Annotated in this window: 105 protein-coding genes and 1 riboswitch (1 of these 106 running past the window's edge); of the genes, 46 read left to right on the forward strand and 59 right to left on the reverse strand. The window is 64.6% G+C overall.

Annotated features, from left to right (window positions below):
- Window positions 1–79: 79 nt before the first annotated feature.
- The 10 genes from BM136_RS12865 to motA form a co-directional block, all read right to left on the reverse strand.
- Complete coding sequence (locus BM136_RS12865) at window positions 80–1213, reverse strand: protein-glutamate methylesterase/protein-glutamine glutaminase (protein ID WP_092972199.1); 1134 nt, start codon at window positions 1211–1213, stop codon at window positions 80–82.
- 139 nt (window positions 1214–1352) lie between these two features.
- Entirely contained in the window at window positions 1353–1970 is a 618-nt protein-coding gene (gene cheD, locus BM136_RS12870) for a chemoreceptor glutamine deamidase CheD (RefSeq protein WP_175537135.1), read from the reverse strand.
- 89 nt (window positions 1971–2059) lie between these two features.
- A complete protein-coding gene (locus BM136_RS12875; protein WP_024978415.1) occupies window positions 2060–2941 on the reverse strand; it encodes a CheR family methyltransferase in 882 nt (293 codons plus the stop codon).
- 103 nt (window positions 2942–3044) lie between these two features.
- Window positions 3045–4943 (reverse strand): methyl-accepting chemotaxis protein, encoded by a 1899-nt coding sequence (locus tag BM136_RS12880; RefSeq protein ID WP_092972201.1) that lies wholly within the window; start codon window positions 4941–4943, stop codon window positions 3045–3047.
- A gap of 224 nt (window positions 4944–5167) precedes the next feature.
- Entirely contained in the window at window positions 5168–7012 is a 1845-nt protein-coding gene (locus BM136_RS12885; RefSeq protein WP_092972202.1) for a methyl-accepting chemotaxis protein, read from the reverse strand.
- Between the two features lie 123 nt (window positions 7013–7135).
- On the reverse strand, window positions 7136–7627 hold the full coding sequence (locus BM136_RS12890; protein ID WP_092972203.1) for a chemotaxis protein CheW: 492 nt from the start codon (window positions 7625–7627) through the stop codon (window positions 7136–7138).
- A gap of 78 nt (window positions 7628–7705) precedes the next feature.
- Window positions 7706–9892 carry a chemotaxis protein CheA gene (gene cheA, locus BM136_RS12895; RefSeq protein ID WP_092972204.1) on the reverse strand — a complete coding sequence of 729 codons (2187 nt, stop codon included), beginning with the start codon at window positions 9890–9892 and terminating at the stop codon, window positions 7706–7708.
- Between the two features lie 18 nt (window positions 9893–9910).
- Window positions 9911–10324 carry a response regulator gene (locus BM136_RS12900; protein WP_092972205.1) on the reverse strand — a complete coding sequence of 138 codons (414 nt, stop codon included), beginning with the start codon at window positions 10322–10324 and terminating at the stop codon, window positions 9911–9913.
- A 25-nt stretch (window positions 10325–10349) separates the two neighbouring features.
- Complete coding sequence (gene motB / locus BM136_RS12905) at window positions 10350–11297, reverse strand: flagellar motor protein MotB (protein WP_027679317.1); 948 nt, start codon at window positions 11295–11297, stop codon at window positions 10350–10352.
- Window positions 11298–11376: 79 nt separating this feature from the next.
- Window positions 11377–12237: a flagellar motor stator protein MotA gene (gene motA / locus BM136_RS12910; RefSeq protein ID WP_021192846.1), complete on the reverse strand. Its 861-nt coding sequence runs from the start codon at window positions 12235–12237 to the stop codon at window positions 11377–11379.
- A gap of 107 nt (window positions 12238–12344) precedes the next feature.
- Here motA and BM136_RS25175 point away from each other — a divergent pair, with 107 nt between their 5' ends.
- Complete coding sequence (locus BM136_RS25175) at window positions 12345–12719, forward strand: hypothetical protein (RefSeq protein WP_139219372.1); 375 nt, start codon at window positions 12345–12347, stop codon at window positions 12717–12719.
- A 71-nt stretch (window positions 12720–12790) separates the two neighbouring features.
- Here BM136_RS25175 and flhC read toward each other — a convergent pair whose 3' ends face one another.
- The 9 genes from flhC to BM136_RS12955 all read right to left on the reverse strand — a co-directional run bounded on the left by flhC (window position 12791) and on the right by BM136_RS12955 (window position 21117).
- Window positions 12791–13351, reverse strand: a complete 561-nt coding sequence (flhC, locus tag BM136_RS12915) for a flagellar transcriptional regulator FlhC (RefSeq protein WP_092972206.1) — start codon at window positions 13349–13351, stop codon at window positions 12791–12793.
- Between the two features lie 76 nt (window positions 13352–13427).
- Complete coding sequence (gene flhD, locus BM136_RS12920; protein ID WP_004627783.1) at window positions 13428–13745, reverse strand: flagellar transcriptional regulator FlhD; 318 nt, start codon at window positions 13743–13745, stop codon at window positions 13428–13430.
- An 861-nt stretch (window positions 13746–14606) separates the two neighbouring features.
- Complete coding sequence (locus BM136_RS12925) at window positions 14607–15503, reverse strand: SMP-30/gluconolactonase/LRE family protein (protein ID WP_092972207.1); 897 nt, start codon at window positions 15501–15503, stop codon at window positions 14607–14609.
- On the reverse strand, window positions 15500–16366 hold the full coding sequence (locus tag BM136_RS12930) for a citryl-CoA lyase (protein ID WP_092972208.1): 867 nt from the start codon (window positions 16364–16366) through the stop codon (window positions 15500–15502). The genes BM136_RS12925 and BM136_RS12930 overlap by 4 nt, the downstream gene beginning before the upstream one ends.
- Before the next feature lie 2 nt (window positions 16367–16368).
- Entirely contained in the window at window positions 16369–17556 is a 1188-nt protein-coding gene (locus BM136_RS12935) for a CaiB/BaiF CoA transferase family protein (protein ID WP_092972209.1), read from the reverse strand.
- 71 nt (window positions 17557–17627) lie between these two features.
- The gene (locus BM136_RS12940) at window positions 17628–18446 is read right to left on the reverse strand and encodes an IclR family transcriptional regulator (RefSeq protein ID WP_009276985.1); all 819 of its coding nucleotides are present in this window, start codon (window positions 18444–18446) and stop codon (window positions 17628–17630) included.
- A complete protein-coding gene (locus BM136_RS12945; protein WP_092972210.1) occupies window positions 18443–19447 on the reverse strand; it encodes an ABC transporter substrate-binding protein in 1005 nt (334 codons plus the stop codon). Before BM136_RS12945 ends, BM136_RS12940 begins: the two co-directional genes overlap by 4 nt.
- 34 nt (window positions 19448–19481) lie before the next feature.
- A complete protein-coding gene (locus BM136_RS12950; RefSeq protein ID WP_092972211.1) occupies window positions 19482–20312 on the reverse strand; it encodes an ABC transporter permease in 831 nt (276 codons plus the stop codon).
- Window positions 20296–21117, reverse strand: coding sequence for an ABC transporter ATP-binding protein (locus BM136_RS12955; protein ID WP_092972212.1), 822 nt, complete (start codon window positions 21115–21117; stop codon window positions 20296–20298). Before BM136_RS12955 ends, BM136_RS12950 begins: the two co-directional genes overlap by 17 nt.
- A gap of 260 nt (window positions 21118–21377) precedes the next feature.
- On the opposite strand from BM136_RS12955, the gene BM136_RS12960 reads away from it, so the two are divergent.
- Window positions 21378–21890 (forward strand): FlxA-like family protein, encoded by a 513-nt coding sequence (locus BM136_RS12960; RefSeq protein ID WP_092972213.1) that lies wholly within the window; start codon window positions 21378–21380, stop codon window positions 21888–21890.
- Window positions 21891–22047: 157 nt separating this feature from the next.
- A complete protein-coding gene (locus BM136_RS12965) occupies window positions 22048–23661 on the forward strand; it encodes a COG3904 family protein (protein WP_092972214.1) in 1614 nt (537 codons plus the stop codon).
- A 21-nt stretch (window positions 23662–23682) separates the two neighbouring features.
- Here BM136_RS12965 and BM136_RS12970 read toward each other — a convergent pair whose 3' ends face one another.
- Entirely contained in the window at window positions 23683–24390 is a 708-nt protein-coding gene (locus BM136_RS12970; RefSeq protein ID WP_092972215.1) for a GNAT family N-acetyltransferase, read from the reverse strand.
- A 288-nt stretch (window positions 24391–24678) separates the two neighbouring features.
- Here BM136_RS12970 and BM136_RS12975 point away from each other — a divergent pair, with 288 nt between their 5' ends.
- Window positions 24679–25362, forward strand: coding sequence for a hypothetical protein (locus BM136_RS12975; RefSeq protein WP_092972216.1), 684 nt, complete (start codon window positions 24679–24681; stop codon window positions 25360–25362).
- A gap of 419 nt (window positions 25363–25781) precedes the next feature.
- Here BM136_RS12975 and BM136_RS12980 read toward each other — a convergent pair whose 3' ends face one another.
- Window positions 25782–26336 carry an NADPH-dependent FMN reductase gene (locus tag BM136_RS12980; protein WP_092972217.1) on the reverse strand — a complete coding sequence of 185 codons (555 nt, stop codon included), beginning with the start codon at window positions 26334–26336 and terminating at the stop codon, window positions 25782–25784.
- 43 nt (window positions 26337–26379) lie between these two features.
- Complete coding sequence (locus tag BM136_RS12985; protein ID WP_092972218.1) at window positions 26380–27597, reverse strand: cation:proton antiporter domain-containing protein; 1218 nt, start codon at window positions 27595–27597, stop codon at window positions 26380–26382.
- Between the two features lie 243 nt (window positions 27598–27840).
- Here BM136_RS12985 and BM136_RS12990 point away from each other — a divergent pair, with 243 nt between their 5' ends.
- The 11 genes from BM136_RS12990 to BM136_RS13040 all read left to right on the forward strand — a co-directional run bounded on the left by BM136_RS12990 (window position 27841) and on the right by BM136_RS13040 (window position 37716).
- Window positions 27841–28602, forward strand: a complete 762-nt coding sequence (locus BM136_RS12990) for a CoA transferase subunit A (RefSeq protein WP_092972219.1) — start codon at window positions 27841–27843, stop codon at window positions 28600–28602.
- A 28-nt stretch (window positions 28603–28630) separates the two neighbouring features.
- Window positions 28631–29305 (forward strand): 3-oxoacid CoA-transferase subunit B, encoded by a 675-nt coding sequence (locus BM136_RS12995; protein WP_092972220.1) that lies wholly within the window; start codon window positions 28631–28633, stop codon window positions 29303–29305.
- 9 nt (window positions 29306–29314) lie between these two features.
- A complete protein-coding gene (locus tag BM136_RS13000; RefSeq protein WP_092972221.1) occupies window positions 29315–29950 on the forward strand; it encodes a 2-hydroxychromene-2-carboxylate isomerase in 636 nt (211 codons plus the stop codon).
- A complete protein-coding gene (locus BM136_RS13005; RefSeq protein WP_092972222.1) occupies window positions 29943–30647 on the forward strand; it encodes a Crp/Fnr family transcriptional regulator in 705 nt (234 codons plus the stop codon). The genes BM136_RS13000 and BM136_RS13005 overlap by 8 nt, the downstream gene beginning before the upstream one ends.
- Window positions 30648–30794: 147 nt before the next feature.
- Window positions 30795–31793, forward strand: coding sequence for a 3-oxoacyl-[acyl-carrier-protein] synthase III C-terminal domain-containing protein (locus BM136_RS13010; protein ID WP_368073440.1), 999 nt, complete (start codon window positions 30795–30797; stop codon window positions 31791–31793).
- Window positions 31790–32803, forward strand: a complete 1014-nt coding sequence (locus BM136_RS13015) for an NAD-dependent epimerase/dehydratase family protein (protein WP_092972224.1) — start codon at window positions 31790–31792, stop codon at window positions 32801–32803. The genes BM136_RS13010 and BM136_RS13015 overlap by 4 nt, the downstream gene beginning before the upstream one ends.
- Window positions 32781–33587, forward strand: a complete 807-nt coding sequence (locus tag BM136_RS13020; RefSeq protein ID WP_092972324.1) for an MBL fold metallo-hydrolase — start codon at window positions 32781–32783, stop codon at window positions 33585–33587. The genes BM136_RS13015 and BM136_RS13020 overlap by 23 nt, the downstream gene beginning before the upstream one ends.
- Window positions 33584–34894, forward strand: coding sequence for a F390 synthetase-related protein (locus BM136_RS13025; RefSeq protein WP_092972225.1), 1311 nt, complete (start codon window positions 33584–33586; stop codon window positions 34892–34894). Before BM136_RS13020 ends, BM136_RS13025 begins: the two co-directional genes overlap by 4 nt.
- Window positions 34891–35514 (forward strand): phosphatase PAP2 family protein, encoded by a 624-nt coding sequence (locus BM136_RS13030; protein ID WP_254775674.1) that lies wholly within the window; start codon window positions 34891–34893, stop codon window positions 35512–35514. Before BM136_RS13025 ends, BM136_RS13030 begins: the two co-directional genes overlap by 4 nt.
- Entirely contained in the window at window positions 35511–36641 is a 1131-nt protein-coding gene (locus BM136_RS13035) for a sterol desaturase family protein (RefSeq protein ID WP_092972226.1), read from the forward strand. The genes BM136_RS13030 and BM136_RS13035 overlap by 4 nt, the downstream gene beginning before the upstream one ends.
- On the forward strand, window positions 36625–37716 hold the full coding sequence (locus BM136_RS13040; protein ID WP_092972227.1) for an acyl-CoA desaturase: 1092 nt from the start codon (window positions 36625–36627) through the stop codon (window positions 37714–37716). The genes BM136_RS13035 and BM136_RS13040 overlap by 17 nt, the downstream gene beginning before the upstream one ends.
- 22 nt (window positions 37717–37738) lie before the next feature.
- On the opposite strand, the gene BM136_RS13045 is transcribed toward BM136_RS13040, so the two are convergent.
- Complete coding sequence (locus tag BM136_RS13045) at window positions 37739–38476, reverse strand: alpha/beta fold hydrolase (protein WP_254775679.1); 738 nt, start codon at window positions 38474–38476, stop codon at window positions 37739–37741.
- A 104-nt stretch (window positions 38477–38580) separates the two neighbouring features.
- Window positions 38581–38832: a hypothetical protein gene (locus BM136_RS13050; protein ID WP_092972229.1), complete on the reverse strand. Its 252-nt coding sequence runs from the start codon at window positions 38830–38832 to the stop codon at window positions 38581–38583.
- Between the two features lie 329 nt (window positions 38833–39161).
- On the opposite strand from BM136_RS13050, the gene BM136_RS13055 reads away from it, so the two are divergent.
- The gene (locus BM136_RS13055) at window positions 39162–39560 is read left to right on the forward strand and encodes a cupin domain-containing protein (protein ID WP_092972230.1); all 399 of its coding nucleotides are present in this window, start codon (window positions 39162–39164) and stop codon (window positions 39558–39560) included.
- A 35-nt stretch (window positions 39561–39595) separates the two neighbouring features.
- Window positions 39596–40642 carry an alpha/beta fold hydrolase gene (locus BM136_RS13060; RefSeq protein ID WP_092972231.1) on the forward strand — a complete coding sequence of 349 codons (1047 nt, stop codon included), beginning with the start codon at window positions 39596–39598 and terminating at the stop codon, window positions 40640–40642.
- Window positions 40643–40671: 29 nt separating this feature from the next.
- Here the strand turns inward: BM136_RS13060 and BM136_RS13065 are convergent, their stop codons facing one another.
- The 6 genes from BM136_RS13065 to BM136_RS13090 all read right to left on the reverse strand — a co-directional run bounded on the left by BM136_RS13065 (window position 40672) and on the right by BM136_RS13090 (window position 47146).
- Window positions 40672–41625, reverse strand: a complete 954-nt coding sequence (locus BM136_RS13065; protein WP_092972232.1) for an AEC family transporter — start codon at window positions 41623–41625, stop codon at window positions 40672–40674.
- A gap of 146 nt (window positions 41626–41771) precedes the next feature.
- A complete protein-coding gene (locus tag BM136_RS13070; RefSeq protein WP_092972233.1) occupies window positions 41772–42656 on the reverse strand; it encodes a LysR family transcriptional regulator in 885 nt (294 codons plus the stop codon).
- A gap of 88 nt (window positions 42657–42744) precedes the next feature.
- A complete protein-coding gene (locus BM136_RS13075) occupies window positions 42745–43482 on the reverse strand; it encodes an aspartate/glutamate racemase family protein (RefSeq protein ID WP_092972234.1) in 738 nt (245 codons plus the stop codon).
- A gap of 30 nt (window positions 43483–43512) precedes the next feature.
- A complete protein-coding gene (gene hydA / locus BM136_RS13080; RefSeq protein ID WP_092972235.1) occupies window positions 43513–44928 on the reverse strand; it encodes a dihydropyrimidinase in 1416 nt (471 codons plus the stop codon).
- Window positions 44929–44949: 21 nt separating this feature from the next.
- Window positions 44950–45678, reverse strand: a complete 729-nt coding sequence (locus BM136_RS13085) for a maleate cis-trans isomerase family protein (protein ID WP_092972326.1) — start codon at window positions 45676–45678, stop codon at window positions 44950–44952.
- Window positions 45679–45838: 160 nt separating this feature from the next.
- Window positions 45839–47146: an MFS transporter gene (locus BM136_RS13090; protein WP_092972236.1), complete on the reverse strand. Its 1308-nt coding sequence runs from the start codon at window positions 47144–47146 to the stop codon at window positions 45839–45841.
- Window positions 47147–47362: 216 nt separating this feature from the next.
- Here BM136_RS13090 and BM136_RS13095 point away from each other — a divergent pair, with 216 nt between their 5' ends.
- Together BM136_RS13095 and BM136_RS13100 are read left to right on the forward strand one after the other, a co-directional pair.
- Window positions 47363–48145 (forward strand): GntR family transcriptional regulator, encoded by a 783-nt coding sequence (locus BM136_RS13095; RefSeq protein ID WP_092972237.1) that lies wholly within the window; start codon window positions 47363–47365, stop codon window positions 48143–48145.
- A complete protein-coding gene (locus BM136_RS13100; protein ID WP_092972238.1) occupies window positions 48142–48990 on the forward strand; it encodes a fumarylacetoacetate hydrolase family protein in 849 nt (282 codons plus the stop codon). Before BM136_RS13095 ends, BM136_RS13100 begins: the two co-directional genes overlap by 4 nt.
- Window positions 48991–49008: 18 nt before the next feature.
- Here the strand turns inward: BM136_RS13100 and BM136_RS13105 are convergent, their stop codons facing one another.
- From BM136_RS13105 to nirK, 3 genes are read right to left on the reverse strand one after another with little or no spacing between them, the layout of a single operon-like run.
- Window positions 49009–49593: an SCO family protein gene (locus BM136_RS13105; protein ID WP_092972239.1), complete on the reverse strand. Its 585-nt coding sequence runs from the start codon at window positions 49591–49593 to the stop codon at window positions 49009–49011.
- On the reverse strand, window positions 49590–50351 hold the full coding sequence (locus BM136_RS13110) for a formylglycine-generating enzyme family protein (protein ID WP_254775680.1): 762 nt from the start codon (window positions 50349–50351) through the stop codon (window positions 49590–49592). The genes BM136_RS13105 and BM136_RS13110 overlap by 4 nt, the downstream gene beginning before the upstream one ends.
- Window positions 50352–50397: 46 nt before the next feature.
- Entirely contained in the window at window positions 50398–51897 is a 1500-nt protein-coding gene (nirK, locus tag BM136_RS13115; RefSeq protein WP_092972241.1) for a copper-containing nitrite reductase, read from the reverse strand.
- Between the two features lie 272 nt (window positions 51898–52169).
- Here nirK and BM136_RS13120 point away from each other — a divergent pair, with 272 nt between their 5' ends.
- From BM136_RS13120 to BM136_RS13160, 9 genes are all read left to right on the forward strand, one after another.
- Window positions 52170–52460 carry a DUF2249 domain-containing protein gene (locus BM136_RS13120; RefSeq protein WP_004627827.1) on the forward strand — a complete coding sequence of 97 codons (291 nt, stop codon included), beginning with the start codon at window positions 52170–52172 and terminating at the stop codon, window positions 52458–52460.
- Between the two features lie 32 nt (window positions 52461–52492).
- The gene (locus tag BM136_RS13125) at window positions 52493–54769 is read left to right on the forward strand and encodes a nitric-oxide reductase large subunit (protein WP_092972242.1); all 2277 of its coding nucleotides are present in this window, start codon (window positions 52493–52495) and stop codon (window positions 54767–54769) included.
- A gap of 146 nt (window positions 54770–54915) precedes the next feature.
- Window positions 54916–55638 carry a GntR family transcriptional regulator gene (locus BM136_RS13130; RefSeq protein ID WP_024978366.1) on the forward strand — a complete coding sequence of 241 codons (723 nt, stop codon included), beginning with the start codon at window positions 54916–54918 and terminating at the stop codon, window positions 55636–55638.
- Window positions 55639–55692: 54 nt separating this feature from the next.
- On the forward strand, window positions 55693–56487 hold the full coding sequence (locus BM136_RS13135; protein ID WP_092972243.1) for an ABC transporter ATP-binding protein: 795 nt from the start codon (window positions 55693–55695) through the stop codon (window positions 56485–56487).
- Window positions 56477–57373: an ABC transporter permease gene (locus tag BM136_RS13140; protein WP_092972244.1), complete on the forward strand. Its 897-nt coding sequence runs from the start codon at window positions 56477–56479 to the stop codon at window positions 57371–57373. The genes BM136_RS13135 and BM136_RS13140 overlap by 11 nt, the downstream gene beginning before the upstream one ends.
- A gap of 302 nt (window positions 57374–57675) precedes the next feature.
- Window positions 57676–58704, forward strand: a complete 1029-nt coding sequence (locus BM136_RS13145) for an ABC transporter substrate-binding protein (protein WP_092972245.1) — start codon at window positions 57676–57678, stop codon at window positions 58702–58704.
- A gap of 54 nt (window positions 58705–58758) precedes the next feature.
- Complete coding sequence (locus tag BM136_RS13150; RefSeq protein ID WP_024978362.1) at window positions 58759–59157, forward strand: DUF488 domain-containing protein; 399 nt, start codon at window positions 58759–58761, stop codon at window positions 59155–59157.
- A gap of 29 nt (window positions 59158–59186) precedes the next feature.
- Entirely contained in the window at window positions 59187–59717 is a 531-nt protein-coding gene (locus BM136_RS13155; RefSeq protein ID WP_092972246.1) for a DUF3455 domain-containing protein, read from the forward strand.
- 137 nt (window positions 59718–59854) lie between these two features.
- Window positions 59855–60073 (forward strand): DUF1059 domain-containing protein, encoded by a 219-nt coding sequence (locus BM136_RS13160; RefSeq protein ID WP_092972247.1) that lies wholly within the window; start codon window positions 59855–59857, stop codon window positions 60071–60073.
- Window positions 60074–60090: 17 nt separating this feature from the next.
- Here the strand turns inward: BM136_RS13160 and BM136_RS13165 are convergent, their stop codons facing one another.
- Together BM136_RS13165 and BM136_RS13170 are read right to left on the reverse strand one after the other, a co-directional pair.
- A complete protein-coding gene (locus BM136_RS13165) occupies window positions 60091–60732 on the reverse strand; it encodes a helix-turn-helix transcriptional regulator (RefSeq protein ID WP_092972248.1) in 642 nt (213 codons plus the stop codon).
- Window positions 60733–60846: 114 nt separating this feature from the next.
- The gene (locus BM136_RS13170; protein ID WP_092972249.1) at window positions 60847–61284 is read right to left on the reverse strand and encodes a multidrug/biocide efflux PACE transporter; all 438 of its coding nucleotides are present in this window, start codon (window positions 61282–61284) and stop codon (window positions 60847–60849) included.
- A gap of 113 nt (window positions 61285–61397) precedes the next feature.
- On the opposite strand from BM136_RS13170, the gene BM136_RS13175 reads away from it, so the two are divergent.
- Complete coding sequence (locus BM136_RS13175; protein ID WP_092972250.1) at window positions 61398–62282, forward strand: LysR family transcriptional regulator; 885 nt, start codon at window positions 61398–61400, stop codon at window positions 62280–62282.
- Between the two features lie 4 nt (window positions 62283–62286).
- Here the strand turns inward: BM136_RS13175 and BM136_RS13180 are convergent, their stop codons facing one another.
- From BM136_RS13180 to BM136_RS13210, 7 genes are all read right to left on the reverse strand, one after another.
- A complete protein-coding gene (locus BM136_RS13180) occupies window positions 62287–63168 on the reverse strand; it encodes a flagellar brake protein (RefSeq protein ID WP_092972251.1) in 882 nt (293 codons plus the stop codon).
- Between the two features lie 145 nt (window positions 63169–63313).
- The gene (locus tag BM136_RS13185) at window positions 63314–63703 is read right to left on the reverse strand and encodes a RidA family protein (RefSeq protein WP_092972252.1); all 390 of its coding nucleotides are present in this window, start codon (window positions 63701–63703) and stop codon (window positions 63314–63316) included.
- The gene (locus BM136_RS13190) at window positions 63700–64677 is read right to left on the reverse strand and encodes a threo-3-hydroxy-L-aspartate ammonia-lyase (RefSeq protein ID WP_092972253.1); all 978 of its coding nucleotides are present in this window, start codon (window positions 64675–64677) and stop codon (window positions 63700–63702) included. The genes BM136_RS13185 and BM136_RS13190 overlap by 4 nt, the downstream gene beginning before the upstream one ends.
- The gene (locus BM136_RS13195; protein ID WP_092972254.1) at window positions 64674–65315 is read right to left on the reverse strand and encodes a helix-turn-helix transcriptional regulator; all 642 of its coding nucleotides are present in this window, start codon (window positions 65313–65315) and stop codon (window positions 64674–64676) included. Before BM136_RS13195 ends, BM136_RS13190 begins: the two co-directional genes overlap by 4 nt.
- Window positions 65316–65456: 141 nt before the next feature.
- A complete protein-coding gene (locus tag BM136_RS13200; RefSeq protein WP_092972255.1) occupies window positions 65457–68579 on the reverse strand; it encodes an efflux RND transporter permease subunit in 3123 nt (1040 codons plus the stop codon).
- Window positions 68576–69691: an efflux RND transporter periplasmic adaptor subunit gene (locus tag BM136_RS13205; RefSeq protein WP_092972256.1), complete on the reverse strand. Its 1116-nt coding sequence runs from the start codon at window positions 69689–69691 to the stop codon at window positions 68576–68578. The genes BM136_RS13200 and BM136_RS13205 overlap by 4 nt, the downstream gene beginning before the upstream one ends.
- An 89-nt stretch (window positions 69692–69780) precedes the next feature.
- Window positions 69781–70395: a TetR/AcrR family transcriptional regulator gene (locus BM136_RS13210; protein ID WP_092972328.1), complete on the reverse strand. Its 615-nt coding sequence runs from the start codon at window positions 70393–70395 to the stop codon at window positions 69781–69783.
- 86 nt (window positions 70396–70481) lie between these two features.
- On the opposite strand from BM136_RS13210, the gene BM136_RS13215 reads away from it, so the two are divergent.
- From BM136_RS13215 to BM136_RS13225, 3 genes are all read left to right on the forward strand, one after another.
- Window positions 70482–71942, forward strand: coding sequence for an efflux transporter outer membrane subunit (locus BM136_RS13215; RefSeq protein WP_092972327.1), 1461 nt, complete (start codon window positions 70482–70484; stop codon window positions 71940–71942).
- A 60-nt stretch (window positions 71943–72002) separates the two neighbouring features.
- Window positions 72003–72809 carry an oxidoreductase gene (locus BM136_RS13220; protein ID WP_092972257.1) on the forward strand — a complete coding sequence of 269 codons (807 nt, stop codon included), beginning with the start codon at window positions 72003–72005 and terminating at the stop codon, window positions 72807–72809.
- Between the two features lie 459 nt (window positions 72810–73268).
- On the forward strand, window positions 73269–75593 hold the full coding sequence (locus tag BM136_RS13225) for a TonB-dependent siderophore receptor (protein WP_092972329.1): 2325 nt from the start codon (window positions 73269–73271) through the stop codon (window positions 75591–75593).
- 89 nt (window positions 75594–75682) lie between these two features.
- On the opposite strand, the gene BM136_RS13230 is transcribed toward BM136_RS13225, so the two are convergent.
- Window positions 75683–76432 (reverse strand): SDR family oxidoreductase, encoded by a 750-nt coding sequence (locus BM136_RS13230; protein WP_092972258.1) that lies wholly within the window; start codon window positions 76430–76432, stop codon window positions 75683–75685.
- Window positions 76433–76544: 112 nt separating this feature from the next.
- On the opposite strand from BM136_RS13230, the gene BM136_RS13235 reads away from it, so the two are divergent.
- The 3 genes from BM136_RS13235 to BM136_RS13245 all read left to right on the forward strand — a co-directional run bounded on the left by BM136_RS13235 (window position 76545) and on the right by BM136_RS13245 (window position 80016).
- The gene (locus BM136_RS13235; protein WP_092972259.1) at window positions 76545–77471 is read left to right on the forward strand and encodes a LysR family transcriptional regulator; all 927 of its coding nucleotides are present in this window, start codon (window positions 76545–76547) and stop codon (window positions 77469–77471) included.
- Window positions 77472–77687: 216 nt separating this feature from the next.
- Window positions 77688–78215: a sunset domain-containing protein gene (locus BM136_RS13240; RefSeq protein WP_092972260.1), complete on the forward strand. Its 528-nt coding sequence runs from the start codon at window positions 77688–77690 to the stop codon at window positions 78213–78215.
- A gap of 79 nt (window positions 78216–78294) precedes the next feature.
- On the forward strand, window positions 78295–80016 hold the full coding sequence (locus tag BM136_RS13245; protein WP_092972261.1) for a SulP family inorganic anion transporter: 1722 nt from the start codon (window positions 78295–78297) through the stop codon (window positions 80014–80016).
- 78 nt (window positions 80017–80094) lie between these two features.
- Here BM136_RS13245 and BM136_RS13250 read toward each other — a convergent pair whose 3' ends face one another.
- The 3 genes from BM136_RS13250 to BM136_RS13260 form a co-directional block, all read right to left on the reverse strand.
- On the reverse strand, window positions 80095–81858 hold the full coding sequence (locus tag BM136_RS13250) for a virulence factor family protein (RefSeq protein WP_092972262.1): 1764 nt from the start codon (window positions 81856–81858) through the stop codon (window positions 80095–80097).
- Window positions 81855–84488 (reverse strand): bifunctional lysylphosphatidylglycerol flippase/synthetase MprF, encoded by a 2634-nt coding sequence (mprF, locus tag BM136_RS13255; protein WP_092972263.1) that lies wholly within the window; start codon window positions 84486–84488, stop codon window positions 81855–81857. Before mprF ends, BM136_RS13250 begins: the two co-directional genes overlap by 4 nt.
- A gap of 283 nt (window positions 84489–84771) precedes the next feature.
- Entirely contained in the window at window positions 84772–84966 is a 195-nt protein-coding gene (locus tag BM136_RS13260) for a hypothetical protein (protein WP_092972264.1), read from the reverse strand.
- 291 nt (window positions 84967–85257) lie between these two features.
- On the opposite strand from BM136_RS13260, the gene BM136_RS13265 reads away from it, so the two are divergent.
- The 5 genes from BM136_RS13265 to BM136_RS13285 all read left to right on the forward strand — a co-directional run bounded on the left by BM136_RS13265 (window position 85258) and on the right by BM136_RS13285 (window position 92124).
- A complete protein-coding gene (locus BM136_RS13265; RefSeq protein WP_092972265.1) occupies window positions 85258–86775 on the forward strand; it encodes a sensor domain-containing diguanylate cyclase in 1518 nt (505 codons plus the stop codon).
- A gap of 87 nt (window positions 86776–86862) precedes the next feature.
- Window positions 86863–87879 carry a helix-turn-helix domain-containing protein gene (locus tag BM136_RS13270; RefSeq protein WP_092972266.1) on the forward strand — a complete coding sequence of 339 codons (1017 nt, stop codon included), beginning with the start codon at window positions 86863–86865 and terminating at the stop codon, window positions 87877–87879.
- Window positions 87880–88170: 291 nt separating this feature from the next.
- Window positions 88171–90111: a S8 family serine peptidase gene (locus BM136_RS13275; RefSeq protein WP_092972267.1), complete on the forward strand. Its 1941-nt coding sequence runs from the start codon at window positions 88171–88173 to the stop codon at window positions 90109–90111.
- 22 nt (window positions 90112–90133) lie between these two features.
- A complete protein-coding gene (locus BM136_RS13280) occupies window positions 90134–90619 on the forward strand; it encodes a hypothetical protein (RefSeq protein WP_092972268.1) in 486 nt (161 codons plus the stop codon).
- Window positions 90620–90717: 98 nt separating this feature from the next.
- The gene (locus tag BM136_RS13285) at window positions 90718–92124 is read left to right on the forward strand and encodes an amino acid permease (protein WP_092972269.1); all 1407 of its coding nucleotides are present in this window, start codon (window positions 90718–90720) and stop codon (window positions 92122–92124) included.
- On the opposite strand, the gene BM136_RS13290 is transcribed toward BM136_RS13285, so the two are convergent.
- Both BM136_RS13290 and BM136_RS13295 read right to left on the reverse strand, forming a co-directional pair.
- Window positions 92103–93302, reverse strand: coding sequence for a M20 aminoacylase family protein (locus tag BM136_RS13290; RefSeq protein WP_092972270.1), 1200 nt, complete (start codon window positions 93300–93302; stop codon window positions 92103–92105). The two genes, BM136_RS13285 and BM136_RS13290, sit on opposite strands and share 22 nt — an antisense overlap.
- A 53-nt stretch (window positions 93303–93355) precedes the next feature.
- Window positions 93356–94651 (reverse strand): MFS transporter, encoded by a 1296-nt coding sequence (locus BM136_RS13295; RefSeq protein WP_092972271.1) that lies wholly within the window; start codon window positions 94649–94651, stop codon window positions 93356–93358.
- 255 nt (window positions 94652–94906) lie between these two features.
- On the opposite strand from BM136_RS13295, the gene BM136_RS13300 reads away from it, so the two are divergent.
- The gene (locus BM136_RS13300) at window positions 94907–95824 is read left to right on the forward strand and encodes a LysR substrate-binding domain-containing protein (RefSeq protein WP_092972272.1); all 918 of its coding nucleotides are present in this window, start codon (window positions 94907–94909) and stop codon (window positions 95822–95824) included.
- Between the two features lie 22 nt (window positions 95825–95846).
- Here the strand turns inward: BM136_RS13300 and BM136_RS13305 are convergent, their stop codons facing one another.
- A complete protein-coding gene (locus tag BM136_RS13305) occupies window positions 95847–97151 on the reverse strand; it encodes an O-acetylhomoserine aminocarboxypropyltransferase/cysteine synthase family protein (protein WP_092972273.1) in 1305 nt (434 codons plus the stop codon).
- Window positions 97152–97363: 212 nt separating this feature from the next.
- Here BM136_RS13305 and BM136_RS13310 point away from each other — a divergent pair, with 212 nt between their 5' ends.
- From BM136_RS13310 to aspA, 4 genes are all read left to right on the forward strand, one after another.
- A complete protein-coding gene (locus tag BM136_RS13310) occupies window positions 97364–98263 on the forward strand; it encodes a LysR substrate-binding domain-containing protein (protein WP_092972274.1) in 900 nt (299 codons plus the stop codon).
- 208 nt (window positions 98264–98471) lie between these two features.
- Window positions 98472–99779 (forward strand): dicarboxylate/amino acid:cation symporter, encoded by a 1308-nt coding sequence (locus tag BM136_RS13315; protein ID WP_092972275.1) that lies wholly within the window; start codon window positions 98472–98474, stop codon window positions 99777–99779.
- The gene (locus BM136_RS13320; RefSeq protein ID WP_092972276.1) at window positions 99776–101257 is read left to right on the forward strand and encodes a cysteate racemase; all 1482 of its coding nucleotides are present in this window, start codon (window positions 99776–99778) and stop codon (window positions 101255–101257) included. Before BM136_RS13315 ends, BM136_RS13320 begins: the two co-directional genes overlap by 4 nt.
- Window positions 101254–102669 (forward strand): aspartate ammonia-lyase, encoded by a 1416-nt coding sequence (aspA, locus tag BM136_RS13325; protein WP_092972277.1) that lies wholly within the window; start codon window positions 101254–101256, stop codon window positions 102667–102669. The genes BM136_RS13320 and aspA overlap by 4 nt, the downstream gene beginning before the upstream one ends.
- Window positions 102670–102703: 34 nt before the next feature.
- Here the strand turns inward: aspA and BM136_RS13330 are convergent, their stop codons facing one another.
- The 6 genes from BM136_RS13330 to BM136_RS13355 all read right to left on the reverse strand — a co-directional run bounded on the left by BM136_RS13330 (window position 102704) and on the right by BM136_RS13355 (window position 109071).
- Window positions 102704–103639 carry an amidohydrolase family protein gene (locus BM136_RS13330; protein ID WP_092972278.1) on the reverse strand — a complete coding sequence of 312 codons (936 nt, stop codon included), beginning with the start codon at window positions 103637–103639 and terminating at the stop codon, window positions 102704–102706.
- Window positions 103640–103641: 2 nt separating this feature from the next.
- Window positions 103642–104967 carry an MFS transporter gene (locus tag BM136_RS13335; RefSeq protein ID WP_092972279.1) on the reverse strand — a complete coding sequence of 442 codons (1326 nt, stop codon included), beginning with the start codon at window positions 104965–104967 and terminating at the stop codon, window positions 103642–103644.
- A gap of 76 nt (window positions 104968–105043) precedes the next feature.
- Window positions 105044–106405 (reverse strand): MFS transporter, encoded by a 1362-nt coding sequence (locus BM136_RS13340; protein WP_092972280.1) that lies wholly within the window; start codon window positions 106403–106405, stop codon window positions 105044–105046.
- Window positions 106406–106466: 61 nt separating this feature from the next.
- Window positions 106467–107423, reverse strand: coding sequence for an SMP-30/gluconolactonase/LRE family protein (locus BM136_RS13345; RefSeq protein WP_092972281.1), 957 nt, complete (start codon window positions 107421–107423; stop codon window positions 106467–106469).
- Window positions 107423–108373 (reverse strand): NAD(P)-dependent oxidoreductase, encoded by a 951-nt coding sequence (locus BM136_RS13350; RefSeq protein ID WP_092972282.1) that lies wholly within the window; start codon window positions 108371–108373, stop codon window positions 107423–107425. Before BM136_RS13350 ends, BM136_RS13345 begins: the two co-directional genes overlap by 1 nt.
- Window positions 108373–109071: an RraA family protein gene (locus tag BM136_RS13355; RefSeq protein ID WP_092972283.1), complete on the reverse strand. Its 699-nt coding sequence runs from the start codon at window positions 109069–109071 to the stop codon at window positions 108373–108375. The genes BM136_RS13350 and BM136_RS13355 overlap by 1 nt, the downstream gene beginning before the upstream one ends.
- A 171-nt stretch (window positions 109072–109242) precedes the next feature.
- Here BM136_RS13355 and BM136_RS13360 point away from each other — a divergent pair, with 171 nt between their 5' ends.
- The gene (locus BM136_RS13360) at window positions 109243–109953 is read left to right on the forward strand and encodes an IclR family transcriptional regulator (RefSeq protein ID WP_092972284.1); all 711 of its coding nucleotides are present in this window, start codon (window positions 109243–109245) and stop codon (window positions 109951–109953) included.
- Window positions 109954–109992: 39 nt separating this feature from the next.
- On the opposite strand, the gene BM136_RS13365 is transcribed toward BM136_RS13360, so the two are convergent.
- The 4 genes from BM136_RS13365 to BM136_RS13380 form a co-directional block, all read right to left on the reverse strand.
- Complete coding sequence (locus BM136_RS13365; RefSeq protein ID WP_092972285.1) at window positions 109993–111273, reverse strand: voltage-gated chloride channel family protein; 1281 nt, start codon at window positions 111271–111273, stop codon at window positions 109993–109995.
- 77 nt (window positions 111274–111350) lie between these two features.
- Window positions 111351–111428: riboswitch (Fluoride riboswitch) on the reverse strand.
- 112 nt (window positions 111429–111540) lie between these two features.
- The gene (locus BM136_RS13370) at window positions 111541–112821 is read right to left on the reverse strand and encodes a cytochrome c (RefSeq protein ID WP_092972330.1); all 1281 of its coding nucleotides are present in this window, start codon (window positions 112819–112821) and stop codon (window positions 111541–111543) included.
- 5 nt (window positions 112822–112826) lie between these two features.
- On the reverse strand, window positions 112827–113387 hold the full coding sequence (locus BM136_RS13375) for a (2Fe-2S)-binding protein (RefSeq protein WP_065854089.1): 561 nt from the start codon (window positions 113385–113387) through the stop codon (window positions 112827–112829).
- Window positions 113384–114805, reverse strand: partial view of a xanthine dehydrogenase family protein molybdopterin-binding subunit gene (locus tag BM136_RS13380; RefSeq protein ID WP_092972286.1) — the 3' portion only. It continues 1413 nt past the right edge of the window; only the last 1422 of its 2835 coding nucleotides appear in the window; the start codon falls outside the window, past its right edge — the gene reads right to left on this strand; its stop codon occupies window positions 113384–113386. The genes BM136_RS13375 and BM136_RS13380 overlap by 4 nt, the downstream gene beginning before the upstream one ends.

The following is a 114805-nucleotide window of genomic DNA, read 5'->3' on the forward strand; positions in this document are numbered from 1 at the left end:
GGCCGATTCTTGAGCGCTGGAATAGTTTGGGGCGCCTGACTGCTGCGCCCCGCAACCAATGTACCCGCAAAGTGCAGCGTTAAACCCGCGTCACGCGGCCATGGGCCGACAGCTTGGCCAGCACATGCGGGCCGATCTGCGACAGCGGCAGAACTTCGTGCACGCCGCCGTGGGCAACCGCCTCTTTCGGCATGCCGTAGACCACGCACGACGCCTCGTCCTGGGCGACGTTGTAGGCACCCGCGTTGCGCATTTCCAGCATGCCGACCGCGCCGTCCTTGCCCATGCCGGTGAGGATGACGCCCAGGGCGTTGGCCCCGGCGTTGCGCGCGGCGGAGCGGAACAGCACATCCACCGCCGGGCGATGGCGGTTGACCGGCGGGCCCTGATCCAGCTCGGTGACGTAGTTGGCGCCGCTGCGGCCCAGCGACAGGTGCATGTCGCCCGGGGCAATGTAGGCGTGGCCGGGCAGCACACGCTCGCCGTGCACGGCTTCTTTCACGCGGATGCGGCACAGGCCGTCCAGCCGCTTGGCGAACGACGTGGTGAAACCCGCCGGCATGTGCTGCACGATCAGGATGCCGGGGCAATCGGGCGGCATTTCCAGCAGGAAATCCTTGATGGCCTCGGTGCCGCCGGTGGAAGCGCCCACGATGATGAGCTTTTCCGTCGACGAGAAATGGGTACGCGCGGGTGCCGGCGCAGCGGCTGCGTGCTCCGCGCGAACGTGTGCGCCGGGTGCCGATGCCGATGCCGATACCGAGCCGGCCGCTGCAACCGGTGCGGCAGCGCGCGGACGCAGCTTTGCCCGGGCCGCCGCGCGGATCTTGTCGGCAATCTGGTCTGCGTATTCGTTCATGCCGTCGCGCATGCCCAGCTTGGGCTTGGCGACAAAATCCACCGCGCCCAGCTCCAGCGCGCGCAGCGTGGCTTCAGAACCGCGCTCAGTCAGCGAAGAGATCATGACCACCGGCGTCGGGCGCAGGCGCATGAGCTTTTCCAGGAAGTCGAGGCCGTCCATCTTCGGCATTTCGACGTCCAGCGTGAGCACGTCCGGATTGGTCTGCTTGATGAGGTCGCGCGCGATGATCGGATCGGGCGCCACACCCACCACTTCCATGTCCGGCTGGCTGTTGATGATCTCCTTCAGGATGCTGCGGATCAGTGCGGAATCGTCGATGCACAGCACCTGAATCTTGCGTTTGTCGTTCATGTTCGGGAGCAAGTCTTCTGAATGTTGAGACCGTTGCAAAACGAAGCGAAGCGGTTCTGATGGATCAGCGCCGGCGCAGACAGTACAAGTCGTACGGCAAGGCGGCGCTGGGCCGTCAGAATCGTTTTTCAGCGGTCTCCTAAGTGAATAGTTGCAGGCGCGAGGCTGGCTTCGTCGTGATGGACTTCGACAGCTTGCTGGCGTATTGCGCCTCGCTGTCCAGCTCGGCCGCCGAGTTCTGGGAGCGCAGCTTGCGCACCATGATCTGGCCGGTGGACGGTACGAAATACACCTTGCGCGGGTGTACGTCAAAGAGGTCTTTTGCGGCCACCGTCAGGCCTTCGTTGCGCAGGAATTCGAGGACGAACTTGCCGTTGCGCTCGCCCACGTCAAGCGTGCTCATGCCGGCCAGCACGGCCGCACCGCCAAATACCTTGATCTCAAGGCGCTCGCGCTTGGCACCTGCCTTGTAGAGCTGGTTGAGCAGCACTTCCATGGCGTGCGTGCCGTAGCGCATGGAGGGCGAGAGGATCGACTCCCCCTCGTTGCGCGAGGGCAGCATGAAGTGGTTCATGCCGCCAATACCGAGGGTCTTGTCGCGCACGCAAGCGGAGACGCACGAGCCGAGCACCGTGACCAGCATCAGGTCTTCGGTGGTGACGGAATACTCGCCGGGCAGCACTTTCATGGCGCGGCGGCCGAAGGTGGTGTCGTAGTACGCGTGGGTGCTGGCGGCCGATTGCGCGAGCGTGGCCATGGCGCCAGCGCTCATGCCGCTGCTCATACCGCTATCGCTGCGCACGGTGTCCGTGGCCGATTGCGGCGTCGCGCGTTTGCCGAATTCGATCATCGTGCCCCCATCTTGGCCCGCAGTTCGGGCGCGATTTCGTACACGGTCTTGCCGCGCAGCGACCACGCCTTGGTGACCTGCAGGAAGCTCTCCGAATGGCCGGCAAACAGCAGGCCATCGGGTTTCATCACGTCGATGAAATGCTCAAGAATCTTGGCCTGCGTGGGCTTGTCGAAGTAGATCATCACGTTGCGGCAGAAGATCACGTCGAACTTCTGCTGCAGCGGCCAATCGCGGTCGAGCAGGTTGATCTGGCGGAAATCAATCATGGCCTGCAGCTCGGGCCGCACGCGGGCGTAGCCCTCCTGCTTGCCGGTGCCGCGCAGGAAATACTTCTTCAGGCGCTCGGGCGACAGGGCCGCGACACGCTCCATCGGGTAGATGCCGGCACGGGCACGGGCCAGCGCGTTGGTATCCACATCAGAGGCAACCACGCTCACCTGGCTCGGCGACATCGAACCAAAGGCTTCGGCCAGCGTGATGGCGATCGAGTACGGCTCTTCGCCCGTCGACGATGCCGAGCACCACACGGTGAACGGCGTGCGTTTGGCCTTGGCGTGCTCGTGCAGGATGGGGAAGTGATGCTGCTCGCGGAAGAACGCGGTCAGGTTGGTGGTCAGTGCGTTGGTAAAGGCTTCCCACTCATCAGGCAGGTGGCCTTTTTCCAGCGCATCCAGGTAATCGCGGAACGAGCCGAGGTTGACCACGCGCAGGCGGCGGGCCAAGCGGCTGTAGACCATTTCACTCTTGCGATCGGACAGCGAAATACCGACGCGGCGGTAGATCAGGTCGCGGATGCGGCCGAAATCTTCGGCGGTGAATGAAAACTCGCGCGACGCGAGCGTCGGCGAAACTGGCGCCAAGTTTTGTGCTGCCATGGATAACTAACCCCGTGTTTGGCGAGTCTTGATGCCCGCTTTCAGTCGTTGGCGGGCACCGTTACCGCAGGCCGCGCCAAGTTTGCTGTTGGCGAGGCTGGCGTCAGAAGGTGCTCCAATCATCTTCATCGGCAGAACCCGAGGCCAGCTTGAGGGTCGGGGCGGCGACGGCCTCGGAAACGGCTGCCGCAGCCACGGCGGCAGCCAGCGGTGCAACCGCCGCATGTGCATCCAGAGGCGCTTTTTCTGCTTGCGCGGCGGCGGGAGCCTGCTCCGGGGCAGCCTCGGGCATCGCTGCGGGCTTGGCCGCTTTGCGCGACGCCAAGGCGCGCGCCACGGAAGGCACCACTTCGGTCTTTTCCGGGCGGGCCTCGCTGCGGACGGCCGGTGCCGAAACAGCAGTCGGCGCCGCCACGGCCAGCTCGGCCGAAGCATCGGTGCGGAACGTCGCCACGGCATTGCGCAGCAGTTGCGCCTGCTCTTCCAGCGACAGGGCGGCAGCGGCGGCTTGCTCCACCAGCGCGGCGTTCTGCTGCGTGACCTCGTCCATCTGGTTCACGGCCTGGTTGACCTGCTCGATGCCAGAGCTTTGCTCGTCCGACGCGGCGGAAATCTCGCCCATGATGTCGGTCACCCGGCGCACGGCCACCACCACTTCTTCGATCACCGAGCCAGCTTCAGCCACCAGGGCCGATCCGTTGCGCACACGGCCAACCGAATCGCCGATCAGCTCCTTGATCTCCTTGGCCGCCGTGGCCGAGCGTTGCGCCAGGCTGCGCACCTCGCCCGCCACGACCGCAAAGCCACGGCCCTGCTCGCCCGCGCGCGCGGCTTCCACCGCGGCATTCAGGGCGAGGATATTGGTCTGGAAGGCAATGCCCTCGATCACGCCGATGATGTCCGCAATTTTCTTGCTGCTGGCGTTGATGCCGGCCATCGTTTCCACCACGCGGCCCACCACTTCACCGCCCTTGACGGCGATGTCCGACGCGCTGCCCGCCAGTTGGCTGGCCTGGCGTGCGTTGTCGGCGTTCTGCTTCACGATGCTGGTGAGTTCTTCCATGCTGGAGGCAGTCTCCTCCAGCGACGATGCCTGCTCTTCCGTGCGCTGTGACAGATCGGCATTGCCGGCAGCGATCTGCTTGGTGGCGCTGGCGATGGAGTCAGCCGAGCTCTTGATATTGGTGATCGTGCCGGTCAGTTGCTGCTGCATCTGCGCCATGGCGAAAAGCATGCTGTGTTGGTCGCCGGGGCGGGTCTGCACGTGCACGGCCAGGTCGCCGGCGGCAATGCGGCGGGCAATCTCGGCCGCGTACGAGGGCTCGCCACCCAACTGGCGCGACAGCCGGCGGGCAATGACCAGCCCCAGCACGATGCCGAGCAGCGCACCCGCGCAGGCCATCACCATCATCACAAGACGCGAGCGGTGTGCGTCGTCGCGGGCTTTGACGGTGGATGCGGCGGAGACTTCCTCCACACGCTTGACCATCTTGTCGAGCGTTTTCTCAAACGCCGCGGTGTCGTCCAGCAGGCCGACGTTTTCAGCCGTGACGCGGCTGTCGAACTGGGTCGGGTCCAGGCCCTGCTTGTCCATCAACGCCACGAAGTCGGTCATGCGCTTGCCCCAGACGGGGTAGATCGCATCGACTTCGCGGATCATCTTCTTGCCTTCGTCCGACGTGAACAGCGGGCGCACGTTCTCCACACCGTCTTTCAGGTGCTGCATGCTGTCAGCAATCTGCGTACTGAGCGTCTTGCGCTCAGTGAGCGTGGTGGCAATCAGCAGCGCCGTCTGCGCACGGCTGGCATGTGCCAGGCTGTTGGCCGCGCTGCCCATCTGCGTGATGGCGCGCATCTGCTTTTGCGCCAGCTCTTCGCTCGCTTTGGTCAACTGCGTGATCGTGTAGATGCCCAACCCGCCAATGGCCGCACCCATGGCAGCCACGATCAGGAAACCACCGGTGAGTACCGTGGACACCGGCAAACGCTTGATCCAACCCATGTTGTCTACCTCTTCCTGTTTTTATATGCCCCCTAACCGCTATCGGCCTGCGGGGGACGGCTCTTTAGAACCGCCATGGGGTCATGCCACTTCAGAGGGGGGTCACCCCGGCTTCAGCAGGCACTAGCCCAGGCAAAAAAAAACCTGCCCCGGAGGGCAGGCTGCACACCACAAACACACACGAGAGAGCTTTCGCGAGCAGCGAAGATCCCGTGCATACATGGTCAAAAGGTCTCCCAGTCGCTATCGTCGCCGCCTGCGGCAACGAGCTTGGGTACGGGCAACTTGGGCGCTGACGCAGCCGCTTTGGTCACGGCAGCGGCGGCGGTGCGCTCGCGTTGTTGTTCTTTGGCGGAGGCCGGGGCTGCGGTTGCAGCGGCGGTCTTCGCGGTGGGTTCAGGAGTGGTGCGTGCTGCAGCCTTCGGCTTAGCTGCACGGTGCGGCAGGGCCTTGGCTTTGGGCGCCGGCCTGGCAGGCACACGTGCGGCCACCGGCACCGTAGGCACTGCGTTTGCCTGTGCAGCGCCTGGCGTCCGGAACGCCGCCACAGCCTGGCGCAGCCCGCCGGCCTGCTCCTGCAGGGACATGGCGGCGGCAGCGGCTTGCTCCACCAGCGCGGCGTTCTGCTGCGTGCCTTCGTCCATCTGCGTGACGGCCTGGTTGATCTGCTCGATGCCCGCGCTTTGTTCGTCCGACGCCGAGCTGATTTCGCCCATGATGTCAGTCACGCGCTTCACGGCAACGACCACCTCGTCGATCACGCTCCCCGCTTCCGCCACCAGCGTGGAGCCGTTTTCAACGCGGCCAACCGAATCGCTGATGAGTTCCTTGATCTCCTTGGCCGCCGTGGCCGAGCGTTGCGCCAGGCTGCGCACCTCGCCCGCCACCACGGCAAAACCGCGGCCCTGCTCGCCTGCGCGGGCAGCTTCCACTGCGGCATTCAGGGCGAGGATGTTGGTCTGGAAGGCAATGCCTTCGATCACGCCGATGATGTCGGCGATCTTCTTGCTGCTGTCGTTGATGCCGGCCATGGTGTCCACCACGCGGCCCACCACTTCACCACCCTTGACGGCGATGTCCGAGGCGTTGCCCGCAAGCTGGCTGGCCTGGCGTGCGTTGTCGGCGTTCTGGCGCACGATGCTCGTCAGCTCTTCCACGCTCGACGCGGTTTCTTCCAGCGCGGAAGCCTGCTGCTCCGTGCGTTGCGAAAGGTCGGCATTGCCGGCGGCAATCTGCTGCGTCGCGCTGGCAATCGAGTCGGAGCCCGAACGCACCTGCCCCACCATCTTCTGCAGGCTTTCCTGCATGCGTTGCAGTGCCTGCAGGAGGCGGCCGGTTTCGTCGGCGCGGTCCACCAGAATGGTGTGCGTGAGGTCGCCCTGCGTGATGTGCTCGGCTTGTTCGATGGCGCGCATCAGCGGCACTGTGATCGAGCGGCGCAGTGCCCACGTCAGGAGCCCGCCCACCAGAATGCCGCCCAGCAGCAGGCCGGCGGTGAGCGCGGTGAGATTGTGGTGCTCGGCCTGGCTGGCTTCGTAGCTGGCTTTGGCCGCGTCCATCTGCAGGCGGTTGAGTGCCGTGACCTTGTCGCCCAGGGGGCGATACAGCGCGGGCATGACGTCCATGACCGTCTTGTTGATGCGCGCTTCGTCGTGCGCTTGCACGGCTTGCATCAACACCTGCGCGCCGTCACGCACGAAGATGTCGCGCTGGCCCTGGGCCTCGTCGGCCAGCTTGCGTTCATCTGCCGTGGTGGGCAGCGCGCGGTAGCGCTTCCAGGCGGCGTCGGACTTCTCGAGGAACATCTTGGCGCGCTCGATCGTCTTTTCCATGCCGGGCGCGTTGGGCGCCATGGCTGCGCGATCGAGCACGATGCGAAAGCTCAGGAGGTTGGAATCGGATTCGGCCAATGCCACGGTACCCGCCAGTTGCACGGCATAGCCGTCCTGCACGCGGGTGTTGGCGTGTCGCATGCCGATCAGGCCCGTCACGCCCACGATAACGGCGAGCACACCAATGCCCGCCATCATCAGCCCCAAACGGAGCCGGATGGTCATTTTGCTGAACATGCTTCCCTCCCCTAACGGCGCCGCACCAATTGTTACGGTGTCTTGTCGCCCGCCGGGCCCCTTCGGCCCGGCCTCAACTGCTGTGGACACGTACGCCGTGCCCCAGCCGGATTCATGTCGCGATCAGGCGGCTTCCGCTTCGTCGCACAGCGCCATGTCGGCCGACATCAGCAGGCGCTCGATGTCCACCAGGATCAGCATGCGCTCGTCGATCGAACCCAAGCCACGGATGTATTCCGTGTCCAGCGCGCCCGAGAACTCCGGCGCCGGCTTGATCTGCTGGCTTTGCAGCGTCAGCACGTCCGACACGCCATCCACCACGATGCCGACCACGCGGTCCATCAGGTTCAGAATGATGACGACGGTGTACTGGTTGTACTCGACGCGATCGAGCTGGAACTTGATGCGCAGATCAACGATCGGCACGATGATGCCGCGCAGGTTGATCACGCCCTTGATGAAATCGGGTGCATTGGCAATGCGCGTGACGGTCTCGTAGCCGCGGATCTCCTGCACCTTCAGGATGTCGATGCCGTACTCTTCTTGACCCAGCGTGAAGGCCAGGTACTCCTCCCCGCCGGTGTCTTCGCCGATCGCGTGTTCCTTGACTTCCATTGCGGCTCCCCTCGGCCCGTTGGGCCACTAGATTGAATTCGTTGTGGTGGTGGATCCCACCCTGCCAGGCGTGAACGCTTATGCCGCGGCCATCGCCTCGGTCGAGAAACGACCACCCTGTGCTGCGCCCACCTCGTGCTTTTCGGCTGTAACGGCACGCATCCCGTTTTCTGAATGGCCCGCGCGCGTCTCGCGCATCAGTGCCGATACGTCGACGATCAGTGCCACGCTGCCGTCACCCAGGATGGTCGCGCCCGAAATGCCGGGCACGCGGCGGTAGTTGGTCTCGAGGTTCTTGACCACCACCTGTTGCTGACCGACCAGCTCGTCGATCTGCAGCGCAATCTTCTTGCCTTCCGAATCCAGGATCACGACGATGCCTTCCGACGGATCGGGCAGCGACGGCGTGATGCGGAAGCGTTCGTACATCGGCACCAGCGTCAGGTATTCGTTGCGCACCTTGAGCAGGCGACCGCCGCCCGGCACAGCCTTGATGTCTTCCGGACGCGGTTGCAGCGATTCAGCCACGCACGACAGCGGGAGGATGAACACTTCTTCACCGGTCTTGACCGACATGCCGTCAAGAATCGCCAGCGTGAGCGGCAGCACGATGCGGATCGTGGTCCCCTTGCCCTTCTGCGACTGGATTTCGACGTAGCCACCCATCGACTGGATGTTCTGCTTGACCACGTCCATGCCAACGCCGCGGCCGGACACGTCCGTCACCTGGTCGGCCGTGGAGAAGCCCGGCGCGAAGATGAGCTGGTTGATCTCGTCGTCGGTCATGTTGTCCGACACGGGCAGGCCGCGCTCGCGCGCCTTCTTGAGAATCTTGTCGCGGTTCAGGCCCTGACCGTCGTCGCTCACTTCGATAACGATGTTGCCGCCCTGGTGGGCAGCAGACAGCAGCAGCTGGCCGGTGGCGTCCTTGCCCGCGGCCACGCGGGCTTCGGGCAGTTCGATGCCATGGTCCAGGCTGTTGCGCACCAGGTGCGTGAGCGGATCAATGATCCGTTCGATCAGGCCCTTGTCCAGTTCGGTCGACTTGCCGAACGTCGACAGCTCGACCTGCTTACCCAGCTTGTGCGCCAGGTCGCGCACCAGGCGCGGGAAGCGGTTGAACACGTAGTCCATCGGCATCATGCGGATGGACATGGCGGCCTCTTGCAGGTCGCGCGCATTACGCGTGAGCTGCGACAGGCCGGCAAACAGGCGCTCGTTGAGTACCGGGTCGAAGGCCTGCGCGGTTTGCGCCAGCATGGCCTGCGTGATGACGAGTTCGCCTACCAGGTTGATGAGCTGGTCGACCTTTTCCACGCCCACGCGGATCGACGTTTCTGCAGCCACGGCGGGCTTGTGATCGGCAGCGGCCGGGCGGGTCGGCGCCGGGGCGGCGGCAGCGGAAACCGCCTGCGCCGGCGCGGCTTCGTTGGCAGCCGGGGCGTGCACTTCCGTCTGTGCAGCGGCGGGCGTCGGTGCGGCGGAAACGGCCTGAGCCGGCGCAGCGGCTTCAGCCACGACCGGCGCAGCGCCACCCACATGCGGCGTGATGACGATCTGGTCCGCATCGATGATGAAGCAGCTCACCGCGATGATGTCGTCGGCGGTGCAGGTGCTCTGCAGCACGATGTCGCTGTTGCGGCCGGTGCGCGTGTGGCGCAGCACGGTGCCCAGGTGCTTGAGTTCGGTGACGATCAGCTCGCAGTCTTCGTTCGAGACGTCGATGAGCTTGATGTCCAGGCCGCCGTCGATGTCGCCCACGGCTTCAGCCGCAGGCGCTTCGACCACCACAGGCTCGGGCTGGGGCGCGGCCACCGGTTCGGGTGTCGCGGCCGCGGGCGCCGCGGCTGCCGGTGCGGCTGCTGCAGGGGCGCCGTCCTCGGCAGTCAGGCTGTTGAGCTTGGCCACCATGTATTCGAGCGTGGCCGTATCGATAGGGTGCTCTTGCCGGTAGGCATCAAGTTGGCTTTTCAACACGTCTTTCGTTTCCAGGAAGGCATCCACCATGTTTTCGCGCAGCTGCAAGGTACCGGTGCGAGCGCGGTCCAGAATCGATTCGGCCACATGCGTGAGTTCCGTCATGTGTGTGAAACCGAAGGTCGCGGCACCACCCTTGATGGAGTGCGCGCAGCGGAAGATGGCGTTCAGATCATCAGAAGAAGGGTTGGCGACATCGAGGTTGAGCAGCAGCCGCTCCATGTCGACGAGCAGCTCTTCCGCCTCTTCGAAGAAGGCGCCGAAAAACTGGCTAAGGTCGAGGTTCATATCTGTCGTCTCGGTCGTTTAATGCGTCGATGCAGACCCGTGGGTCTGCGCATGCCATTCGAGCAACTGCATCACCGAATCCGTCAGCCCATCCGGGTCGAACGGCTTGGGCAGAAAGCCCGTCGCACCGGCAGCACGTGCCTGGTCGCGGATGGTGCTGTCAGCCTCGGTGGTCAGCATGAGGATCGGGGTGTCGGCGTAGGCCGGCAGCGTGCGCAGCGCACGAATGAGGGTCAGGCCGTCCATCGACGGCATCACCTGGTCGGTGATCACAAGGTGGTGGCTGCCCTGGGCCAGCGTGCGCGCGGCTTCCAGCGCGGCGGTGCCGTCGCCGGCTTCCGTCACGGCAAAACCGCACTCGCGCAGGCACGCGGCAATCATGCGGCGGATCGATGTGGAATCGTCCACCACCAGGATGTGTTTCTCGCTCATTGACTGTTTCTCCCCTCGGCGCTCTTTATGGCTTGGCCGCAGTCACCGCGTCTGCCACGCCCGTGGCACGTGCAGCGGCGTCGGTCAGCGTGTCTTTGCCGTCATTGCGCAGGTCGGCCACCGGCTCGACCCCACCCGAGCGCACGGCTTCAGCAGCGCGTGCGTTGAGCACGACGATGCTGATGCGGCGGTTGATCGGGTTGTAGATGTTGGCCTTGTCCAGCGGCACCGATGCCTCCAGGCCCACCACGCGGCTGACCTTTTCGGGTTTCATGCCGCCGGCCACCAGCTCGCGCCGCGATGCGTTGGCGCGGTCGGCCGACAATTCCCAGTTGCTGTAGCCGTGCTGCGTGGCGTATTGCGTGGCGTCGGTGTGGCCCGACAGGCTGATCGGGTTGGGCACGTCGTTCAGCGCTGAGCCCAGCTCGCGCAGGATGGTGCGCATGTACGGCTGCACCTCGGCGCTGGCGTTGGCAAACATCGGGCGGTTCTGCTGGTCAACGATCTGGATGCGCAGGCCTTCGGTGGTCATGTCGATCAGCAACTGGTGCTTGAACTGGCTCATCACCGGGTTCGTCTCGACCATCTCGGCAATCTTCTGCTTGAGCTTGTTCAGCGCCGCATCGTCCGACTCATCGCGGATATTGCGCTGGCGCTGCACGGTCGGGCTGGGGCTCGGGTTCGGCTGCGGCATGTTCTGCTTGAGCGCCGGGCTGCCGTTGAGGATGCTGGACTGGTCGCCCGAACCGGCGCCACCGAACAGCGCCACTTTCAGCGGCGTACGGAAATACGTTTCGACCGACGACAGCTCGGCCTTGGTCACCGAGCTGAGCAGCCACATCAGCAGGAAGAACGCCATCATGGCGGTCACGAAATCGGCGTAGGCGATCTTCCACGCGCCACCGTGGTGGCCGTGTCCGCCTTTCTTGTTGCGCCGAATGACAATGAAGGTCGGCGTGCTGGACTTGCTCATGGTCCGTTCCCGTCGGTGTGTGCTGCGTCGTTAATGGCTTGGCTCGTTGGCCGCGCTCTGTGTCATATGGGGTTCAGCGCTACGCTGTCTTGGCGCCACGGACGTGGTCTTCCAGCTCGGCAAAGGACGGGCGCTCGGTCGAGAACAGCACCTTGCGGCCGAACTCCACGGCAATCGCCGGGGCGTAGCCGTTCATGCTGGCCAGCAGCGTCACCTTGATGCACTGGAACAACTTGGTCGATTCTTCAGCGCGCTGCTCCAGCAGCGAACCCAGGGGCCCGATGAAGCCGTACGCCAGCAAAATGCCGAGGAACGTACCGACCAGCGCGGACGCGATCAGCTTGCCCAGCTCTGCCGGCGGCAGGCCGACCGAGCCCATGGTGTGCACCACGCCCATCACAGCGGCCACGATGCCGAAGGCCGGCATGGCGTCGCCAACTTTGGTGATGATGCGAGCGGGTTGTTCGGCTTCGTGGTGGTGGGTGTCGATTTCCTGATCCATCAGCGCTTCGATCTGGAACGGATTCAGGTTGCCGCCCACCATCAGGCGGAGGTAATCGCAGATGAAATCCAGCGCGTGGTGATCTGCCTGGATGGCGGGGTAATTGGCGAACAGCGCGCTTTCGTGCGGGGATTCGATGTCGGCTTCAATCGACATCATCCCTTCGCGGCGGATCTTGGACAGCACCACGTACAGCAGCGCCATCACTTCCATATAGAGGGCCTTGGTGTACTTCGAGCCCTTGAACAGGCCGGGCAACGCCTTGACGGTGGCGTTGATGGCCTTTTTGTCGTTGCCGACCACGAAGGCGCCAATGCCGGCGCCGAAGATGATCAGCAGTTCGGTCGGCTGAAACAAGGGCCCGAGGTGTCCTCCGGCCAGCATGTAGCCGCCGAACACCGACGCGAGAATCACGATGTAACCGATGGCAACTAACACGGGGCGAACTCCTGAATGGGCGATCCTTCGATCAATACAAGAGGGAATAACGGCATCCCCCCGGTTAACTGAAGGCTTGAGCGCCTGGTTTTGCTGCTGCGCGGCGCTTGGAAAACCCTGCCGCCGCGCCCTTCTCCACCAAGAACGGCAACAAAACGGGCGGCTTGAGCACCACCTGGCCCAAAGAGGGCTTCCCCCTAGGCCGATCCAAAGAAAAAGGGACGGAAATCGCTTTCCGTCCCCACTTTTCGCCCTTCTTCCTTCTTCTTTTTACGCGCGGCGGCAAAAAAAATGCCGGTCCGCAGTTGCCTGCGACCGGCCTACCCCCTTCCCCTTTTGTCCTGCCTGAGCCCCTGTGCTTTTCCTGCTCTGTGTTCCTTGCTCTTTTGTTCTTTGTATTGTTATGTGCCGATCTGGCCGGCTATTCGGCTATTCCCGTATTTCCCGTACTGCTACCCGTATTTCCCGTCCGCCCTTTTTGACCATCCCCCGGCGGTTCTGCAACTCCCGTACTTCCGACTTCCCGTATTCCCGTATCCCTGCAATGCCGTTATCAGGCGTCGACCGTCTTTTCTGCGATCGCATCAACCGGAGCAGCGACGCGCTTTTTCTTTCCTGCGCGTGACGGCGGCTGGCACACACCGCACACAAAATCATGGTGCAGGTCGTCTGCGTGGGCCACGAAATGGCCGGTGCAGCGCTTGCACTTCACGGTGTGCAGCATCTTCCCCTCGAAGAACTTGAGCATCATCCACGCGCGGGTGATCGAGAGCACCTCTTCCTGTTCGTGGACGTGAATATGTTCCTGGTACAGCTTGTAGGCCGAGATCAGTCGGCGCACACCAGTGCTGCGGCTGTTCTCGCCCAGAAAACGGTAGATGTTCAGGAAGATCGACGAATGGATGTTCGGCGACCACGTCAGGAACCAATCTGCCGAGAAGGGCAGCATGCCCTTGGGCGGCGATTCCCCACGAATTTCCTTGTACAGCTTGACCAGACGCTCACGGCTGAGCGTGGTTTCTTGTTCCAGCAATTGCAGGCGCGCACCGAGCGAAATCAATTCCGCTGCGAGGTGGATCTGCTGAACTTCGTTCATGACGCTGGTGTGACGCATGGCACTGCTCCCGCTACGCTTGCTACTCATCCAAAGTGCAATCTCTGAACCCGGCGGAAAACCCGCCGCAAATGGCTCAGCTGATCTGCTCAACCGCCTGACGTGCCAGCAGGATCGACATTTGCGATTGCTGCAGGCCCTTGTCACGGTGCGGCTGGGTCACCAGACCCAGGATGGCGTGATCGTCGAAGCGGAAGCGGCACAGCATCATGTTCGTGCTGGCCAGCTTGACGATCTGCGCGGGCGACATCGTCAGCAGGATGTCAGCCAGTTCTTCAGAGATGCCGAGGCGAAACAGTGCGGCATCCCGATCCTTGGCCAGCATCTGCTGGGCAAGCATCAAGTAGGTGAGATTCAGCTCGCTGATCTCGGAAACAATGTCTTGCGTGTCCATGTATGTCCCGTCGTGTGCAGTAAAAGTACAACCTGCATCCGATCTCGCATGGTGATGTCCGGTTGGCGCTATTTTTTTGCGCCTACCCTCGCCGGGCTGTTCACCAATCCCCACAGATCGGATGTTCCTGCAGTCGGCGCCGTTGCCGGCACTTCCTGCTCCTTCTTACTCACGTCGCTAAAGACATGGCGAAGTTGTTTTCTGTTGAACACATTGTGGGTTTACGTCCGGGGTAAGTAAAGAAGGGGGGACCCCTACGTCGGAGGGGTGAGGTAGTCCGTTCTCTTGTAGGCAATCTTCTTACAAATCTGTTAATAAACGTTGCAAATGAAGCCTTTGCCGACGCAACAGCCCTGGGTGGACGATGCGCTAAAGCGGGTGTTTGACACGTATTTACCCCAATGAATGGCGAAAGATAGCAATTAAATTGCCTAAAGTTGTCAGAAATCGACAAGGAAGACGTCGCACTTCTGCGACTGTGAGCATCGGATGCCGGGTTAACCGCTTGTAGGACACTTCTGACCCACTCCTACACGCCGTGTAGGACAGTTCCGACCGGCTTTCGACCGATTTTGTAGGAGCACTCCTACAGTCGAAAGGCGATTTTGTAGGACAGCTCCTACCCGTTTGTTTATCTAAAGCAGACACGTCTTCTTAATCGATACAAAAATGGAGAGGAAGACCCACTTGCCTGGGTGGGAGAGGACGGACCACGCACTTCGTTTGGTGCGGCGCCACAAAAAGTGCCGCATGGTCGTCTGCAGAAAGAAAAAACGGGGGAATTTTGATGATCTGGCAGCCGCCGCTCTTGTAGGACAGCTGTAGGACAACGTGAGCTGCGCCAACAGCCCACGCGCGTCGTCAGTCGTGGTGCGGCGGGGTCCAGCGGGCGCGTAATACGGTGCCCGTGGCGGATTCGGTGATGACGAGCGATTGTCCGTCGGGTGTGAGTGCAACGTTGGTGGTGGTGCGCCCCCGGCACGACGCGATACGCGCCAGTGGTTCGCCATGCGGCGAAACGACAAATACCGCGCCCAGCGAGGCATGCGCGACGAACAGGTGGCCGGTGGCGTCCATCGCCATGCCGTCGGGGCCGCTGGTGCCGTAAAACTGCGCGAAGCGGCCAACCTTGCTCGTGCTGCCGTCACCGAGCAGCGGCAGACGCCAGACGGCGTTGTCGCGCGTCATGGCGACGAACAGCGCGGATTCGTCTGGTGTCAGCACCAGACCGTTCGGGCTCGGACCATTGGCGAGCAGGCAATCGAGGCGGCCATCCGAGCGCAGGCGATACACGCGGCCGGTCGGGTCGTGCAGGCCGGTCTGGCCTTGGTCGGTGAAATACACATCGCCGTTGCGGGCGACGATCAGGTCGTTGGGGCCTTTGAAGCGCTCGCTGTTGCGACGAGTCAGGAACGGCGTGACCACGCCCGTCGCGGGGTCCAGCGACAGCAACCCATTCTTATAGTCCGCAATCAGCAGCGTGCCGTCGTGGCGCAGCGCCAGGCCGTTCGGTTCGCCGTCGTATTCCGCCACCACATTCCAATCGCCCTGCGCTGAGACACGCAGGATGCGGCCATGCGGAATATCCACCAGCCACAGATTGCCGTGCGCATCCCAGCACGGGCCTTCCAGAAAGCAATCGACCGGCGCGCCGCCTTTGTTTGCGCGGGACCATTCGGTCGGCACCGGGCGACGCAACGCGCCCGGCATCTCCGCAAAGACAGTGGTTTCGATGATCGGCCAGTTGAAATACGTCATGGCGCGGCGGCCGATTCAGGCTGAGTCAGATGCCGCGTGGCGTGGCCGGTATAGCGGTACGGCAATTGGCGCGGCATCGGGCCCTTGTTGCGCTCGCTGCGGCCGCTTTGCTCCCAGGCGTGCGCCAGGATGCCGACGGCACGCGACAGGCAGAACACGCCGCGCGCCAGCGGCGCCGCAAAACCCAGTTCCGCATAGATCACGGCCGTGGCGCCGTCGATGTTCATCGGAATCGGCTTGCCCTTGCGGCCGGAGAGCAGTGCTTCGATGGCGCGGCCGATGGCGGCATACCGCCCGCCAACCACACCGTCCTGCGCAGCCTCGTCCACCAGCGCGAGCAGGCGCCCTGCGCGTGGGTCGACCGGGTGGAAGCGATGCCCGAAGCCCGGTAGGTACTTGCCATGCGCAGCGATAAACGCGTCGACGCCAGCCGCCGTGGCAGCCTCGAGTGAGGCGCCGTCAAACATGCGCGCCTCGATATCGTGGAACAGCTCGACGGCCTGCTGCCCCGCCCCGCCGTGCACGTCGTCCAGCGCGTTCAACGCAGACGCCATCGCGCCATTGAGCGGCAAGCCACAGCTCGTCGCCATCTTGGCAATCGCAATGGATGGCGCATGCGGGCCGTGGTCGACCGACGCCACCAGCGCCGCTTCCAGCAAGGCCGCCTGCCGCTTGGCCGGCAATTCGCCGCGCAGCATCAGCCAGATCATTTCGGCAAAGCCGATCTGGCCGATCAGCTCCTGGATCGGGTAGCCGCGTACGTGGATGCGGCCGGGTTCGATGTCGATGATGTCGGTGCGCCAGTAATCGGCAGCGAGGCCGGCGGCAGAATCGATTGCGTTGGGGGCAGATGCGGTCGTCATGATCAGATGGCGCCTTCAGCGCGCAAGGCTTCGATTTGGTCGTGGCGGTAGCCCAGCCTGGCAAGCCAGTCGTCGGTATGGGCGGAGAGCGACGGTGCGGGAGTCTTCGGGCACGGGTCTTCACCCGAGAGGCGGAAACCCGCGCGCGTCACGTGCTGCCCCGCCTCCGGGAACGAGGTGACGAAGCTGCGTCCTGTCACCTGCTCGTGCGCCAGCACGCCAGGCACGTCGAGCACCAGCCCCGCGGGAACACCGGCATCGATCAGCAGCGGTTCCCATTCGGCGGCCGGGCGCGCGGCCAGCGCAGCTTCCAGTGCATCGTTGAGCTGCTGGCGATGTTCCTTGCGTGCATGGCGCTCGGCAAAGCGCGCATCGGTGGCAAGTTCCGGCTGGCCGACCACGCGGCACAGCGCGGCAAACTGCTTGTCTTCGTTGGCGGCGATATTGATCAGCCCATCGCCCGTGGTGAATGTGCCCGACGGCGCGGCGGTGAAATTCTGGTTGCCCATCGGCTGCGGCGTGACGCCGGCGTTCAGATAGTTGGAGACCACCCAGCCCATGGTGGCGAGCGTCGATTCCAGCATCGACACATCCACCATGCAGCCCTGCCCCGTACGCTGCGCGCCGAGCAGGCATGCGGTGACGGCCAGCGCCGCCGTGATGCCGCCCACCGTGTCGCTGATCGGGTAACCCACGCGCAGCGGCGCGGATGCATCGTCGCCGGTGACGCTCATCACGCCGGAAATGCCCTGGATGATCTGGTCGTATGCCGGTCTGCCGCTGAGCGGACCGTCCTTGCCGAAACCCGAGATGGCGCAATAGACAAGACGCGGATTGACCTCGCGCAGCACGTCGTAGCCGAGTTCGAGGCGGTCCATCACGCCGGGGCGATAGTTTTCGATCAGGGCATCGGCCTGCGCCACCAGCTTGAGCAGGATCGCGCGCCCCTCCGGGTGCTTCAGGTTGACGGTGACGGACTGCTTGCCCGCATTGACGGCGACGAACGAGGCGCCCATCTTGCGGCGCGCCTGCTCCGGATCGGCGCCCAGACGGCGGGCGAGATCGCCATTGCCAGGCACCTCCACCTTGATGACTTCAGCGCCGAGCAAACCCAGCTGATAGCCGCAGAACGGCCCGGCCAGCACGTTCGACAAGTCGAGCACGCGCAAACCCGCGAGAGGCAAAGCCATGAAAACAACTCCTGCTACACAGTCGGCTCCGCCTCTCGCCCCGCTCAGGAGGTTGGGCGTCTTGGCGGAGCCTAGGTTTTAGAGATCAGTTGGGCAGCGAGACGCAGCGGCGCGGGGTCGCCACCCAGCGTGGACGTGATTTGCGCGGCGTGCTCCAGCACCGGCACGCGCCACGATTGCAGCAGCGCCCCGTCGATGCGCGAGGCCGGACCGGCAAGGCACAGCGCACCTCGCAGCGCCTGCTGCACACCAAACACCGGCACCGACAGACCCACCGTTTCCCGGTCGCGTTCGCCAATCGACACGTAATAGTGATCGCGCCGGATCGCGTCGTACGTGGCGCCTTGCATGCCAGAGAACGCGCACAGCACGCGCCCGCCCGAACCGCGCTCCAGCGGCAGCACGTCGCCCTCGCGCACGTGATCGCGGATCGAATGGTTCGAATCCACGCGGTGCAGGCACACACGCACATCGCGCTCGCGGATGTAGAGCGACACCGCCTCGCCCGTGGCTTCAGCCAGCGCGCGCATGTGCGGCAGTACCACGTCGCCCAGACGCATGCTGCGCTGGTAGAGCGCGCCGAGCATCAACGGCGCGGCACCAATCTGGTAGCGGCCGTCTTCCAGGCGAAACAGCATGCGGTGCTGGATGAGCGAGCCGGCCAGCCGCAGGATCGTGCTTTTGTAGAGCCCGGTGCGCGCGGCCAGCTCGGCCAGCGTCAGCGCGTAATCGCCGGGGCGGAACGCAAACAGGATCGAAAACGCGCGGTCCAGCGCGGCCACACCCGACTGCCCCGGCGTGGCGGCATCGCCCTCATTGGCGGCGGGCGTGATCTCGTTCTGGGTGGTTTGGCGCTCTGCGGTCATGGCGGGTTGGGCGAGACGGTTCACTTGACCGTCTTCAATGCTTGGTCGACGAAGCGGTTAGTGTACGTTTTACTCAGGTCGATCTTGGCGTTGCGGATCTTTTCGTCGTAGCTGGAAAGCACCGTCAGGGCCACCTTGGCATCGGCATCCGTCATCAGGCCGTCCTTGGAGAAGATCGGCTTGGAGTGGCGCAGCGCATCGACAAACACGTCGCGCCCACCCACCTGCTGCTCCTTGGGCATCTTGTCGGCAATGGCCTCGGGCGTACTTGCGTCGATCCATTTGAGCGTGCGGATAAAGGCGTTCACCAGCCGCTGCACGGTCTCGGGATTCTTCGTCATGAAGTCGCGCGTCACGTACAGCGTGGCCGTCGGGTAGCGGCCGCCGAACACCGCGCTGGAGCCGGCATCGGTGCGCGTATCCACCAGGAACTTGGCGGCGCGGCGCTTCTCCAGCAGGCTCGCCACGGGGTCGAAGTTGACGAGCGCGTCGATCTCCTTGCGATCGAGCGCCACCATGCCCGGCGCGCCCGACCCCACGGCGATGTACGACACATCGTTGACTTGCAGACCGTTCTTGATGGCGTAGTAACGCGCAAACAGGTCGGTGGACGAACCCGGCGCGGTGATGCCGATCTTCTTGCCCTTCAGATCCTTGCCGCTCTTGATATCCAGGTCGGGCCGCACCGCCAGCACAATGCCGGGCGTGGTGTTGAGCAACGCCACCGACACAATGTCCTTGCCCTGCGCTTGGATATGGATGGTGTGGTCATAGAAGCCCACCACCGCATCGGTCGAACCGGCAATCAGGGCCTGCAGGGCCTTGCTGCCGCCAGCCTGGAAGTTCTCCACCTTCACGTTGAGCCCTTCCTTCTGGAAGTTGCCCAGCGACTGCGTGAGCGGCACCGGCATGTAGTTCAGGATCATCGAGCCGACCGACAGACTCACATCCTTCTTCTCCGGCTCGGCGGCGTTGCCTGCGGTACAGACGGCCGCACACAACAGGGCCGAAATCCATCGCTTCATGGTTGTCTCCATCATCGTTATTGGTATCCGGGGGTCAGGCGCCGGTCTCGGGATCAACCTTCGGACGCCACACCAGCAACTTGCCCTCAAGCGCATCGACGCTGCGGTCCAGCGCAATCACGAAGGCCGACAGCACGACGATCCCCGAGAACACGCCGGTGGCATCGAACACGCCTTCTGCCTGCGCAATCAGGTGGCCCAGGCCGGCCGACGAACCGAGGTACTCAGCCACGATTGCGCCCATCACGGCCATGCCGACGGAAGCGCGCAGGCTGGAGAGAATCCAGCTCGTGGCAGATGGCACATACACATGGCGCAGCAGGCTGATGCGGCTGGCCTTGAGCAGGCGCGCGTTGGCCAGGATGACGGGGTTCACCTCGCGCACGCCCTGGTACGTATTGAAGAACGTGATGAACAGCACCATCGTCGCGCCCAGCGCCACCTTGGAGGTCAGCCCCAGCCCGAACCACATCACGAAGATGGGCGCGAGCAGAATGCGCGGGATCGCGTTGAAGACCTTGATGAACGGGTCGAGCACCTCCGCCGCGAGCCTGGACAAGCCAAGCCACAACCCCAGACTGATGCCGAGCAGCGTGCCGATGCCGAACGAGAGAATCGTCTCGGCCAGCGTGATGGCGAGGTGCGTATAGATATCGCCGCCGGAGAACCATTCCCAGATGCGCGCGACGATGGACGAGGGCATCGAGAAATAGAATGGGTCCACCACGCCCGCGCGGCCCAGGCCTTCCCACGAGCCGAACATCAACGCCACAACGGCCAGCTGAAACAGGCGGATCTTGGTCTTGTGCGCGAGACCGGCGCGCGGCGTGCCCACGGCGGGCATCGTATTAGTGCTGGACGGCATGGCTCTTCTCCACTTCGGTGCCGAGGATCGACCAGATCTCGCGATACAGGCGGATGAACGCGTCGGACATGTTGATTTCAGACACGTTGCGCGGGCGCGGCAGCGTGATTTCCACATCGCCAACCGGATGGCTGGCAGGCCCGGCTGACATGACGACCACGCGGTCGGCCAGGGCAATGGCCTCTTCCAGGTCGTGCGTGATGAACAGCAGCGATTTGCGGTCTTCCTGCCAGAGGCGCAGCAACTCGCTCTGCATGAGATGGCGCGTGTGCACGTCCAGCGCCGAGAACGGCTCGTCCATCAGCACGATCTTGGGCGAGAGGATCAGCGTCTGCGCCATGCTGATGCGCTTCTTCTGCCCGCCCGAGAGCTGATGCGGATACCGCGACTCGAAGCCGGCCAGGCCGACCTTCTTCATCCACGGACGGGCGCGCTCGCGGGCCTCGTCCACTGGCACGCCCTGGAACACCAACCCCAGGGCGACGTTGTCCAGCGCCGTCTTCCAGGGCAGCAGCGAGTCCTGCTGCATCATGAAACCGGCACTGCCGTTCAGCCCGGTCAGCGGTTCACCAAACACAGTGATGGTGCCTCCAGCCGGCTTGAGCAGCCCGGTCACGGCGTTGAGCAACGTGCTCTTGCCGCAACCCGTCGGGCCCACCACAGCCACGAATTCGCCGTCCCCAATCGACAGGTCAACGCCTTGCACCGCCGTGAAGCTGCCGAACCGCACCGAAACCTGATTGAGCTGAACCGCCGGCAACCCGGCGTGGAGTCGGCCACTGGCGGCCGGAAGGGAAGAAAGCATGGGCGTCTCCTTGAACGCGCCTGATTCGATGCGTTCTGTTTGATGGAATTTAGTTCTATTTTATAGACCATCAACATCGGAGTTAACGGGCGTAAACCCGTAAACAGCGGGGCACCGTCCGAAATTGCTCACCATCATGCCAGGACAACACCTCAATTTGTTCTTTCTGAAGAAATTGCGTTCTTATGGACAGAACGATAAGAAACGTACATTTGGGAGAATTGTTGGTACGAACGCTAAAGTTTTCCGCCTGCCATCCGATGAAGGGCGTACTGATCAGCGAGATGGCCATGCAACTTTCTTCCCCTTCCGTTTCTACTGCGACCGCCGGCGCATCAGGCAGCGGAAGCAGTTCGTCCAGTGACATCGAGCGCCTGCAGCGCCAGCTCAAGAACCTGCAGAAGTCGATGCAGGATCTGCCCGCGCAGAATCTGCCGCCGGATCAGGCACGCGAGCAGGCACAGTTGCTCAGCCAGCAGATTCAGATCGTGCAGGCGCAGATCGCCCGCCTTCAGGCGCAGAACGGCCTGGAGCAAGCAGAAACCCGGTTGGAAAACCGGCACAACGCATCTAAAAGCGCTTCCGGCACAGGCAACACCGACGCGGCCGCCAAGGCCCGCACGACGGACAAGGTGACCGGCTCGTCCACGGCGAGCGATGCCCGTCTGCACGCCCGCGAAGCTACGCAGGCACAGTCCGCGCAGTCAGCCCATCCCGCCAGCGCTGAGGCCATCACGCCGGCCAAGCCACCGCTGGTTTCGGTCAGGGCCTGAGCGGCAGCAACGCGGCGGCCGCTTTACCTTGATGGCGCCCACCGCCGATGCCTGACCACCTCCTTCCTCACCCCCTCCCATCGGGGGGACGCCAGCGTGCGGTGCCGACAGCGACAATCGCCGCGCCGCCTTCCTGTGTGCGGCATCGAGAACACGCATGACCTCCGCCGCCAGCGACGCCCTGCCCCCGACCGCCCCCGCCGATCCGCATCCGGCGCGCACGCCTTCGCGCAATTTCTTTGCACGCCACTGGCGCGGTGATTACAGCCTCGCCCGCTCGTATTGGTTGCATACCGCGCTGATGCAATTTGGCGTGGTGGCGCTCAGCGCCGGTGTCACGCATGCGCTGGCACATAACGCACCGGCGCGCGCGGCATCAGCGGCGCTGCTCGTGATTTACGTGATGGGATTGGCCCTGTGGATCTGGGCGGTGGTGGGCACCTGGCGCTCCGCCGACCGCGAGCAAGCGCGCAATCGGCTTACCGGCATGTCAAACCTGTGGCCGCTGATCGCCAAGGTGATGATCGTGCTGGGCGCTGTCGGCACCAGCTCGCGCGTGATCAACGATGGGCCGCGCCTGGGCGCGCATCTGCGCACCGCGCTGGGTGAGCAAGCGGCGTCGCCGTTTACGGTGATGCCGCAACGCGATGGGCGCGCCATCCTCTTCAATGGCGGTATGAACGACGGCGCCGCCGATGCGCTGGAAGCCGCGCTGCGCAAGGCGCCAAACGCCGTAGCCGTGGTGCTGCGCTCCGAAGGCGGGTGGCTGCGCGAAGGGACGCTGGTGGCAGATGTCATCCGCCGCCACCATCTGCGCACATATGTTGAGCGCACCTGCGCATCAGCTTGCACGATCGCCTTCCTCGCAGGCGCTGACCGCGCCGCCGCACCGGCTGCACGCATCGGCTTCCACCGCCCGCGCGCGGTTGGCGCCGATCACGACCAGACCCCCGGCGCCACCGACAGCGAACTCTGGCGTGCATATGCAGACGCGGGCCTGCCCGATGCCTTCGTGCGCCGCGTGCAGGACACACCGTTCGACCAGATGTGGTTTCCCACCGCGCAAGAGCTGCTGACGGGCCACGTCGTCACGCGCGCATCGCCCGGTGGCGAATACGCAACCATGGCCACGCAGTTGAATACCCGCGAAGCTTTGGCGGCCGAACTGCGCAGCGCCCCGCTGTATGCAACGCTGGAACGCAAGTACCCCGCGCACTTCAGCCGCCTGATCGACACGCTGTGGCCAGAACTGCAGCGCAACGTTACGGATGCGCGGGCGGTGACGCTGCTGCGCGAGCAGACGGGCAAGCTGTACCGCGCGCTGATCCCGACTGCACCCAACGCGCTGCTCTTTGCCAACGCGCAACTCACGCTTGAACAGGCCCAGGCACTGCAGCGCATGAGCCCGGAAGCCTGCGTGGCCTATCTGGACGGCACGTCCGGGGCAAGCGCCGCGGCCGCACGATTGCCGCGCACGCTCGTCACCCGCGAACAGGCCCTGTTCTCAGACCTGATGCAGGCGGCCGACCCAGACCACGCGCCGGTTGTCACACGCGCACAAACCCTGCCGGTGCTGCAATTGGCCGTGGCCGCCCTTCCGCTCAATGAACAGCGCGTGCTGACCGTGCCCGCACTACGCCACTCCGCGCCGCCCGCCGAACGGTGCCAGGCGCTGATCGGCTTCTCCCGCTCGATCCTGGCCCTGCCGGAAACCGAACGCGCGCTGGCGTTGCGCGGCATGTATGCCGATACGTCCGCGCCCGATTCGTAGCAAGACGCTTCAGGCTGAACTTCAGGCTGACCGCAACGCGGCCAGCGACGCCCGCTGGCGCCCCTCTTCATCAAAGTTGTCCGGCGACAGCCATTGCTCGAATGCGGCTCTCACCTGCGGCCAATCCGCATCGATGATGGAGAACCACGCGGTATCGCGGCTGCGGCCCTTGTAGACCACCGCCTGGCGAAAAATGCCTTCGAACTGGAAGCCCAACCGTTGCGCAGTCTGCCGCGATGGCGCGTTCAGGCTGTCGCACTTCCACTCGTAGCGCCGGTAGCCGAGGTCTTCAAAGACGTGCTTCATCAGCAGGAATTGCGCTTCGGTCGATGCCGGTGTCCGTTGCAGCAACGGCGAGAACGTCACCGCCCCAACTTCCACCACGCCGTGATCAGGCGTGATGCGCATCAGCGCCAGCGTACCGACCGGGCGATCCGTGCGCGCGTCGATCACCGCGTATTGCAGCGGATCGCGCTTCACCGCAATGCGCTCGATATAGGCGCGGTGTGCCGCCATATCGGCGAACGGGCCTTCCACCATGTACGTCCAGACGCGGTCGTCCTGCGCCTGGCCGAACGCTTCGAACAGCGCGTCGGCGTGGCGCGCAGCGTCAAGCGGCTCCAGCCGGCAGTAGCGGCCGGCGAGCGGCGCGTGCGGCGGCAGCGGCCGGGCCGTCCAGCCGGACAGCGGCGCACCAATGGGTTGCTGATAAGCGTTGAGCGTGGGCATGCGTGAAATCTGAGTCGAGAACAGCAAGGAGCCTTCACCCTACAGAACTTCGTGGCTCCATGAAAAGAGCCACGGAAGCACACATGGATAGAGCCACATCAACACCCTACGCCCGGATTAAACCGTTCGATGCCCCGCCACACGCCGATAGCGCAGGTGCGCGCAAATCGATATGTTGGCGGCGGGGGGAGACGGCGCCACGAATAGGCGCGGGCATAGGCATTGCTGTGCAGGGGTATGCACGCGCCCTCGGAATCGTCCGCCATCTTTTCTGCCAGGAGCCCGCGAGTGGCGCCGTTCATTACAGAGTGGTATTGCCGCTGGGGCCGCTGCGTCCAATACGCATGCGCGGCCGCATGGATCGCCTTTGTCGGCATGGCGCCATGGAGCCCGGCCCGGGCGGCACCCAGGTTCGCCTACCCCATCACGCAGCGCATTGACGCCGGCGCGAGTCTCGCCCTTCCGCGCACGTGGGGCCCATTGCGGCTGAACACCGATACGCCCATCCCTTCCGTTGCGGCGACCATCAACTCGCCCTTTGGCCCATCGCGGCTGGTATTTGCGCAGCAGACCGTCGCGCCGGAGAGCTTCGCGCTGGTGACGGTACGCAAATCCGATTTCGACAAAGGCACGCCCGATTACCTGGAAAGCCTGCGCTCGCGCGATCTGGCAATTCTGCTCAACCACATGGAATCGCGCGTGCATGGCGATCGCCCAGCCTGGGCTGCCCGCCTCTTGCGCGGCAAGGCACCCACGCAGCAGGTGCTGGCCGGGCGCCGGGTAATTTACTGGGAAGGCGAATGGAGCACTTCAACGGCGCGAACGGTCGTCGTTCGCGGGTATGCGTTCTTCGGCAACGGCGCGGTCTACCTGCTTCGCATATTCGGCACCGCCGGGCACAACAGCCCCGCCGAGTTTGCCGAAGAGGCACGTTTTGCCGATTTGGTCGCTGCGACCTTTCGCGCAAAGTAACCGTTGGAGCCGTCGACGGGCAGATTGTTGCGGCGCAACAACACGCGTGGCGTGCGTGCCGGCCCTGGCACGCAAGCGCCGGCCTGTCCACGCAAGCTCTGAAATTTGTTGTTACTCTTGGAACAGTCTGTTCACTCGTACTTGTATTGTTCTTCCGCATTGCAACACCTACACTTCGTGACAGTTGTTCAGACATCGATTGCCTGGACAAGCAATGCAAGTGTTGTAAGGAGAACAATGATGAAATGGTTGGATATTGGCGCCGTCATGGCCGCCTGGATTGCGAGCTGCGTTGCAGCCGGCTGGCTCATCAGCGCCGCCGCCTTCCTGGCTTAACGCCCTCAATTGCCCTAAAAGGCAAAACGGCCGAGCGGGACCCCCTCCCCGCCCGGCCATGAATACCCCAGTTGATCGATCCGTCAGGCTCGTTTCTGACCTGCCCACTGAACGAATCGGTCGACAAACCCCTGCAAGAACTGGCGCGTCCGCGCATCTGTCACCCCGCCCTGGGCATCAAAGGGCTCCCCCGCAAAGTGGAAGAACACCTCCGGCAAGGGTAAGACCGTCACCCCGACCGCTGCGAGCACATTGCGCAATTGCGCCTGCGACAGCGCCGTCCCGATGGCGCCCGGCGATGCGCCCGCAATGCCCGCCGGTTTGCCGCCCCACACGCTCTGGCCGTACGGCCGCGAACCCCAGTCGATCGCATTCTTCAGCACGCCCGGTATGCCGCGGTTGTATTCCGGCGTGACGAATAGCAGGGCGTCCACGCCCGCCACCGCAGCCTTGAAGCGCTGTACCGGCTCGGGCAGATTGGCATCCAGATCCTGGTTATAGAGGGGCAGCTCGCCAATCTCGATGAACTGGGCCATCGCGTCCGACGGCAGCAAGCCTGCCAGCGCCTGCGCCAACCGGCGGTTGAACGACGCCTTGCGCAGGCTGCCGACGATCACTCCGATAGTCAGATTGCTCATGAACACTCCTTGCGTGCAAAACAGTGCGGGATGGCGCTGACGCTCAATCCGCCGTCGCCGGCTCCGGGGCCACCTCGCGTTTGAGACGGTTGATCAGGGCAAACATCAGCGGGTTCAGCAGAATCGACAGGATCGCCGCCGACAACAACAGCCCCCGCGCGCGGTCGGGCAGGATTTCCAGGCTGATCCCCAGCCCGATCAGGATGAACGAAAATTCGCCGATCTGTGCGAGGCTGGCGGAAATCGTGAGCGCCGTGCGGTTGCCGTGACCAAACGCGCGCACCACCGCAAACGCTGCCAGTGACTTGCCTACCACCACGATGAGCACCGTGCCCAGCACCGCCCACGGGTCTTCAATCAGGACCCTGGGGTCGAACAACATGCCCACCGACACGAAGAACAGCACCGCAAATGCGTCACGCAAGGGCAGCGACTCTTCCGCCGCGCGCTGGCTGAATTCGGACTCGGCCAGCACCATGCCCGCAAAGAACGCGCCGAGCGCGAACGACACGCCAAACAGCACCGTCGCGCCGTAAGCGACGCCCAGCGCCGTGGCCAGCACGCCCAGGCGGAACAACTCGCGGCTGCCCGTCATGACAATGCGTTCCAGCATCCACGGGATCACGCGGCGGCCCACCACCAGCATCAGCGCGGCAAACGCCACCACCTTCGAGAGCGTGACAGCCAGCACCTTGACGATGTCCCACGTACTGACCGCCGGGCTGCCGGCGCCCCCCAGCGCTCCGGCCAAGGCCGGCAGCAGCACGAGCGTCACCACCATGACGAGGTCTTCCACGATCAGCCAGCCGACGGCGATATGGCCTTCGTGCGAGTTGTCGATGCCGCGATCCTCCAGCGCCTTGAGCAGCACCACCGTGCTCGCCACCGACAGCGCCAGCCCGAACACCAGCCCCGGGCCCCAATCCCACCCGAGCAGCCAGGCCAGGCCCATGCCCATGAGCGTGGCCAGCGCAATCTGCCCGATGGCACCCGGAATGGCGATGGCCTTGACCGCCAGCAACTCCTTCATCGAGAAGTGCAGCCCCACGCCAAACATCAGAAGGATCACGCCCAGCTCGGCCAGTTGCGGTGCGAGGCTTTGATCTGCCACGAAACCGGGCGTGAACGGCCCGGCCACCACGCCCGCCATCAGATAGCCGACCAGCGGCGGCAGCCGCAGTCGCTGCGCGATGGTGCCAAAGATGAAGGCCAGCACGATGCCACCGATGATGGTGGAGATAAGCGGAGTGTCTACGTGCATGCGGTCCTGGAATTGGAATGGGGCCGGTTCAAAGACGGAGGGGCGGAAAAGCTAGGCGGGGCCGGGCACGGCCCTTGTGCGACAACCGCGGCGCGGATTTGTTCACGTTGCGTCACAACTATAAGGATTGCCCTTTGCGAAACCTTACGAAGCAAATGTCATGCAGAAGACATCGCGCCAAAAACACCGCTCCTACACTGCGCCGCAGACCGCTCGCTCAGGGCGGCCCCAAGGAGACGACACATGCGCTACGCCAACAAAGTCCTTTCCGTGGACGAGGCCATCGCCCACGTCCGCAACGGCAGCCGCCTAATGCTGGGCGAATTCGTGGGCGCCGGCGAGCCGGCCTGCTGCATCGAGGCGCTGCTCGCCAGCAGCGTCGGGCAACTCACGCTCATCACCAACACGCCGGGGCTGCGTGGCGGTTTTCTCAAGGCACGGTTGTTCAGCTCCGGCCAACTGGTCGAGTTCATCGGCACGCACGTCGGCACGACGGACGAATCGACGCAGGCTTACCTGACCGACGCTGTGCGCGTGGCCGAGTTCTTCCCGATGGGCACCTGGGCCGAAAAAGTGCGCGCGGGTGCGCTGGGCCTCGGCGGCGCACTCGTGCCGGTGGGCGTGGGCATCCTTGACCAGCCCGGAATGTTTCCCAAGCGCGGCGCCCCCAAGCAGACGCTTACCGTCGATGGCACGACGTGCTTCGTCGAACCGCCCCTGCGCGCTGACGTGTCGATCATCAAGGGCTGGCGCGCCGATACCTTCGGCAACGTGGAGTTTCGCGGCACGGCGCTGCAGAACCAGCGCGACATCGCCATGGCCGGCGACTACACCATCGTCGAGGTGAACGAGATCGTGGAGGTGGGCACGATCCCGCCCGAGCGCGTCGGTTGCCCCGGCGTGTTCGTCAACGCGGTGGTGCAAGGGCTGTCGCTGGACGACCAGCACGCGCTGTACAGGCACCACTGGACGAAGCTCGGCCGCCTGCCCGCTGCCGAAGCGTGATCGTCAGACCCACAACGAGGAGACCGCCATGCAAGCCCTGCCCGAAACGCCCAAGCAACGCATTGCCGCCCGCTGCGCGCTGGAACTGCGCGCCGGCGAAGTCGTCAACCTGGGCCTGGGCATCCCCACGCTCACGGCCAACTACCTGGACGCCAATGCCGGCGTCATCTTCCATACCGAAAACGGCGCCTTCGGCTTTGGCGGACGCCCGCCGCTGGACGCCCTCGACAGCGACTTCACCAACGCCGGTTGCGAACCCATCACCCTGCTGCCGGGCGCAGCGCTCATGGACCTCGCCACGTCGCTGGGTGCAATGCGCAACGGCTACATCGACGTGACGATCCTCGGCGCGTTGCAAGTGGATGCGCTGGGCAACCTCGCCAACTGGGCGTGCGATCGCAACGGCAAATGGTGGCCCGGCATCGGCGGGGCGATGGACCTCTGCCACGGCACGCGCAAGGTGATTGCCGCGCTGGCGCATACCGACAAACACGGCAACTCCAAGATCCTGCCGCGCTGCACGCTGCCGCTCACGGGCCGGCGCTGCGTGAAGGTCATCGTCACCGAGCACGCCGTCTTCGACGTGACCGACGCGGGGCTGGTGCTGCGTGAAATCCTCTCGCATGCGACACTCGACGACATTCGCGCCATGACGGCAGCGCCCTTTACGCTGGCGCCGCTGCTACAGATGCGCGCCGCCTGAGGAGACTGCATGCCCGCCACCGTCGATTGGTTCTTCGATGTCATCTCGCCGTTTGCCTACCTTCAGCTCGAGCAGTTCGATGCGCTGCAGGAGGCCAACGACATCGTCATCCGCCCGCGCCCGCTCGTGCTGGGCGCGATCCTGCACCACTGGGGACAGAAGGGCCCGGCCGAAATCACCACCAAGCGCGTGTTCACGTACCGGCATGCGCTGTTTCGCGCGCAGCAGCTCGGCATTCCGTTTCGCATGCCGCCTGCGCACCCGTTCAACCCGATCAAGGCGCTGCGGCTGACGATCGCGATGGGCGGCTCGCTCGATGCCGTGCGTGCGGTGTTCCGGCATATCTGGCGCGACGGCAACGATGTGGCTTCGCCGGAGGGTTTTTCCGCGCTGTGCGAAGCGGTGGGCTTTGCAAAGGGCGCAGCGGCTGTCGACCAGCCCGCCGTGAAAGATGCGCTGCGTGCGCACACCGACGCGGCTATCGCGCTCGGCGTGTTTGGGGTGCCGACGCTGGTGCACAACAGCGATCTGTTCTGGGGTGAGGACGCCACCGAGATGTTTCTGCGAAGCCTGCACGCCGGCTGGCTCTCCACGCCCGAAGTGCAACGCGTGAGCATGTTGCCCGTGGGCATTCAACGTGGCTGAACACGACACAAACTCGCGCCCCGGCATCAGCCGCGCACGTCTGGCCCATATTGCGGCGTGGTCGATTGAGCTGCCAGCGGATGAAGCGGACCGCGCGTGCGCCGGCATCGTCGAGAAAACCTATGCGCGCGGCGCCTGCATCTGCCCGAAGAACACGTTGCTGGAAAGCTGGACAGGCGTGGTCACGGGTCTCATCAAGATCGGCACGGTGTCGCCCGAGGGGCGCAGCGTCACATTTACGGGCGTGCCGGCCGGCGGTTGGTTTGGCGAGGGCACGGTCCTCAAAAATGAGCCGCGCCGCTACGACATCGTTGCGCTGCGCGATACGCGCATGGCTTTCATGGACCGCACCACCTTCATGTGGCTGGTGGAAAACAGCGTGGCGTTCAACCGCTTCCTGGTGAAGCAGCTCAACGAACGGCTCGGGCATTTCATGGCGCTGCTCGAATATGACCGGTTGCTTGATGTCACGCCGCGCCTGGCGCGTTGCATTGCGTCGCTGTTCAACCCGGTGCTCTACCCCGGTGCAGGCGACCACCTTGAGATCACACAGGAGGAGCTCGGCTTGCTGTCGGGCATGACACGGCAGGTGGCCAACCAATCGCTCAAGGCCCTGGAGAAGGACGGCGTGGTGCGGTTGGAATACGGCGGCGTGACGGTCGTCGACCTCGATCGGCTGCGCAGTTACGGCGCCTGAAGACGCCGTCTTTATTAACGAATCTTCATCCGGCGCAGCGGGCTGCACCCGCTAGAATCGCGGCACAACAAGACAAGATCGTTACGCTGCGGCATGCGCCCCACGCGGCCGCAGCCGGAAGAGGGAACAGGGCAACGCACACCGTGCGTGCCTGCATCTATGCTGCCGATTCATCTGCTTTCCACCGGCAAGGCATTGCCGGAACACCAAGTCACGTCCGCCGAGCTGGATGCCCGCCTGGGCCATCGGGCGGGGTACGTGCGCAAGAAGTCCGGTATCGACATTCGCCACCATGCCACGCTTGCGGAGCACCAATCGGAGCTTGCCGGCGCTGCCGTGCGCGATGCGCTGCGCCGCGCAAACGTTCCCCCCACCTCCATCGACCTGTTGATTTCCGCCTCGGGCGTGCAGGAGCAGGCGCTGCCCAACACGGCCACGCGCATCCTGGAGCCCGCAGGGTTGCCGGCGGGCACGCCCGCGTTTGACGTCAACGCCAGTTGCCTGAGCTTCCTGACGGCGCTGCACGTGGCAAGCAGCCTGCTGACCACTGGCGCCTACAAACGCATTGCCGTGGTGGCGTCCGACCTCGCCTCGCGCGGCATCGACTGGGACGATGCCGAGACCGCGTTGATCTTCGGCGATGGGGCGGCGGCGGTCATCGTTGAGGCGGCATCTGCGGTGTCCAGCAAAGGCATCCACGCGTACCGCATGGAGACCTACCCCGCCGGCAAGGCCTATTGCGAAATCCCTGCGGGCGGCACGCGTCGCAACCCGCGCACCGGCGCGCAACCCACCGATTACCTCTTCCACATGGACGGCAAGCGCGTGTTCAAGCTCGCCTCGCAACTGATGGACGGCTTCCTCGATCGTCTGTTCGCGGGCAGCAATTACACGCTGCGCGACATGCACGTCGTCGTGCCGCACCAGGCGAGCCACCTTGGCATGCAGCATTTGCGCAAGCGGCTGGGCGTGCCAGAAGCCAGCGTGATCGACATCTACGCGCAGCACGGCAACCAAGTGGCCGCATCGATTCCCACCGCGCTGCATGAAGCGGTGACGCGCCAACGCATTGAGCCTGGCAAGCCGTTTTTGCTGGTTGGCACGGCCGCCGGCCTCACGCTGGGCGGCATGGTGCTGACGCTATGACCACGCTTGTAACGGGCGCCACGGGCGGGCTCGGCCGCAACGCGGTCGATGCACTGCTGGCACAAGGCGCCAGCGCACGCGCGACAGGGCGCGATGCCGCACAGCGCGAGGCCTTTATCGCACGCGGTGCGGACTATGTACCGGCCGACCTCGCACGCCTGACGCCGGCCACGCTCGATGCGCTGCTCGATGGAGTCGACACGGTGTGGCATTGCGCGGCGTTGTCATCCCCTTGGGGTGCGTACGACGACTTCTACGCGGCCAATGTGCGCGCAACGGCCGCTCTGGCCGAAGGCGCCGTCAAGCGTGGTGTCCGCCGCTTCGTGCATATCTCCACGCCGTCGATCTACTTCGACTACCAGCATCACGCCGATCTGCCCGAGAGCTATCGCCCTGCCCGCTTCGCCAATCACTACGCGGCGACCAAGATGCTGGCAGAAACGGCCATCCAGCAGCAGGTGTCCACGCAGAACCGCACGCACTTCGTCATCCTGCGGCCACGTGGGCTGTTCGGCCCGCATGACCGCGTGGTGCTGCCGCGCATCCTGCATCTGCTGAAACTGCGCGGCGGCGTGCTGCCGCTGCCCCGTGGCGGCGCGGCACGTATGGATCTGACCTATCTGGAAAACGTGGTCCACGCCATGCAGTGCGCCACGACGGCGGACGTGCCTTCGGGCGCCGCCTACAACATCACCAACCACGCACCGGCCACGCTGCGCGGTCTGCTCGATCAACTGCTGGGGCAACAGCTCGGCCTGCGCTACCGCATCCGCGCCGTGCCCTATCCGGCCATGGCATTGGCCGCACGCGCCATGGAATCGGCCAGTGCCATCACGCACCGCGAGCCGCTGCTCACGCGCTACAGCGCCGCTGCCCTGCACTACGACATGACGCTCGCCAACGACCGCGCGCGCATCGAACTCGGCTACGTGCCCCCCATCGACATGGCCGAAGGCATCCGCCGCACGGCCCACTGGCTACGCGAACATGGCAACGTTGACCGTTTTTGAAGCCGGTTACTGCACGCACACAGCGTGCGTGGCACTGCGCGGCGCGGGCCTGCGCACTTGCGCCTTTCCGGCGCGCGCATGGCTGATCGAAGCCGCCGGGCGACGCTGGCTGTGGGACACGGGCTATGCCTCGCATTTCCATGACCACACACGCAGCGGCTTGTTTGCGATCTATCGCAAGGTCACGCCGGTGTATTTCGATACATCGGAATCCATGGCAGCACAGCTCGCACAACATGGCATGCGCCCGGCTGACCTGGATGGATTGATCGTCTCGCACTTCCACGGTGACCACGTTGCCGGCCTGCGCGACTTTCCGGGCGTGCCGGTCATCTGCTCTGGCGAGGGATGGACGCACTTGCGTGCGCTGCGAGGCGTTTCCGCGTTGCGGCGCGCTTTCGTGCCCGGGCTGATTCCCGAAGATTTTGAAACGCGCACGCGCTTTGTCGAACAGTTCGAGCAGGTTGCGCTGCCGCCAGAGCTGGCGCCATTCACATCTGCCTGGGCCCTGCCCGAGAGCAACGGCGACGTGCTGCTCGTGCCGCTACCCGGCCACGCCGCCGGGCACCTCGGCGCCTTTGTGCGCACGCAGGAAGGCTGGGTGCTGTTGGCCGCCGACGCCGCCTGGTCACCGCTGAGCTATCGCGAACTGCGTGGGCCGTCGGTGCTAGCGTATTCCATCATGGAAGACCGCCACGCCTACTTCGATACTCTGCGCAAGCTGCACGCGCTCGATGCCGGCGGCCACGTGCGCATCCTGCTCACGCACGAGGGTGCATTGTGACGACGTTGCATCGCCTGCTGTGGTCTTACTGGCAAACGCGCCGGCTGCGGCTGCCTGATTGCGCAGCGCTGCAAGCGCATCAGCAGCGTCAGATCGCACGTTTCACGCAACGCGTGCTGGCTCGCAGCCCGTACTTCCGCCCGTTTGCATCGAAGCCGATGCATGAATGGCCGTTGATGGACAAGGCCACGATGATGGCCAATTTTGACGCCATGAACACGGCCGGCCTGCGTTTGGCCGACGTGCTGGCCTGCGCGCAACAGGCCGAGCAGTCACGCGATTTCCGGCCGACGGTCGGGGCGTATTCGGTGGGCTTGTCATCCGGCACGTCGGGCGGACGCGGCGTATTCGTCGTCAGCCCGACCGAGCGCGCGCAGTGGGCCGGCATCCTGCTCGCCAAGCTGCTGCCGCGCGGGCTGTTCCGTGGCGAGCGCGTCGCGCTGTTCCTGCGCGCCAACAGCAATCTGTACACGGCCGTACGCAACCCGTGGCTGACGTTCTCGTTCTTCGATCTGTTTGCGCCGTTCGATTCGCACCGCGCGCCGCTGGAGGCATTGCAGCCAACCATCATCGTGGGGCCGGCGCAGGTGCTGCGTGCGCTTGCCATGGAGAAGTTGGCCGGCCGGCTCGACATTGCACCGGTGCAGGTGCTGTCCGGTGCCGAAGTGCTGGAGCCGATGGACCGGGCACTGCTTGCGCAGGCCTTCGGCAACGTCGGCGAGGTTTATCAGGCCACCGAAGGTTTCCTGGGTGCGACCTGCCCGCACGGCACGCTGCATCTGAACGAAGCGCACGTGCACATCGAGCCGCAATGGCTGGACGCGCGCCGCTTCGTTCCCATCATCACGGATTTCACTCGCAGCACGCAGCCCATCGTGCGCTACCGGCTGGATGACATCCTCATCCGCCGCGACCCGGCGCTTGGGGCCTGCCCGTGCGGCAATCCGGCCATGGCCATTGAGCGCATCGAAGGCCGCTGCGACGACACACTCGTCCTGCCCGCGCTGGGCGGCGGCTCCGTCACGCTGTTTGCGGACGTCTGTTCACGGGCGCTGGCCCAGGCGCTGCCGCTGCATGCCGATTACCGCCTGGTGCAAACCGATGCGTGCACGCTGGCGTTGTCCATCCACCCCGCTGACGCCGACATCGCCCGCGCGTGCCAGGCACATCTGGCGGATATCTTCGCCTGCCAGGGCGTCGATACATCGCGCGTGACATGGCACGCAACGCCCGAGCGCATCGCCACCGATTTCACCACCAAGCGCCGCCGCATCGTCCGGCTCGCGGCGCCGGGAGCGGCACGATGAGCCCGCTCGCCACGCGCCTCCGTCATATGGCCCTGGGCTGGTGTTCAGTGGGCCTCGTCTATGGCCTCTGTGGGGCGCTGCAAGGCGTTGGCACGATCGTGCCAGAAACCGCGTTGGACCGCGCCATTCCGTTCAGCACGTCGGGCATCTGGCTGTACGTGTCGTTCTTCGCGTTGATTCCGCTGGCGTACTTGCAGGCCGACATGTCGCGCCTGCCTTGGCTGGAACGCGCCATGCAGATGAGCGCGCTCGTGAGCGGTGCCGTGTTTATGCTGTGGCCGACCACGCTGCACTACCCGCCGCTGGCGGACGCATCGCTGCCGGGCAGCGTGCAGCGCATGCTGATTGCCATGGATTCAAGCCAGAACTGCCTGCCCTCGCTGCACGGGGCGCTCACGCTGCTCTCGGTGTGGGCGCTGGCGGATTCCCGCAGGCCGATGCGCACGGCGCTCGCCGCAGCCTGGGGGCTCGGCATCCTGTACGCCACGATCCAGACGCGCCGGCACGTCGCGCTTGACCTGTCGGCAGGCGTGGCCGTGGGTGTGATGTGCGGCGCGGCTGTCCGTCTATGGTTGGCGCGGCGCGCGTCAACGCTCTCAATCGAACCGGTGTCGACATGAATGCCTTTGCTCTGCCGCTTGCATTGATGCTCGGCTGCGTGCTGCTGGAACTGGCTGCGCTGAAGTGGTGGCGCGGCCAACCGGTGCCGTGGCGCGACGTCATCCTCAATCTGAACTCGGGCCACGTGCTGATGTGGCTGTGCCGCGGGGTGGAGGTAGCGGGCTTCACGTGGCTGTATGCCCATGCCAGCCTGCATTGGGTGGATGGCTGGCATCCGATTGCAGGCTGGGCCTTCGCCTTTATTGCATGGGATCTGGGCTTCTACTGGCTGCACTGCATGCACCACAAGCTGGGCTTTCTGTGGGCGATCCATGCGGTGCATCACGAGGGCGAGCATTTCAACCTGTCGCTGGGCGTGCGTAACGCATGGCTGTCGTCGCTGACATCGCTGCCGTTTTTCGTGCCGCTGGCGCTGCTGGGTGTCACGCCGGAGATGTTCGTGGCGGTGTCGGGCCTGCATTACTCGGTGCAGTTCTACAACCACTGCGGCCTGGTGGGCCGCTCCGGCGTGCTGGACCACTTCATGGTCACGCCCGCCAACCATCGCGTGCATCACGGCTGCAACCCGGAATACATCGACCGCAACTTCGGCGGCACGCTGCTCCTTTGGGACAAGCTGTTCGGCACGTATCAGCGCGCGCTGCCCGACGTGCCGATCCGCTACGGCGTGCACAAGCCCACCCACAGCGACAACCCGTTCTGGGCCAACGTGGTGCCCGCATTGCAATGGCTGGGGTTGCGCACGCCGCAGTTGCAACGCGATACGCGCGCCACGCCCGCCGGTTGGATTGCCACCGGCGGTGTGCTGCTGTTTGGCGTGGTGATCGACTACGTGCGCACCGATGGCCTGTGGTCCGGGCAGTGGCAAGCGGTTTGGTTCGCGCTCATCCTGTTGCTCACGCTGGTGCTGGGCGGCTTGTCGGATGGGCGCACCTGGGGCCGCTGGCTTTGGCCGCTGCTGGCGCTTGCACTGCCCGTGCTGATGATCGGCGCATGTGGCGCGGGCGATGCGTTGTCCGATACGTTGGCCGTTGCACTGGGGTTGCATGGCCTTGTCTGCGGGCTGTGGCACGCACTGCGTGCCGAATCACCGCTTTCTTCGTCGCCGCATGCCGAATCTCGTTAAGCTTCGTTACGCCTCACCGCGCTCGTCGTCGCTGGCGGAGGATTTGCGCCAGGCCGCGCACGATCACCTGCAAGCAAACGGCGACCATCGATTTGCCGATGCGAGGCTCATTGCCAAGGGCGCCTTCCTTGTCGTAGTTTCTGCACTGCTGTATGTGGCCATGGTGACGGCCAAGAGCACGATGATTTTCGTGCTCGCCTATGTGGCCTTTCCGTTCATCGCGATGCTGCTGGCAATGAACGTGCTGCACGACGGCGCACACCGGGCGCTGTCCCCCTGGCCATGGTTGGACCGCCTCATGACACGCGTGACCGCCATCCCGCTCGGCATCGAACCGGCCTATTGGGCGGTGCGCCATGTGCACTATCACCACGCACATGCCAACGTGGAGCACTACGACCTGGACACCGCCGCCAACCGCTTCCTGCGGCAGACGCCTTTTCAGCCGTGGTATCCGCAGTTTCGCTACCAGCATCGCTACTGGCCGCTGATTGCCGCGCTGTCGTTGCCGTACATCAACTGGATCTACGACTGGTCGGACCGCCTCGGCCTCACGCCGCTGACCACAGACCGCGTGTTACCCGGCTTGCGTGGCTGGGCGACGTTCCTGTCTGCCAAGACCTTGCACTTGCTCATTGCCGTGGCGGTGCCGGCCTGGGTGGCACATCAACTTGGCCTGGGCTGGGGCTGGGTGGCGTTCAGCTACTTCGCGGGGCAGATGCTGGCCTCGTGCGTGCTGGTCGCGCTGATCCTGGGCACGCACTGGGCGGACGTGACGTTCTATCTGCCGCCCGAATCAGGCCAGTTGCCGCACACGTGGCACGAGCATGCATTCCACACCGCCTGCGACTGGCAACCGCAACCGGCGTGGATCGGCTACTGGCTCGGCGGCTTGAACTGGCACCTGACGCATCACCTCTTCCCGACGTACAGCCACCGGCACTATCCGGCATTGGCTGCACGCGTGGCCAAGGTGGCGCGCAGCCATGCGCTCGACTACCGCGCGCTCACCTACCGGGAGTTGCTGGCCGCGCAGCAGATGTTCCTGCGCGCCATGGGCAAACGCCCCGACTGACGCGCAAGCAACACGCCCCGCCTCAGTTGCGCGCCTCAACCGCGTGCACCGCATCGAGAATCACCTTGGCCACATCCTGCGGCCGCGACTGCTGCGGCACGTGGCTCGTCGGCAGCGTCGTCACCTTGGCGCCAATCTTCCTGGCCATGGCCCGCTCCAGGTCGGGCTGGATCATCCGGTCGTGCGCGCTGACGATGAACCACGAAGGCTTGCTCTGCCATGCCGCCACCGTCGTGCGATCGCCAAATGCCGTCGCCTTGATGGGCCCTTGCGTGGCGGCCATCACGCGCGCCTGGGCAGCGGGCACATCCTGCGCAAAGTCGCTGGCCAGCGCTGCTGGGGGCAGTGACAGATAGCCGTTGGGATCGGCCACCAGCTTGCCGATACCGGGCGCGGGCGCGTAGTCCTTGCCCACCTCTTCCGTCGACTGGCCGGCATCCGGCGCGAAGGCGGCCACGTACACCAGCCCGGCAACCTTGCTGTCCGCACCGGCTTCGGTGATGACTGTACCGCCCCACGAATGCCCCACCAGCACGACCTTGCCGGCCTGATTGCCAATGGCGCGGCGCGTTGCAGCCACATCGTCGGCCAGCGAGTTCAGTCCGTTCTGCACCGCCTGCACCTTCACGCCCTTGGCCTGCAGCAGCGGGATCACCTTGGCCCAGTCGGACCCATCGGCAAAGGCGCCGTGCACGATCACGACGGAAGGTTGATTGGCATCGGCCGCCGTAGCGGCAAAGAGGGGCGCACTGGCGGCCATGCCAAGTGCCAGCGCTGCGATGGAGACGGCTTTGCGGTTGAACATGTTGGGTCCTTGCTATCTGTTCGGTTCTCAGGGGGATGGGGGGGTGCGAGGCTGCCGCTTCAGGCGTGTGCACCGTCGTAGTACGGGTTCGCGCTGCGGGCACCATCGGTATAGACGTCGGTGGCGCGGGCACCGTCTGTATAGATATCCGACGAACGCGCGCCCTCCGTGTAGGCGTCCACCGCGCTTTGCACCGCGCGGGCGCCTTCGGTGTACGGGTCGCGTGCACCGACGGATGAAGCAGCTTGCGCGCCGGCGGCGGCCACAGCGAGAGCAACAACAGCGAGGGTCTTGGCGAGATTGCGGGTCATGATCGTTTTCCTTTGAACGGTTGGTTTGGGATTGCGCGGCCTGCCGGTGCTTTGCGTTGCGTTGGCCCGGCGTCTTGGCCACGGAATGCATTTAAGTCGCCTGACGTATCCGGCACGTAGCGATGTGTTGCCCGTTTTGTCTGGGCATGTACCGGAGCTGCCGCCGGATACAAACGCATACAAAACGCCGTCCATCGGTGCCCGTTGCTACAAAGCAATACAAATCGGCGGCATCGTGAAACCGACCGGATACATCGCAGGCGCCCAATGCTGGAAACGAGGTGAGCAAGACCCGGCCTCGTCATCCATCCTTGATCACTGGAGCCCTCATGCAACCGACCCGATTGACCGCAACGTTGCTCGTACTGGCAGGCGCCCTGGGCGCGCACAACGCGTTTGCGCAAGCCGCAGGCCTGCATCGGACCGACCTCGTCCACCACGACCTGAGCGTGCCAGGCCGCGAAACCCTGCAAGTGCGCGTGGATTTCGATGAGCGTGCATTCGCCCCCGCGCATGTCCACCCCGGCGAGGAAATCGCCCACGTCCTGCAAGGCACGATCGAATACCGGCTGGATGGCCAGCCCCCCGTGACGCTGCAGACCGGCGATTCGCTGTTCATTCCGGCCGGCGTTGCGCACTCAGCAAGAAACGTTGGCAGCGGCAAGGCATCGGAACTGGCCACGTATGTCGTGAAGTCCGGTGAGCCGCTGGTCAAGCTCGTTCACTAATCCCCTGCCCCATCCACCCAAAAGAGAGAACTCCCATGTCGAACCCCGTCAACCTTCGCCGTCGCCGCCTTCTGGGCACCACCATCGCCAGCATTGGCGTGCTCGATCTCGGGCTGGCCGAACTTGTGCATGCGCAACCGGCACCGTCCCCCAATGCAAGCGCGCTGCTGGCTGGCCAAGCCAACCCGTTCGGCACGCTGCAACAGATCGATGCCGGCGTGCTCAACATCGGCTACGCAGACCTTGGACCGAAGGACGGTCCCGTGATGATCCTGCTGCACGGCTGGCCGTATGACATCTACAGCTATGCAGAGGTGGCGCCCTCGCTGGCGGCGGCAGGCTATCGCGTGCTGGTGCCGTATCTGCGCGGCTATGGCTCGACGCGCATCCGCTCGGCGGACACGCCGCGCAACGGCCAGCAGGCCGCGCTGGCCGTCGACATCATCGCGTTCATGGACGCATTGAAGATCAAGCAGGCGCACTTTGGCGGATACGACTGGGGCGCGCGCACGGCGGACATCATCGCGGCGCTGTGGCCGGAACGCTGCAAGACGCTGGTGTCCGTTAGCGGCTACCTGATCGGCAGCCAGGAGGCGAACCGCAAGCCGTTGCCGCCGGCCGCGGAATTTGCGTGGTGGTACCAGTTCTATTTCACGACGGAGCGTGGCGCGCAGGGTTACGCCGCCAACTGCAAGGAGTTCAACCGGCTGATCTGGAAGCTCGCTTCGCCCACGTGGAAGTTTGACGACGTCACGTACGACCGCAGCGCCGCCGCATTCGACAACCCCGATCACGTCGCCGTCGTCATCCACAACTACCGCTGGCGCCTGGGCCTGGCGCAGGGCGAATCGAAGTACGACGCGCTGGAGCAGCGCCTGGCCACCGCGCCGGCCATCACGGTGCCCACCATCACCATGGAGGGCGATGCCAACGGCGCACCGCACCCTGAGCCGTCAGCCTATGCGAAGAAGTTCACGGGCAAGTACCAGCACCGGAACATCGGTGGCGGCATCGGGCACAACTTGCCCCAGGAAGCGCCGAAGGCGTTTGTGCAAGCGATGCTGGATGTCGTGAGCCTGTAGCGCATCGAGGCGACCGACGCATGTGGGGTTCACAGCGCCGAGAGCAACCCTTGAGGCAATCCACGTGTGAGCGCCAGCAGCGTCATCACGGCCGGCATGGCCGCTGCGGCCATCACTGTCTGCGCGGCGGTGATGCCGGCCATGAGCGGCGCGTCACCGCCAAGTTGACGCGCCATGATGTACGACGAGGATGCCGTGGGCAGCGCCTGAAACAGCAGCGCCACGATCAACGCAGCATCGGTCAGGCCGAGCGCGTGGCCAAGGGCGAGCGTCAACACGGGCATGGCCAGGAACTTGATGACCGACGACACCAGCACCGGCTGCGCCCACGAACGCACGCCGCTGAAGTTGAGCGCAGCGCCCACGCACAGCAGACCCAGCGGCATGGACGCCACCCCGAGCGCACGCACCGCCGGCTCAATCGCCGCAGGCATCTGCAGCCCCAGCGCCTGCATGGCAATGCCCAGCGTGCAAGCCACCACCGGCGGATTCGTCACGATCTGGCGAACCAGTGCACGCCCACTGAGCCGCACCGAGCCATAGCGAGCGAAGACCAGCACGCACAACAGATTGACTGTCGGCACAATCGCCGCGTTGCAGACGGCCGCCAGCGCAATCCCCTTGGCACCGAAGATGCCCGTGGCGAGCGACACGCCTACGTAGTTGTTGAACCGCACCGCCCCTTGAAACACCGAGGTGAACGCCGCGCCATCCACTTGCATCCACGGCCGGGCCAGCATTAGCGCAACAGCCACGAGCAATGTCGCGCCAATCAACGTCAGCACCAGCGGCAACACGGGCAAAGACTGCATGTGCGCCGTGGCCAGTCCATGCATGAACAACGCCGGTAACAGGACGTAGTAGCAGAGCCGCTCGGCCTGCGGCCAGAAGGTTTCGGCGAGGAAAGCGGAGCGCTTGAGCCAATGGCCGAGCGCCACCAGAAACGCAACCGGCGCGAGAGCGAGCAGGATTGCGGCAGTCATGGCCGTGCTCCTGCATCGTGGCGTGCCCGCAATGCGGGCGAGAGGCAGAGGAACGTGCGGAACGGCATGAGGTGCTCGGCGAGAAACAGGAACACCGTCAAGCTATCACGCAGTCACAGCAGCAATAATTGTTATTTATCTGGCGATCAATGAGAAATTCTCATTGCAGAAGCGACCACGGCATCGGCCAATGCCTGGGTAAAGCGCTGTGCAGTCCGCGATTGGTGTTCAAGCAGCACCACCGCGCGATGCAATTGCGGTTGGCCGAACGCCAGCCGGGCGATGGGCGGCAATTGCGTCAGCTCGGAGTCGGATAGCGCCACCACGGCGGCGCCCAGTCCGCTTGCCACCATGCGCACAATCGTGTCCTTGTTGTCGAGCACCATCTCTTCGCGCACCCGCACGCCCAGGCGCCGCAGTTCCGAAGCGATCATGCGGCCGGCCCAGGCCTGCGCGTCAAAGCGGATAAACGGCAGCTCGGTCAGCAGCGCACGCGCATCACGCTCGGCGTATTGCGCGGGAGCGAGCAGCCAGAAGCGGTCTTCATAGAGCGTCGACCACACCAGTTCCGCCGGATGCGGCCGCACGGGGTGCGAGGTAATTGCGGCGTCCAGTTCGCCGTCGGCTACACGCTGTGCAAGCTCGGCCGACATGCCGGCGGCCACGTGCACGCGCAGGCCCGGATGCGCCGTCCGCAGTGCCAGCAGCGCGTTGGGCAGCGGCCCCGATAGCGCAGTCTGGATGGCGCCGATGCGCAAGCGCCCGACCAGCGCCCGCTCATCGCTCAGTGCGTCGGGAATGCGGTCATACAGCGCGAGGATCTGTTCGGCCTGGGCGAGCACGATGCGACCTGCCTCTGTCAGCGCGGGCTCGCGCCGTGAGCGGTCGAACAGGCGGACGTTGAACTCCTCTTCCAGCGATTTGACCTGCAGGCTGACGGCCGACTGCGTGAGCCCGATGGCCTCGCCGGCACGCGCAAACGTGCGGTGGCGGGCGATGGCAACGAGCGTTCTCAAGGCGCGGAGAGACATGGCGGATACGAAGTTCGATCAGGTGCAGATAGCGCATCGTACCCTCTGGCCACACCGGCGCGCCCCTCAGGGCAGTCAGCCGAACCGCTTACGTCAGCATGGCAGCCAGCGCGGGAGGCAACCCGCGGTTTGGCTTGTGCGGCGGACGCGCAAAGCTGCCTTCCGCCGCTCCGTTCGGGGCAAGCGCAATCAGACTCTCGCAATGGCGGATGGCGCTGGAGACGCCGTCCACCACCGGCACGGGAATGCGGTCTTTGAGTGTACGGGCCAGGCCGGCAAGCGGTGCGCCAGCCACGATGATCACGTCAGCGCCGTCTTCACGCACCGCCTGCAGGCTAAGTTCCTCCAGCCGTGCCGCATGGTCTTCCTGCACGCTGCCGATGTCGCGTAGCGGCTGCTGCAAAGAGCGCACGCTCGCCAGCCGAGACGACAGCCCATTGGCAGCCACGCACTCGCGGTACCACGCCTGGATACGATTCGAAATGGCAATGATCGAAAAGCGCTGGCCGAGCAGGCAGGCGCTGGCCAGCGCCGCTTCGGTCATGCCGACCACCGGCACATTGCACAGCTCCTTGATGCCGGCGAGGCCCGGGTCCCCAAACGCCGCCACGACCACGCCATCGAATTGACCATCATGTTCGGCGACGACGCACGCAGTGGCATAGCCGCCCACGAGTGCTTCGAAGCGCGTTTCGATATAGGCCACACCAAATGGCGCCGTCGCCATCGTGAGCGTGGTGCCGGGTGACACGGAGCGACGCGCCTCGGCATGGATCAACTCCGTCACGCTCTCGGAGATATTGGGATTGACGACCAGAATACGCATGATGAAATTTTGAGAACCCAACCAGAAACGTCAAACCAGCGACGGCGCGCCCGCCGGCAGGAATTGCCCGCGCCCCGGTGCCGGTTCGAGGTACTTGCCGTTTTCGACCAGCATCTCGCCGCGCGAAAAGCAATGCACCGGCCAGCCAGTCACTTCAATGCCTTCATAAGGCGTGTAGTCGACCGCGTGATGCAGCGCATCGTTGGTGATGCGCACGCGGCGCTCCGGATCCCACAGCGTGATGTCGGCATCGGCCCCCACGGCGATCGTGCCCTTGCGGGGGTACAAGCCGTACAACCGTGCCGGGCGATACGACGTCAGCTCCACAAACTGATGCAGCGACAGCTTGCCGCGCGCAATGCCATCAAACAGCAGCGGCAACCGCGTCTCGATACCGGGTACGCCGTTGGGAATATGGTCGAACGGTTGCGCCTGACCGCCAAGCTTCTTGCCTTCCGGGTCGTCATAGTTGAACGGCGCATGGTCGGAAGAGAACACGCTGAACACGCCCCCTGCAAGCGCGCGCCATACGGCTGCCTGGTTCTCCGGATCGCGCGGTGGCGGGCTGCAGACGCACTTGGCACCTTCGTAGCCATCGTCACCTTGCAGGCCCATGTCTTCGGCGGTCAGATAGAGGTACTGCGGACAAGTCTCGGCCAGGATCTGCAAGCCACGGCTTTGCGCCCAGCGAATCTGCTCGATGGCTTCCTTGCCGGAGACATGCACGATCAGGATCGGCACGTCCACCAGCTCGGCAAATGTGATGGCACGGTGCGTGGCTTCACGCTCCACGGCAGCCGGGCGTGACAGGCCATGGAAGCGCGGCGAGATGCGGCCCTCGCCGACCAGTTTCTCCGTCAGCCAGGAAATGCAGTCTGCGTTTTCCGCATGCACCATCACCAGGGCGTTGTTCTGCTTGGCCACGTCCAGCACGTCCAGCATTTCGCGGTCGGACAGCTTCAGGTCGTCATAGGTCATGTAGACCTTGAACGAGGTGTAGCCCTGGCGAATCAACTCCGGCAGTTCGTGCTTCAGCACGTCGGGCGTGGGGTCGGCCACGATCAGATGAAAGCCATAATCGGCCACCGCGCGGCCCTCAGCGCGCCGGTGGTAATCGGCCACCGCCGCCTTCAGCGAGCCACCCTTCTCTTGCGCGGCAAACGGGATCACCGTTGTCGTGCCGCCGCAGATGGCCGCGCGCGTGCCGGTGAAGAAGTCGTCGGCCATGCGCATGCCGTCGGGCATGGGCTGGTCGAGATGACAATGACCGTCAACACCGCCGGGCAGTGCCAGAAGGCCGCTGGCATCCATCTCTCGCGCGCCGCGTGGCAAGCCGTGGCCGAGCACGGCGATGCGGCCATCGCGCACACCGATGTCGCAGGTAAAGCGATCGGATGCGGTCACCACATCCGCATTGCGGATCACCAGGTCGAGTTCCGTGGACATGCTTAGCGCTCCTTCATTCCGTTAAGCGACGTCCGAGAACAGGCGGCCCCATCCACGCAGCTCGCGCGTGTCGACGCCCGACAGCCGCAGTGATTTCCACACGACGGTCGAGATGGTGTCGTACACGGGAATGCCCGTTTCCGCTTCCAGCGCTTCAACCAGGTGGGCAGCGCGCAGGTTCGTGCAGAACGTGGTGATGGCGGCCGGCTTTTGCTGCGCAACGTCGCGCACCAGCGTGCGGATGGTGTCTTCTTCCACGTCTGCAAAGCTGTGGTTGACGTGCAAGTCCAGATGGCGCTCAGCCACGCACTTGAAACCGTGGCGCGCGTAGTTCTGCACGATGCGCTGCTGCACGTCATCCAGATACGGCGTAACGAGGGCGAAATCGCGCGCGCCGGTTTTGGCCAGAATCTCGTTGAGCGCCAATACTGACGTGGTGGCCGGAATGCCGGTGGCTTCCGTGATCTGGCGGCACAGCGCCTCGTCTTTCTCAAAGCCGAGCCAGCCGGACGACGTGCCGTTCCAGGCAATCACGTCGACATGCGCGTCGGCCAGCAACTTGGCGGCGTTCAGGATCTTCTCCAGATCGAACTGCCCAAGCGCCTGGTCGCGCAGAGAAATTTCCGTCACGGTAAAACGCGAGAAATGCGCGCTCACATTGGGCAGGCCGCTCACCATGGCGCTGGTAATGGGTTCCAGCGCCGTGTTGGAAGATGGGGTGAGCATGCCGAGCTTGATGCGTTTTGTCATGGGAGTCTTCTTCGTGGTTTGCGCCCCGCCGCACGCGAGCGTGGGCATCGGGGCGTGCTTTTTATGTTGATGCGTACGGTTGCAGCTTGTGGTCAGAAATCAGAAGCAAACGCCGCGCCGCAACCGCAAGTGGCATTGGCTTACGCCAGTTCATCGCGCCTCAGACCGGCAGCTTCTTGCTGTAGTCGATCAGCAGCGTCGAGCAGATGAAGAGGCCCGCACCGGCGGCGGCAAACAGGATCAGCGCCATGTCGTACGAACCGGTCGTCTGCACGATCAGGCCGACGATGATCGGCATGCCAACCCCGGCGAAGTTGCCGCCCAGATTCATCGTGCCGCCCAGGAAACCCACACGCTTGCGCGTTCCCAGGATCGACGGAATGCACCAGAACAGGCCGCACCAGCGCAGGAAGAACAGCGTGGTCGACAACAGTGCCACCACAACCACCGGGTCCTTGAAGCGGGCCACCGTGTAGATGGCGATCGTGGCCAGTACCGAAGCGATGCCAAACAGCGTGCGCAGCACCCGGGCTCGCGATGCCCCGGTGGCGATCCATTTGTCCGCAATCCAGCCGCCCACCATCTCGCCCACGAAGCCGGAGAAGAACATGGTGAACACGGCGCCGCCCATCTCCTTGATGTCCAGCCCGTGCACCTTCGACAGATAGGTCGGCATCCAGGTCAGGAGACCGTAGAACAATGCGTTGAAGCACATCCAGCCGAAGAACATGCCCCACACCGAGCGGTACTTGAAGAAGTCCAGCACGTTGCCGCTGACGGCGGCCGGCTCGGCAGCCTGGTCGGCGGCGTGTGCCTCTTCAATGTAGGCGGCTTCAGCCTCATTGACGGACGGATGCTCGCGCGGGTGGTTGCGGATGTACCACCACGAGAAGAGGCCGGCCACCATCGTCCCGATACCGGCCACCACGAACGACGTGCGCCACGAATCGAATTCGGCGATCAGCCCAGCGATGATGAGTGCGCCCAGTGCCGCGCCCAGCGGCGCGCCACCGTCGAGCAGTGTGGCACCGCGACCGCGTTCGTTCTGCGTCATCCAGATGGCGTTGAGCTTGCCGCCGGCGGGGTAGATGGGCGCCTCGGCCGCACCCAGCCCCAGACGCGTGACGAGCAGCGGCACCCAACCGGTACATAGTGCTGCAATGGATTGGAAGAAACCCCAGCCCAGCGTTGCGCCGGCAATTACCACGCGCGGCCCAAAGCGGTCGGCCAGCATGCCGCCCGGAATCTGCATGAGCGCGTACGTCAGAAAGAACGAACTCAGCAGTAAGCCTTGCACCGCCGGGCCGATGTTGAATTCCTTCGCGATCAACGGCATCGCGACTGACAACGATGCGCGGTCGACGTAGTTGATGGAAATCAGCATCAACATCATCAAGAAAATCTTCCAGCGCACAGAGCTCTTCGTCTCCGTTAGCGCCATGGCCGGGGCCGGGCTTGCGGTTTCCATTACGCGTGTCTCCTGGTAGCTCAGGAAGTCGTTTCGGAAAACGGGCTTGGGGGCCGGACTTGACGCCGATCCGCCCCAACTCCGCCCACCGAAACGACCTCCTGAGTCGATTTGATTGGTTTGTGTTGCGCAACGTGGCCGAGTATAGGATACGTAATCTGTAATTACAACATCTGTAAGTTGTTGATTTTATTGACTACAAAAAGCACAATCTCGGTGTGTGATAGCCTTTTGTGGTGCATCTTCCCCATTCTGGTGACGTCTGTGACCCAACCGCTGCTTCAATCCCCTCGCCTGCGCACGCTCGGCATGTCGGCCGAAATCGCTTCGCGCCTGCGCACCCTCATCGAAGAAGGCGAACTGCCGCCCGGCGCCCGCATCGACGAGCGTGCCTTCTGTGAAATGTTCGATGTCTCCAAGACGCCGCTGCGTGAGGCGCTCAAGGTGCTGGTGGCCGAGGGGCTGGTGCTGCATCGGCAGTACATCGGCTACCGCGTAGCACCGCTCGATCTGGATGAACTGCGCGCCACCTTCGAAACGCTGCATGGGCTGGAATTCACGGCTGGAGAACTGGCAGCGGCCCGGCTGTCAGAGGTGGCTCTGGCGCGCCTGGAACGCAAGCACCAGGCGATGCTTGACGCGCACGCGGCGGGCAGGCGTACCGAGTACTTCCGCATCAACCAGGAAATTCACCAGCTCATCATTGATGGCACGGCCAACCCAGTGCTGGCCGGCATTTACGCGACGTTGATGAGCAAGGTGCACCGCGCGCGCGGCGCGGCCAACGCCGACACGCTGCGCTGGCAGGAGTCGCACGAAGAACACGAAGCCATCATGGCCGCTCTTCGCGAGCCCGGGCGCCCGCGCCTGGCACAGGTGCTGCGCCTGCACTCGGAGAACACAGCCAAGGAAGTGCTGAGCGTCGTGGCAAGCAGCCTGGCCGAGGCCGGACGCCCTACCCGATCGACCAAGGAAGCCTCCACGAAAGGCGTGCGATGAAACTCGTACGCGTAGGAGCACCCGGCGCAGAACGCCCTTGCTTGATCGATACGCAAGGCCGCGTGCGCGACCTGTCAGGCGTGGTCAGCGAACTGGGCCCGCAGCAGTTGTCCGATGCCGCGCTCGCACAACTCGCAGGCGTCGACATCGCCGCCTTGCCCGTGATGCCGGATACCCGTTTTGGTGTGCCATGGACCGGCATCGGCAAGATCATCGCGATCGGTTTGAACTATGCCGACCACGCAGCCGAGGCCGGCTTGCCGCCTCCTGCTGAGCCCATCCTCTTTCTTAAAGCCAACAGCGCTTTGAACGGCCCCAACGATGCCGTCATGCTGCCGCGCGGCTCTGAAAAGACCGACTGGGAGGTTGAACTCGGCGTGGTGATCGGCAAGACGGCGAGCGATGTTTCCCGCGAAGAAGCGCTCTCGCACGTTGCCGGTTATTGCGTGGTGAACGATGTGTCGGAACGCGAGTTCCAGCTTGAGCGCGGCGGCACGTGGGACAAGGGCAAGGGCTGCGACACCTTCTGCCCCGTCGGCCCGTGGCTGGTCACGCGTGACGAAGTGCCCGACCCGCAGGCGCTTGGCCTGTGGCTCGACGTCAACGGCGAGCGTGCGCAGCGGGGCAACACGGCGACCATGGTGTTTGGCGTAGCCCATCTGGTGAGCTACGTCAGCCGCTTCATGACGTTGCGCCCAGGCGACCTGATTTGCACCGGCACGCCGCCCGGCGTCGGCATGGGCGCCAAGCCCCCGCGCTATCTCAAGGCCGGTGACACCATGCGCCTGGGTATCGACGGCCTTGGCGTGCAGACACAGACGGTCGCCGCCTACACCAAAGCCTAGACAAGCGGCGCGGCACGCTTAGCGCTGTGCCGCCACCAGCTTGCGCATCGCGTCCACCAGCTTCGGATCGACCGCGCCTAGCGTATTAGTGCGCGCAGTGATGCGCCCTTCTGCGTCCAGCAGCAGGATCGTGCTTGAGTGGTTGAAATCGCCATCTGCCAGGCGCCGGTATTGCACGCCCAGTAGCGCCGCCACCTCGCGCGTGCCGCTGGCGTTTGCGCGGGCGACTTGCCAGCGGTCGTCGGCGCCATGCGCGCTGGCCGTCTTCTTGAGCGCCGCAACGGAATCGCGCTCGGGGTCGACCGTCACCATCAGGACACGCACGCCGTCGTGCGCGGGCTTACCGCCCTTAGCCAGTGTGGCGCGAATGGTCTCGAAGATCATCGGGCAGACCATCTGGCACGACGAATAGAACATGCTCACGAGTACCGGCTCGCCGCGTAGGTCTGCCAGGTGAAAGACGCGGCCGTTCTGGTCGGTCAACGCCACATCAGATTGATACAGCGAGCCTGAAGCGACGGGCCCGGCGGCAAGCGCGCCTGCGGCGGCACCTGCGAGCAGGAGCGCCACGAAGGCGCGGCAAAGTTGCTTAAGAAGCGTCATGGACGTTCTCCATTGATGGATCGGGCGCAGCGAAAGCCAAGGCTTCCCGTGGCGTCGGCGCCCTCAAGTGATGACAGCAACGCCACGCGCATCAGCACGGCGTAGCTGTCGCGGCGCACGATGCTGATGGCACCGGCGCCGCAAAACTTCTGTTTGTCGGGGTCGCCCTGCGTGCGGCTGTCCCCGGCAATGAACAGTGCGTTGAAATCGTCGACCCATTCCCAGATCAGGCCGTGCAGATCGCGCACGCCATGGACATCCGCTGGACCGCCAACGGGTGGCAACACACGCGTGGCGGGCCGTTCGTACCAGCCGAGAATGCGTTGCGCCCATTGCGGGTCGTCGCGGGCGTCTGCACGTGTTGCGTCGGCGGCAGCGGCGGATTCCCATTCAAGCCAGGTCGGCAGGCGCGCGCCTTCGCTTTCGCAATAGGCACGGGCAGCAAACCAGCTCACGCCGGTCACCGGCGCTTGCGGCGAGGCTTGCGCATCGGCGTGCGTCGTATCGGCCCAGTCGGCAAGGTAGGCCTTGCCGGCAAAGACCTGCGGTACACGGCCGCGCTGCCAGGCCTCGTGACGTTGTACGAAGGTCTGGAACTCGCCGATGGTGACCGGCGTGGTGCGCAACTCAAACGGCTCGATGCGCACCCGCTGCGTCTGCCCCGGTGCGTTCTGGGGCAGCACGCTGTCGAAGTCGCCGCCGGGCAGCCGCACATAGGTGGCGCCCTGCGCAGCGGCGCCAGCCAGCGCCATCAACATGGCAGCAAGGAGCAAGGTCAGGCGGCTCATGGTCGTGCGGATCCGGTCAATGTTCGGCCACGGCCTTGGCGGGCGCCGGCTGGGCACGCACCTTCTTCACGTCGTCCGCGCTCACGCGGCCGCCGGGGTTGTCCCAGCTGTTGAGCACGTAGGTCAGGATGTTGGCGACCTCGTCGTCATTGAGCTGCGTCATCGGCGGCATGACGGAGTCGTATTCCTGCCCGTTGACCTTGATCTTGCCGTTCAGCCCATGCAGCACGATGTTCATGGCGCGCTTCGGATCTGCTGCCAAGAAATCCGACTTGGCCAGCGGCGGGAACACGCCCGGCAACCCGGCGCCATTGCCCTGGTGGCACACCGAGCAGGTACCCGCAAACAGCGCGCGGCCGGCCTGCACCTGGTCCTGCACGGTCAGGGTGCCGCTCACCGAGGCCTGCGTCGCCTTGGTGACGGCGGTCATATTGGGTGCCGCGCGATCGCCCAGGTACACCGAATCCAGCTCCTTGCCGGAATAGACGAGCTTGTTCTCCGGGCCATCCACCTTGAGGATCGCCATGGCGCCCTTGTTGAAGGCACGGAAGATCGAGTGGTCGACCAGCACATAGCTGCCGGGCACGCGCGCGGTGAACTTCACAACCGCCGCGCCACCCGCCGGGATCAACGTGGTCTGCACGTTTTTCTGCACGTTGGTGCCGCCCTCGTAGCGCACCTGATCGAAGATGGCGCCAATTACGTGGAAGCTGGAGACAAGGTTGGGCCCGCCGTTGCCAACGAAGATGCGCACCGTTTCACCCACCTTGGCGTGCAGCGCCTTGTCACCGGTGAGCGCACCTTCGGCACCATTGAACAGCACGTAGCTCGGGCGTTCGTCGATGGCCTTTTCCATGTCGAATGGCTGCAGGCCTTTCTCGCGGTACTTGCCGGCCGTGTAGAAATCGCCCTGCATGACGTAGTACTCGTGATCCACCTTAGGCAGGCCTTCGGGCGGCTCAACCAGGATCAGGCCGTACATGCCGTTGGCGATATGCATGCCCACGGGCGCGGTGGCGCAGTGGTAGACGTAGACGCCCTCGTTAAGCGCCTTGAAGGTGAACTGCGATTCGTGGCCCGGTGCGGTGAAGCTCGATGCTGCGCCGCCGCCCGGACCGGTCACGCCGTGCAGGTCGATGTTGTGCGGCATCTTGCTGCTCGGGTGATTCTTGAGGTGGAACTCCACCGTGTCGCCCTGCCGCACGCGGATGAAGCTGCCGGGAACGGTGCCGCCGAACGTCCAGAAGGTGTAGCTGACGCCTTCGGAGATCTGCATTTCCTTCTCGACCACTTCCAGCTCCACGATGACCTTGGCTGGATAGTTCCGGTGGACCGGCGGTGGCACAAGCGGCGGACTCGTGAGGACGGCGTGGATCGGCTCGCCGCGCGGCGGGCCAAAATCACCCGGCAACTTGGCGCTGGCGGCGCGCGCCGCAGTGCCCGCAAGCACTGCGCCCAGCGCCACAGAAATCAGGCCCGCGCGCATCAGGCTGCGGACGGTGTGAAGACGGCTCATTTTTTCTCCCGTGTATCGGTCTGGTGTCGTCCGCTCCACGTTAGGCCCCGGCAGCCAGTAGGGCTTTGATACAGCGCAAACGAAAAACGGCCCTGATCGGCACATCCGCGCTGCTGCATGGCGGACAAGCCCAGTCGTGGCGTGATTTGCCGCCTCAAGATACCCATAAAACAAGCATCTGATATACATCAATAAGACCGGAGATTCACCTCAGTAACATAGTTGCATCCTTAATGCATCTTTTTGATGCGACACCCACAGAGGGAATCCCCATGACACAGTCCGCCTCCACCATCCAGCTCGACCTGCGCGTGCTGGCGCCGCGCGAGCGCCATCCGCTGATCTTCTCCGCCTTTGGCGAACTCGGCATCGGCCAGAGCCTGGAGCTGATCAACGATCACGATCCGCGCCCGCTGCAGTCTCAGTTTCAAGTCGAGCGCCCGGGACAGTTTTCCTGGGACTACCTTGAGCGCGGCCCCGGTACGTGGCGCGTTGCCATCACCAAGGTGGCCTCTGCCGCCAGCGCCGGCCACTGCTGTGGTGGCTGCGGTGGTGGCGCCTGAATTTCCGATCGCATCCTGCAAGGAACCTTGTCATGAAAAACAACCAAAGGCTGTGGCGGTGGCTCGGCCTGATCTTCATCCTGTCGTTCGGAGCATTGGGCTATCTGGGCCGGCAGATCTATCTGGCAGCACCGCCGATTCCGCATGCCGTTGTCACCTCTGTGGGCGAGGTGCTCTTTACCGGCGAACAAATCCAGCGCGGCCAGGAAGCCTGGCTGGCAGCCGGCGGCCAGCAGCTTGGCACCGTCTGGGGCCACGGTAGCTACGTTGCACCTGACTGGTCTGCCGATTGGCTTCACCGTGAAGCCACGGCGCTGCAAGCCATCCGCGCGCATCAGCAGTTCGATACCGATGCACCGTTGACGACCGTGCAGCAAGCCGCCGTCGACGCCAGCGTGAAAGAAGAAATGCGCCGCAATACGTACGACGCAAATCACGACATCCTGACCGTGTCGCGTGAGCGTGCGGAAGCCATCCGCGGTGTGGCGCAACACTTCGAGGCGCTGTTCGGCACCGATCCATCGCTGGCAACGTTGCGCGATCAATACGCCATGGCCACCGGCGTGCTGCCGGAAGCGGCCGATCGCGAAGCCCTGGCGGCGTTCTTCTTCTGGACGTCGTGGGCCGCCGCTGCCGACCGCCCAGGCGAGACCGACATCTCGTATACGAGCAACTGGCCGCATGAACCGCTCGTGGGCAACACCATGACCGGCGGTGCCGCCATGTGGTCGATGGTCAGCATCGTGCTGCTGCTGGGCGGTATTGCCGCCATGCTGTGGCTGCACGGCAGCAGCAAGCACGAAGAGGAAGCTGCGCCGCTGCCGGCCGATCCGTTCCTCAACGTGGTCGCCACGCCGTCGATGAAGGCCACGCGCAAGTACTTCTTTGCCGTGATTGGCCTGATGCTGGTGCAGATCGGCATGGGCGCCATTACCGCGCACTATGCGGTGGAAGGTGAATCGTTCTTCGGGATTCCGCTGGCGCAGGTGCTGCCGTATGTGATCAGCCGCACGGTGCACACGCAACTGGGCGTGCTGTGGATTGCCACGGCGTGGCTGGCCACGGGCCTGTACATTGCGCCGCTGCTGTCGGGGCGTGAACCGAAGTTCCAGAAGCTGGGCGTCGACCTGCTGTTCTGGGCGCTCATCTTTATCGTGGTGGGCTCCATCGCCACCGGCTGGCTCGGCACGCTGCAACATCGCGGTGCGGACTTCGGCTTCTGGGTCGGCAACCAAGGGCTGGAATACACCAGCATGGGCCGCGTGTGGCAAATCCTGTTGTTCGTCGGCCTGCTGTTCTGGGTCGTGCTGCTGGGCCGCGCCCTGTGGCCGGCACTGAAGACGCCGTCGGAATCGCGCGGGCTGATCGCCATGGTGTTCCTGTCGGCCACATGCATCGGCGGGTTCTATTCGACGTCGCTGGTGTGGGGCCAACACACGCACTATTCGATGATCGAATACTGGCGCTGGTGGCTCGTCCACCTGTGGGTCGAGGGCTTCTTTGAAGTGTTCGCCACCGCCGTCATCGCGCTCATCTTCACGCGCCTGGGCCTGATTCGCGCCAGCAGCGCCAACCGGGCCATCGTGGCTGAAACGATCGTGTTCCTGTTCGGCGGCATTCTGGGCACGCTGCATCACCTGTACTTCACGGGGACACCGACCTCGATCATCTCGGTGGGTGCAGTGTTCTCTGCGCTGGAAGTGGTACCGCTTTCGCTGATCGGGCTCGAAGCGCTGCAGAACTATCGTCGCACGCAAGGCACGCCGTGGCTCAACGCCTACAAGTGGCCCGTGCTGTGCTTCGTGGCCGTGGGCTTCTGGAACACCGTCGGTGCGGGCCTGCTCGGCTTCGCCATCAACCCGCCGGCTTCGCTGTACTACGTGCAGGGTCTGAACATGACGGCCGCCCACGGGCACGCGGCACTGTTCGGGGTGTACGGCATGCTCGGTATCGGCTTGATGCTGTTCTGCCTGCGCGGCCTGTATGCGCGCAGCCTGCATGCCGATCGCCTGCTCAAGCCCGCGTTCTGGGGCCTGAACATCGGCCTGGCAATGATGGTGTTCATGTCGCTGTTGCCAGCCGGTATCTACCAGGCCTGGGCCAGCGTCACCAAGGGCATGTGGTACGCCCGTTCGCCGGAGGTGGTGCACTCGAAAGTGATGGAAACGCTGGTCTGGCTGCGTGTGCCGGGTGACATCGTGTTCGCCATCGGTGCGCTTGTGCTGGCTTGGTATGCGCTGCGGCTGCTGCGCCGTCCGAAGGCACAACAGACCGAGCCGCTGCCGGCTTCGGCTCGCGCCACGCGTTAATTCTTAAGCCAGCTGTTCTCTCAAAAACCCGCAGGGCCCGTGTCGATTCGACCGGGCCCTGCGGGTTTTCCTGTAATGCCTGCCGCTCGCAAGCTCCCTACAATGACGAGTCATATAGATGAATAGTTGACCACTTCTGATACCCCATGCCCGCCGATCTCCGCCTGCCCCGCTATCAGCAACTGCGTGACGATCTGGCCGCGCAGATCGCCCAGCAGCATTGGCGCCCGGGCGACGCCATCCCGACCGAAGCCGAGCTTGCCAAGACGTACAACGTGGCGGTCGGCACCGTCCGCAAAGCCGTCGACGTATTGGTGGCCGAAGGGCTGCTCGAACGCTTCCAGGGCCGTGGCACCTTCGTGCGGCGTGCCAGCTTTGCCAGTTCCTTGTTCCGCTTCTTCCGCTTCCAGAGTGAAAGCGGCGAGCGGCGCATTCCCGAGAGCCGCATCCTCAAGCGCGACGTGCTCGATGCGCCGTCGGCGCCGGCTGCGGGTCTGCAGATTGAGACCGGCTCACCGGTCATTCGCCTGACCCGGCTGCGCCTGCTGGATGGCGCGCCAATGCTCGCCGAAGAAATCTGGTTGCCGTACGACCGTTTCGCGCCGCTCGCCACGCTGGAACTCGACGCGTTTGGCGACCTGCTGTATCCGCTGTACGAATCCCACTGCGGCCAGATCATCGCCAGCGCCGAAGAAACGCTCACCGCCGAGGCCGTCAACGCAACGTATGCGCGGCTCTTGCGCATCCAGCCCGGCGATCCGGTGATGGTCATCGAACGCGTTGCGCGCGGCTACGACCGGGTGCCGCTTGAATGGCGGCGCTCACGCGGGGCGGCGGCGCACTTCCGGTACCACGTGGATATCCGGTAACGCCCGAGACGCTGCAATCCATACCGACAAAAAACACACACAGGAGACAACATCATGCAGGCCAACTCATCGACGGCCCCACCGCTGCTGGATGTGCGCGGCGTCACGCTGCAGTACAAGACACGCCAGTATCTGGTGACGGCCACCTACCGCGTCGACTTTCAGGTCTACCCCGGCGAGCGCTACATCCTGCTGGGCCCATCGGGCTGCGGTAAATCGACATTGCTCAAGGCCATCGGCGGCTACCTCACGCCCACCGAAGGCGAGATCCGCCTGAAGGGCCAGCCCGTGACCAAGCCTGGCCCGGATCGCATGATGGTGTTCCAGGAGTTCGACCAGCTCCTGCCGTGGAAGACGGTGAAAGAGAACGTGCTTTTCCCGCTGCTCTCCACGGGCAAGCTGGGAGCGCGCGAAGCCGAAGAACGTGCCCTGCACTACATCAACAAGGTCAACCTCACCAAGTTTGCCGACCACCACCCGCACATGCTGTCGGGCGGGATGAAGCAACGCGTAGCCATCGCCCGCGGCATGGCCATGGAACCCGACGTGCTGCTGATGGACGAGCCCTTCGCAGCGCTCGACGCGCTTACGCGCCGCAAGATGCAAGACGAGTTACTGCAGCTGTGGGATGAAACACGCTTCACCGTGCTGTTTGTCACGCACTCGATTCCGGAGGCGATCCGCTGCGGCAGCCGCATCCTGATTCTCTCGCCGCATCCCGGGCAAGTGCGCGCCGAACTGCCGAGCCTCGCGCGCGGCGATGATGACCCTGAGCGCTTCAAGACCCTCGAAGCCGAGATCCACGACATGCTGTTCGCCCGCACGGTGGAGGAAACCCATGCAGACTGAAACCCTATCCATGCCGGCCACCACCGACATCAGCAACCGCGCGCCCGTCTACAGCACGCCCGTGGCGTTCGAGCGCATCGGCGTGGTGGAAAAACCGCTCTCCATTGCTGAACGCCTGTACGAGCAGGCATGGCTGCGCAAGCTCGTCATCCTCGTCGTGCTCGCACTCGTGTGGGAAGGCGGTGCGCGCTGGCTCGACAACCCGCTGCTGCTGCCGACCTTCTCCGATACCGTGCAGGCGCTGTGGGCAGGGCTGGCCAGCGGCACACTGTTTGCTCGCATCGGCACGTCGATGCAAACGCTGCTGGCGGGCTATGCGCTGGGCCTGGCGCTGTCGTGTGCACTGGTGGTTCTGGGTATCAGCAATCGGCTCGGGCAGGACTTCCTGGAAACGCTCACCGCCATGTTCAACCCGCTGCCGGCCATCGCCCTGCTGCCGATCGCGCTCGTGTGGTTTGGCCTGGGCAACGGCAGCCTGATCTTCGTGATCGTGCACTCCGTGGTGTGGGCGGTGTCGCTCAACACGCATGCAGGCTTCCTGTCGGTATCGAACACGCTGCGCATGGTGGGCCGCAACTACGGGCTCTCGGGCATGGGGTATCTGACCAAGATCCTGATCCCGGCGGCGTTCCCATCCATCCTCACGGGCCTGAAGATCGGCTGGGCCTTCGCATGGCGCACGTTGATCGCCTCGGAACTGGTGTTTGGCGTCAGCTCCGGCCAGGGCGGCCTCGGCTGGTACATCTACGAGAACAAGAACCAACTGCAAATTCCTGAAGTGTTCGCCGGCCTGCTGACGGTGATCATCATCGGCCTGCTGGTAGAGAACTTGGTGTTCCGCACGCTGGAGGCACGCACCGTCAAACGCTGGGGCATGCAGAACTAAACCAGGCAACCCGTTGCGCCACCGCCAGCACACCACCGGTTTGGCCGTACCCTGCCCTAGATGGTGTCTTGGATTTCTGTGGGCGGGCGGATAAAGGAAGGAGGCCTGTTTGAGCGCAGCGAGTTTGCCTCCTTCCCCGCCCGGTTACAGAAATCCAAGGGGAAGTCGCCATCTCGGGCGCGCCTTTCTTTGCTTACTTTCTTTGGCAAGACAAAGAAAGTGAGTCGCCCCCGGCAGGGGGTGAAACAAGGGATACACCACCAACAAGCATAAAGACCAACAGAGCAACAAGGAGACAACATATGCAGCACCCCCGCCGCACCATCCTCCGCCTGACAATCGCCGCCACGCTGGCAGCATCGCTCCTGGCCGGCGCCGTCAGCACCGCGCATGCCGAAGCCAGCGAAGTCCGCATCTCCCACGGCTACGGCATCCTCTACCTGCCCATCATGGTGATGGCGAGCGAACACCTGCTGGAGAAGCAAGCCAAGGCCGCCGGCCTGGGCGACGTCAAAGTCAGCTATCGCATCCTGGACGGCGGCAACGTCATCAACGACGCCATGCTCTCGGGCGCGCTGGACATCGCCTCGCTGGGCGTGCCAGGCTTCCTCACGCTGTGGGACAAGACGCGCGGCAGCGCGATGGAAGTGCGCGGACTGTCGTCGCTGAGTTCGTCGTCGATGTACCTCATGACACGCAACCCGAACGTGAAGACGCTGGCGGATTTCTCTGACAAGGACCGCATTGCCGTGCCCGGCATCAAGACCTCACTGCCGGCCGTGGTGCTGCAAATGGCTGCCGCCAAGACCTTCGGCGACAAGCAGTTCAACAAGCTTGACCCGATCACCGTGCCGCTGCCGCACCCTGACGCCACCGCCGTCATGCTGGCCGGCGGCAGCCAGATCAACAGCCACATGGCCTCGCCGCCCTTCTCGTACACCGAGGCCGCGGCACCCGGCCTGCACCGCGTGTTCAACACGGTCGATGTGCTGGGCAACATCACGCTGGACATGACCTACACCAGCAAGAAGTTCTACGAGGCCAACCCGAAGCTGTCGGCGGCGTTCGTGGCGGCGCTGGATGAAGCCAACGCCCTCATCGCCAAAGACAAGACCAAAGCGGCGCAGATCTACATTGCGCAATCGAAGGTGAAGAGTTCGCCGGACGAAGTGAAGAAGATCCTGGACGATCCGGATTCGCGCTTCACGACCACGCCTGTGGGCGTCGCACACTATGCTGAATTCATGCAGCGCGTGGGCACGCTCAAGAACAAGCCCGCGTCGTGGAAGGATGTCTTCTTCCCGACGGTGCAGAACCGGCAGGGTTCGTAACGCGAAACGCCTGAGCACAACGAGCAGCACGCAGCATCCGCACGGAGGCATTTCATGGCACTACGCATCGTCCGGCTCGGGGAGCCGCGTCACCCCGACGAAGGCTTGCGCATCGGCACCGTGCGGCGCCCGCCACGCGGCGTGCCCAAGGAAGAATTCGCCAGCCGCGATTTCTACGACGTGTGGATGCCGCTGCTCTCGCCCACGCCCGAACTCGTCAAGCAGGCACAGGCCGCACAGAGTGCGCACGACGAGAAGGGCTGGCAAACCTTCGTGCGCCACTTCCGCACCGAAATGCGCGACGGCGATGCGGCACGATTGCTCGACATGCTGGCCGCGCTCTCGCACCAGACCCATCTGTCGATCGGCTGCTATTGCGAGGATGAAGCGCATTGCCACCGCTCGGTACTGCGCGAGTTGTTGAAGGAACGTGGGGCGAAGCTGGCTCCGTGAACAAGCACGCCACTTACACAAGGAAGACCATGACCAGCCTGCCCCGAACGCTTCGTCACCGCACCGCATCTGCCCTTCTGCTCGCACTGGCAATGACCAGCGCGCAGACAGTCATGGCGCAGAGTGCGCCCGCCGCGCTCCAGCCAGCCGATGCACACCACATCGTCGCCACGCTATCGGCCACGGGGGTGCAGATCTACGTTTGCAAGCGCGACGGCGACAAGCCTCCCGCGTGGGCCTTCAAGGCGCCACTGGCGGAGCTTTACGATGCCAGCGGCAAGCTCGTCATCAAACACGGAGCAGGCCCAAGCTGGGAAGCCCCAGACGGCAGCAAGATCACGGGGAAAGTCTTGCAGCAAGCGCCAAACACCTCGGAAGCCGGTGCCGTTCAGCTGCTGCTGTTGCAAGCCACCAAGGTTGGCGGCGCGGGCCTGTTGAGCGGTGTGCGCTACGTGCAGCGGCTGCAGACCCACGGCGGCATCGCACCCGCACAGCCCTGCACGGAAGAAGGCCAGGAAGGCCGCAGCCCGTACCTGGCGCAATACGTCTTCCTCGACTGACGCGCCGCTCTCAGAGATCGGTGCCGCTACCCCATACGGGGGACGACGGGCTTCCTTGGCAACCCTATAACGAAGAGACGCACGACCGGTGGTTCACCGCGTCGCGCCGTCGTCATTTGTCATTCGAGGAGCACGCCATGGGCCGCCGCTACATCGACTGCCGCGCCTTCCCCAGCGAGAACAACTGCTCGGTCGCCATCAGCGCCGACAGCGATGCCGAACTGCTGGAGGCTGCAGTGCAGCATGCCGTTTCCGTGCACAAGCACACCGATTCGCCCGAGTTGCGGGCGCAACTGCAAACCCTTTTCCAGGACGGCACCCCCGCCGTAGCGCCACCAAAGATGGCCGCTGCCTGATCAAAACGCGGCCGCCCCTACCGACGCGCCGACAGCGCCAGCATCAGCCGCACCACATCACACTGGCTGTGCGTGTTGGTCTTGCGATAGACGTGCTTGAGGTGCGTGCGCACCGTGTCGAGTGAAATGCCTAGCGTGCGGGCAATACAGGCTGGGTCGGAGCCGCTTGCGAGCAGATCGGCCACATCGGCTTCGCGGCGCGTCAGGTGGAATGCATCGGTCAGCCACAGGCTCGCCGGCTGCGCAGGCGAGAACCCTGTGCGTGCCGCAACGCGTTGCCAGCACAACGGCAGGGCTTGCGCAAAGTGCGGCAACAAGGCTTGTGGTGCCGCACCGTGCCGCATGGGTTGCGGCACGCCCGACTTGCAGTAATCGAGCCACACCGCGCCGCGCACTTCGGCATCGGCCACAGGCCACGAATCGACGCCATCACCGCGCACTGCATGCAGCAGCATGTCAGCCGCGCGCGCGCCACGCGATGCCACCCAGTGCCACCTTCTATCGACGCGCCACCGGATCATTGCCGCAGCATGGTCTGCGCCGCACGCGTCGCGCAGCACGTTCATCACGCCCACGGCATCGCCTGCGCAGGCCGCTACGTAGCAGTGGCGCAGCACGGTTGCCGAGGCATGAGGTGACGTGGTCAGAAGACGCGGCATAAGGCAATACGGGCGCAGCGGCTTGCGACCGCTGCGCCCGTCTGGAAAGGGACTTCATTATAGGAAGCGCGTCACCTCCTGCACTGCTCCTTTTGCCCTAGGCCAGCCTGCGCCTCAGGCCAGCGCGCGGCGCGACATCCAGCGTGCGCGCAGATGGTCGTACGCGAGGTTGAAACAGAACGTGTACGGCAGGAACAGCAGCATGATGCCGACGTCGAGCACAAAGGCTTCCCACAGGCCCACGTCCAGCCACCAGGCGGCCAGCGGCACCAGCATCAAGACCAGCCCGCCTTCGAACAAACAGGCATGCACCACCCGCAGGATCACGGTGCGCGAAAGCCGGTAGCGACGCTCCACGCGTTCGAAGATGGCGTTGAACACCATGTTCCATACCATTGCCACCGCGGCAAACATGAGGGTCATGACACCCATTTCAGCCAACGGCAAATCCATCAGCCAACTAAACAGGGGCGCGCAGATGAGCATGGCAATCAGCTCGAACGTCAGCGCATGTACGAGACGCTCGGCTGGCGTTTTGTATGAGACTTGCATTGCGATTACCTCCAAAAGCAGACGTCATTTTCATCGGTGTAAGCCGCTTTATCCAGTTTCGTATCATCGGTTTTTCCGATACATTGATAGGAAATCCCCCCTCTGAGGTTCCGATGCGCCACTCCCCGGAAGCCCTGCTCGCCTTTGCCGAAGCCGCCACGCTGGGTTCGTTCTCGGCGGCGGCCCGCAAACTGGGCAAGCGGCAATCCACCATCAGCGAGGCAATCGCCAATCTGGAGATCGATCTTGGCCTGACGCTATTCGACCGCAGCACGCGTCAGCCGACGCTGACCGAGGCGGGCCGTGCCATGTTCACGCAAGTGCGTCGCGTGCTTGAGGCCAGCGCGCAGATGGACCGCCTGGCCGCGCAGATGGCTGGCGGCCTGGAAGCGCGCCTGACGCTCGTGGTGTCAGACACTTACCAGTCCGACCGCTATGAACAAACGCTCGCCACGCTTGAGCAGCGCTACCCCGACCTCGAACTCGAATGCCTGATCGCCGAACACGAAGACGTGGTCGACATCATCCAGTTGGGCCGCGCCCAGATCGGCCTGGTGGCCGCGCAGGCGGCCTATCCGGCCGACGTTGGATGGGCAACCATTGCAGAGCAATCGGAGATCGGACTGTTCGTCGGGCTGCAGCACCCGCTCGCCCGATATGGCGACGAGGAAGTGCCACACGCAATCCTGCGCGAGGCACGCGAACTGCGGCTGAACACCTTCGTCGACAGGGCTGGGCCGCGTGCCGACGCAGTGCCCGTGCGCAGCGCTCGCCGATGGTCTGCGCCGAGCTATCTGATGCTGCTTGAAATGGCGGTGCTGGGCTTCGGCTGGACGGAGCTGCCGCGCTGGCTGGTGGATCACTTTGCGGCAGACCGGTTGCATGAAGTGCGTGCGCGCGGCTGGCCCCGCCTGGTGCCAGTCGACGCGGTATGGTCACGCAATCGCACGCTTGGGCAGGCAGGCGCGTGGCTGCTGGAGACGATGCTGGCGGGCTAGGGGCTCACGCGTTTTCGTCGAGCCGGTCGATGATCAGATGCGAAAGCTGCGCCGTCTGCTCTTTCGACAGCGAAAACTCCATGCCAAATGACGGAAACGCAGAGGCAGGCGCCCCCAGCGCGGGCGACCCGCTCGCCACGCGGCCCGTCAGCGAGAACGACTCCAACTGTCCATCGACGTAAGCACTGAAATCGAGAGCCAGCCGGTCGCCGGGCTGAAACGCCGCGCTGGCACTTTGCACAAGTGCACCATTCAGGCAGATGTCGCGGATCACCGCCACACGATCTGCCGCTGATGCCGCCTGCCCTTCGGGGCGCAAGCGGGCACCGATCCGTACTTGCACGCGCTTGGCACGGCGCAACGGCATCTTCTGCATCTTGATCGGCGCAGACAGCACCAGATACGGTGAGGGAAACTGCCCCACCGATACCACGCTGCACATCATGGTGACGACCGCGCGGCCCGAGAACCCGCGCAACAAGAGAATGTCCCGTACCTCCGGACGCAGCGTGCGCTTGCCGTCGGCCGGCTGCGTGACGAACACCGCTTCACCTTCGATATAGCCGATCAGTCGACACGGCAGCAGCCCCCGCAGCGGGGCAGATTTCTCCTGCACCTGCAGAACGGTGCCGACGCCCAGGCCCGTTGCCCCAAGGCGGGGCTTCGTCTCAGCCGGGGCGGCGGGCGCGGGGGGAGCAACGCCACTGCTTTCGTCCAACGCCAGCACGGGACCATGATGAAACAGCAGGCGCACGTCTTCGGCATCCGGCACCACGGCGCCGACGGGCAACAACAGGTGACCTGCGCTGTCGGCCAGCGGGAACGGCAGCGGCTGGCCGACCGGCACGTCTTCCTGGGTAAGCTGCCGCGTTTTTGGTTGGGTCATGAGGGGGCGATGGATCTGTGCGTCTGGGCCGGGCATATGCCCCGGCAGGCATACCGGCCATTTTGCAACAATGGCGGGCAAACGGCCGGAGATCAACTCGCGCGAACCCTGCCTGCCTGACGCACATCAACGAGAAGCGTTTGCATCACACCGCCAGTGCCGTCGCCTCGATTTCAACCGCCAGACCGTAATGCAGCGTGGGCACGGGCACCACGGCGCGTGCAGGCCGCAGTTCGCCGATCCACGCCCGATACAGCGCATCGAACGCCGGCCAGTGCGTTTCCATGTCGGTCACATACACGCGCACCTGCACGAGGCGCGAGCGGTGAGTGCCGGCCGCGGCAAGCACGGCGTCAAGATTGGACAGCACTTGGCGCACCTGCGTCTCGAATGGCGCATCAACGAGCTTTTCGCCTGCCGGCGTGACTGGAATCTGCCCTGCCACGAACACGAAACCATTGGCGCAGACTGCGTGCGAGTAGTGCCCCGCAGGCGGACGCAACGCCGGCGCGTTCAGGTAGCGCGCATTGCTCATTTGGCCACCTCCGCCCCCAGCACCAGCCTGGCGAAGTGCTGCAAGTCGACATTGCCGCCCGACAGAATCACGCCGACGCGCTTGCCATGCACGTCGACCTTGCCGGTGAGTGCGGCTGCGGCGGCCAGACAGCCGGTGGGCTCAACCACCGCCTTCATTCGGCTGGCGAAGAATTGCATGGCGCTCACCAGTTCCCCATCGCTCACGGTCACGATGTCGTCGACCAACTCGCGAATCACGGCAAACGTGTAGTTGCCCAGGTGCTGCGTCTGCGCGCCATCGGCCAGCGTCTTGGGCGTATCGATATGGACGATCTCGCCCTTGCGAAAGCTCTGCTGGCCGTCGTTGCCAGCCTCGGGCTCCACGCCAAAGATCTTGCACGCGGGGTTCAGCGCGCGCGCCGCCGTGGCGCAACCCGAGAGCAGGCCGCCGCCGCCCAGCGGGGCCAGCAGCACATCGAGCGGGCCGACCTCTTCGATCAGTTCCTTGGCCGCCGTGCCTTGCCCGGCCATCACGTGCGGGTGGTCATATGGCGGGATCAGCGTGAGGCCATGTTCTTCGGCCAGCCGGCGGCCGATGGCTTCGCGGTCTTCGGTGTAGCGGTCGAAGAACACCACCTCTCCGCCGTAGCCGCGCGTGGCTTCCACCTTCACGACGGGCGCGTCCTTGGGCATGACGATGACAGCACGCATGCCCAGCAGGCTGGCCGACAGTGCAATCGCCTGCGCGTGGTTGCCAGACGAAAACGTGATGACGCCCGCCTTGCGCTGCTCCGGCGTGAATTGCGACAGCGCGTTGTACGCGCCGCGAAACTTGAACGCACCCATGCGCTGGAAGCTCTCGGCCTTGAAGAACAGCTCGGCGCCAGTCATGGCATTGGCGGTTGCTGACGTCAACACGGGCGTCTTGTGGGCAACGCCTTGCAAACGCGCGTGGGCGGCAACAACGTCGTCGTAGGAAATGGGCAGGCTCATGCGAGGTTCTCGGGAAGGTAGGTGTAGACGGTTGAGCGCGCCACGCCGAGGGTCTGCGCGACTTCGGTCAGCGCACGGCGCAAGTTCAATAGGCCGCTGGCGGCCAGTTCTCGCATGGCTTCGCGGCGCTGGTCGAGCGTCATGGCCATGGGTGTGGTGTTGCGTGCGGCGGCAAACTGTTCCAGCGCGACGCGCACGTCTTCCACACGGCGTGGCGCCAACGATTCGGGCACCGGCGGCGCGGCCACATCAACGCGCATCAGTTGCGTAAGGCCGGTTGTCACGGCGTTCAACATGGAGACGTCCATGTTCAGGCAGATGGCCGCGACATATTGCCCACGGCTGTTCTTCAGGCCGATCGACGTGCTCTTGGCCGGGCGCCCGTCGGGAAACCGGTTGGCGTAGTTTTCAATGACTTCCGGGAAGTCCGGATCGGCAAGGCGTGCGAGTCCCAGCTCGGTCACGGCGTCGCCCACTTGGCGGCCGGACAGGTTATTGGCGATGGCGACGACGGAATGATCCGGATCGGTCAGGTCGTGCAGGACGACTTCCACCAGCGGCGCCAGCGTGTTGCCTAGCGCCTCGACGATCTTGCGGCCTTCGCGCAGCAGAAGGCGGTTTTCTTCGATGGACTTCATGGGCGTTGACGATACGTCAATTCCTGACATTTCGTCAACACCATGGGAGCCGCCATGACGGCGTGCGGCTCCCCGCGAGAAAAAAAACGCCTGCCCGAAGGTCGAGAGAGAACGGAGGTAACTGGGGCAGGCGAAGAAAGACTACTCAGGCACCAGTTGGCCCGGGGGCTGCGCCGTTTCGTGAGATGCGTGCTGCGCCTCGGCCGCGTTGCCAGGCCGGATCCTGAACCAGATCGAGTACATCGCCGGCAGGAACACCAGGGTCAGGATCGTGCCCGCGAACGTTCCGCCGATCAGCGTGTAAGCGAGCGCACCCCAGAACACCGAATGGGTTAGCGGGATGAAGGCCAGGATAGCGGCCAGCGCCGTGAGAATCACCGGGCGGGCACGTTGGACCGTCGCTTCCACCACGGCCCGGAACGGGTCCAGTCCTTCGCTCTTGTTGTGCTGAATCTGCCCGATCAGGATCAATGTGTTGCGCATCAAGATGCCCGACAACGCAATCAGGCCAACCAGCGCGTTGATGCCAAATGGCTGCCCAAACAGGATCAAGGTCGGGACCACGCCAATCAACCCCAGCGGACTGGTCAGGAACACCATGACCATCGCCGGAATCGATCGCACCTGGAAGATGAGAATCAGCAGGGTCACCGCCAGCATGATGGGGAACAGCGGCAGCATGGCCTTCGTTGCCTTGCCCGACTCTTCGATGGAGCCCGCTTGCTCAATGCGGTATCCGCTCGGCAGTTTCTCGATGATGGGCTGAAGCTGCTTGCTGATGGCGGTCGACACATCGGGCGGTTGCAGACCGTCTGCAATATCGCCGCGCACCGTGATGGTCGGCATGCGGTCGCGCCGGCGGATGATCGGCTCTTCCATGCGCACATCGATCTTGCCGATCTGCGAGAGCGGAATGCGCTGCCCGTTGGCACCAGCCAGTGTGAAGTCTGCGATCTTGGCCGGGTCGAGCCGCACGTTGCCAGCCGAGCGCGCGGTCACCTGCACGGTGCGGATGTCTTCGCGCACCGCCGTCACCGGAACGCCGTTGAGCAGGAATTGCAGTTGCTGCGCGACGGCACTGGAGGTCAGGCCCACGGCCTGGAGACGGTCTTGCTGCAAGGTGAAATGCAGCGTGGGCACACGCATGCCCCAGTCCGTATTGACCGTGCGCATCATCGGGCTGGCGTCCATGACCTGCCGCACATCGGCCGCGATGCGGCGCAACGTTTCCGCATCCGGACCGGTCACGCGGTAAGCCACGGGGAACGGCGAATACGGACCGAACACGAGCTGCGTAACACGCACGCGCGCCTCGGGAGCGAGGCCATCTGCAACGGCCTGGCGCAAGCGCAGCTTCAGCGCGTCACGCTCTTCCTGGCTGTCGGTGCGGATCACGATCTTGGCGAACGACGGATCCGGCAGCTCCGGCCCCATGGCAAGATAGAAACGCGGTGCACCCTGGCCGATGTAAGCCGTCACGATCTTGGCTTCCTGCTGTTTGGCGAGCCAGCCTTCAATTTTTGCAGTCGCTGCGTCGGTCTGGTTGATCGACGTGCCGTAGGGCATCTGCACCTCGACCAGCACTTCGGGCCGATCCGAAATCGGGAAGAACTGCTTCTTGACCACCGCCATGCCCACAATGGCCAGCACGAAGAGCCCGACCACCGCCCCCGCCACCAGCCATTTCCGCGCGATCACTCGCCCGAGCAACGCGCGGAAGCGGTTGTAGCGCGGCGTGTCGTAAATGGCAGCGTGACCACCTTCGACCTTCTTGAAGTCGGGCAGCATCTTCACACCCAGGTAAGGCGTGAACACGACCGCAACCACCCACGACGCAATCAGCGCAATGCCGACGATCCAGAACATGTTGCTGGTGTACTCACCCGCCGTGGAGCGTGCAAAGCCGTTGGGCATGAAGCCGACAGCCGTCACCAGCGTGCCCGAGAGCATGGGCGCGGCTGTGTGGCTCCACGCATAGGCCGAAGCGGCCACGCGGCTGTAACCCTCTTCCATCTTCACCACCATCATTTCGATGGCGATGATGGCGTCGTCCACCAACAAACCCAGTGCCAAAATCAAGGAGCCGAGGGTGATGCGATCGAAGTTCTTGCCTGTCGCGGCCATCACCACAAACACCACGGCGAGCGTCAGCGGCACGGCTGCGGCCACCACAAGGCCTGCACGCCAGCCCATGCTGACAAAGCTCACCACCATGACCACCAGCAGCGCGACAAAGAACTTGAGCATGAACTCATCAACGGACGCGGCGATGTTGACCGCCTGATCCGTCACCTTGGTCAGGCTCATGCCGAGCGGCATGTCCGCATTGATTGCGCCGATTTCCTTGTCGAGCGCCTTGCCCAAATCGAGCCCGTTCCATCCGTCGCGCATGACGATGCCCAGCAGCAGGGCGGGCTGCCCACCATTGCGCACCATGAACGTGGCGGGGTCTTCATAACCGCGCTTGACGGTGGCGATGTCCGAGAGCTTTAACGTACGGCCTTGCGAAACCACCGGCGTATCGCGAATCTTTTGCAGTTCATCGAACGCGCCATCCAGGCGGACGAACACCTGCGGCCCTTTGGTTTCCACCGAGCCGGCGGCCGTCAACGCATTCTGGCTGTTGAGCGCAGCAAACACATCTTGCGGGCTCACGCCCAGCGTTGCCAGCCGGTCATGCGAAAACTCAACGTAGATGCGCTCGGACTGCTCGCCGATGATGTTGACTTTCTTCACGCCGGGCACGTGCAGCAAGCGCTGCCGCTGCGTCTCTGCATCGCGCACGAGCGCACGTTGCGGCTCGCCCTGCGCCTTGAGCGCAAACAGGGCAAAGGTCACGTCCGAATATTCGTCATTGACGATCGGCCCGATCACGCCCGACGGCAGGTTGCCCACCTCGTCGCTAACCTTCTTGCGCGCTTGGTAAAACTCCTCCTGCACTTCCGACGGCGGCGTGGTGTCGAGCAAGGTCAACGTGGTGAACGCCAGGCCCGGGCGCGTGTACGTTTCTGTGCGGTCGTACCAGCGCAGCTCCTGCATGCGCTTTTCGATCTTCTCAGCCACCTGGTCCTGCATTTCCTGCGCGGTAGCACCCGGCCACACGGTCACGATGTTCATCACCTTGACCGTAAACGCCGGGTCTTCCGCACGGCCCAGTTTGAAGAAGGAAATGAGCCCCGCCAGCGAGATCAGGCAGATGAGAAACAGCGTGACGGCACGCTCGCGCACGGCAAGCGCCGATAGGTTGAAGCGGCCCGGGCTCACAGTCGCACTCCCGCGATGGCAGTGCCGGTGCCCTGCCCGGCCACGCGGACTTGCTGGCCCTCACGCAGCAGTTGTGCGCCTAACGCGACGATCCGCTCGCCTTGTTTGATCTGGCCGGCAACGCTTGCGCCTTCGTCCCCAAGGCGCACGATGGTGATGGAACGCCACGACACCTTGGCAGGGTCCCCCTGAATGACCCAAACACCGGGACCCTTGCCGGTATCAAACACCGCACCTAGCGGTACCTGTAGATCGCCTTGCGCTGTGGCCAGCCGCTCAGGAATCTGGATCGTGACGGTCGCACCAAGCGGCGCATTTGCCAGTTCGCCATCCAGCACATAACGCGCTTCGTACGTGCGGGTGAGCCGATCGGCTGCATCCGACAACTGTCGGAGCTTGGCGGGCGTGCCATCGCTTTCCTTGCCGAACAACGTGGCTTGTGCGACTGAGCCGATTGCCGGCCGCAACGTTTCCGGCAACTGAACCACCGCTTCACGGCGCCCGGCATGGGCCAAGCGCACCACCGCCTGTCCGGCATTCACCACTTGGCCCGGCTCGGCCAGCGTTTCCATGACCACGCCATCGCCATCGGCAACGAGTTCTGCATAGCGGCTGGCGTTGCGCGCTACGTCAGCCTGCGCTTCAGCGGCGCTCAGTTGCGCTTTTGCGGCATCCGCGGCGGCCTTGGCCTGGTCATAGGCGGAGGCGGAAATCGCGCCAGTGCCACGCAAGTCGCGGTAGCGCGCTTCGTCTTCCGCCGTCTGTTGCGCGCGTGCCCGGGCGGCGGCCACGGCTTCTTGCTGTGCGTGCGCGGCCAGCTTCAGATCCACAGGATCGATGCGCATGAGCGGCTGGCCGCGCTTGACGGGTTGCCCCGCGTCCACCAGCCGCTCCAGCACCTTGCCGGACACGCGGAACCCGAGGTCGCTCTGCACCCTCGCAGCCACCACGCCCGTGAACGAGCGCGATGCAGACGCCACAGGCCGAACAAACGCCGCGCGCACCAGAGGCGCCTGGGTGCGTGGGTCAGCGGGGGCTTTTTCGCCGCAAGCGCTCAGCGCGAGCGGCAAGGCAAGAACAACGGAAGAAGTAATAAGGCGACGCGAAAGCATGAAAGCCCCATCGACAGGATGAACTGGGCTTTCATTCTTGTTCTTGTGACCAATTTAGTCAATGGTCACAAAGAAAAAAAAACTGCATGTCAGGGGGAAAGACTCCGGAGCACGAGGCTCGAAAGCAGTCCGGGCGCCGTGTCCGTGTAGTCAAAGCTGTACTGCAGAAGCAACGGATTCATGTAGGGGCGCATGACCAGGGAGATGGCAGCTGTGGCTTCGTCCAGCGGCGTCTTGCGCTCGAAGTCTCCGGTCTCGCGGCCCTCCTGCAGCACATCGCGCAGCAACGTCTGGATACGGCCTTCGTAGGCAATCACAGACTGCCAGCGCTCAGTCGCTGCCGAGGCGGCAATTTCATACAGCTTGCGGTCATGGGAAAACAGCCGGAGGCTGGACTCCGTCAAGGCTTTGAACATGCGGCGCAGCTTCTCGGGCGGAGAGTCTGCCTCCGCCAGGGCTGCATTCACGTCGGCCTCGATCTCGCGCAGGCAGTTGGCGCAAATCATCTCGCCAATGGCCTGCTTGGACTCGAAGAACTTGTAAATGTAGGCCTTGGAAAAACCGATGGCCTTGGCCAGATCGGACACAGCAGTCTTCTCGTAGCCGTAGCGGCTGAAGTGCTCGGTGGCGGCGGCGACGATCTGGTCTCGCACATCGTGATCCGCCGGGCCGCGGGCGGAGACGGGGTAGGGAGGGGTCTTCATGGGCTTCAGCTTACGCGAGTCGCGATAGTTGAACAACTTGTGACCAATTTGTACTATAGTCACTAAAAATTTCGATGGACCTCGTCATGCTGCCAAAACACGCCTCTGCGGCCCTCCTCCTTGCATGCTTGGCGGCCGGATGTGCGGTCGGCCCCGACTATGTGAAGCCCGACGCACCGATCCCGGACCGGTTCCGTGGCCAGACCGCAGTGGAGCAGCGCCCCGCCAACACGGCAGCTGACCTCTCCACGTGGTGGGCGGGCTTTGGCGATCCGCAACTCACCAGATTGGTGCAGCTTGCACTGGAACAGAACCTGGACCTTGTCCAGGCGTTCGCACGCGTCACGCAGGCCCGTGCCGGCTTAGGGGCCGCCAATGCTGCACTGCTGCCGTCCGGCAATGTCACAGGCCAGGCTGCGCGTGCATACCAGTCTGTCGAAACCCCATTGGGCCGCGTGCTGAACTCGAGGCCCGGCTTTGACCGCTACGGCAACGCGTTCGAGGCTGACGTGAACGCCAGTTGGGAGCTGGACGTATTTGGCGGCCTACGCCGTGGCCGCGAGGCTGCGCTGGCGGACTACCAAGCCTCCCAAGCAGGCGCCGTCGCCACACGGCTGGCCGTGGCAGCGCAGACTGCCGATATCTACATCACCATCCGCGGCTTGCAAACGCGCCTGAAGGTGGCGCGCCATCAGGTGAAGACGCAAGAGGAATTGCTCGCCACCATCAACCTGCTTTACGGCAAGGGGCTGGCGGCGGAGCTTCAAGTCAGGCAGGCGGAAGGTGCGCTGGCGCAGGTTCGCGCCTCCATTCCGCAGCTTGAAGCAGGTCTGGATGCAGCGATGAACGCGCTGGACGTGATGCTCGGCTCGTTACCGGGCACGCACCGGGACGAGCTTGCGCAAGACGGTGACATCCCCGCCGCACCGCAGATTGCCATCAGCGGATCGCCCGGCGATTTGCTGAGGCGCCGCCCCGACCTCATCGTCGCCGAGCGCCGCCTGGCGGCTTCCAACGCGCGCATCGGCGTCGCCATCGCGGAGTACTACCCGAAGTTCTCGCTTGGCGGCCTGTTGGGCAGTGCCACATCGGTGGGCGCCGGAAGCCTGTTCGGCAGCGGCGCCAGCCAATTTGCCGGCGTGCTGGGCCTGCGCTGGCGCCTGTTCGACTTCGGCCGCATCAACGCGCAGATCGATCAGGCCAAGGGGCAAGAGGCGGAGATGCTCGCTGCGTACCGGCTTGCCGTGCTGCGCGCCACGGAAGATGTGGAGGACGCCTTCTCTGCCCTCGTCAAGCGCGAGGAGCAGGCCACGGTGCTCACGCAAGGCGTGGATTCGCTGAGCCGCGCGCGAAATGCTTCATTTGCTGCGTATCAAAAAGGCGTCGTCAGCCTGATCGAAGTCCTGCAGGCAGACGAGAGCCTGTTGCGTGCATCGGACGCACGCGCCCAGGCCCAAACGGAATCCGCGCGTGCCGCTGTCGCGGCATTCAAGGCACTGGGCGGAGGCTGGCAGCCCGATATCCCGACCGCCGTCGCCAGCAAATAAACCGCTGACAAAAACCCGATTTACCGCAGATCCCATTCACCCATACAGAAAGAAGTTGCCATGTCGAATTCCAAAGTCGTTGTGATTACCGGCGTGTCCTCGGGCATCGGCCGTGCCACCGCCGCGAAGTTTGCTCTGCGCGGGTGCCGCGTATTCGGCACCGTGCGCAACATCGCTCGCACTCAACCGATCGCCGGCGTTGAACTGGTCCAGATGGATATCCGTGATGAAGCCTCTATCCAGCGCGGAATCGAGACGATCATCGCGCAGGCCAATCGTATTGATGTACTGGTCAACAGCGCCGGCGTGGCCCTGCTCGGCGCGACAGAAGAAACGTCGGTTGCCGAAGCCCAGACGCTGTTCGACACCAACGTGTTCGGCATCCTGCGCACCACGCAGGCCGTCTTGCCGCACATGCGTGCGCAACGCTCGGGGCGCATCGTCAACATCAGCTCGGTGCTCGGCTTCCTGCCAGCGCCTTACATGGGCCTGTATTCGGCATCCAAGCACGCGGTGGAGGGAATGTCCGAGACCTTGGATCACGAGGTGCGCAAGTTCGGAATCCGTGTGGTGCTTGTCGAGCCGTCATTCACCAGAACCAGCCTGGATGCCAACGCACCTCAAGCGGTTTCCAAGGTCTCCGCCTACGACGCGGAGCGCGGCATCGTTTCGCAGGCCATTCAAAAGAGTGTTCAGAAGGCGCCGGACCCTGATGGGGTCGCAAGCACCATCGTCGATGCCGCACTGGGAGCCTGGAAGATGCGCCGTACACCCAAAGGCGAGGCGTCCCTTCTCAGCAAGCTGCGCCGGTTCATGCCGGCAGGCCCTGTTGATGCGAGCCTGAGGAAGACATTCGGCCTCTCCTGAGCGCGCTGCGGCAAGCGCGCTCACTCCCCACCCGAAAGCTCAACAATGTTCACCGCAAGTCCAGAACCTCGGACGTGCCGCCAGAAAACATCTTGAAAAAAGCTCATCAAACCTGCCCCTTCATGGAAGCTTGACGACGCATCCTGTCAGGCGTGGCGGCAACGCGTGCGTCTGCCGCCAAAGCCCCGCATGGCATGGTTCCTGCACGCCGAAATGCGCCGTACCACCAAAAAAAGTCGGGGGACTTGCGTGATGAAGGGGCAGCACAAAAGGGGAATTCGCCTAACAAGAGAGATGTGCACAGGGGCTCACGCTACGCTGCACTGTAAGCGGCGGCGCTGTGTTTTCCGGACCCGCTATGGAGACGGAGCCCCGCACACCAGGGTGACCGCAGACCTCGCCGCCTGATCGCTCGTCAGGATGTGCTCGAAGTGCCGCTGCGCCGCGTGCATCATCACCATGCGGCCGTCTAAAGCCATCGCATGCGCAACGGCGCAGGCTCGCCTGCCGCGCACGGGCCGCACATTGCACGGCGTGCGACTGTTTGGTCTTGCAGCGCTGTTCGCTGCGCAGTACGCCCACGCTGCCCCGCTGGGCACGTGGGATTTTTCCATCGAGCGGGCGCCCTTGGAGCGCGTGTTGATGGAAATCGCCAACGTGAGCGGACAGCCCATGTCGTTCCCCTCCGGTCTTGCCAAAGACCTGTTGGCTGGTCCGGTTCGCGGTGCCATGTCGGCCCAGCAGGCTGCGGAACAGGCCCTCAAAGACAGCGGTCTGCAACTGACCACGCTGCCCGACAACACGTTGACCATCGTGCGGACCACAGAGCAGCCGCGCGACATCGGGACCCTGCCCCCAGCTGAAGTACGCGCAAAGACGGGCGGCGACTTTGCCGTCTTCACAACAGGCCCCATCACGCATATCGAGACGCCTATCACGAGCGTGCCCCACGCCGTCAGCACCCTCACAAGAGAGTTGCTCACCAGCCAGAATGCCCCGTCGATGGCGGATGCCCTGGCGCTTGCCGGTGTCTCATCAATGTCGCTCGACCCGACTGCCGCCCCACGGTACGCCACGCGGGGTTTCATGACAGGACAGATCTCGGTCGATGGTCAGCCCGACAAGATGGCTGCGCTGCGCCCCCTCGAGGCGGTAGAAGATGTTTCAGTGATCAAGGGAACGCATGCTGACATCGGGGGTGCCCCCACCGCCGTGGGCGGCATCAATGCCAATCTCAGGGCACCCACGGTAGCGCCGCAACGAACGGTGTCCGTAGAAATCGGCTCGCACGCCGAGCGCAAAGCCCTGGTGGATCTGGCCGGCCCAATCGGATCGACCGACCTGTCTTACCGGACGGTGGCGTTGCAGGACACAACAGCCAACAGCGATTCCGGATACGCCGGTCGCCGCAAGAGCTACGGGCTCGCGGCGCTCGGGTGGCACGATGCCGCTACGGAGGTCACGGTCGGACTCGAATCCGTCACCAGCCGCCAGCCCATGCCGCCCGCCACGTTCGCACTGAATGGCGCGCCTGTCCGATTGGCCATGCAAAGCCCGCTGGGCAATGCCGACGACAACGTGCAGTCCCGCGCGAGCCGCGCCTATTACAAGGTCTCGCGCAACCTGTCGGACGATTGGTCCTTGCACTCACTTGGCACGTACGAAGCGCTCACCGAACAATCTGCGCTCTGGCATACGGCGCTCGTGGTCAACAACACGGCACCTACGTCGACACTGAACCTTGGCGATCGCAGCAACGACACCTCATGGGCCATCTCGAACGAGCTTACGGGCAGGTTCGCACATGGGCCGTTCCAGCACGTGCTCACATTCGGCTGGGATGAGTTTCAGGAACGGCAGGACATGGTCTTTGCGGCGACGCCTTTGCTGATGCCGCAGAATCCGTTTGCCCCTGTTCAACTGCCGCCGGCCACGTTCGTGCCGGGCATTCAAGTTTCGCAATCGGTACGGCAGTCGGTGTTTCGCGTGCGCGACCAAGTCGCCATTGGCGAGCATTGGGAGCTATCCGGCGCCCTGTACGTGAACAACTACATCGCCAAACTGCCGCTCGCGCAGCTTCAGGGCTCCCCCTGGACGCCGTCGCTGGGCGTGCTCTACAAGCTGACGCCGCATACCGCATGGTTTGCCGATTACTCACGCGGTTTCCGCCTCAACACCAGCTACTTCGACCCGTGCCAAGCCTTGTTGCCTGAACGGAGTCGTCAGTTGGAAACCGGGCTGCGCTGGGCAGATGTCAACCGCGCGCTGACGATGCAGGCCGCGTTGTATCGCATTGACGCGCGCCACGTGAGGGTGGTGGATGTGGCGCCCGCCGGCTACGACACGCAAATCGCACAACAGAGCAGCGAAGGACTGGAAGTCTCGATGCAAGGTGCGGTAACGAAAGGCTTGGACACTTCGCTGTGGGTGGCACTGTCTCGCGTATCGGGCACGCTGACCACGGGGTTCCTGCCGCAGGCGCCATTCCTGAGCGGAGCGGTTTGGACGACGTACACCATGCAGGCGGGCCCATTGAAAGGCGCGGGCGCCGGGATTGGCGTCACCGGGCAACGCGGCGCCCCATGCTACGGTGACACCCCGTTTCGCATGCCCGGCTTCATGCGCGCCGACGCCAGTCTCTTCTGGCACCAGAAATCCTGGAGCGTCGATCTCTTCGCGCGCAATCTCTTCAATATCCGGGCTTACGGCAACGCACAGTCTGGAAACTTCATCCCCGTTCAGCCGGGCCGCACGCTGACACTGCGCGTGACCCACAACTTCTGACGTTGGCCGGCCAAGCCGGCAAGGCGAGCGCTTAAGAAAAGCCGCTTAGCGCTCGCCACCCAGTCGGGGCCACCGGCCAACGGGTGGGCTTAAATCTGGCTCATGCCGCCGTCGGCAATGATCTCCGTGCCGACAATGAAGGCCGATTCCGGCGCCGACAGATGCAGCACGGTCGAAGCAATCTCCTCCGGCTGGCCAAAGCGGCCCATCGGCACCTGGCTCTGGATCTGCGCAGCGGTAGCGGCCAGCGTGTCGGCATCCAGGCCGAGCTTGCCGTACAGCGGCGTCGTCACGGGGCCGGGGCTGACCACATTCACGCGGATGCCCGAGCCGATCAGCTCACCCGACAGCGTCTTCGCCAGCGAGATCAGCGCAGCCTTGCTCGCGGCATACACCGACGAATTCGGCATGCCGATGTGCGCGTTGATGGAGCCGTTCAGCACGATCGACGTGCCCTTGTTGAGGATGGGCAGCAGTGCCTGGATCTGAAAGAACGCGCCCTTCACGTTGGCGTTGAAGGTGGCATCCCACAGTGCCTCGTCCACGTCCGGCACGGCGGCAAACCGGGCCATGCCGGCGTTGATGAACACGGCGTCCAGACGCACGCCGGCCTCCTGCAACTGACGGGTCAGCTCGCGTGCGGCCGCCACGCTGCCGGTTTCATTGCGGATGGCGATGGCGTTGTTGCCGAGCGCGGCGCGCGCCGTTTCCAGCGCTGCGGCATCACGGCCGGTAATGACCACACGGGCGCCTTCCCGCACAAATGCCTGGGCGGCTGCCAGGCCAATACCGCTGTTGCCGCCAGTGACCAGAACGGTCTTGCCTTCGAAGCGATTCATGATGTCCTCCAGTAGGAAAGTTGAACTTGAACAATCGCGTGACTGCAGTGTGGACGCGGGTAAGCGGTTTGCCATACGATCTGGACGATGAACATGTTCGAAGGAATTGCACATGTTGACGGACGAAGAATTGGCCCTGCTTGAGGCCATCCGGCAGACGGGCAGCCTGTCGCGCGCGGCTGCGCAACTGGGCAAGGCGCCGTCGACCGTGTCGTATGCCGCACGGCAACTGGAGCAGCGCTTCGACGCCTTGCTGTTTGATCGGCGCAGCTATCGGCTGCAGCTCACGCGCGCCGGGCAGTTGTTGACGGAAGAAGCCGCGCGGCTGGCGCAGGACGTATCGCGCGTGGCGCAGCGCGTGCGCCAGGTGGCCAACGGCTGGGAAGACCGCTTGTGGATCGTGACGGACGAACTGCTGGAGTTCGAATCGCTCATGCCCGTGATGCACGCGTTCGACGCACTGCAATCGGGCGTGGCGCTGCGCGTGACGCACGAGGTACTGGCCGGCACATGGGAGGCGCTGCGCGACGGCCGTGCCGATCTCGTCATCGGGGCGACCAACGAGCCGCCGTCCATCCCGAACCTCGGGTGGTTCGAACTGGGCGTGGTGGAGTGGGTGTTTGCCGTGTCGCCTCGGCATCCGCTGGCAGCCATCGAGGCGCCACTCACGCGTGAGGAAATTGCCCGGCATCGGGCCGTGGTGGTGGCCGATTCAGCGCGAACCACCGCCGGCCGCGCCTACGGCATGCTCAGCGGGCAACCTACGCTGGCCGTGCCCAGCATGCGTGCCAAGACGCTCGCGCAGCGCGACGGCCTGGGCGTCGGCTGGCTGCCGAGGCAGCGCGTGGCATCGTTGCTCGCGCGCGGCGAGCTGGTGGAGAAACGCACCACCGATCCACGTGAACCGAACCTGCTCTACGTCGGCTGGCGCAGCGGCGATGGCGATGGTGAAGGCCGCGCACTCCAATGGTGGCTCGAACAACTACGGCAGCCGCGTCTGGCCAAGCGGCTTGTGCAAGGCGTTGGCGCATTCGCCTGAAACTTCACCGGGCCACGTGATCTTGCCTATGCTGGGATGACGCCGACGCCGACGCCGCATTCGCCCGTCGGCGCAACACAAGCGACGCCGACTGTTGCGGAATGATCAACGTTGCAGCGTTTGTCTTCTGACAAACCCTCGGGTGGGTCAACGCGCGCGGTCGGCCAGCGTTAATCGGTCACGCACGTATCTCCGTGCCTCGTTGAGGGTCTCGTTATGAAACTGTCTGCGTTGATGTTTTCGATGGGTGCGCTGGTGATGGGCTCGGCGTTTGCGCAGGGCACCGCCGCGCCCGCCACCGCACCGGCAGCGGCCCCGGCGGCCGTCCACGCGGTCTGCAAGGATGGCACCCCGTATAGTGGCGCGACGCTCAAGGGCGCTTGCCGCGGCCATGGCGGTGTCGACAAGAAAGCCAGCGCAGGCGGTGCACCTGCTGCCGCGCCGGCCGCTGCACCTGCCGCACCGGCTCCGGCCAAACCTGCCGCAGCCGCTCCCGCCGCGCCTGCCCCGGCACCTGTAGCCAAACCCGCAGCCGCAGCGCCTGCCAAACCGGCCGCGGCCGCTGCAGGCACCGTTGCCCCCGGCGGCGGCCCCGACAAGGTCTGGGCCAATGCCAGCACCAAGGTCTACCACTGCCCGGGCGATCGCTATTACGGCAAGACCAAGCAGGGCGAATACATGACCGAAGCCGACGCCAAGGCTGCCGGCATGCGCCCCAGCCGCAACAAGGCCTGTACCAAGTAAGACACGCCTGAAGCAAACTCGCACGCCGCGGCCCACCCGGGTCGCGGCGTCGTCCATTTCAGCCTGATTACCGCATCGCATGCCCCCCAGCAACGAACATCCCGCCGCCGCCCTGCAGCACCCAGAGGGCTTCGCCCCGTTGGCTGCGCCGCCCCAGCCGCCACAGCAGCGGGTGGTGCGCGACGTCATCGCAGGGTTCTCGATTGCGGGCCTGTTGCTGCCCGAAGCCGTTGCTTACGCAGGCATAGCCAGCCTGCCGCCACAGGCCGGGCTGATCGCATTGCTGTGCGGGCTGGTGGTCTATTCGCTGGTCGGCACGAGCCGCTTTGCCATTGTCTCGGCCACATCGTCGTCGGCCGCCGTGCTATTTGCGACGGTGCTTTCGGAGCCCGGGGCCAGCGGCCCGACGGCGCTCACGATGGCGGCGGCGCTCATCATCGCAACGGGCGTGCTGTTCATCCTGGCGGGCGCGGCACGCCTGGGCGGCATGTCGGATTTCATCGCGCGACCGGTGCTGCGGGGTTTCACGTTCGGGCTGGCACTGACGATTGCCGTCAAGCAGTTGCCCAAGATCCTCGACGTGACGGTGCACCACAGCGACACGCCACGCATCGCGCTCGACCTCATCACCAGTGCGGCCAGTGCCAACCGGTACAGCACGACATTGGGCGCCGTCGCACTCGCGCTGCTCTTCGGCCTTGGGCGCTGGGGGCGCATTCCGGCCACGCTGGTCGTCATCGTGCTGGCCATCGCGGCTGGCTACTGGATCGACTGGCACAGCTACGGCATTGCCGTGGTCGGCCATATCGACCTGCAGAACATCAGCTTCGGCGTGCCTGCGCTGAACCGGGTGCAATGGATGCAAAGCGCCGAACTCGGTTTTGCCCTCATGCTGATCCTCTATGCCGAGTCCTACGGCTCGATCCGCAACTTCGCGCTCAAGCACGGCGATGGCATCTCCGCCAACCGTGACCTCGTCGCACTGGGCTGCGCGAATCTGCTCTCTGGCCTGCTGCACGGCATGCCCGTCGGCGCCGGATATTCAGCCACGTCTGCCAACGAAGCCGCGGGCGCGCAATCGCGTTTTTCGGGGCTCTGTGCAGCAGCCGTGGTGGCGCTGATCGTGTGGTTGTTCCTGCCGCAACTCGCGCGCATTCCCGAGCCGGTGCTGGCGGCCATCGTGATCTTTGCGGTGAGCCATTCGTTGCATCCGGCTGTGTTCAAGCCCTACTGGGCCTGGCGCCGCGATCGGCTGGTGGTGATTGCCGCGTTGCTGGCCGTGCTGGTGCTGGGCGTGCTGCACGGGCTGCTGGCCGCGATTGGCGTGAGTCTGCTGTTGACGCTGCGCCAGCTTTCCGAGCCCAACGTGAGCGTGCTCGGTCGCCTGCGGGAGAGCCACGATTTCGTCGATGTGTCACTGCACCCCGAAGCCAAGCCGGTGCCTGGCGTGCTGATCGTCCGGCCCGAAGTCCCGCTGTTCTTCGCCAACACCGAGCGCGTGCTCGGCAAGGTGCGTGCGATGCTGCAACAGCCGCATGAGCCCGCGCTGCGCGCCATCATGCTCAGCCTGGAAGAAACACCGGACGTGGATGGCTCGGCCATCGAAGCGCTGCGCATCTTTGCTGCCGAATGTGCGGCGCGCGGCCTGCAACTGATGCTGGTGCGACTCAAGCCGCGCGCGCTGACCGTCCTGCAGCGCGCCACCGACAACACGCTGCGCACCGAGATGCTGCACGAGCTGAGCGTGGACGAGTGTGTGCAGTCGCTGGCCTCAACGGGCGGCACACCCGCACCGGCCTAGCGCGACAACGCCGCCTCGTTCCAAACACGCCGGTCTTCCCGGGGCTGCGCGACGCACGCCACCCCCGGCGTTGGCGGATTAGCGCGGGGCGTTGCCCGCTGCACGCGCGCCTTCGAGAATGATGCGCGCCAGCTTGGCGTAATCGCCATCAAAGTGATGGCCGCCAGGCAGCTTCACCAGTTGCACCTGCTTCGGGTCCAGGCCCGGGCAATTGGTGTCTTTCTCTTCCTTGCCGTAAATGCACATGCCCAGGCCCGCCGGCAGCTTCTGCACCTCCGGCAGGATCGGCAGGCCGGACGCGCTGCTCGACACCCAGTTGGTCATGTGGAACTCAAAATCGGCACGCTTGCCCAGACCCATCATCACGGCCAGCGCAACATGCTCGCGCGATGCCGCCGGCATCCGGTTGACGATGAAGGGCAGCACGTCTGCGCCCTGCGAATAGCCAATCAGCAAAGCCTTCTGTTTCTTCCAGCGAGCGGCGTAAAAGCGCACGAGCCGATCCATATCGGCGGCGGCAGAGGCTGGCGTGCGCGGCGTCCAGAAGTAGCGCAGCGAATCGATGCCGACCACGGGCACGCCTGACTTGGAAAGCGCAGCGGCCACCTCCTTGTCGAGCCCTGCCCAACCGCCGTCACCCGAGAGCAGTACGGCAAACAACTCCGACGGTGTACCGGGCTGCGCGGGCACTTCGATGATCGGCAGGTCGGACACCGCTGCGGGCGGCGGCGGGGGCGGCGGTTTGCGCTGCGCGACAAGCTTGGCGAAAGCAGTCTTGAAAAGGTCGGAGGCGGTCACGGGCGGTGCATTGGCAGCCGACACGGTAGTCGGCAACGCCACCGACTGCGCCCCCGAAATCGTATCGATGAAGGCTTGCGTGGCACGCGCTTCGCACAGCGGACCGGAGCGCCGCGCAAACGACGTCGGCGTGGCCGATTGCAGCGCCACCCACGGCGCAGACAGCTTCGTGGCGGGCAGCAGAACCACCCCGGCATTTTCAGGCGGCTTGACGCGCTTGGCGGTGGTGCGGCTCTCGCTCATGCGGCGGCTGAAGTGCACGCCCTCGCCCTTGCACAGCGGCTTGCGCAGCTCCAGCACGGGGCAGAATTCCATCGACATGGCCGCGGCAAAGATATTCGGGCGCGCCTGGGCAATCATGGCGTAGGCCAGCGCACCGCCTTCGTTGTCGCCAACGAGGATGGGCGGGTAGTAGCCTGGCACTTTCTCGTAGGCCTGCAGGAAGCGGCTGAAGTTTTCGAGGTCACCGTCCGGGAAGGCGCAATCGCCCAGGTCAGCCTCCAGGCTCGCGAACAGCGCAGGTGTCGACAGGCCTGCCACCAAGGCGCCCTGCTGCGCGAGGCTCTCTGCCATGCGCGATGCGGCGGGCGTCCAGCCCAGGTCGCCCGAGAGCATCAGCACGACGGAGCGGATTTCGCCCCTCGGCTTGTAGACCGGCACATCGCGAAAGCGCCCGTGCGTGACGAACTCGACAGCACCCGGCGCCGCCGCGGCCGTGGTGGGCGCCACCACGGGCAGCGACAGCACGCCGCCGTTGGCGGCCTTGTTGGCGGTGACAGCCGCAGCGCTCATCTGCAGGCGAGGCGGCATGTCGCCGCGCGGCGGCACCGCCAAAACACCGCTGGCGCCCGTCATGCCCACAGGCGGCACCAGCACCGGACCCTGCGCAGGTGTGGGCTTGGGGGCAGCCGGAGCATCGGCTGCGATGGCCCAGGACGTTGCCAGCACCATGCCGACCGCACTCAAATGCCCAGCCCAACGCAAGCCTTTGCGTAGCACTCTCCGATGCCGCGCCTCTTGTGTGCGCGGTGCTTGCCAACTCATTTGGAGATCACTCCCTTCAAGCCGCCGCCGATCAACGCGGCGACGTCCGTCAATGTGAACAGCGGCGCAATACCGCCACGTGCGAGCAGGTAGCGGGCTTCCCACACCGGCTCGAACTTGTCTTTGAAATTGCGCAGCCCTCTGAAATTGTAGAAGCGCGCGCCGTGTCGGAACATCATCCGTCCGAAGCGGTGCCAGCGCGGCGCAAGCTGATGCTCAACCATGCCCGACATCGGTGCCATCCCCAGCCCGAAACGCTGATACCCCTGCGCCTGGAAGTGGAGGATGACCTTGCCGAACAGGAAATCCATCGTGCCGGGAGGCACGTCGCTGCGATAGCGCATCAGGTCGACGCTCGCCTCGATGCGCAGCACGTCGGGGCACATCAGCGTGGCAAACGCCAGGATGACGCCCTCGCGGCGCACCACGGCCACGGGCTGGCTGCGGATGTAACGGTCGTCAAACGCGCCCAGCGAAAAGCCTTTTTCGCGCGCATTCTGGTTGCGTAGCCATTCATCGGAGATGGCGCGCAATTCGTCCAGCACGGTGGGCACATCTTCCGTCGGCACGATCTCGAACGACAGGCCTTCGCGCTCGCCGCGCGTCACGCCATGGCGCAGGTTGGCGCGGCGCGAGCCCTTCAGGCTGAACTCGGGCAGCGACACATACGCCTCTTCGCCCAACTTGTAGGCACGCAGGCCCGCATCGAGATACAGCGACAGCGTCTGCGGCCGCGTCTTGTAGAACGCGGCGCGCCCGCCATGCGCGTCGGCCATTTCGATAAAGCGCCAGATCAGCTCGGGCCATTCCTGCTGCGCGCCCACGGGGTCCGACAACGCCACCCACGAGCGCCCCTGCTTGGCGTACATGATGAACGCGTTGCCCGACGGCGAAAACAGCAGGCTCTTGTCGCCCATCAGCGCGAGCGTGGCATCGGCGGCGGGCTGCTTGCGGACGATCTCGGCCGCGCGGGAGAGTTCTTCGTCGCTCGGGAAAGTCGTAACGCCCGGCTCCTTGCGAAAGAGCTGCCACATGCCGAAGCCGAGCCCCGTTACGGCCACAGCCATCAGCGCGCGGATGGAACGCGGCGCATCGCCGTCGAACGTGAATTGCCACCAGAGCTGGTTGGCGTAAGCCACCTCGCGGTAGGCGAAGAAGAGGATCCACACGCACGCCGCAAACACGCAGACCATGGCGAGCAGCCACCCCGCCTCCAGGCGCTGCGAGAACAGCGACGACGGCCGGTCAAACTGCCGGCGCGAGATGACGAGCAGCATCGCCAGCGTCACCAGCACCGCCATCTCCGACACGGCTATGCCCTTGGGCAACGCCAGCACGCCGGTGAGCAGCGACAGCACCAGCGCTGCCCACCATGCGGCATCCAGCCGGTGCAGCAGCCCGCGTGCGACAAACAGCATGATGAGCCCCGCCACGCTGCCGATCATGTGCGAGGCTTCCACCACGAACAGCGGCACGTGCATGCGCAGAAGGTCTTCGGCTTCGTCGCTGGCTGGGGTGACGCCCGAGACGAGCAGCATCACGCCTGCCACCATCGTCAGCGCTGCCAGCAGCCCCGGCGACAGCTTGACCGCGGCGCGGCCGAACGGCGCCCCCGCGCCGGAACGCAACTCGAACGCGCCAAGCATGGCGGCGGCCACGACCAGCGGCAGCAGGAAATAGATGACGCGGTAGAACAACAGCGCAGCAAGCACCTCGGCCGGCGGCGCTTGGCCGCTGCAGCCCAGGAGGATGACCGCCTCGAAGACGCCCAGGCCGCCCGGGCTCTGGCTGAGCACCCCCAGCGTGACGGCCAGCGCGTAAAACGCCACAAAAGTGGGCAGATCGACGGCGCCTGCTGGCATCAGCACCCACAGCGCCGCCGCAGCCGCACTCATATCCGCCGCTGAAATCGCGAACTGCCGCGCGGCCAATCCTGGCGGCGGCAGGCGGATTTCCCATCGGCCGAACAGCGTCACATGGCGCTGACGCATGCACAGCACGAGCAACGCGACGACGCCGGCCAGGACCAGCAGTGCCACGACTTCGAGCAGCGCCGCCGGCAAATGCGTAATCGCGGCGATGTGCGGCGCGCCCCACAGCAGCCCGACCGCGCCAAAAGCCGTGGTGGACACGCCCAGCGCCCCTGCATCAAACGCGACCGCCTCCGTCACACGCGCGGCATCGACCCCGGCCGCCGTGTACAAGCGCGTGCGCACCGCCCCGGCCGTCAACGAACCGAGGCCGACGGTGTTGCCCAGCGCATAAGCAATGAACGAGGTGGTGGCCACCGTAGCGGGCGCCACATGCGCGCCGGCATAGCGCAGGCCGGACGCGTCGTAACCGGTCAGGGCGACGTAACTGAGCGCCGTGGCCAGCATGGCCAGCATCAGGTGCGAGCGCGGCGTGGCCTGCAGCGCGGCGACCATGTCGGCGTAGTGCACATGGTCGAGCAGCGCATACAGGCTGTCGAACACCAGCGCGCCAAGCACCAGCACCACACCGATCACGATCCAGCCAGCGAGGCCAAAGCCGGAATCAGCGGGCGCAGGCGTGGCAGGCGCGTCAGGCACGGTGCGGGCCGAGGATCGGCGTGATGTTGGACTGGCGTCGTTGGACGCGGCGTCAGGCATGGTGAAAAACGAAATCCTGCTGGCTTGGTGGAGTGCCGGTCAAAGCGATACACGAATCCGGACACGCAGAGACGGGAGAGCGCGGCAAGCCAAACCGCCGAAGCCCATGCTCCGCACGGTATCGACGTCTTGATTGGACCCCGACCTGCCGGCACGGGCTTGTCGCGCGCGCCGGCTTTCTCTCGCCCCGCGCTTCAGACGGCGCGTGTGCTGGATTCGCACGTTGTTTGCGGCCTACGTAAGACGGCTAAAACCGCCGATGCGTTGACACGCAGCCCGCATTTTACGGTTTGGGCGCGCTCTCCGGCGCCTTGGGGGGCACATCGGGCTTGCCGGCATCGACGGAAACCGGGTCACTGGCAGGAAAGGTTTCCTCAATGCCCTCGTCGAGCAGGGCTTCTTCATGCGTATCGGCCACGGGCGGATGGGGGTTGGCGGGCGCCGGAGTGGGTGAGGCGCGATCGTCTGGTTCTGGCATGGCGTTCTCCAAGAATGCTTACCCAGAATAGGCAAAGCTGGCCTGACACGACGGCATGGGGGGCGGAATGCACATCTGTCGGGTGGGCAACATGCCCAGCGCCGCGGGTGCGGCACTCAGCCGAGGATCAGCAAGCTGCACACCCGCCGCCAAAAACGTTGCGTGAACAGGATGAAATCAACCACCGCAAACGTTTTCATTGCAGAAAACGTCTTAGATAGTATTGCGTAGGAAGGTGGAGTCCGGTACACAATTGAGGCTACCGTTTTCAATATTTTCACAATTCTGCGCATGCCTTTACAGCGCGCCACGGGTGCCTTCCTACGGCGGCCTTCCCTGCTGATCATCGGCGCGTCGTTGCTGGCGCTAATGCTGGCCGCACTGACCGCACTGTCGCTCTGGGAAATGCGCACGGACGCGCTGGCCCGCGCGCGCGACGCTGCTGGCAACCTGTCGCTGATCCTGCAACGTGACATCGCGCGCAACATCGAGGTGTACGACCTGTCGCTGCAGGCCGTGATCGACGGTGTGCGCGACCCTGCCATGCTGGCGTTGCAGCCCGCCGTGCGCCAACTGGTGCTGTTCGACCGGTCGACCAACGCGCAGGACCTGGGCTCCCTGCTGGTGACTGACAAGGTCGGCAACGTGGTCCTCGATTCCCGTTCGGTACCGCCGCGGCATATTCACCTGGGCGACCGCGACTACTTCCAGGTGCATCAGGGATCCGCGAACGTCGGGCTGTATATCAGCGAGCCATTTACCCCGCGCGTGACTGGCCTGGATACGTCGCTCGGACTCAGCCGGCGGCTGAACGGCCCGCATGGCGAATTCAACGGCATCGTGGTCGGCACGCTGCGCCTGAATTACTTCCGTCGGCTGTTTGACGGCATCAACCTCGGCCCCCACGCAACCGTAACGCTGGTACGCACCGACGGCACGCTGCTCATGCGGCGCCCGTACAACGAAAAACTCATCGGCCGCAGCCTGGCCGATGCCACCGCCTTCCAGAAGCGGCTGCTCGCACCGGAAGGCTCCTACGTAGACGTCGCCGGCATCGATGGCATCGAGCGCCTGTTCAGCTTCCGCCATATCGGCGACCACCCGCTGATTGTCACAGTCGGTCTGGCCACCGAAGACATCTACGCAGAATGGCGGCAGCGCGCATGGGTGATCAGCGGCATCGTGCTGATGCTCGACGCGGTATTCATGGTGCTGTCGTTCCTTTTTGCGCAGCAACTGCGCAAGCGGCTCGATATGGAGCAGCAATTGCATCTGCTGGCCAATACCGACAGCCTGACCGGACTCGGCACGCGCCGTGCGCTGGACTCGGCATTGGACGTTGAATGGCGTCGCGCCAATCGCCATCACACCCCGATGTCGGTGCTGATGATCGACGTGGACAACTTCAAACCCTACAACGACAAGTACGGCCATGCCGCCGGCGACACCGCGCTGCGCACGGTGGCACGCTGCATCAACGACAGCATCAAGCGCCCGGGAGATTTTGCCGGCCGCTATGGCGGCGAAGAGTTCTGCGCTGTGTTGCCCAATACGGACCTCAACGGCGCCATGCGCGTGGCCGAAAGCATCCGCACCGCCGTGCTGGGCGCCGACGAGCCCAACGTGGGAAGCGCGTACGGCAAGCTGACGGTCAGCATCGGGGTGGCTTCCCACTCGGGCATCGCCGCGGCGGACGATACCGTTCAAGACCTCATCCACCTCGCCGACGGGCGCCTGTATGAAGCCAAGGCGGCGGGCCGCAACGTGGTCATGCCCAGACAGGAGCGGCCGAAGCTGGCAGTGGTCTAGTCCAGCCCCCGCAGGCACCCCACTTTGGGGGCATGCCATTATCGGCCATCGCTTCTGCACAATGCGCGTGACTTTCAGGAAAACGCTGTGAGCAAACCTCCGCACTCCCACTTCGATACGTCTGCGCTGCCGCGCGAGCATCAATTTGCGGCGTGGCGAGATGCCATCAACGTGCTGTTCGATACGCGCTCCGCCGCGCCGCAGTCGCATGGCTTTCAGGCCAGCGTCGACGCTTATCTTTGCGGCGAGACGGGTGTGGGCATGATCAGCGCGCAGGCACAGCACTATGATCGTTCCCGCTCCAAGCTGGGGCGCGACGGCATGGATGTCTACGTGCTCCAGTATTACCTGGAAGGCAGTTGCGGACAGCGCGACTGCGCCACCGGCACCGCCACACGCCCCGGCGATCTGTTCATCGTCGACGCTGCTCAGCCGCTCGCCACAAGCACGAACGACAGTCGATTCCTGAGCCTGGCCGTGCCACGACGCCTGCTGGCGCCGCTGCTTCGCGCACCGGACGAACTGAGCATGCGTGTGCTGCGTGGCGATGCCCCGATGGTTGGGCTGCTGCGCGATCACCTCTGTTCGCTCTATCAATCGGTCGGGAAGTTGAGCAATGCCGAGGCGCAGGCCGTCATCCCGGGCACGCTGCAACTGGCGGCGGCCGCCATCAACTGCCAGGTGACCGAAGCCAGTGCGCCGGCCGTGAGGGAAAGCCTGTTTGCGTCGATCTGCCGGCACGTGCAGCACAACCTGTCCGATCTCGCGCTTTCGCCCGAAGGCGTGGCCGTGCAGTTCGGTATCTCGCGCGCCACGCTGTACCGGCTGTTCGAGCGCGAGGGCGGCTTCTTCAACTACCTGCGCACGGAGCGCCTGCGACAGTGCCACGCGATCCTGGCCGACCGATCGCAGACGCACCGTTCGGTGGCCGAAATCGCGCAGACCTACGGTTTTTCCGACGCATCGAACTTTACGCGCGCGTACCGCCGCGCCTCTGGCATGTCGCCGCGTGAAACGCGCATGCTGGCCATCGAAGGCCGCGCCGCTGCCATGCCTTTCGTGCAACACAAGGACTGGCGCACCTGGGTCATGCAGATGCGCTGATGCGCGCGCCTCCCTTCCCCGCACTCCCTTTTTTCTCCCACCTCCCGCGCCCTGCCGCCTCCAAGACTGAGACGCGCTGACAGGTTCGCGCGACGGCCGAACCGGTTCGCGCGCGCAGCCCCTTTCGTCGTTGAATCCCAACTGACGTGCATGCGAGCATCCGGCCCGACCTGATGAGCGCCCATGCGCTCGCGGCGGGCACGTGCGACGTGCCCTCTCTTCGTCGAACAGGTCAAAGCGGTGCGGACATCCCGCGCTTTGCACAACACACAACGACAAAACGGGGGTCTCGTGAAAGACATTACGGGAAAAACGCTTGCCTTGACGCTGTTCGCCACCGTGGCCCTGGCCGCGTGCGGCGGCGGAGATTCAGGTAGCAATACCGCCAACAACGGCGGCAACACGGGTGGCAACACGCCGCCTGCATCCACGTGCGCAGAAACCGGCGTCGATGCCAAGTACGCCTGCCAGACCGGCAGCACCGAGCCGCTGTACGCCTATCAATGGGCGCTCAAGCAAGCGACCAGCTTCTTCGCGGCGTTCGGCCTGGTGGCCAACGGCACGACCGACATCGACGTGGAAGACGCGCACAAGGCCGGCATCAAGGGCCAGGGCGTGAACGTGCTCGTGCTGGACGACGGCATCGACGTGCACAACGAAGATCTGTTTGCCAATGCCAACTCGGACATGACGCACAACTTCGACGATGGCTCGAACGATCCGACACCGGCAGACATTCCCGCGAACATCAAAGACGCGCATGGCACCAACGTGGCCGGCATCATCGCCGCGGCGCAGAACGGCAAGGGCGTCATGGGGATCGCTCCGCGCGCGACGCTGGGCGGGGCGCGCTTTATTGGCGCGGCGAATCCCGACATCACCGCCGCCTACGGCGGCGCTGCCTGGTCGAAGAACGGCCATCTCATCAATGCGTCGTACGGCGCAAACCCGCAGGCGCCGCTGGAGTACGACACGTCCACCTCGACACAGGCCGCGGTACGCGCCTTCCCGAACCTGCGCAACGGCCGCGGTCTGGTCATGCTCAAGGCGTCGGGCAATGAATATGAATCCATCAACGACGACATCAACCTTCCGCCGCGCACGTGCCCGACCGTGGGCGGCACCGCCGGCATGATCGGCTGCGAGAACCCTGCCAATGATCCGGAAGCGCTGGAGCCTGGCGTAATCGTTGTCGGGGCGGCAAACGCGCAAGGCATCAAGTCGAGCTACTCCAACGCCGGATCGGTCAACTGGATCACAGGCTTGGGCGGCGAATACGGCAACGGCGGCAAATACGGTGAGGTGGGTAGCGGGCCAAAGATCTTCTCGACCGACCTCAGCGGCTGCGCACGCGGCTACAGCCGAGCCAATCCGGACGACACCTATGACTTTGCGATTCCAGGCACCGCCACCAACCTGAAAGACAACGCGAAGTGTGACTACTCGAGCATGAACGGCACATCGGCGGCCACGCCCACGCTGTCCGGCGTGGTCGCGCTGATGCTGGCAGCCAACCCGAACCTGACGTGGCGCGATGTTCGCGAAATCCTGCGCGCGACGGCTCGCAAGATCGACACCGATTACGGCAGCCGTGACGGCCGTAACGCGCGAATCGACTTGCTTACGGGCGCCGCCACTGGAGATACCAGCGCCGCACTGACTGACGGCGCGACCACCGCGCGGCTGGACTACGGCTGGCAGACCAATGCCGCCGGCTATGCATATTCCACGTGGTACGGCTTCGGTCTGGTCGATGCATCAGCGGCGGTGAAAATGGCCAAGGCCACTGTCACCTACAAGCCGGCTGCATTGTCGGTGCCGGACTTCGCGGCGGCCTTTGCCAACGTAAACCAGTTCAACTACGGCGCGGTGCAGAAGCTTGGCCAGTTCAACGTGTCGGGCACGGACAAGGTCGACGCGCTGCAGCTGCGCGTATCGGGCTCGGTGTGCGTGGGCAGTGTCGGCTTCTTTGTGAAATCGCCGTCGGGCACGGTGTCGGCGTTGTCCCTGCCGTACAACGGCTATTACAACAACGGAGTCGATACCGTGAACAAGTACGGCCTGGGCAGCTACGCCTTCTATGGTGAGAACGCGGCCGGCACATGGGAGGTCTACGCCGTAAGTGGCGTGCCGACCAACGCCTGCTCGACGTACCAGCCCCAGGGCGGCACCCACACCGTGACGCTCGCCGCGCCGCTGGCCGTGGAGTACCGCGTGATTGCTGCCAAGTGAGCCCGTTCGGAGACCAATCAACATGATCAATACAACCCTGATGAAGACCGTGGCGCTGGCGGCGCTCCTCTCGATGGCTTCGGCGTGCCAGGCGGCCGACGTGACGGTGGGCAAGCACCTGAGCACGCAAGAGCTGGCCCGGTACGCAAGCGCACCGACGGTGCAGATCGAATCGCAGTCGTTCAAGGTGCTCTCCAGCGGCACGCGCACCAAGGCTGCGGGCGCGGCATCCTCAGCCGTCACGCAAGTGGCCAATGAGCGTGGCGTGGTGGGCGAGAGCCGCAACGAGGTGGTTGTCTCGCAGGTGTCGGTCGACAGCGTGCGCCAGGCAGTGAGCAGCCTGCCCGCAACGCCCGTGTCGGCGGAGTATTACGGGCACCTGAACATCAGCACCCTGCGCTTCGCTTCGTTCCAGGACGCTGTGAACGCGCGCGCGCAGCTCAAGAAGACCCTGCCGCAGGCGCGCGTGGACGTTCCGATCCAGTACGCCAAGCCCGTGGCGCGCTGATTCACTAACGCAAGTTGTACAAGACGCCCCGCCTCCGCGCGGGGCGTCTTGCATGGAGCGGCGTATCATCCCGGCCTTTTCCCCGTCAGGACAACACCATGACCAAGGCCACCGGCAGCTTCGAAGCGCTGGCCGCACGCGAAGGCGGCCTGCAGCACCGTCTCTCTTCTGCGCAACTCGCCATGATCGCCATCGGCAGCGCGATCGGCACCGGCTTGTTCCTGGGTAGCGGCGCGGCCATTCAGTTGGCCGGCCCGGGCGTGATTGCAAGCTACGCCATCGGTGCACTCATCGCCCTGCTGCTCATGGGCTGTCTGGCCGAGATGGTAGTGGCCCACCCGACCACCGGCTCTTTCGGCGCGTATGCCGAGCATTACGTGAGCCCGCTCGCCGGTTTTCTGGTGCGCTACGCGTATTGGGCGGCGGTCGTCTTCGTGATCGGCGCGGAGGTGACGGCGGTGGCGGTGTACATGGCGTACTGGTTTCCGGGCGTGCCGGCCTGGGTATGGATCGTGGGCTTCTCTGCCGTGCTCGTGTGGATCAACGCCAGCAGCGTCGAAGTATTCGGCGTGGCCGAATACTGGTGCTCGATGATCAAAGTGGTGGCGATCGTCGCGTTTCTGGCGGTGGCGAGCTATGCCATCCATCGCGCACCCGAAGGCGGGCCGATCGGCTTTCACAACTACGTGAGCGCGGGCGGCTTTGCGCCGCACGGCTGGAATGGCGTGTGGTTTGGCGCGGTGGTCAGCATCTTCAGCTTCTTCGGTATCGAGCTGATTGCCGTGGCTGCCGGCGAGGCGCGCGAGCCAGAAGCAGCCGCCACCCGCGCATTCCGCTCCACGCTGTTCCGGCTGGTGTTCTTCTACCTCTGCACGCTCGCACTGATGCTGGCCGTGGTGCCGTGGCAGCAGGCCGGCACGGGCAAAAGCCCCTTTGTGCGGGTGATGGAGATCCTCGGCATTGCCGGCGGTGCAGGCGTGATGAACTTTGTGGTGCTGACGGCGGCGCTGTCGTCGATGAACGCGCAGTTGTATGTGTCGACGCGCATGCTGTTCAGCTTGGCACGTGGCGGGCAGGCCCCCAGGGCACTCGGTGTGGTGAGCCAGCGGGGCGTGCCGCTGCGCGCGCTGGCGGTGTCCAGTTCCGGTGCGGCATTGGCTGCCGTGCTGAGCGTGGTGCTGCCGGGGCACTCGTTCTTGCTGATGATGTCGCTGGCGATGTTCGGCGCGCTCTTTACGTGGCTCGTCATCTTCATCACGCACCTGCGCTTTCGCCGCGCAGCGGAACGCGAAGGGCGCACGCTGCGATTTCGCATGTGGGGCTTTCCGGTGCTGACCGTCATCGGGGCCATCGCGATGGCGGTCATCATCGTCAGTACGGCGTGGATGGCAGATTTCCGCATGACGTTGGTCGTGGGTGTGCCGTTCCTGCTGGTGATGACCCTGGTATTCCGGCAGGCGCGGCTGGGGGTGTCGCCTGCGCGTCAGCCCTCTGCGCGCAGCTGATCCTCCACCAGCGCTACCCAGCACGCTGCCCCGATCGGAATCAGCTTGTCATTGAAATCGTAGCCGTCGTTGTGCAGCGAGCAGCCGACCCACTGGCCGCCCAAACCGTTGCCCAGCGCGAAGTAGCAGCCAGGGCGCTTCTCCAGCATCCAGGCAAAATCTTCACTGCCCATCTGCGAGGACGGCGGCACCTGAATGACGCGCTCCTCGCCCAGCACGCTCGCCACGGCACGACGCGCGAAGGCGGTCTGCTCGGGCGTATTGCAGATAGCCGGCACCAACCGCTCGTAGACGATCTCTGCGCGCACGCCATAGGACGCGGCCTGGTGCGTAATGACCTCGCGGATGCGCGTCTCCAGCAGCTCGCGCACCTCCGGCTTGGTGGCGCGCACGCTCAACTTGAGCATGGCCGTTTCGGGGATGATGTTGTGGGTCGTTCCAGCCTGCATCTGCCCAACGCTGATGACGGCCGCATCCACAGGCGCGACGTTGCGCGAGACGATGCCCTGCAGCGCCACCACCGTCGCCGCCAAAGCCAGCGTCGGGTCCACAGCCAGGTTAGGCATGGCGCCATGGCCACCGCGCCCGCTGAAAGTCACGGTCACGCGATCTGACGAACCGCCCAGCGGGCCGCTCTGCACGACGGCCACGCCCAGCGGCAAGCCGGGCGCGTTGTGGAAAGCGTAGATGCCATCGCAGGGGAAGCGCTCGAACAGACCATCCTCCATCATGGCCACGGCGCCGGACAGCCCCTCTTCATCGGGCTGGAAGATGAGGTTCAGGGTGCCGTTGAAGTTGCGCGTGGCCGCCAGGTGCTCGGCGGCGGCAAGCAACGTGGCGGTATGGCCATCGTGGCCACACGCATGCATGCGGCCGTCCACCTGGCTGGCGTAGGGCAAGCCTGTGCGCTCCTGCATGGGCAACGCATCCATGTCGGCGCGCAGGCCGATCGTGCGCTTGCCGTTGCCCACCTTCAATTGCCCCACCAGGCCGTGGCCGCCGACGCTGTGCACGTCATAGCCCCATTCACGCAGCAGACCGGCGACGAGCTGGGAGGTGTGCGGCACGTCGGCACCCAATTCCGGATTGGCATGGATGCGATGACGCAGTTCGGCAAAGCGGTCAGCGCCCACGTGCAGGGCCTGGGGGATGCTGGGTGAATTCGGATCGAGGTACATGGTGCTAGGTCAGAGGCGAACTGGGTAAAAGCAACGATGGCGCGATATCAATCTCAATCGCGGCCGGGATACGTCGGGAACAGCGTGAGCGCGCCCAGGCTGATTGCACTGCTGGCCAGCAGATACCAGGCCGGTGCCATCGGGTTGCCGGTTACGCCCAGCAACCACGTAACGACGAGCGGCGCAAAGCCGCCGAACACGGTCACCCCCAGGCTGTACATCACCGACATGCCGGTTGCGCGATGCTGGCGCGGGAAGGCTTCCATCAGCAGCGCCGCACCCGCGCCATTGCTGACGGCCATGATCGTCACGCCCAGCGCGATCAACCCCATGGTGAGAGCCAACCCCGCACCGGAAGACAGCAGCACGAAGCCCGGGTACGTGCACGACAGGCTGACCGCAGACGCGACATACAGCATCGGCTTGCGTGTCGGCAGGCGGTCGGCAATCAGACCAAACAGCGGCGACATGACCAGCATGGTTGCCCCCGCCACGCAGGCCGTGAGAAACGCCGTGACCGGCGGCATGTGCAAAGAGTGGATCAGATACGTGGGCATGTAGAAGATCAGGATGTACATGGACGCAGTGGCCCCCGTCATCAGCAGCATGCCCAGCGCCAGCGTGCGCGCATGCTGGCGAAGCACGTCGACCACGCTTCCGTGCGGGGCGGCCTCGTGCGTCTCCTTCAGATGCCGGCGTATGTACATGCCGACCGGCGCGATCAGCAAGCCCACCAAGAACGGCAACCGCCAGCCCCAGCTCTGTAAAGTCTCGGGGCTGAGCACGGCGCTCACACCGGCCGCACTCAACGCGCCGAGCAGCGCCGCCGCGCCCTGCGTGGCTGCCTGCCAGCTCACCAGGAAGCAACGCCGGCCCTTGCTGGCCGATTCCAGCAGCAGTGCCGACGCCGCGCCGATTTCCCCGCCGGCCGACAGCCCCTGCAGCAAGCGCCCTAGCACCACCAGCACCGTTGCCGTCACGCCAATCGTCGCGTGGCTCGGTGTGAAGGCGATCAGCGCGGTGCCGGCCGTCATCAATGCAATCGTCAGTGTGAGTGCTGCCTTGCGGCCACGCCGATCGGCCATGTTGCCGATCAGCACAGCACCCAGCGGCCGCATGACAAAGCCCGCACCAAACGTGGCGAATGACAACAGCAACGAAGCCAGCGGGCTGCTCGACGGAAAGAACAATCGCCCGATGGTGGCGGCAAAGAAGCTATAGACCGTGAAGTCGTACATCTCGAGCCCGTTGCCGATGGCGGCGGCAACGACAGCGCGGCTCGAATGCGGGGTGACGGTGGTGGTGCCTTGGCGCGGGGCGCCAGCGGGCACGGCGATCTGGGCATCCATCTTGATGTCTCCTCCAGTCGGGCGGGCTTCTATGAGCGTCCCGCAATGCGCTGGATTGAAGGGCAATAGTAGGAGCTGTCGGGCCGATTCCGCCTCTCGCTTTTTTTCATGGCTATAGCTGTTGGCTATGGCGGGAGCGCGCATCCCAGCCTGCCCGGCTAGCCCAACGGCCGCCCGAGGCGGATTCCACAGTACAGTTGCTGGCTGACGGCGTGGCATGCCAACCCTTCGCTGCACCGTGTATCAAGGACACCTATGAAGCTCAACCAGCTACGCGCACTGGTCACCGTTGCCGAGACGGGCAGCATCCAGGAGGCCTCGCGCCTGCTTCACGTCACGCAGCCCGCGCTCAGCAAGACCATCAAGGAGCTGGAAACGAGCGTGGGCGCAACGCTGTTCGTACGCTCGAGCAAGGGCATCCGGCTTACGCCGTATGGCCAGCGCCTGGTCGGGCATGCACGCTTGATCAACGAAAGCGTGAAGCGCGCACGGGAAGACCTGGAAGACATGAAAGGGGCGGTGACGAGCGAACTGACGGTGGGCGTCACCCCGGTCACCGCGCTCATCGGGCCGGTGGCCGATTGCCTCGTGACCTTCCGGCGCGAATTTCCCAATGCGCGGTTGCGCATCCTGGAGGCACGTCCGGGCCAGTTGTTGGAACTGCTGCGCGAGGGCGCCATCGACTTTGCCCTGACGTCTCAGTTGCAGCCGGGCGAGCGCGGTTTCGACCACACCGTGGTCTGCCGCGCGCAGACGCTGATCGGCGTACGCAAGGGTCACCCGTTGCGCGGCCACCAGCCTCTGCATGCCTTGCAGCAAGAAGAGTGGCTGGCCCCTGATTCGCTTGCTGACGAGCACTCGCCGCTGTACCGACTGTTTGCCGATGCCGGTCTCGCCCCGCCCGAGCGCGTAGTCGAATGCAACTCCATGACGCTGCTGCTCGAGCTGTGCTGGAAATCGGACGCCCTGCTCCTGCTGTCGAGCGAATCGACGCGCTCGCCCATCATCCGTCAGACGATCGACTTTATCGAGACTGATCAGCCAATGCCCGAGCGCGTCATCTCCCTGCTCACGCGGGATCGCCACGTTCTGACAGCGCTCGGCGCGCGCTTGTATGACGCGCTGGCACAGGCGTTGCGGCAAGCCTATCCGGAGCGGCCGGCGCAGCCGTGAGCCAGCGCGATTCCGTGCCCGATCAGGCCAACGCCAGCGCCTGATCCAGATCGGCCAGCAGATCATCGATATGCTCGATGCCGATGGATAGCCGGATCGTCTCCTGCCGCACGCCAGCCTTGGCGAGTTCAGTCTCTGAAAGCTGGCGATGCGTGGTCGATGCCGGATGCGTGGCCAGCGACTTCGCGTCGCCAATGTTCACCAGCCGCGTGAACAACTGCAGCGCGTCCTGAAAACGCGCCCCAGCAGCGAAACCGCCCTTCACGCCAAACGTAAGCAGCCCCGGGGCCTTGCCTGAAAGGTACTTGCGCACGAGCGCGTGGTCGGGGTGGTCGTCCAGGCTTGCATGGTTGACCCACTCCACCTTGGCGTGGCCGCGCAGATGCCGGGCGATGTGCGCGGCGTTCTGCGTGATGCGGTCGATGCGCAGGCCCAGCGTTTCGATGCCCTGCAGGATCAGGAACGCGTTGAACGGCGACAGCGCCGCGCCGGTATTGCGCAGCGGCACCACGCGGGCGCGGCCAATATACGCCGCGTCGCCCAGGGCTTCCGTATAGACGACGCCGTGGTAGCTCACGTCCGGCTCGTTCAGGCGCTTGAAGCGCGCCTTGTGCTTGGCCCACGGAAACTTGCCCGAATCGACGATCGCGCCGCCCAGGCTTGTGCCGTGGCCACCCAGATACTTCGTCAGCGAATGCACAACGATGTCGGCGCCGTGCTCGAAGGGCCGTGTCAGATACGGTGTCGGCACGGTGTTGTCGACAATGAGCGGCACGCCGTGGCGGTGCGCGATCTCGGCCAGCGCGGCAATGTCGGTGATGTTGCCTAGCGGGTTGCCGACCGTCTCGGCAAAGATGGCCTTGGTGCGGTCGTCGATCAGCGCTTCGAACGATGCAGGGTCACGCGGGTCGGCAAAGCGCGTGGTGATACCCGACTGCGGCAGCGTGTGCGCAAACAGGTTGTAGGTGCCGCCGTACAGCGTGCTGGCCGAGACGATGTTGTCGCCTGCTTCCGCAATCGTCTGGATCGCATATGTCACGGCCGCCTGCCCCGACGCCAGCGCAAGCGCCCCGATGCCGCCTTCAAGCGCGGCAATGCGCTTCTCCAGCACATCGTTGGTCGGGTTCGTGATGCGCGAGTAGATGTTGCCCGGCACCTTCAGGTCGAACAGATCGGCGCCGTGCTGTGTGTCGTCAAACGCAAATGCAACGGTCTGGTAGATCGGCACGGCCACCGCGCGGGTGGTTGGGTCGGCGCTGTAGCCGCCATGGACAGCCACGGTGTCGGGTTTCCAGGCGGGGGCGGTGCTCAAGGACGGCTGCGTCATGGTGCGTCTCCGGAAGGTTGGTCCGGCGAGCATAGGGTCAGCCCTGCGGTTGGGGGAACGACCGTTTTTGTCTTTGGTTATGCGTGAAACGGCACGATGCGGAGGCCGCATGCGGTCATGCGGATATCGCATACCTAGGGTAAACACGTGCCACCTGGCGTGAGCCGAACGGATAGCCTCCACAGCATTGAACGCACCGCGCCGGAGGGGACATGGAAGTCAAATGGATTGAGGACTTTATTGCCCTCACGCAGCACCAGAGCTTTTCGCGGGCAGCGGAAATCCGCAATGTCACCCAGTCCGGCTTCAGCCGGCGTATCCAGGCGCTTGAGCAGTGGGTGGGCGCCGAGCTGGTGGATCGCAGCACCTATCCGCCCACATTGACAGCAGCCGGGCGCCTGTTTGAAGAGGCCGCCGATGACGTGCTGAGCAAGCTGATCGACACACGCGCCATCATTCGCTCCGAGCACCGCATGCCCGGGCCGGGGCTGCAGATTGCAGCGGGTCACACCATCTCATTGAACTGCCTGCCCACCTGGTTGGCGACGGTCGGCAAGCACATCGGCAACCTGCGCGCTCGCATTATTCCGGGCAATGTGCACGACTCGGTGCTCATGTTGGTCAACGGCACCTGCGACCTGATGTTCGCGTACGACCACCCCAACCTGCCGCTGCATCTTGACCCGATCAAGTACCCCAGCCTGACGGTCGGGCGCGACACCTTCATGCCGGTCAGCAAGCCCAACGCGCGGCTAGGGCCGATGCACCGCCTGCCCGGCACGGCCAACCGGCCCCTGCCGCTCATCTCTTACACCCCCACGAGCTATTTCGGCCGTTGCCTGGCGCTGCTGTTGAGCCAGGCCGATGCGCAACCGTTCCTGCGGCTCGACTATGAATCCGACATGGCCGAAATGCTCAAGAAGATGCTTCTCGCCGGTGAAGGCATTGCCTGGCTGCCAAAGAGTTCGATCGAGGCGGAGCTTGCCGCCGGCGTATTGGTGCCGGCCGGCGGGTCAACGTGGTCGCTTGATCTGGACCTGCGTGTGTATCGCAACCAGTACACGCGCAACGAGCTGCTGGAAAAACTCTGGCGCCATCTGAGCCTGCCCTGAACCTGCATCGGCAGGCCGTTTGCTCGTTTACCCGAACTATGCGGCGCTCGCATGAGCCCTTGCGGGAGCCGCATCACGACGCACGCTGCCGTTCCTACACTCCGTCCACGCAATGAAAGCCGAGCCGAATAACCGGCCGGCGTCGTGCGAAAGGCCACGGATTCGGTGTTCTCCGATTCCGGCAAGAGACCTCACTGGACGGAGCACCATGAAAAAGAATCGCCTTACCGCAACTATCCTGGCAGGCATGCTGCTAGGCATCGCCGTGGGCTATGCGTGCCACAAGCTCGCACCCGACGCCAATGCCGCCAAAGCCATCGCCGGCTATTTCTCCATCATCACGGACATCTTCCTGCGGCTGATCAAGATGATCATCGCGCCGCTGGTGCTCGCCACGCTGGTCTCGGGCCTGGCCGGCATGGAGGGCACGCAGGCCGTGCGGCGCATCGGCTTGCGCTCCATCGCGTGGTTTCTTTGCGCGTCGTTGATCTCGCTGGCGCTGGGGCTTGTGCTGGCCAACGTGCTGCAGCCGGGGGCGGGTCTGAACATGACGCCCAACGCCGCTGATGTTGCCACCGGCCTGAACACCGCCGGCCTGAACTTCAAGGACTTCATCACCCACGCGTTCCCCACCAGCGTGCTGGATGCCATGGCACGCAACGACATCCTGCAGATCCTGGTGTTCTCGGTGTTCTTTGGCGTGGTGCTGGGCGTGCTCAAGGGCGATGAACGTATCGCGCCGCTGTCGCGCACCATCGATGCCCTCGTGCCGGCCATGCTCAAGCTGACCGACTACGTCATGGCGCTGGCGCCCATCGGCGTGTTCGGCGCCATTGCCTCGGCGATTACGCTGCATGGGCTCGATGTGCTGACGACATACGGCAAGCTGGTCGGCAGCTTCTATCTGGGCCTGGCGCTGCTGCTGTCCATCCTGATCGGCATCGGCCACATCTTCCTGGGGCGCCAGACGTGGGCGTTGCTCAAGGCGATTCGCGAGCCGGCCATGCTGGCGTTCTCTACCGCCAGCAGCGAAGCCGCCTACCCGCGCCTGACCGAAAAGCTCGAAGCCTTTGGCGTCGACAAGAAGGTCGTCGGTTTCACGCTGCCGCTGGGCTACGCGTTCAATCTGGATGGCTCGATGATGTACCAGGCGTTTGCGGCGCTCTTCATCGCGCAGGCGTTCGGCATCGAGATGCCGCTGTCGCAGCAGATCCTGATGCTGCTGGTGCTGATGATCAGCAGCAAGGGCATGGCTGGCGTGGCGCGCGGTTCGGTGGTGGTGGTGGCAGCGGTGGCGCCGATGTTCCATCTGCCGCCCTCGGGCGTGGTGCTGATCCTGGCCATCGACCAGATCCTGGACATGGGCCGCACGGCCACCAACGTGGTCGGCAACAGCATCGCCACCACGGCCATCGCCAAGTGGGAAGCGCGCCGGGCCGCGCGTGAGCAAACGTCAGGTTTCGACGGCCTCTCCAACATTTCGGGCGTTTTTGGCATTCCGGGCGAAGTGAAATGACAACACCGCATGCGCGTCGCTCGCTGGGCGTGATTGGTGGGCTGGGGGCACTGGCCAGCGCAGACGTGTTCTTCAAGCTGATCCAGTCCACCCCGGCCAGCACCGATGCCGAGCATCTCGACATCGTGTTCGAGCAGCATCCGTTTTCTCAGGCAGGCCACTCGACGGCAGCCACCACGGAGCGCAAGCTCTACATCTTCGATCTGATCCGCGACTTCCAGCGGCGCGGCATCGGGGCAGTGGTGCTGCCCTGCTTTTTGAGCCACACCTTCATTGACGAGCTGACCGCCAATTCTCCGTTGCCGATCGTCGACATGATGGCGGGGCTGCGTAGCCACGTGCGGCGCAAGTTTCCGGCCGCGCGCCGCATCGGCGTGCTCGCTTCTGACACCACGCGCAACAAGCGTCTGTTCGAGCGCTACTTCAATGCGCCCGAGTTCGACGTCGTCCACCCGCGCGTTGAGGGCATCGACCATGTGACCGAAGCGGTGTACGCCCCCGACGGGATCAAGAGCGGCAACCTGCGCGGGCGCCCCATCGATCTGTTGCGCGACGCCTGCGCGGATCTCGTCGACCAGGGTGTCGACGTGATCCTGCCGGGGCTGACCGAGATCGCCCTGGTGCTCGACGAGCTTGGGCCCCTTGGCGTGCCCATCGTCGATTCCAACCTGGCCTACGCGCAGTACGTGGTGTCGGGGCAACACGATGCGCCCGGCAAGCTGTTCAAGGTGGGTGTGGTGGGCGGCGTGGGGCCCGCAGCCACGGTCGACTTCATGCAGAAAATCGTGCGTAACACGCCGGCCACGCGCGATCAGGACCACATCAAGCTGCTGGTCGAGCAAAACCCGCAGATTCCCGACCGCACCGAAAACCTCATCGGTGAAGGGCCGGACCCGACCATCTCGCTATACGCCACGTGCCGCAAGCTGGAGGCGGGCGACGCCGACATCATCGCCATTCCGTGCAACACGGCACATGCGTACGTTGAGCGCGTACAGCCGTATCTCAGCATCCCGATCGTCAACATGCTGACCGTAACGGCCGAGCATATCCGCCGCACGCTTCCGGCCTTGTGCAAGGTCGGCCTGCTGGCGACCTCCGGCACGGTCGCAAGCGGTGTGTACCGCAAGGCGCTGGAGGCGGCGGGCCTTGAGCAAGTGGTGCCCAGTACCGAGCAGCAAGCCCGTGTGATGAACGCCATCTACGGCCCGCAGGGCGTGAAAGCGGGCTTCACCGCAGGCGCCTGCATTGACGATCTGATGGCCGCCATTGACGAGTTGGCAGCGCGCGGCGTCGAGGCGGTGATTCTCGGCTGTACGGAACTGCCGCTGCTGCTGCCGCACGCCAGCGTCAACACATCTGAAGGCCGGCTCGTCACGCTGATCGACCCGACCGATGTTCTGGCGCGGCACTGCGTTGCGCGCGCCCTCGCCCACCCTTCTCCATCGCATTCCAACGCTTCATTACAAACGACATGACCCACCGTATCGAACACGACCTGCTCGGCGACCGCGAAATCCCCAGCGATGCCTATTACGGCGTCCACACGCTGCGCGCGCTGGAGAACTTTCCGATTACCGGCACCCCCATTTCTGTCTATCCGCAATTGCTCAACGCACTGGCCAGCGTGAAGGCTGCAGCAGCGCTGGCCAACCATGAGCTGGGGCTGCTGGACAGCCTGCATGCCAACGCGATCGTGCACGCATGCGAGCGTGTGCGGGCGGGCGAAGCACACGCGCATTTCGTCGTCGATGTCATCCAGGGTGGCGCAGGCACGTCCACCAACATGAACGCCAATGAGGTCATTGCCAACCTGGCGCTGGAATCTCTTGGTCACGCGCGCGGCGATTACCAGCACCTGCACCCGAACGAACACGTCAACCTGAGCCAGAGCACGAACGACGTCTATCCGACCGCGCTGCGGATAGCCGCGCACGAGGGCGTCCTGGCCCTGATCGAGGCCATGGGCGTGTTGCGGCAAGCGTTCGAGCGCAAAGCCGAAGCATTCCGCGGTGTGCTCAAGATGGGCCGCACGCAGCTCCAGGACGCCGTGCCGATGACACTCGGCCAGGAGTTCAGCGCCTATGCCGTCATGCTGGGCGAAGACCAGGAACGCCTCGCCGAAGCCGCGGCATTGATGCGCGAGATCAACCTGGGTGCCACGGCCATCGGCACGGGCATCAACACGCATCCGGACTATGCGGCCGCGGTCTGCCGGCATCTGGCGCGAATCACGGGCATTCCGCTGGTGACTTCGCACAACCTGGTGGAGGCCACACAGGATGTGGGCGCGTTCGTTCAGCTCTCGGGCGTGCTCAAGCGGACGGCGGTCAAGCTGTCGAAGACCTGCAACGACCTGCGGCTGCTCTCCAGCGGCCCGCGCGCGGGGCTGGGCGAGATCAACCTGCCGCCCATGCAAGCGGGGTCGAGCATCATGCCCGGCAAGGTGAACCCGGTGATTCCGGAAGTCGTCAATCAGATTGCGTTCGAGGTGATCGGCAATGACCTGACCGTCACCTTCGCCGCCGAGGCCGGGCAGCTTCAGCTCAACGCCTTCGAGCCCATCATTGCGCACAGCCTGTTCAAGAGCGTCTCGCACCTGCGCAACGGGTGCCTGACGCTGGCGGGAAAGTGCGTCGACGGCATTACCGCCAACGAGGCGCACCTGCGCGCCAATGTGGAGCACTCGATCGGCATCGTCACCGCGCTCAATCCGCACATTGGATATGCGAATGCGACGGCCATTGCGCAGGAGGCGCTCATCAGCGGCACCAGCGTGTATCAGCTCGTGCTGGACAAACGCCTGCTCAGCCGCGAGGCGTTGGATGAGATTCTGCAACCGGACATGCTGGCCCAGCCGCGTGCGGTAACGGCGGCCCGGGCGATTTGACCGAACCGAGGCCGCAGAGCCGAAAAGGGATCGGTCAACCGAAGCCGTAAAGCTTCACCGGATTGGCGACAAAGATCATCTGTTGCCAATCCGCACGCCCGATCCACGCGGCAATCGTATCGACCAGTGCGGCATCGTCGGGCTTGTGCGTCTTCTCGGTCGGATGCGGCCAGTCAGTGCCCCAGAGCATGCGCTCGGGCGCCATGTTGATGAATGTCTTGGCCACGGGCTCTACGTCCGCATAGGCTGGTGCACCTGTCTTGGTATCGACATATGGACCGGACAGCGTGATCCACGTGTTTCCCTTGTCGACCAGACGTTGCGCTGTGCGCATGGCGTCGGACTGCATGCCGCCCGGCTGCGGAACGTGTGCAATGTGGTCGATGACCAGCGGACACGGCAGCGCAAGCAGATGCGGCTCCAGCGCGGGCAGCTTCGCGCCTTGCACGACAAGCTCGATATGCCACCCAAGTGCGCCGATGCGAGACGCAAGCGGCGCAAGCATGTCGACGGTGGTGGCCCCCGGATAGCTGAGGTTGAAGCGGATGGCCCGCACACCTGCTGCGTGCATTTCCGCAAGCTGAGCATCGGTCACGGAGGTATCGACCACCGCGACGCCGCGCGCATTGGGCCCGAAACGCCTGAGCGCATCCAACGTGCAGCGGTTGTCCGTTCCGTACGTCGACGGCGTGACGACCACGTTGCGCTGCACGCCCAGACGCGCCTGCACCTTGCGGTACTGCTCGATGCTCGCGTTGGGCGGTCGCAGCGTGGTGCCCGGGGCGCTGGGGAATCGGTCATCGTAGATGTGCATGTGGCAATCCACCGCACCGGCCGGCAAGTTGAACGTCGGCGGGTTTCTGCCGCTGGACCACAACTCTTCCGCCGCCCCGGAGAGCGCGGGAACGGCCGCCGCCACGGCGCCGGCGCCTGTCATCTGCAGGAACCGTCTTCTATTGAGCGCGTGCATCGTCAGGCGGTCTCCGTCTTGTTCAGCACCTGCGGCTCGGGCTTCGAGCGGCTCAACAGCAGCAGCGTCATCACGCTCACCAGCGTCAGCAGCGCCAACGGCATCAGCGCCAACGCGTAGCTGCCGGTGGCCTGCTTGACCCAACCGTACACGTTCACCATCAGGCCGCCGCCAATGAGGTTGGCAATCGCGTTGATGGTGGCAAGGCCCGCTGCGGCCGCGCTGTTCGAGAGCATGCCGGAAGCCAGCGCCCAGAATGGCCCTTTGAACGAATACGCACCCACCAGCACCGCGCACAGCATCACCATGGTTGGCACGAGAGACCCGCTGAGCGATGTGCCGAACAGGCCGAGGCCGATCAGCAGCATCGGAATGGCGGTGTGCCAGCGGCGTTCCTTCAGACGGTCGGACCGGCGGCCCCAGAACACCATCAGCACCGATGCCACTGCGTACGGCACCGAGTTGAGCAGCCCCGTCTGCATGACGGTCAACCCAAACGATTTGAGGAGTTGCGGCTGCCACACCGACAGCGTGCTGCCGGCGGCCGACGCACACACATCCACCAGGGCGAGACACAGGACGTAGCGATTGCAGAACAGCTTGGCCAGCGGCATCTGCGCGACTTTCTTCGGCCCGCGCGCTTCACCGGCCAACGTATTCGTGAGCCACTGGCGCTCGTCATTCGATAGCCACTTGGCTTCTTCCGGCCGATTGGTCAGCAGGCGCAGGCAGGCGATGCCGAGCAGCACCGTCGGAATGCCTTCTAGGATGAACAGCCAATGCCAACCTCGCAGGCCGGCAAACCCGTCCATCTGCAGCAGCGCAGCCGAGATGGGCGAGCCGATGAAGCTTGCCGCCGGAATCGCGACCATGAACGTCGCCACAATACGGGCGCGGTGCGTTGCCGGAATCCAATACGACAGATACAGCAGCACGCCGGGAAAGAACCCGGCCTCCGCCGCACCCAGCAGGAAGCGCAGCGCATAGAACGATGCCGGGCCTTGCACCAGTGCCGTCGCGGCCGAGATCAGCCCCCACGTGATCATGATCCGCGCAATCCAGATGCGTGCGCCGTAGCGTTGCAGCGCCAGATTGCTCGGTACCTCGAAGAAGAAATACGACACAAAGAAGAGGCTGCTGCCAAACCCGAACACGCGGGCCGTCAGCCCGAGGTCATGATTCATCTGCAGAGAGGCCATGCCTACGTTGCCGCGATCGATGAAAGCCAGCAGGTAGCAGAGCATGAGAAATGGCACGAGCCGCCAGACCACCTTGCGCAGGGTCCGCTGCTCGATCTCGGTGACATCGGTACTGCCCGTCACTTGCATGTTTGTCTCCTGGCGCCGTCGTGTGCTGCGCGGCGCTGTTTGAACATCTAGGAAGAAAGGTACTGCGATCGCGCGATCAGTGGGTGGCTTCACCGGCATCAGCGCCGGGGTCGCCCAGCCAGGCGATGGACAGCGCACCGATGAGCAGCACGGCCGATACCGCCAGCAGCGGCGCCGTAAAGCCCTGCGAGTACTGCTTGATGGCACCGACCATCGACGGACCGACAAAGCCGCCCAGGTTGCCGACGGAAACGATCAGCGCCAGGCCGCCCGCGGCCGCGCGGCCCGTAAGGAAGGTGGACGGAATCGCCCAGAACGTGGCCTGGAACGCCAGGATGCCGCTCACCGTCACGCACAGCGCCGCGAGCTTGAGCACCGGTGCATCCAAGGCCGTGCTGGCCGCCAGCGCCACCGCTGCAACCACCAGCGCGGCAGCCACATACGGGACGCGGTTCTGCGCGCGGTTCGCCGTGCGCGCCCACCACAGCATGACCACCGCACCCAGCGCATACGGGATGGCCGTCAGCCAGCCGACCACGGTGTGCTCGACGCCAAACTGTTTGATGATCTGCGGCATCCAGAGGCCCACGCCGATGGAGCCGACGATGCCGCAGAAGTTGATGAACGCCAGCACGAAGACGCGCCAGTTGGTCATGGCATCGCGCAGGGTCGCGCCGTGTTTACTGGCGATGTCGCGTTGCTCCATGGCGAGGCGGCGCGCGAGTACGGCCTTCTCATCGTCGCTGAGCCATGTCGCCTTTTCCGGTCGATCCGCGAGCACGAACAGGCACGCGATGCCAAGCAGCACGGCCGGCAGCCCTTCGATCAGCAACAGCCATTGCCAGCTGCGCAGCCCATGCAGGCCACCGAGTTCGAGCAGCGCGCCGGAAATGGGTGAGCCGATCATGTTCGCCACCGGAATGCCCACCAGGAAGGCAGCCGTCACCTTGGCGCGCCACTTGCCCGGAAACCAGTGCGTGAAGTACAGGTAGATGCCCGGCGTGAAGCCCGCTTCGGCAAGACCCAGCAGAAAGCGCGCCGCCGCAAAACTCTTGGGCCCGACCACAAACGCCGTGGCCATCGAGAAGATGCCCCACGTAATCATGATCCGCGCGATCCAGATGCGCGCCCCCACCTTCTGCATGATGAGGTTGCTCGGGATCTCGAACAGGAAATAGCCGATGAAGAACAGTCCCGCCCCGAACCCGAACTGCTCGGCCGTGAGGCCGATGTCCTTGTTCATGGTGAGCGCGGCAAAGCCCACGTTGGTGCGATCAAGATAGCTGATCACATAGCAGGCAAAGATGAACGGCAGGATGCGGCGGAACGCCTTGGCCAGCGTGCGTTCGCTCGCCTGGTAATCCGCGTCGGGCAGCGGGGCGGCGGGGCGCGCATCCGCGCCATGCGCTGGCGTGGTGGCACTCAAAGTCTGGGACATTTGCATGGTCTCCTCCATCGCGCTTCTATGAGCGCTCAGGTTCGGGTATCGATGAGCTGGGCTAGGGCGTTGCTTTGGTCTGCTTTGCCCGATGCGGCAGCGGGCCGGCGATATCCATCTCGGTCTTGAGCACCGTGCCGGACACCGATTCGGTCATGAAAAGCGTCTTCATTTCGGGGCCACCGAAGCACAGGTTCGTGAGCGATGCACCTGCGGGGCTGGTCAAGACCATGTCCGGCTCCGCACGGTGGTTCAGCACCCATGCGCGGCCGAGCCCGGGGTTGGCCACGAACAGCCGCCCCGCCGTGTCGATCGTCAAACCATCCGGGCCGCTCGGGCCGTATGACGTGAAGAACTGGCCGACCTTGCTGACGGAGCCATCGGCCTGTAACGGCACACGCCACACGCAGTTGCCGCGCGTCATGGCGACGTACAGCACCTTCTCGTCGGGCGACAGCACAAGCCCGTTTGGGCTGGGGCAATTGCCGAGCAGCATGTCGAGCTTGCCCTCCACCGACAGGCGATAGACGCGCCCGGTCGGGTCATGCAGCCCGGTCTGCCCTTGATCTGTGAAGTACAGATTGCCGTGCGAATCGAACGTCAGGTCGTTCACGCCCTTGAAGCGCTCCGAATTGCGGCGCTCCAGATACGGCGTGACTTCGCCACGCTTGATGTCGAGCAGCATCAGCCCGTTGCGGTAATCGGTGATGAGCAGGTGCGCATCGTCGACGACCTTCATGCCGTTGGGCTCGCCGTCGTACTCGGTCACCAACTCCCAATCGCCCGCCGGCGAGATGCGGAAGACGCGGCCATGCGGGATATCCGTCACGTACAGATGGCCGTGGCCGCGGCCGTCCGGGCCCCACACAGGCCCTTCGAGAAACGAATCGGTGGCTTGTCCGCCGCGATTGGCGCGCGCCCACTCTGTCTGGACATCGGACTTGCGAAACTTCGCCGGCATGCGCGTGAAGACTTCGGCTTCACGCACCGCCGGTGGCGAGAGCAGGAACCTGGACATCACGCCGCCGTGCGGGCACGTTCCTCGATCACTGTGAGCACATTGGCCACCGCGCCCTTGCCCATGTTCACGTAGGCCGCATCGCTCACGCCGCCGATGTGCGGCGACAGGATGATGTTCGCAACGCCCTGGAACGGGTGCGGCGTGGTCATCGGCTCCACGTCGAAACTGTCGAGCCCAGCCGCACGGAGCCGACCGCTGGCCAGCGCTTCCACCAGCGCCGGTTCGTCGATGAGGCCGCCGCGCGCCGTGTTGACCAGAATCGCGCCGGGCTTGAAGCAGTTGAACGCGTCGCGGTTCAGCATCTTGCGGTTCTCCGCGGTCAACGGGCAATGCAGCGACACCACGTCGGACTGCGCGTACAACTCGCCCAGGCTCACCAGCTTGACGCCTGCGGGTGCCTCCTTGGCGTACGGGTCGAAGGCGATCACGTGCATACCGAACGCCAGCCCAATCGTAGCGGCCCGGCGGCCGATCGCCCCCAGACCGACCAGGCCGAGCGTGCGGCCATCCAGCTCAACCGACTTATGCGTCGCCTTGTCCCAATGCCCGGCACGCATACGCGCGTCGAGCTGCGGGACAGACTTCGCACACGCCAGGATCAGCGCCCACGCATGTTCGGCCACAGCGGCCGCGTTGGCACCCACTGCAGCGCGCACCGCAATGCCACGTGCCACGGCGGCATCCTGATCGATGACGTCGATACCGCTGCCGTGCTTTGAGATCACCTGCAGGTTGCCGGCGGCTGCATCCATGATGCGTGCGTTGATCTTGCCGTAGCGCACGATGATCGCCACCGGCTTGTGCCGCGCGCACAGCGCGACGATGTCGTCTTCGGTGGGCTGCTTGCCTGCAAACACGACTTCGAAATCGCCCAGCATGTCCAGCGCTTGGGGTGCCAGATCAGCCGCCGTGACGAGCAGGACAGGCTTGGTTGCAGTCGCGCTCATTACAGTGCCTCGCCTTCTGCCAGCATGCCTGCAGCGCGCAGTTCCTTGTCAAGCCAGCCGGGGCGCGTATCGCCCTTGCGGATTGCCGCAATGCGGGCCGCTTCGGCGTCCACCTTTTTCTGTGCGAGCACGAGAATGCGCTCAACGTCGGCACGCGGGATCACAACCACGCCATCTGCGTCGCCCACGACCAGGTCACCCGGATGCACCGTCGCGCCGGCGGCCGACACGGGCAGGTTCACGCGGCCAGCCACGCTCTTGGTCGGCCCGCACGGGTTCAAGCCGGCAGAAAAAATCGGGAACGTGCCGTGCGCCAGCTCGTGCGAATCGCGCACCGCGCCATCGATGACAAACCCGGCGATGCCAGTGGCCTGCGCCTGCGTGGCCATGATTTCGCCGATCAGCGCGCAGCTCTGGTCGCCTTTGCCGTCCACCACGATCACATCACCGGGCTTGGCGACCGCGAGCGCGGCGTGAATGGCAAGGTTGTCGCCGGGGCGGACTTCAACCGTCACGGCGGGGCCGACCACTTTCATCGTCGGAGCGAGCGGTTTGACGCGGCCATTCAGGGTGCCTCGGCGGCCGGCAACGTCGGCCAGGATGGCTGCCTGAAAGCGGGCGGCCGCCTCGACCAGCGCGGGCGAGACCCGCTCGATATCGCGAACGATGGCGGAAGTGGTGTGCGAAGGGGTACTCATGAAAAGCTAGCCTCAGTCTGTGATGTTTTGCTCTGTACAACACTGGTGTACTCAGTGAAATCACTATAGCCAGGGCAAGCGAGGCGATCCAGTAGCGTTTACCCTTCCGCCAGATACAACACTGTTGTACATAGTACAATCCTGTCGTTCATGCGTTCGGGGGAGTTTGAAATGGGGAATGACGGCGTTGCCGCAGTAGAAAAGGCGCTGGCCTTGCTGGATTGCTTCAAGCCGGGGGCGGAAGCCCTGTCACTCGCGGCCCTGGCGCAGGCGTCTGGCATGCACAAGACCACGGTATATCGGCTGATGAACTCGCTGGAGCGCATGAGCTATGTCATTCGCTCCAAGTCCGGCGCGTACTCGCTCGGGCCGCGCCTGCTGTATCTGGGCAAGCTCTATGAGCAGTCGTTCCACTTGTCTTCCGTGGTGGAACCTGTGCTGCACGCGCTGGCGGCAGCCACGCGAGAGAGCGCATCGTACTACGTCATTGATCACGGCCGGCGGCTATGCCTGTTTCGCGCTGAACCGTCGGAAGGCCTGCGCGAGACGCGCCTGCCAGGCACGTCTCTTCCGCTGGACGACACGGCTATCAGCCATGTGCTGCGCTACTGGGGCCTGGGTGAAGCGCTGTATGACGAGGCACCGGAGTTGCCGCTGTTCACCTCCGGCGCGCGCGATCAACACACGGCGGCATTTGCCACGCCCATCTTCGGTTCCGGCGACAAGTTCATGGCCGCGCTCACGCTATCGGGCGCGGCCTCTCGGCTCGAAGCGGCGCGCACCACTGGCGATTTCGTCACGAAGCAGTTGCAGGCGGCTTCCGACCTGTCGCGCAAGCTTGGCGCAAGTGCGGCGCTGTGCGAACGCGTCTACGGTGTTTGATGTGAAGGCGCTGCTTGGAGCCAAGCTCGCGCCCGCGGGCTAAGAGCGCTCGGCAGATTCGGCCGGAACTTGCCCAGCCGGCGCGGCGTCGACGGGGCGCTTCGCATGGCCAATGCGCTGCGCGTGATAGATGCCGGTGTGGCCCGAGAAGAGATAGCTCACCACACAGGCAATGCCGGCAAACGTGCCGACCTCGGGGCCAAAGAGTTCCATCGCCATAAGGGTCGACGCGATGGGCGTATTGGCGGCACCCGCAAACACCGCCACGAACCCAAGACCCGCAAGCAACGGGAACGGCAGCGGCAGCACGTAACCGAGCGCATTGCCCAAAGTGGCACCGATGTAGAACAGTGGCGTGACTTCGCCCCCCTTGAAACCCGAGGCCAGTGTCACGATGGTGAAAGCCGCCTTGCCGGCAAAGTCGTACGCCGGCAGCGGATTGTGGAACGCATCCACGATGACGGGAATGCCGAGGCCCAGGTACTTGTCGGTACCCAGCGCCATGACCGCAGCCACGACCACGCTGCCGCCCAGCACAGGGCGCAGCGGACCAAACGCAATGTGATGCTTCAACAGTCGGCTGAGCCGATGCGTGAGCGCCGCGAACGTCATGCCCGCCAGGCCGAAGACGATGCCGGCCACCACCACCAAGCCGATCGCGATCGGCGTGAGATGCGGCACAAAAGGAATCGCGTACGGCGTGTGGTGCACGCCCAGCAACGGCGGTACCAGATCGCCCACGATGGCCGCGATGAAGCACGGCAGGATCGCGTCATAGCGCAGACGGCCGATCGCGAGCACCTCCAGCCCGAACACGGCCCCGGCCAGCGGCGTGCCGAAGACCGACGCGAAACCGGCGCTAATCCCCGCCATCAGCAAGATGCGTCGATCCGCCGGGGTCAGCGAAAACAGTCGCGTCAGGTAGTCCGCAAAGCTGCCGCCCATCTGGACAGCCGTGCCTTCACGCCCGGCAGACCCGCCAAACACGTGCGTGACAACGGTGCCCAGCAGGATGAGCGGCGCCATGCGCTTGGGCACGACGCGCTTCGGGTCGTGGATCTCGTCGATCAGCAGGTTGTTGCCACCTTCCACCGAGCGCCCCGTGTAGTGGTAGAGCAAGCCAACGGCAAGCCCAGCCACAGGCAGAAACCACAGCAGCCAGGGGTGTGCGGTGCGCGTGTTGGTCGCCCAATCCAGCGCCAGCAGCAACACCGCAGAGCCCAGTCCAGCCAGCATGCCGACGAGCGACCCCAGCGAGAGCCAGCGCAGCAGATACCCGAACATGAGCAGCGGCTCGGAGCGTGTAAGCGTTTTCTTCATGATGACCAGATTCGAAGAACTCAAACCTGAGCGACAGAACGTCGTTTGGGCGTGTGCCTACAACTTCCTTCGTTCAGGAACTTGTAGGCATCATCAGCCGGTCTCGTGATCCGCAGACCGGCGGTTAAGGGAGGAATGCCATCTCCACAAGGTTGCGCATTGTGCCTGAAGGCGGCCCCGGTCACAACCCGGCACAATCGCCCGCCCCGAGGAAAAAAGCCCGCCCAGGCATGACACCGGGCGGCTTTTTTTCGTCATGCGTTCCGCTTACTGCCGCACACCCTTCACGCGGTCTGCGGTGACATCGGCCGGTTGCCCGCCAAAGTTGGTGCGCAGGTAGTTGGCCAAATCGGCCAGTTCCGTATCGTTCATCTGCGCGAAGCTGGGCATCTCCTGCATGGCTTCCGTGCCCGGGAAGCGCTGCGCTTCAATGCCGTCGAGCATCGAGACGATCAGGTTATGCGCGTCGGCATTGCGCACGGTGGCGTTGCCCAGCATCGGCACGGCCACGTGCGGCTTGCCTTCGCCATCGCGGCCGTGACAGCCGGCGCAAACAGCGAGGTAATGCGCGCGTCCGGCCTTGAGCTGGTCGACATTTTCCGGCATGGCGGCCACCGGCTTGAGCGGTTGCGGCGCGGGCGCCTTGTCGCCCAGCAGATACGTCGTCAGTGCCGCCACATCGGCCTGGCTGAGGTACTGCGTGCTCAGGTGGACGACAGGGTACATCTCGCCAAAAGCCGAGCCCTGCGGCGCGATGCCCACACTGAAGAACGCCTGCAGGTCGCCCTGCGTCCAGCCCCGTGACGCCAAGCCGGCAGGCGTGATGTCCGGCGCGACCACACGGCCCAGCGCCGCACCGGCAAGCGGCTTGCTGCTATCGAGCTGGCCGGCAAACCCGCGCGGGCTGTGGCATTCCGCACAGTGGCCCAGCGCGTTGGCCAGATACCGGCCACGCTGCCAGGCCGCTGTGTTGCCGACGGATGCGTCGGGCAGCGCGTTCTTCAGGAAGAACACGTTCCAGCCCGCCATGGCGATGCGGATGTTGTACGGAAAGCGCAGCTCATGCTCGCGGTTGGCGACGGCCGCCGGCTTCACCTGCTGCGTCAGGTAGGCGTACATCGCATCGGTATCGCCGCGCGACAGACCGCGATACGACGTGTACGGCATCGCCGGATACAGATGCTTGTCGGGCGTAACACCGTTGTGCAGCGCCTTGTAGAAATCGTCCGCGCTCCACTTGCCGATGCCCTGTTCCTTGTCGGGCGTGATGTTCGTGCCGTAGAAGGTGCCGAACGGCGAGGCCAGCGCCACGCCGCCGGCAAACGGTGCACCGTCCTTGGCCGTGTGGCAGGCCGCGCAGTCCGCTGCGCGCACGAGGGCGCGGCCACGGTTGATCAGGTCGGCGCCGGTCAGCTTGGCTGGGGGCGGCTGGTCGGCGGCGGGCGGGATATCGGTGGAGCGGTCACCGCAGGCGGACAACGCCGCAGCGGCCAGCAGTGGCAGCAGCGCCTTTCGCGTCCATTGAGTGAGTTGCGTCAGTTCAGCCATGGCCATCACTTGCCGTCCTTCACGAGTCCCGGCGTGCTGAGGACGACGTCCTTTACAGCCTCGAAGTAGCGCACGTAGCCGGTGCAGCGGCAGATGTGGTCGTTCAGCGCTTCGGTAATCGTCTCGTCCAACTTGTCGCGAGCCACCGGCTCGCGCTTGAGGCGCTCCACCAGCACCGTCGCACCGTTGACGAAGCCCGGCGTGCAATAGCCGCACTGAAAGCTGAAGTGCTCCAGGAACTTCTGCTGCACGAGCGTGAGCGACACCACTTCGCCTTTCTCATCGCGCTTGGCGTGCCCTTCCACCGTGCGCACCTTCTTGTTCTGGAAGAAATGCGCGCCGGTAATGCACGTACGCACTTCTTCGCTGGTGCCGTCCGGCTTGTCGAGGATGACCGTGCACGCGCGGCACACGCCCTGCCCGCAGCCGAGCCTTGAGCCGGTCAGGCCGGCGTACTCGTGCAGGAAGTCGATCATCATCAGCCCCTCGGGCACTTGCGTGGGGCCAACATCCTTGCCGTTGATATGAACGGTGAGCGGTTGTGTCGTGATGGTCGTATTGCTCATGCCAGTACCTCCTGAATCTTTTCCGCGGTCACCGGCAGGCTGGTGAAGCGGTGTCCGATGGCATGCGCAATGCCGTTCACAATGGCGCCCACCACCGGAATCATCACCACCTCGGCAATGCCCTTGGGCGGATCGGTTTCCGACACCGGCGGCAGCACGGTGCCGGTCTGCGTCCACACGGCCACGTCTTTCGCACGCGGCAGGTGGTAGCGGTTGAAGTTCCACGTGCCGTTGCCGGGGCCGTCTTCATACAGCGGCAGCGCTTCGTGCAGCGCGTGGCCGATGCCCATGGCGAGCCCGCCCTGCAATTGCCCCGACACCAGTTGCGGCGATATCTGCGTGCCGCACTCCATGATCGTGTGGTGCGACAGCAGATCGACCTTGCCGCTGGCTTCATGCACCGACAGTTCGACCAGCGTGCCGACCGCGCTGTAGTACGTGACCGACGCGTTGTTGCGCTGCGTCGGTGCGATGTAAACCTTCTTGCGATCCAGCACGTGATACCCGCCGGGGGTGGTCATCCTGGCCTTGCGCGCCGCGTCGGCACCGTCGCCGTAGCGCACGGACAAACCGTCAATCGGCACACGCGTGGCTGCACCGTTCACCTCGAAATCGGCCTCCGACCATTGCCAGCGGTTGAACACGTGCACCACCGCGCCAGTCACCAGGCCCAGTTCGTGCGCTTTCTTGACGATCTGTTCGTAGGGCAGCGCTTCCAGGCCGCCGGCCGTGAGCTTGCCGTCGACCCAGCGCGCGTCTTCCACGCGCACCACCAGCGAGGCCGCCTGGCCGCCGCCGATGCCTTGGCTCCAGATCGCCATGGCTGCCGGCCACAGGCCATGCATGAAGACGATGCGCGCCGCCTCACGCGTGCTGTGCGTGAAGTAATACGCCGAGTTGGTCGCGCTCGACGGCGACGCATATGCCGGAGACCAGCGCGGGTTGGCCGATGCCTTGTCCTGATCGGCCTGGCTCATGAGGTACGGGTCGCCGCTGGTGACAACGGGCAGGTCCGCCCACTCCGTCACCGCCACACGCACTTCCGACGCCGGGCGGCCCAGCCAGCGGGCCACGGCCACGGCTTGCGAGGTCGACATGCCGGTGCCGATTTCCGCCGCCACGTGGTGCAGCGTGATCTGCCCGTCAGCGCGGATTTCCACCTTGGCAAACGACGCCTCGGCGCCCGTGCCGAAGTCCTTCTGCACACAGGCAAACCCCACGCCGTAGCGCTTGCCCGGGTGGGCGGCGTCAAAGTCGGCTTTCTTCTTCGCGCGATTCACCCATAGCGGGTGCACCTTGGCCGCCTGCAGCACTTCATCCACGCGGATGGCGCCGGCGGGAATCGCGCCCTGCGTGTTCTTCATGCCCGAACGCAGCGCGTTCTTCAGGCGGAACTCGATCGGGTCGAGCTTCAATTG

Source organism: Ralstonia sp. NFACC01 (assembly GCF_900115545.1).
Lineage (GTDB): Bacteria > Pseudomonadota > Gammaproteobacteria > Burkholderiales > Burkholderiaceae > Ralstonia > Ralstonia mojiangensis.

Bases quoted from the DNA above. Each gene is read 5' to 3' on its own strand.
- nirK (WP_092972241.1), bottom strand. From the start codon at position 51,897: ATGAGCCGTCTTCACACCGTCCGCAGCCTGATGCGCGCGGGCCTGATT.
- BM136_RS13070 (WP_092972233.1), bottom strand. From the start codon at position 42,656: ATGTCTCTCCGCGCCTTGAGAACGCTCGTTGCCATCGCCCGCCACCGC.
- BM136_RS13205 (WP_092972256.1), bottom strand. From the start codon at position 69,691: ATGCTTTCGCGTCGCCTTATTACTTCTTCCGTTGTTCTTGCCTTGCCG.
- BM136_RS13050 (WP_092972229.1), bottom strand. From the start codon at position 38,832: ATGACCCGCAATCTCGCCAAGACCCTCGCTGTTGTTGCTCTCGCTGTG.
- BM136_RS13040 (WP_092972227.1), top strand. From the start codon at position 36,625: ATGCCGAATCTCGTTAAGCTTCGTTACGCCTCACCGCGCTCGTCGTCG.
- BM136_RS13065 (WP_092972232.1), bottom strand. From the start codon at position 41,625: ATGACTGCCGCAATCCTGCTCGCTCTCGCGCCGGTTGCGTTTCTGGTG.
- BM136_RS13220 (WP_092972257.1), top strand. From the start codon at position 72,003: ATGTCGAATTCCAAAGTCGTTGTGATTACCGGCGTGTCCTCGGGCATC.
- BM136_RS13365 (WP_092972285.1), bottom strand. From the start codon at position 111,273: ATGAAGAAAACGCTTACACGCTCCGAGCCGCTGCTCATGTTCGGGTAT.
- BM136_RS13315 (WP_092972275.1), top strand. From the start codon at position 98,472: ATGAAAAAGAATCGCCTTACCGCAACTATCCTGGCAGGCATGCTGCTA.
- BM136_RS13210 (WP_092972328.1), bottom strand. From the start codon at position 70,395: ATGAAGACCCCTCCCTACCCCGTCTCCGCCCGCGGCCCGGCGGATCAC.
- BM136_RS12900 (WP_092972205.1), bottom strand. From the start codon at position 10,324: ATGAGCGAGAAACACATCCTGGTGGTGGACGATTCCACATCGATCCGC.
- BM136_RS13375 (WP_065854089.1), bottom strand. From the start codon at position 113,387: ATGAGCAATACGACCATCACGACACAACCGCTCACCGTTCATATCAAC.
- BM136_RS13370 (WP_092972330.1), bottom strand. From the start codon at position 112,821: ATGGCTGAACTGACGCAACTCACTCAATGGACGCGAAAGGCGCTGCTG.
- BM136_RS12930 (WP_092972208.1), bottom strand. From the start codon at position 16,366: ATGACGACCGCATCTGCCCCCAACGCAATCGATTCTGCCGCCGGCCTC.
- BM136_RS13265 (WP_092972265.1), top strand. From the start codon at position 85,258: ATGCCTTTACAGCGCGCCACGGGTGCCTTCCTACGGCGGCCTTCCCTG.
- BM136_RS12980 (WP_092972217.1), bottom strand. From the start codon at position 26,336: ATGAGCAATCTGACTATCGGAGTGATCGTCGGCAGCCTGCGCAAGGCG.
- cheA (WP_092972204.1), bottom strand. From the start codon at position 9,892: ATGAACCTCGACCTTAGCCAGTTTTTCGGCGCCTTCTTCGAAGAGGCG.
- BM136_RS12955 (WP_092972212.1), bottom strand. From the start codon at position 21,117: ATGCTTTCTTCCCTTCCGGCCGCCAGTGGCCGACTCCACGCCGGGTTG.
- BM136_RS13360 (WP_092972284.1), top strand. From the start codon at position 109,243: ATGGGGAATGACGGCGTTGCCGCAGTAGAAAAGGCGCTGGCCTTGCTG.
- BM136_RS13140 (WP_092972244.1), top strand. From the start codon at position 56,477: ATGCAGACTGAAACCCTATCCATGCCGGCCACCACCGACATCAGCAAC.
- BM136_RS13075 (WP_092972234.1), bottom strand. From the start codon at position 43,482: ATGCGTATTCTGGTCGTCAATCCCAATATCTCCGAGAGCGTGACGGAG.
- BM136_RS13155 (WP_092972246.1), top strand. From the start codon at position 59,187: ATGACCAGCCTGCCCCGAACGCTTCGTCACCGCACCGCATCTGCCCTT.
- BM136_RS13190 (WP_092972253.1), bottom strand. From the start codon at position 64,677: ATGAGCCTGCCCATTTCCTACGACGACGTTGTTGCCGCCCACGCGCGT.
- BM136_RS13280 (WP_092972268.1), top strand. From the start codon at position 90,134: ATGATCAATACAACCCTGATGAAGACCGTGGCGCTGGCGGCGCTCCTC.
- BM136_RS13160 (WP_092972247.1), top strand. From the start codon at position 59,855: ATGGGCCGCCGCTACATCGACTGCCGCGCCTTCCCCAGCGAGAACAAC.
- flhC (WP_092972206.1), bottom strand. From the start codon at position 13,351: ATGCGTCACACCAGCGTCATGAACGAAGTTCAGCAGATCCACCTCGCA.
- BM136_RS13250 (WP_092972262.1), bottom strand. From the start codon at position 81,858: ATGAGTTGGCAAGCACCGCGCACACAAGAGGCGCGGCATCGGAGAGTG.
- BM136_RS13355 (WP_092972283.1), bottom strand. From the start codon at position 109,071: ATGAGTACCCCTTCGCACACCACTTCCGCCATCGTTCGCGATATCGAG.
- BM136_RS13035 (WP_092972226.1), top strand. From the start codon at position 35,511: ATGAATGCCTTTGCTCTGCCGCTTGCATTGATGCTCGGCTGCGTGCTG.
- BM136_RS13345 (WP_092972281.1), bottom strand. From the start codon at position 107,423: ATGTCCAGGTTCCTGCTCTCGCCACCGGCGGTGCGTGAAGCCGAAGTC.
- BM136_RS12875 (WP_024978415.1), bottom strand. From the start codon at position 2,941: ATGGCAGCACAAAACTTGGCGCCAGTTTCGCCGACGCTCGCGTCGCGC.
- BM136_RS13175 (WP_092972250.1), top strand. From the start codon at position 61,398: ATGCGCCACTCCCCGGAAGCCCTGCTCGCCTTTGCCGAAGCCGCCACG.
- motB (WP_027679317.1), bottom strand. From the start codon at position 11,297: ATGAGCAAGTCCAGCACGCCGACCTTCATTGTCATTCGGCGCAACAAG.
- BM136_RS12995 (WP_092972220.1), top strand. From the start codon at position 28,631: ATGCAAGCCCTGCCCGAAACGCCCAAGCAACGCATTGCCGCCCGCTGC.
- BM136_RS12890 (WP_092972203.1), bottom strand. From the start codon at position 7,627: ATGGAAGTCAAGGAACACGCGATCGGCGAAGACACCGGCGGGGAGGAG.
- BM136_RS12990 (WP_092972219.1), top strand. From the start codon at position 27,841: ATGCGCTACGCCAACAAAGTCCTTTCCGTGGACGAGGCCATCGCCCAC.
- BM136_RS12865 (WP_092972199.1), bottom strand. From the start codon at position 1,213: ATGAACGACAAACGCAAGATTCAGGTGCTGTGCATCGACGATTCCGCA.
- BM136_RS13350 (WP_092972282.1), bottom strand. From the start codon at position 108,373: ATGAGCGCGACTGCAACCAAGCCTGTCCTGCTCGTCACGGCGGCTGAT.
- BM136_RS13000 (WP_092972221.1), top strand. From the start codon at position 29,315: ATGCCCGCCACCGTCGATTGGTTCTTCGATGTCATCTCGCCGTTTGCC.
- BM136_RS13020 (WP_092972324.1), top strand. From the start codon at position 32,781: ATGGCAACGTTGACCGTTTTTGAAGCCGGTTACTGCACGCACACAGCG.
- BM136_RS12970 (WP_092972215.1), bottom strand. From the start codon at position 24,390: ATGCCCACGCTCAACGCTTATCAGCAACCCATTGGTGCGCCGCTGTCC.
- BM136_RS13305 (WP_092972273.1), bottom strand. From the start codon at position 97,151: ATGACGCAGCCGTCCTTGAGCACCGCCCCCGCCTGGAAACCCGACACC.
- BM136_RS13090 (WP_092972236.1), bottom strand. From the start codon at position 47,146: ATGGAAACCGCAAGCCCGGCCCCGGCCATGGCGCTAACGGAGACGAAG.
- BM136_RS13060 (WP_092972231.1), top strand. From the start codon at position 39,596: ATGTCGAACCCCGTCAACCTTCGCCGTCGCCGCCTTCTGGGCACCACC.
- BM136_RS13125 (WP_092972242.1), top strand. From the start codon at position 52,493: ATGAAAAACAACCAAAGGCTGTGGCGGTGGCTCGGCCTGATCTTCATC.
- BM136_RS13170 (WP_092972249.1), bottom strand. From the start codon at position 61,284: ATGCAAGTCTCATACAAAACGCCAGCCGAGCGTCTCGTACATGCGCTG.
- BM136_RS13285 (WP_092972269.1), top strand. From the start codon at position 90,718: ATGACCAAGGCCACCGGCAGCTTCGAAGCGCTGGCCGCACGCGAAGGC.
- BM136_RS12885 (WP_092972202.1), bottom strand. From the start codon at position 7,012: ATGTTCAGCAAAATGACCATCCGGCTCCGTTTGGGGCTGATGATGGCG.
- BM136_RS13245 (WP_092972261.1), top strand. From the start codon at position 78,295: ATGCCCCCCAGCAACGAACATCCCGCCGCCGCCCTGCAGCACCCAGAG.
- BM136_RS13290 (WP_092972270.1), bottom strand. From the start codon at position 93,302: ATGTACCTCGATCCGAATTCACCCAGCATCCCCCAGGCCCTGCACGTG.
- BM136_RS12950 (WP_092972211.1), bottom strand. From the start codon at position 20,312: ATGCCGTCCAGCACTAATACGATGCCCGCCGTGGGCACGCCGCGCGCC.
- BM136_RS13165 (WP_092972248.1), bottom strand. From the start codon at position 60,732: ATGCCGCGTCTTCTGACCACGTCACCTCATGCCTCGGCAACCGTGCTG.
- BM136_RS13105 (WP_092972239.1), bottom strand. From the start codon at position 49,593: ATGACGCTTCTTAAGCAACTTTGCCGCGCCTTCGTGGCGCTCCTGCTC.
- BM136_RS13135 (WP_092972243.1), top strand. From the start codon at position 55,693: ATGCAGGCCAACTCATCGACGGCCCCACCGCTGCTGGATGTGCGCGGC.
- BM136_RS13130 (WP_024978366.1), top strand. From the start codon at position 54,916: ATGCCCGCCGATCTCCGCCTGCCCCGCTATCAGCAACTGCGTGACGAT.
- BM136_RS13240 (WP_092972260.1), top strand. From the start codon at position 77,688: ATGAAACTGTCTGCGTTGATGTTTTCGATGGGTGCGCTGGTGATGGGC.
- BM136_RS13340 (WP_092972280.1), bottom strand. From the start codon at position 106,405: ATGTCCCAGACTTTGAGTGCCACCACGCCAGCGCATGGCGCGGATGCG.
- BM136_RS13235 (WP_092972259.1), top strand. From the start codon at position 76,545: ATGTTGACGGACGAAGAATTGGCCCTGCTTGAGGCCATCCGGCAGACG.
- BM136_RS13335 (WP_092972279.1), bottom strand. From the start codon at position 104,967: ATGCAAGTGACGGGCAGTACCGATGTCACCGAGATCGAGCAGCGGACC.
- BM136_RS12985 (WP_092972218.1), bottom strand. From the start codon at position 27,597: ATGCACGTAGACACTCCGCTTATCTCCACCATCATCGGTGGCATCGTG.
- BM136_RS13300 (WP_092972272.1), top strand. From the start codon at position 94,907: ATGAAGCTCAACCAGCTACGCGCACTGGTCACCGTTGCCGAGACGGGC.
- BM136_RS13225 (WP_092972329.1), top strand. From the start codon at position 73,269: ATGCGGCCGTCTAAAGCCATCGCATGCGCAACGGCGCAGGCTCGCCTG.
- BM136_RS13045 (WP_254775679.1), bottom strand. From the start codon at position 38,476: ATGGCCGCCAGTGCGCCCCTCTTTGCCGCTACGGCGGCCGATGCCAAT.
- BM136_RS13295 (WP_092972271.1), bottom strand. From the start codon at position 94,651: ATGGATGCCCAGATCGCCGTGCCCGCTGGCGCCCCGCGCCAAGGCACC.
- BM136_RS12935 (WP_092972209.1), bottom strand. From the start codon at position 17,556: ATGGCTTTGCCTCTCGCGGGTTTGCGCGTGCTCGACTTGTCGAACGTG.
- BM136_RS12925 (WP_092972207.1), bottom strand. From the start codon at position 15,503: ATGACGTATTTCAACTGGCCGATCATCGAAACCACTGTCTTTGCGGAG.
- BM136_RS13195 (WP_092972254.1), bottom strand. From the start codon at position 65,315: ATGAAGTCCATCGAAGAAAACCGCCTTCTGCTGCGCGAAGGCCGCAAG.
- BM136_RS13180 (WP_092972251.1), bottom strand. From the start codon at position 63,168: ATGACCCAACCAAAAACGCGGCAGCTTACCCAGGAAGACGTGCCGGTC.
- BM136_RS12945 (WP_092972210.1), bottom strand. From the start codon at position 19,447: ATGAAGCGATGGATTTCGGCCCTGTTGTGTGCGGCCGTCTGTACCGCA.
- BM136_RS12960 (WP_092972213.1), top strand. From the start codon at position 21,378: ATGAAGGGCGTACTGATCAGCGAGATGGCCATGCAACTTTCTTCCCCT.
- BM136_RS13320 (WP_092972276.1), top strand. From the start codon at position 99,776: ATGACAACACCGCATGCGCGTCGCTCGCTGGGCGTGATTGGTGGGCTG.
- flhD (WP_004627783.1), bottom strand. From the start codon at position 13,745: ATGGACACGCAAGACATTGTTTCCGAGATCAGCGAGCTGAATCTCACC.
- BM136_RS13085 (WP_092972326.1), bottom strand. From the start codon at position 45,678: ATGACAAAACGCATCAAGCTCGGCATGCTCACCCCATCTTCCAACACG.
- BM136_RS13030 (WP_254775674.1), top strand. From the start codon at position 34,891: ATGAGCCCGCTCGCCACGCGCCTCCGTCATATGGCCCTGGGCTGGTGT.
- BM136_RS13260 (WP_092972264.1), bottom strand. From the start codon at position 84,966: ATGCCAGAACCAGACGATCGCGCCTCACCCACTCCGGCGCCCGCCAAC.
- BM136_RS12965 (WP_092972214.1), top strand. From the start codon at position 22,048: ATGACCTCCGCCGCCAGCGACGCCCTGCCCCCGACCGCCCCCGCCGAT.
- BM136_RS13150 (WP_024978362.1), top strand. From the start codon at position 58,759: ATGGCACTACGCATCGTCCGGCTCGGGGAGCCGCGTCACCCCGACGAA.
- BM136_RS13110 (WP_254775680.1), bottom strand. From the start codon at position 50,351: ATGTTGATGGCGCTGGCTGGCGCCGCTGCGCAGGGCGCCACCTATGTG.
- BM136_RS13330 (WP_092972278.1), bottom strand. From the start codon at position 103,639: ATGCACGCGCTCAATAGAAGACGGTTCCTGCAGATGACAGGCGCCGGC.
- hydA (WP_092972235.1), bottom strand. From the start codon at position 44,928: ATGTCCACGGAACTCGACCTGGTGATCCGCAATGCGGATGTGGTGACC.
- BM136_RS13015 (WP_092972224.1), top strand. From the start codon at position 31,790: ATGACCACGCTTGTAACGGGCGCCACGGGCGGGCTCGGCCGCAACGCG.
- BM136_RS13055 (WP_092972230.1), top strand. From the start codon at position 39,162: ATGCAACCGACCCGATTGACCGCAACGTTGCTCGTACTGGCAGGCGCC.
- BM136_RS13230 (WP_092972258.1), bottom strand. From the start codon at position 76,432: ATGAATCGCTTCGAAGGCAAGACCGTTCTGGTCACTGGCGGCAACAGC.
- BM136_RS13145 (WP_092972245.1), top strand. From the start codon at position 57,676: ATGCAGCACCCCCGCCGCACCATCCTCCGCCTGACAATCGCCGCCACG.
- BM136_RS13185 (WP_092972252.1), bottom strand. From the start codon at position 63,703: ATGAGCAATGCGCGCTACCTGAACGCGCCGGCGTTGCGTCCGCCTGCG.
- aspA (WP_092972277.1), top strand. From the start codon at position 101,254: ATGACCCACCGTATCGAACACGACCTGCTCGGCGACCGCGAAATCCCC.
- BM136_RS12880 (WP_092972201.1), bottom strand. From the start codon at position 4,943: ATGGGTTGGATCAAGCGTTTGCCGGTGTCCACGGTACTCACCGGTGGT.
- BM136_RS13215 (WP_092972327.1), top strand. From the start codon at position 70,482: ATGCTGCCAAAACACGCCTCTGCGGCCCTCCTCCTTGCATGCTTGGCG.
- cheD (WP_175537135.1), bottom strand. From the start codon at position 1,970: ATGGCCACGCTCGCGCAATCGGCCGCCAGCACCCACGCGTACTACGAC.
- mprF (WP_092972263.1), bottom strand. From the start codon at position 84,488: ATGCCTGACGCCGCGTCCAACGACGCCAGTCCAACATCACGCCGATCC.
- BM136_RS13310 (WP_092972274.1), top strand. From the start codon at position 97,364: ATGGAAGTCAAATGGATTGAGGACTTTATTGCCCTCACGCAGCACCAG.
- BM136_RS13100 (WP_092972238.1), top strand. From the start codon at position 48,142: ATGAAACTCGTACGCGTAGGAGCACCCGGCGCAGAACGCCCTTGCTTG.
- BM136_RS13120 (WP_004627827.1), top strand. From the start codon at position 52,170: ATGACACAGTCCGCCTCCACCATCCAGCTCGACCTGCGCGTGCTGGCG.